Here is a 110,858-nt window from a genome sequence, read left to right as displayed (position 1 = left end):
CCCTGCACTGACCGGTGGGGTCAATAGCGCCATTGCCCAGGCCCGCAAGGCCGAGCTGGACAAGGCTGAAGCCGCCCTCAAGGCTGCCGAGGCCCGACCACCGGCCAAGGTGATCGACCCGGCGGCCGAAAGCACCACCGTTGCACTGAACATCAACGATATTGCCAAACTTCGCCATCAACTGGATTTGATCGCGCAAGATATCGTCAATTACCAGTGCGCCGTCAGCCTGCAGGTTCCGCGTACGGCGGATTATCCATGGCTGGCCACACTGATCAGCAAGCGGGTTAAAAAGATCGACCCCGGGTTTGACCTCAAGCTGAACCGTCAAGTCATTCGCCACGTACCCGCACAAATGGTGCTGATCCCCAGCAAACCGGAATAAAACATCCGGGCATGAAAAACCCGTAGCAGCCAAAGGCTGCTACGGGTTTTTTGTTTTCGGCTAGGCCGGTATTGCCTTGGCCCTGGCCTCCCGTGACCACACGCGGTGTTGCCCGATGGCTGCAAAAAAGGCTTTTAGATCCTGGGCATCCTTGATCGCCAGCAACCCTTCATCTGCCTGTAGGTGCAGCACGTCCAGCAGTTGTCTGGCATCACCCTGCAAGGCGATGGCCTTGAGGTGCTTGTACGCTTCCAGCAGGTAGTGCAAGGCCACTCCGTCGCCGCTCAGTGCCTTGATCGACGCCGCGCCACCCGGTACGTACACCGCGTCGAACGCCACCGAAGGCAAGCCTTCCATCGACGCATCCACAGCCAGCAATGTGCCGTCAGCGGTTTTCACCGGGGCTGACGTCGGGCCCAGCAATTTGGCGTGGGCACCCTCTGCTGCAAGCGCCTGTTTCAGCGCATCGATCGCTTTGCCATCCACCCCGTTGGCCGCCAGGATCGCCACTTTTCGGGTTTTGATATTCCCCGCCAGCAGATTGGCCTGGCTCAGGGCCGGCGACTGGGTAAAGCGAGTCTTGCGCTCAGCTACCGTACCGGCCTTGGGTGCGGGCAAGCCCAGATTTTCGGCGACGCGCCTGGCCAGGCCCAAATCAATATTGGCCAGAATCTCATTCACCTGCCGCGCACGGATAGACTCGCGCTCAACTTTACCCAGCTCAAAGCTGTAGGCAGCAATGATGTGCTCTTGCTCATGGTTGCTCATGCTGTTGAAGAACAGCCGCGCCTGGGAGAAATGGTCACCGAATGATTCGCTGCGCTGACGGATTTTGTTGGCGTCGATGCGTTCCGGGTAACTCTCAAAACCGCCGTCACTGGCCGCCGGTGGGGTTTCTTTTGGCCAGCCGCCATCGATCGAGTTGGGTTCGTAAGCTGCACGCCCCTTGTGGAGGGTGCTGCGGTGTTGGGCATCACGCTGGTTGTTGTGGAATGGCGCCACCGGACGGTTGATCGGGATCTCATGAAAATTCGGCCCGCCAAGGCGACTGATCTGCGTATCCGTATAGGAAAACAGGCGCCCTTGCAGCAACGGGTCATTGGAAAAGTCGATCCCTGGAACAATGTGGCCAGGGCAGAAGGCGACTTGTTCGGTTTCTGCGAAAAAATTGTCCGGGTTGCGGTTGAGGACCATTTTTCCCAATGGCGTAATCGGTATCAGTTCTTCCGGGATCAGCTTGGTCGGGTCAAGGATATCGAAATCAAACTTATGCTCATCTTCCTCCGGGATGATCTGGACACCGAACTCCCACTCCGGGTAATCGCCCGTCTCAATGGCGTCCCACAGGTCACGGCGATGGAAGTCCGTGTCTTTGCCTGCGAGCTTCTGCGCTTCGTCCCACACCAACGAGCAAGTGCCTACACTTGGGCGCCAGTGAAATTTGACGAAGTTAGACTGGCCTTGCGCGTTGATGAAACGAAAGGTGTGCACGCCAAAGCCCTGCATGCTTCTCAGGCTTTTCGGAATGGCCCGGTCGGACATGGCCCAAATGACCATGTGAGCGGATTCCGGAACCAGTGAGACAAAGTCCCAGAAGGTGTCATGGGCCGAGCCGCCAGTAGGGATTTCATTGTGTGGCTCAGGTTTTACAGCATGTACAAAGTCTGGAAACTTCACCGCATCCTGTATGAAAAATACCGGCATATTGTTCCCGACCAGATCGAAGTTACCTTCGTCGGTGAAAAACTTGACCGCGAAACCGCGAACATCACGCACCGTATCCCCGGAGCCCCGCGGGCCTTGCACGGTGGAGAAACGCACGAATACGGGGGTTTGCTTGCCGGGGTCCTGCAAGAATCCTGCTTTGGTCAGTGCGCTGTGGGACTTGTACGCCTGAAAATAACCATGAGCACCAGTGCCTCGCGCATGCACGATGCGCTCGGGAATACGCTCATGGTCAAAATGCGTGATCTTCTCGCGCATGATGAAGTCTTCGAGCAGCGACGGCCCGCGCGAACCGGCCTTGAGGGTGTTCTGATTGTCAGCAATCTTCACCCCTTGGTTGGTTCGTAAGGCCTGATCGGTGGCGTCGTCGCGAAAGGTTTCAAGGCTTTCCAGTTTGACGTTGGTGTTACCACGATCCAGGGTGTCGGTGCCGGCCATCTGGCTCTTGTTGGAAGACGGTTTTTTGCTGCTCATCAGACTAAACTCCTTGTATGCGAAAGCCCTGTGATAAGGGCTTTGTAGACAAATACCGCCCAAGCGGATGCGAGTTGCCTAAGTACTGACGTCTGGCCGTTACCGTCGTTCCTTTTTTCTGACCTTTAGTCGTCTTATTGCCAAATCAAAGGTTTGTGCGCAAATAAATGCTAAGTGCATCTATACGGACAGGCTAAAATGCGCGCCCGGCTTACCGCTGAACTTCTATTTACGCGCCCACAAGGTTCGCTACGTGATTGAGTTTCATAACGTTCATAAAACTTACCGGGTTGCCGGTAAGGACATCCCCGCGCTGCACTCCACCACTTTGCGTGTTGAGAGCGGCCAGGTGTTCGGCCTGATAGGCCACTCCGGTGCGGGTAAAAGTACATTGCTGCGCCTGATCAACCGCCTCGAAACGCCGAGCGGCGGCAAAATCATCGTCGATAACGAAGACGTAACCGCGATGGACGCCAACGGCCTGCGCCGTTTCCGTCAGCAGGTCGGCATGATTTTCCAGCACTTCAACCTGCTGGCTTCCAAGACCGTGGCCGATAACGTCGCGATGCCTCTGACACTGGCCGGTGAATTGTCCCGCAGTGCCATTGATAAGCGCGTTGCAGAGTTGCTCGAGCGCGTGGGCCTGTCTGATCACGCCAAAAAATACCCGGCGCAACTTTCAGGCGGCCAGAAACAGCGTGTGGGCATTGCCCGTGCGCTGGCCACCAAGCCAAAAGTGTTGCTGTGCGACGAAGCCACCAGCGCCCTCGACCCGCAAACCACCGCCTCGGTGCTGCAATTGCTGGCCGAGATCAACCGTGAGCTGAAGTTGACCATCGTGCTGATCACCCACGAGATGGATGTTATCCGTCGCGTGTGTGACGAAGTGGCAGTGATGGACGCGGGGGTGATCGTTGAGCAAGGCCCGGTGGCCGATGTATTCCTGCACCCCAAGCACCCGACCACCAAGCGTTTTGTGCAGGAAGACGAGCAGATCGACGAGAGTGAGCAGCGCGACGATTTCGCTCATGTACCTGGTCGCATCGTACGCCTGACCTTCCAGGGCGAAGCTACCTACGCACCGCTGCTGGGCACCATCGCCCGCGAAACAGGTGTGGACTACAGCATCCTGGCCGGTCGTATTGACCGCATCAAAGACACCCCTTATGGGCAATTGACCCTCGCCATCACCGGTGGCGATATGAAAGCGGCGTTCGCCCGCTTCGTTGCCGCTGACGTTCATATGGAGGTGCTGCGCTAATGGACGCTTTCTTGAGTTTTTTCTCCAATATCGACTGGCTGGAAATCTGGCTGGCTACCGGCGACACCCTGATGATGCTCGGCGGTTCGCTGCTGTTTACCATCGTGTTGGGCCTGCCGCTGGGCGTGCTGCTGTTTTTGTGCAGCCCGCGCCAACTGTTTGAGCAAAAGGCCGTGTACGCCTTTCTTTCGCTGGCGGTGAACATTTTGCGGTCGCTGCCGTTCATCATCCTGCTGATTGTGATGATCCCCTTCACGGTACTGATTACCGGCACCTCGCTGGGCGTTGCCGGCGCCATCCCACCACTGGTGGTCGGCGCCACGCCGTTCTTCGCCCGTCTGGTGGAGACTGCCTTGCGTGAAGTGGACCGCGGCATCATCGAGGCGACCCAGGCCATGGGCGCCAGCACGCGGCAGATCATCACCAGCGCCCTGTTGCCTGAGGCGCGCCCTGGTATCTTTGCGGCGATCACCGTGACCGCCATTACCCTGGTGAGCTACACCGCGATGGCCGGTGTGGTGGGCGCAGGTGGTCTGGGCGATCTGGCGATCCGCTTCGGTTATCAGCGCTTCCAGACCGACGTGATGATCGTCACGGTGGTGCTGCTGCTGATTCTGGTGCAGATTCTGCAAACCGTTGGCGACAGGCTGGTGGTGCATTTTTCGCGCAAGTAAGTACGCCCCGGATTAATAAACGTAACCGCCAGCCTGTGGCTGGCAGATACCTGATTTCAGGTATACCCAAGGAGTTGCTGCATGAAGAAGTTATTTGCTGCTGTGGCCGCTGTTGCGGCGTTCTCGGCCCACGCGGGCGATCTGTCGGTTGCGGCCACCCCAGTGCCTCACGCCGAAATCCTGGAGTTCGTGAAACCTGCACTGGCCAAAGAGGGTGTAAACCTCAAGGTCAAGGTGTTCACCGACTACATCCAGCCAAACGTGCAGGTGGCCGAAAAGCGCCTGGACGCCAACTTCTTCCAGCACCAACCGTACCTGGATGAGTTCAACAAGGCCAAGGGCACCCACCTGATCAACGTTGCAGCCGTTCACCTGGAGCCGCTGGGCGCTTACTCGAGCAAGTACAAAAAGCTGGATGAAATCAAAGACGGTTCTACCGTGGTGATCCCGAATGACGCCACCAACGGCGGCCGTGCGCTGTTGTTGCTGGATAAGGCCGGGCTGATTACGCTCAAGGACAAGACCAACATCCTGTCGACCCCCAAAGACATTACCGCCAACCCCAAGAAGCTGAAGTTCCGCGAGTTGGAAGCAGCCACCATTCCACGGGTGCTGACCCAGGTTGATCTGGCGCTGATCAACACCAACTACGCGCTGGAAGCCAAGCTGAACCCGGAAACAGACGCACTGGTCATCGAAGGCAGCGACTCGCCTTACGTGAATATTCTGGTGGCTCGCCCGGATGACAAGGACTCGGCTGACATGCAAAAGCTGGTTGCAGCCCTGCACAGCCCGGAAGTGAAAGCGTTCATTCTTGAGAAGTACAAAGGCGCCATCGTTCCGGCGTTCTGACACCCACTGTCGGAGCAATCCCGCCCCTCTGTGGGAGCGGGCTTGCTCGCGATGGCATCATTGCGGTTTGTCTGAAAGACCGTGTCGCCTGCATCGCAGGCAAGCCAGCGCCCACCCAGTAACCTGCAGCCCCCCTCCTTACTTGCGTTCAACCAATCCCGGCAACTGGGCAATCATCTTCTGGTTGTTGAACGGTGCGCGGATAAACCCTCGCTGAGTGCCGTCCGGCCCGATCAGCGCAAGATTGCCACTGTGATCCACCGTGTAGTTCGCCTTGCTGGTATCGGCGGGAATAAACGGGATACTCACCGCGTTGGCGAGTGTCTGCAGCTCTTCAATGGAGCCCGGCGTCAGCCCCACAAACTGCGGGTCAAAGTAGCCCAGGTATTGCTTGAGCTGCTGCGGCGTGTCGCGATGGGGGTCAACGCTGACCAGCACGATCTGCAGCTTGTCCTGCACTTCTTCAGGCAGTTCACTTTTGATCTGGCGCAGCTGGGCGAGGGTTGTCGGGCAGATGTCCGGGCAGAAGGTGTAGCCAAAAAACAGCATGCTCCATTTGTCTTTCAGCGCGTTCATCACCACCGGCTGACCATCCTGGTTGGTCATCGTCACGTCCGGCAGTTGGCGGCTTTGCGGCAGCAAAATGATCCCGGCATCGATCAGCGACGTGTTATCGCCCTGGTTTTTACCCGACATCATTTTGTTAAACGTCAGGCCCATGACCAAGGCCACCAGCGCAACGAGAATAAAGACGGTCTTTTGAATTTTAGTCATAGGTTCAACATCAGATAGTGGTCGACAAGCAGCGCGATAAACAGCAGGAACAGGTAGTAGATAGAGTACTTGAACGTGTTGATCGCCGCGTGCGGCTGGGTGCCACGGTACAGCACCCACGCCCAATACAGAAAGCGTGCGCCCAACCCTAGCGCACAGCCCAGATAGAGCAAGCCGCTCATATGGATCACAAACGGCAGCAGACTCACTGCCAGCAGGGCACAGGTGTACAGCAGGATATGCACCTTGGTGTAGTGTTCGCCGTGAGTGACCGGCAGCATCGGGATATCGGCCTTGGCGTATTCTTCCTTGCGATGAATGGCCAGGGCCCAGAAATGCGGCGGGGTCCAGGCGAAGATGATCAACACCAGCAGCAACGGCTCGGCGGTGACCTGCCCGGTAACCGCCACCCAGCCCAGCAGCGGTGGGGCAGCCCCGGCGAGCCCCCCGATAACGATATTTTGCGGTGTGGCCCGTTTCAAAAAACCGGTGTAGATCACCGCATAGCCGAGCAGCGACGCCAGCGTCAGCCAGGCTGTCAGCGGATTGGTAAACACCAGCAGCAATCCCATGCCCGCCAGCGCCAGCAACAGAGCGAAGGTCAGCGCAGCAACCGGCGACACTCGCCCCTGTGCCAGCGGGCGCTTATGGGTGCGGGCCATGACGGCGTCAATGCGCCGGTCCACTACATGATTGACCGCGGCCGCAGCACCGGCACACAGGCTGATGCCCAGATTGCCGAAGATCAGCACCGGCCAGGGCACGCCGGCGCGGGTCGCCAGGAACATGCCCACCAGCGACGTAATCAGCATCAAGACCAGCACCTTGGGCTTGGTCAGCTCCAGATAATCGCGCCACAACGCCCGCTGTGCCTGCTCGCCCATCAAGGTCGCCACGGTTGTTCTCCTTTGAGGCTGTAGGTCCACCGGGAAAATCGTGGCGCCCGGGCCCGTACCAGCACTGCGCGTGCGTGGTAATTGACCAGCACCAGGGTCAGCAGCAAAGCCGCACCCCCGGCGTTGTGGGCCACCGCCACTGCCAGCGGCAAGCCAAACAGCACATTGCTCAGGCCCAGGCCGATCTGTGCCGCCAGCGCCACCAGCAGTAACCCCGCAAGACGGCTCATGCCGACCTTGCGCAATTGCCAGGCCAGACCCAGCAGCACGCCGGTCAGCAGCATGGCGCCCAAACGATGGGTGAGGTGAATCGCTGTACGGGCCTCGCTGTCCAGTTGCCCACCCAGATAGTTGGGGCCAATGTGCTGAGTCAGATGAAAACCATTGGCGAAATCGGCTTCAGGCCACCATTGGCCATGGCAGGTCGGCACATCAACACACGCCACGGCGGCATAGTTGGAGCTGACCCATCCCCCTAATGCGATCTGCAGGATTGCCAGCATCAGCCCGGCGCTGGCCCAACGTTGCAAACGCCGCGGTACCGCCAGCGCGGGCAATACGCCAGAGAGGCGCAAGGTCAGCAAAAACAGCAAACTCAAGGTGGCAAAGCCGCCGAGCAGATGCCCGGTGACAACCTGCGGCCATAGTTTGAGCGTCACCGTCCACATGCCAAAGGCCGCCTGGGCGATCACCACCAGCAGGATAAACAGCGGCAGCTTGAGCGGCTGATCGGGCAAGTGCCGCTGCCGCCAAGCCCGGGCCGCCAGCAGTGCGATCAACAGGCCCAGGGTGCCAGCGAAGTAACGATGGGTCATCTCGCTCCAACCTTTATCGGCCTCCACCGGGGTATCGGGAAAATGCAGCTCGGCATGGGCCAGTTGCGCCTCGGTCTTGGGCACGCTGATAAAACCGTAGCAGCCCGGCCAGTCAGGGCAGCCCAGCCCTGCATGGGTCAGGCGGGTGTAGGCGCCGAGCAGCACCACCACCAGCGCCAGCAAGGTGGCAAGCAAGGCGAGACGAAATCCGGCTTTGGCCATGGCGTAGCCCTCTATCCGATATTGGACAGCTTCAGCAGCAGGCGCAGGTCGTTGAGCACGTCCTTGCCGATCACCCCGTAGGCGTAGCGCAGCACCAGATTGCCGTGGGGGTCGATGATCCACAGTTGCGCTGCACCGTTGCCCTCGGCACCCTGCGTATAAGTTGGCAGGTCCAGGGCGTAGCGCTGCAGTTGCGGGTATTCGAGTTGCAGCTTGGCCGCGTAGGCCGCATCTACGGGGTGTGCCGCTGCCAGTGCGTGGGTTGCGCGGGAGGCATCGCGACCCAGGCCGATCTGCAGCTGGCGGGCCAGGTACACCAGTTGCTGGCAATCCGTAGCGCAACCCTGAGGCGCGGTCACCAGCAGCTGCCAGCGTTGTTCATCGGCCGTCACCCCAAGGGCAGCGCGGCTTTGCCCGTTGCCGATTAGCTCGCCGTGGTAGCTGCGGCTTTCGGGCAGCCAGAATTTGAGTTGGTACATGCACGTGACCAGCACCATCGGGCCGACGGTGAGCAGCAAAATAAGGATCAGTTGCAAGCGCCCGCGCCGTCGTGTGGTCGGGGGCAGGGTGCGTGTGCTTTCAGGCGGATTGATGGCCGTTCCCATGGCGTTTCTCCTGAGCAGTGTGCCAGCCGAGATACAGATAAAGACCGAGTAACGCCAGTGCCATGGCGAACCATTGCACGGCATAGGCGGTGTGTTTTTCCGGGCCCATGCCCGTGGAGATCAGTGGCCAGTCGGCCAGATACGCTGCGGACCCGGGGGCGATGCGCACCTCGTCGGCAAAGCCTTCACGGCCCAGTTCGGCCCACAGTTTGGCTGGCATCACGGCCGTTACCAGCCGTGGCCAGGGTGCGTTCAGCGGATCGGCGTGCAGCTGGAAGGGAGTGCCCGGTGATTGGTAAACCCAGGCCTGAATATCCAGTATCTGCTCCGGGGTGCTGAACTCGGGTGGCTTAAGGCGGCTCGGCCATGGCAACCAGCCGCGATTAAGCCACAGCCACTGGCCGCTGGCCTGATCCTGAAAGGGTTGCAGCAACTCCACACCGACCTTGCCATCGCGCATACGGTTGTCCAGGAGCAGGCTGTGTTGACCGTCGAAATGGCCGCGCAGCTGCACGCGGCGAAAGGCCGGATCATCGAAGGTGAGCAATTGCCCGACGGTCACCGGTGCAGCCACCTGACGCTCGGCGTAGTGGTTGAGCAACTCACGCTTTTGCTCGCCCCGGTCAAGCTGCCAGAAGCCCAGAAACACCAGCAGCGGCAGCACCGCCAACACCACCAGCGTGGGGGCAAAACCAGGGCGAAAGCGCGTCATAGCACGTAAACAAACAAGAACAAGCCGAGCCACACAACATCAACAAAATGCCAGTACCAGGTTGCGGCCTGGAATCCGAACTGGTGCTCGGCATTGAAGTGGCCGCGCACAATACGGATCAGCATGATCAGCAAAATCAGCGCGCCGATGGTCACGTGGGCACCGTGAAAACCGGTGAGCATAAAGAAGGTCGCACCATAGATGCCTGAGCCCAGAGTCAACCCCAGCTCTTTGTAGGCGTGAACATATTCCTCGGCCTGGAACCCCAGGAAGCCTGCACCCAGCAACACCGTCAGCCCCAGCCAGAACTTCAACGCGCCGCGATGGCCCTTGTTCAGTGCATGGTGGGCAATGGTGAGGGTAACGCTGGAACTGACCAGCAATACGGTATTAAGCAGCGGCAAGCCCCACGGGCTGATGGTCCCTTTGGGGGGCGGGTACAGGGCAGGGTCGGGGGTGTGCAGCAGTGGCCAGGTGAACTGAAAGTCGGGCCACAGCATATGTGCCACTGCCTTGCTGCCTTCGCCCCCCAACCACGGGCCGGCAAAGTGGCGTACATAAAACAGCGCACCAAAAAAGGCGAGAAAGAACATCACCTCGGAAAAAATAAACCAGGTCATGCCCCAGCGAAAGGAGCGATCGAGCTGCGAGCTGTAAAGCCCGGCGCGACTCTCTTTGATCACCGCGCCAAACCAGCCGAACATCATGTAGGCAACGATCAGACCGCCGACGAAAAAGATCAGCGGCCCGTGGGATTCAGGCCGCGCAGCCTTCAGATCGTTGAACCATGTCCCCAGTCCATACACCGTGACCAGCAAGCCAATGGTGGCAATGATCGGCCACTTGCTTTGCGCCGGGACGTAGTACTGATCGTGAGTTGCCATGGGGCGTTCTCCTTATCGGGAAGGCTGGTCAGCGGCCTTGCCGGCGATGGCGGCGAGGGGCGGATGGCGAGCGGTGATATCGAACAGCGTGTAAGCCAGCGTCAGGTGTTTCACATCCTTGGGCATGGCCTGATCGACGATAAAGCGCATGGGCATTTCGATCCGTTCACCCGGTTGCAGCACCTGTTGGGTAAAGCAAAAGCACTCGGTCTTGTGGAAGTACCGGGCCGCTTCGGCGGGCGAAATGCTCGGCACTGCCTGCGCCGACATCGGTTGACCGGTAGGGTTGTAGGCAACAAAGACCATCTCGTTGACAGCGCCCGGATTGACCACCAGTTGATCGCCCTTGGGGTAGAACTCCCACACCATGTCGATGGCATTGGTAGACAGGAATTGCACCCGTACCTGACGGCTCGGGTCGACCACTTGCTCCCCTTCGTACTGCCCGGCGGTCTTGCCATTGATGCCGAAGGCCTTGCACATCACGTCGTAAATCGGCACCAGGGCAAAGCCAAAGGCAAACATCACCACCACCAGCAGCGACAGGCGCAGGACCAGGCGTTTGATGGGGGTTGAGTTGTTCACGCTTGATCTCCTTGGAGCAAAAGCCCCTCTCCCAAAGGGAGAGGGGCCTTTGGCCTTTCACTTGATTTCCGGCGGCGTGGTAAAGGTGTGGTACGGCGCGGGCGAAGGCACGCTCCATTCCAGACCTTCGGCGCCGTCCCACGGCTTGGCCGGTGCTGGCGGCCCACCGCGGATGCATTTGATGACAATAAACAGGAACAAAAACTGCGTCGCTCCAAACATGAACCCACCAATCGACGACACCATGTTGAAATCGGCAAATTGCAGGTTGTAGTCCGGAATCCGCCGCGGCATACCCGCCAGTCCGACAAAGTGCATCGGGAAGAACGTCAGGTTCATGCCCACAAAGGACAGCCAGAAGTGCAGCTTGCCCAGGGTTTCGTCGTACATGTGACCGGTCCATTTCGGCAGCAAGTAGTAGGTCGAAGCGAAGATGCCAAAGATTGCCCCCGGCACCAGCACATAGTGGAAATGCGCCACCACAAAATAGGTGTCGTGGTACTGAAAGTCCGCCGGGGCAATGGCCAGCATCAACCCGGAAAACCCGCCGATGGTGAACAGAATCACAAAGGCCACGGCAAACAGCATCGGCGTTTCAAAGGTCAGTGAGCCTTGCCACATGGTGCTGGCCCAGTTGAACACCTTGACCCCGGTGGGCACCGCGATCAGCAGCGTGGCGTACATGAAGAACAGCTCGCCCACCAGCGGAATGCCCACCACAAACATATGGTGCGCCCATACGATAAACGACAGGAAGGCGATGCTGGCCGTGGCGTAGACCATCGAGGTGTAGCCAAACAGCGGCTTGCGCGAGAAGGTTGGAATGATCGCGCTGACGGCACCGAAGGCCGGCAGGATCATGATGTACACCTCGGGATGGCCGAAAAACCAGAACACATGCTGGAACAGCACAGGGTCACCGCCACCTGCGGCGCTGAAAAAGCTGGTGCCGAAGTGGATATCCATCAGCATCATCGTCACCACACCCGCGAGCACCGGCATTACCGCAATCAGCAGAAAGGCGGTGATTAACCAGGTCCAGACAAACAGGGGCATTTTCATCAGGGTCATGCCGGGGGCGCGCAGGTTGAGGATGGTGGCGATCACGTTTATCGCGCCCATGATCGAGCTGATGCCCATCAAATGGATTGCAAAAATGAAAAAGGTCACGCTTTCGGGTGCGTAGGTCGTGGACAGCGGCGCGTAGAACGTCCAGCCGAAGTTGGGCCCACCCCCGGCGGTGAATAGCGTCGAAATCAGCAGTAAAAATGCGGCGGGCAACAGCCAGAAGCTGAAATTGTTCATCCGTGGCAAGGCCATGTCCGGTGCGCCGATCATCAGCGGGATCATCCAGTTGGCCAGGCCGACAAACGCCGGCATCACCGCGCCGAAGACCATGATCAGACCGTGCATGGTGGTCATCTGGTTGAAAAAGGCCGGGGCCACGATCTGCAGGCCGGGCTGGAACAGCTCGGCGCGAATCACCATGGCAAACGAGCCGCCAAGCAGAAACATGCAGAAGCTGAACCACAGGTACAAGGTGCCGATGTCCTTGTGGTTGGTGGTCAGCACCCAGCGCATCAGGCCTTTGGCCGGGCCATGGGCCTGACCGTCTGCATGGCCGTGGTCATCGATAACAGCACTCATGTCCTGACTCCTGCAAACAGCTGGACCAAGAAGCCAGTGGCAGATTGCCCCCGACCGTTACGTGCACACATCCCCGGGCGGCTCATTTGCCTTGTTCCTGCTTGAGGGCCAGCACGTCTTTTGGTGTCACCATGTCGCCCTTGTTGTTGCCCCAGGCATTGCGCTCGTAAGTCACCACCGCAGCGATGTCGACTTCCGACAGTTGCTTGCCGAAAGCGGCCATGGCGGTCCCCGGTTTGCCGAAGAACACGCGGTGCAGGTGGTCGGCGGCAGGGCCGGTGGCAACAGGAGAACCCTTGAGTGCCGGGAACATCGGCGGCAGGCCCTGGCCCTGAGCCTGGTGACAGGCCACGCAGGCGGTGTGATAGACCTTGTCGCCACGCGCCACCAACTCCTCGAGGGTCCACTCTTTACTGGTCAATTCCTTGAGTTGCGCGGCCTGGGCCTTGCGTTCGGTCAACCAGGCGTCGTAATCGGCCCTGGTTTTGACATCAACCACTATCGGCATAAAGCCGTGGTCCTTGCCACACAGTTCGGCGCACTGGCCGCGGTAAAGGCCAGGCTTCTCGACGCGGGTCCAGGCCTCGTTGATAAACCCCGGAATGGCGTCACGTTTGACTGCAAAGGCCGGCACCCACCAGGAATGGATGACATCGGCCGAGGTCACCAAAAACCGCACCTTGGCGCCTATGGGCAAAACCAGCGGTTCATCGACCTCGAGCAGGTAATGCTCGCCCTTGGGGGCCTGGTTGTGGATCTGGTCGGCGGGGGTGGCCAGGTTGCTGAAAAACTCGACGTCCTGGCCCAGGTATTTGTAATGCCATTTCCACTGATAGCCAGTGACCTGGATATCCACATCCGATTCACTGCTGTCATAGATATGGATCAGGGTGCGGGTCGCGGGTACAGCCATGGCGATCAGGATCACCAGGGGGATGACTGTCCACAGGATTTCGACTCTGGTGCTCTCATGAAACCTGGCCGGTTGCTGGCCGGTGGAGCGACGGTGAACGATCATCGACCAGAACATGGCCCCGAAGACGATGATGCCGATCACCACACAGATCCAGAAGATGGTCATGTGCAGGTCGAAGACCGCATGACTGACTTCGGTTGCACCTGGCGTCATATTCACGGTCCAGGCCGCTTGTGCCTGGCTGAACACTGACCACAACAGCAGGCCCATCCATAACTGTGGATGTCGCATCGCGGTGTTCCCCTTTATTTTTCTTGTTATTGCGCCGGTCTGCATCTGTACACGGGCAGCGCTACAAGGGGGCGGTGTTCCAACCAGCTGTTCCTTACCGCCGAGCCTCGTCTGCTCAAGCAGTCGGGCGTCATCGAATAACGGTTACAAAAACGAGTATAGACACAGGGCCCGGCCCCGCAATATGAGGGGCCAAAACAATGAAATAAGGGGCCATCGACAAATGGCACTCACTGCCCGGTCACAAAATGAATGACAATACTCCCCCTGAAAAACCCCTCTCCTTGACCTGAGAGGGCTACTTTTTTAAAAGTACCCCCCTGTCTAGCACCCCCCTGGAGTTCCCATGAACACCGCCGCCATCCGCGTGCAGATCTCGCGTGCCCAAGACCATGAGGCTGAAACGGGCCTGCTCGCCAAGCATCTGGCCGCTCAATTGCCACACCTTCACACCGCCATCCAATTGCCTGAAGTCGACCGTAATGTGGTGATGACGCGTTTCGTCAGCGCCTATATCGACCAGGTGCCCGACTTGCTCGATGCGGCCAATGAAGTCGCTCGCGAGGCCGGTATCGAGTCGCAGATCAAGCCGATCCTGAAAATCGCCGAGCAATTCTTTGCCCAGCCATTGCCGCTGCTCGTTGGCCACGAAGGGCTGGAGGGTTTGCTGGACGAAGCGTACCTGGCGCACCGCCTGGTCGAAGAGGTCAACGACCTCTATATCAAGCACTTCCAGCAGCCGTTGATTCCGCTGGACATGACCGTGGCCAACCTGATCGCCCACCAGTTGATTGGCGAAGACTTTGCCAACCAGCTGGATGCCGCCGTGCATCATGCGGTTGACCTGATGCTCAACGAAGAGAGCTTTGCCCTGGAGTCGGTCGAAGCCTATCGCGAGCGCCTGACCAGCCCTGAAACGGGCGCAGCCTGGAAGCGCTGGCCGTGCCTGTCCAAGCAATTGGGTGTTGGCCTGGCGTTGTAAGATTTTTGCAGGCTTTTTGTGGGAGCTGGCTTGCCTGCGATGCAGACGCTGCGGTTTAACTGACATACCGCGCTGATGCAATCGCGAGCAAGCCCGCTCCCACCGCTTATGCGCGTTTAAAACCGCGCTTTGGGCGTCGCGCTCGGGATCGGGCTGGTGCCGTCCAGTGGCAGGAATTCGCCCTTGTCGGCGTCGTAGGCCTTGATTGCGCTGGTTTCGATGTCGTAGACCCAGCCATGGATAAACAGATGCCCATTGGCCATACGCGACGCTACCGACGGGTGCGTGCGCAAGTGCTGCAGCTGGGCAATCACGTTTTCTTCGGTCAGCACGTGCATGCTTTCAGATTCATTGGCGCAGTTGCAGTTGTCCTGCACCATGGTCTTGGCCACTTCTACGTGGTGCAACCAGGCTTTTACCGTCGGCATTTTTTTCAGGCTGGCGGGGTTGAGCACGGCGCGCATCGCGCCACAATCGGAATGCCCGCAAATAATGATGTGCTGCACGCCCAGTGCCAGTACCGCGTACTCGATCGCCGTGGAAACACCACCGTTCATCTGACCGTAAGGCGGTACAACGTTGCCGACGTTACGGGTCACGAACAGATCGCCCGGTGCGCTCTGGGTGATCAGCTCGGGCACGATGCGCGAATCGGCACAGGCAATAAACATCGCACGGGGGCTTTGCGCCGTGGCCAGCTTTTTGAAAAAGGCTTCTTGTTCAGGGAAGATTTCGTGATGAAAGTGCAAAAAACCATCAACGATATGGTGCAGTGCTGAATCGGCACTTTCAGCTGCGGCCGAGGGCTGCGATTTAGGCTTGTCAGTCATCGTTGTATCCCTGGGCAATGTGATGACGGATATTACCTGAACTCATTTCTGCGTCAAAACACCCAGTGCTTTGGCCGCTTCTTCGAGCTCCAGCTCACTGAAAACCTGCACCCCTGCACGGGTCAGCAAGGCTGCAGTCACGCCCTGCCCCTCGACTTTGACACCCCTAAAGCTGCCGTCATAGGTCAGTCGATTGCCGCAGGACGGGCTGTTGGCCTTGAGAATGGCAATGCGGATGCCGTGGCGCTCAACCAGCGCCAGTGCCTGACGCGCGCCGGACACAAACGCCTCGGTTACGTCTTCGCCTTCAGTGGTAATGACTGCAGCCTTGCCCGCGAGCACCTCGACCCCTTGGCCGCCGGGGATCTCTGCTGCAGCGCGTGGCGTGGGCAAGCCGCCCGCCACTTCCGGGCACAAGGCAATCACCCGGCCTTCGGCCTGCCATTGCGCCAGTAGTGCATAGGGGCCGCTGGCGCCGCCGTCGTAGCGTACGCGATGCCCCAGCAGGCAGCGACTGACCAGTACTTTGGGGCTCATACAAACACCTCGGTGGCACGACGGCGAAACCAACCGGTCAACGACAGACGGTCACGGGTCGCAGGCATGACTTCATGGGGGATTTCGCCCGAGAGAAAGACCACCAGACACCCGCCGGTCGGCAACACGTCATAGTCGATATCGCCGTCCAGGTACATGCGCAAATGCCCACCATGCTCGGGCAGCCAGCCCTGGTTGAGATAGACCACGGCCGAAACCATGCGCCGGTCATCATCCCGAAAGCGGTCCAGATGCTTGAGGTAAAACGCACCGGGCGGGTAGAGCGCAAAGTGGCTTTCAAAGTCCTCCAGGCCCAAAAAAAGCCTGCGATTCATGGCGATTCGCAGGCTTTCCATTAACCCCAGGTAACTGTCGCAAGCCAGCGCCTCTCCCGGCTCCAGCCATTGGATATGGTCACCGCGTATTCCCTCGCGTACCTCCTGAGTCACACCGCGGCCGACCGCTGCCGGGGTCAGTTCGCCTTCAGCTGAACGTTTATGGCACTCAGCCGCCAGTTCGAGGGTCAGAGCCTCGGGCAGGAAAATATTTTGCTGTGACCATCCCTGCGTATACAGGTCGTCGACGATGCGTAGCAACAGCGGGTGATCAGAGGGTATTTGCATGGCGCGCATAGTATCGAGCCGCCTCAAAATCTGACAGCTCCGTCTGGCTGGCAATGTCGAAATAAATCACCTGCACGCTTTAATGCCCATATGAGCGAGACGAATTCTCGACAAGTCCTACGCCACACCCGGACAATAGCGCCCTGCAGACAGGAGCCCCTCATGCGCCGCTTGTTTTTACTGTTAATGATGTTTTGTACGTTACCCGCATGGGCAGACAACCTTGATGATCTGTTTACGGTCGCCGGCTGGCCGCAACAACGTGAGCACTTCAATGATGCGCTGGGCGCTGCTCAGGAGCGTTATCGCAACAATTTGCCGCCAGCGGTCTACCAGGCGTTGGTCAACAACAGTAGCCAGCGTTTTGCACCTGCGGCGATGGATAAGCGGGCCAAGGAACAGATGCGTAGCAACTTGCCTGATCCGAAGCCGGCGCTGGTGTTTTTCCGCTCGCCATTGGGCGGCAAAATTGTCGCCGCCGAGCTGTTGGCCACGCGCCGCGATCAATTGGCCATGCATGCGCAGGGCCTGCCGCGCATGGACGCCGACGCTACCCGCCAGTTGCTGATCAATCATTTGTCTCGCGCACTGCCTGCCCGTGAAGCCGGGGCCGAAGTCAGCCTGGCGATTGCCGGTGTTGCCGCGGACAGCTTGAGTTCGATGATCCCGGGGCTACTGGGTGGCGGGCAAGCGCAGAGCATGTTGAACGGGCAGCGCCAGCGGTTGATGGATCAGATCGGCGGCGAGCTGGATAACACCTTGCTCTACGTGTATCGCGATCTGTCTGACCCGGAGCTGGAAGAGTTCGTTACCTTTGCGCAATCGCCTGAAGGCAAGACCTATTATCAAGCAGCCCTGGCAGCGGTTCGCGCCGGGCTGGCAGTGGGGCAAAGCACTGCCAACCTGAACCCATAGGACAGCGCCCTTCAGGGTCTCAGAAATACTTGTCCAGAAAAGCGAAATATCGCTCACGTATCTCGGGCGTTTCATTCGCCAGATGGTGCCGGGCTTCAGGCAACAGCAGTGTCTGCGGCTGATTGAACTTGGCCTTGAGCACCTCAAGGTTATGCTGCCAATCCACCGTTTTATCGTCCTGACCCTGAATCACCAGCGGCTGACGCGCACTTGGTGCCGCGCCTTCAATTCGCGGGATCCAGCGCGCCAGGGCACCCACCCAGGCCGTCGGCAAGCGCACCGGTTGCAGAGGGTCGGCTTGCAGAAACGGCAAAAAAGCCGGGTCGTTGGAGTTTTCGCTAAAACGCCGGGCAATGCCTTTGACGAACGGGCGCAGCAGGTAGTAGCTGAGTTTCGACCAGCTCCAGCCCTTGGGTCGCACCAGGGGCGAAAGCAGTATTGCCTGGCCCTGTGCCGGGCTTTGCGCACCGCAGCGCAACAGGTGATCGAGCACAATCGCTCCCCCCGTGCTTTGCCCGCACAGATGCCAGGGCTGCGGCAACTGCAATGATTGCGCTTCGATAAACAGGCCTTGCAGCACTGCCTGGTACTGCGCGAAATCGTCGATACTGGCCCGCTCGCCACTGGACAGCCCGTGCCCCGGCAGATCACAGGCGATCACTACAAATCCGTGGTCCAGCCCCCATTCGATCACATGCCGGTAAAGCCCCATATGATCGTAAAACCCGTGAATCACAAACAAGGTCGCCACGGGTGACGAGGCTGGCCACCACACCTGACTGACGATCTCGTAACCCCCCGCAGTGAAGCGCCCCAACTGACGTTTGACTGGCGCCTGACGATGGGGAAAATCCAGACCGTAATAACGCTGATACGCCAGGGCTTCACTCGATAACGGCTGGCCCGCCGCCAGCGGCTGCAGGCTGGCGCGCAAGGAATCGGGAGAAAACAGGGCAGGCATAGAGGCTTCCAGACAGGGCGCAGGCGCGCAAAACAGGCTTTATAGACCTTCAATATTCATCTGTCAGGTCAAGCATGGCAAGCTACGCGGCCTTCAAGGAGCTTTCCAATGCCGGTGCCCCCGTTCAAAACCCTGTTGGCCTGCCTGCTGACGCTGATCTGCGCGGTGGGGTTGTGGACGGCCTACGACTGGTTCCAGGGCCGCTATATCCGTGCCTTCAGTGATCAGGCCGCTTTGTTCTCCGGGGATGTACTGAGCCTGCCCGCCGAACTGTCGGGTCCGGGTGCCATTCGCGTGGTGCACTTCTGGGACCCGGCGTGCCCCTGCAACGTCGGCAACCAGCAGCACCTCAGCGAGCTGCTGGCTCATTACGCGCCCCAAGGCGTCGAATTCTACTCACTGCAAAAGCCCGGCACTCACGGTCAATTACCCGCCACCCTGGGCGCGATCAAGGCGCTGGCCAGCCTGCCCGGCGCCGAGCATGTGAGTGCCAGCCCGGCCGTGGCCATCTGGGACCGCAGTGGCCAACTGGCCTACTTTGGCCCCTACAGCGAAGGGGCCACCTGCAACGCCAGCAACAGTTTCATAGAACCCATCCTGCAAGCCCTGAGCGAAGGTCGCCCGGTCAAGGCCACCCATACCATGGCGGTGGGCTGTAACTGCTCCTGGCAAGATAAAAGCGCCGCCCACTGATATCGCCCCGGCGCGTACGACCAGAACAAGGAGTTGCTTCATGAATCGCAGCCTGACCGTTATCGCCGTTGCCATTGTCGTTCTTGCAGGCGGCGGGGCCTGGTACGTGCAGAGCAAACTGCCCGTACGCCAGGGGCAAGTGGCGCTTGCAGCGTTGCAGGGGCCGGTCACGGTGCGTTATGACGAGCGCGGTGTGCCGCATATTCGTGCAGGCAACCAGGCGGATATGTACCGGGCCCTGGGCTACGTTCAGGCACAAGACCGGCTGTTTCAGATGGAGATCATGCGCCGCCTCGCCCGAGGCGAACTGGCCGAGGTGCTGGGCCCCAAGCTGGTCGATACCGACAAGCTGTTTCGCAGCCTGCGCATCCGTGAGCGGGCTGCGAGTTACTTGACTGAGCTGGATCACCAGTCCCCGTCATTTCTGGCCTTGCAGGCGTACCTGGACGGGATCAATCAATACCAGGCCAACAACCCCAAACCCGTGGAGTTCGACCTGCTGGGCATCGCCCCCCGGCCCTTTACCGGCGAAGATACCATCAGTGTCGCCGGCTACATGGCTTACAGCTTTGCCGCCGGCTTTCGTACCGAACCGCTGCTGACCTATATACGTGACCAACTGGGCAGCGATTACCTGAAAATCTTCGACCTCGACTGGCAGCCCCAGGGCGTATTGTCTCCTGCACTGGCGGCCAGCGACTGGGAAACCCTGGGGGCGCTGGCCCAACTGAGCGATCAGGCCCTGAGCCAGGCGGGCTTGCCGCAGTTTGAAGGCAGCAACGCCTGGGTGGTGTCAGGCAAACGCACACAAAGTGGCAAGCCACTGCTGGCGGGTGACCCGCATATCCGTTTTGCGGCACCGTCTGTGTGGTACGAAGCGCAGCTGTCGGCACCGGATTTCGACCTGTATGGCTACCATCAGGCGCTGGTGCCGTTCGCTTTTCTGGGCAACAACCGCGATTTTGGCTGGAGCCTGACCATGTTCCAGAACGACGACCTGGACCTGATCGCGGAAAAGACCAACCCCGCCAACCCCAACCAGGTGTGGTACCACGGCCAGTGGGTCGACATGACCCGCAGCGAGCAACAGATTGCCGTCAAGGGCGAGGCGCCGGTGACCCTCACCCTGCGCCAGTCACCCCACGGGCCGATTATCAATGACGTGCTGGGCGCCACGGCGGGCAACACGCCGATTGCCATGTGGTGGGGCTTTCTGGAAACGAAAAATCCGATCCTCGAAGGCTTCTACCAGCTCAACCGCGCCGACACCCTGAGCAGGGCGCGTACGGCAGCGACGTTTATTCAGGCGCCGGGGCTGAACCTGGTGTGGGCAAACGCCAAGGGGGATATCGGATGGTGGGCAGCAGCGCAGTTGCCCAAACGCCCGGCGGGGGTCAACCCGGCATTCATCCTCGATGGCAGCACCTCACAGGCCGATAAAGACGGTTTTTACCCGTTCAGCGCCAACCCCCAGGAAGAAAATCCGGCGCGGGGTTATATCGTGTCAGCCAACTTCCAGCCATTGTCGCCTGTCGGCATCGAGATCCCGGGTTATTACAACCTGGCTGATCGCGGCCAGCAGCTTGATCGTCAGCTCCGCGATGACAGCGTCAAGTGGAACCTGAAAAACAGCCAGGCCCTGCAGCTGGGTACTGCCACGGGCTACGGTGAGCGTGTGCTCAAGCCTCTGTTGCCGGTGCTGCGCGAAGTGGTCACGGACCCGGGCGAACGCAAACTGGTGGAGCAACTGGCACAGTGGAAAGGCGATTACCCGTTGAATTCAACGGTAGCCACGGTGTTCAACCAGTTCCTGTACAGCCTCACAGAAGTCACCATGGGCGACAAATTGGGCGACAAATTTTTTGACGCCATGCTCACGACCCGTGTGATCGATGCGGCTTTGCCGCGCCTGGCGGCAAGCCCTGATTCACCGTGGTGGGATAACCGCAGCACAGCACACAAAGAGACTCGCGCCGATACGGTCAAGGTTGCCTGGCAGGCCAGCATTGCCCACCTGAAGAGCACCCTGGGTGATGACCCCGGGCAATGGCGCTGGGGCCGTGCCCACACCCTGACCCACGTTCATCCGCTGGGGCGGCAGAAGCCGCTGGACTGGCTGTTCAACGTCGGCCCCTTCGCTGCACCCGGTAGCCACGAAGTGCCCAACAACCTCAGCGCCAAACTCGGCAACGCCCCGTGGCCGGTGATCTACGGCCCGTCCACCCGGCGCCTGATCGACTTTGCCAACCCGTCTCACGGGCTGACCATCAACCCGGTGGGTCAAAGCGGCGTGCCGTTCGACAAACACTACCGCGACCAGGCCGAGTCCTACATTGAGGGCGATTACGACAAGCCGCATATGGAGGAAAACGAAATCCAGCTCAATACCCGCAGCACCTTGCGGCTGGTGCCAGCGGGGTAAGGCCGATGTGGGAGCGGGCTTGCTCGCGACTGGATCGTCGCGGTCTTGCAGCGCCACCGCGCTGTCCGCATCGCGAGCAAGCCCGCTCCCACAGGGGTTGGGTCAGCGTTGAAAAAACTCGCGGGGCAGGGGCTCAAGCCACCGCATAATTGAGCACGATCCCCACAAAAATCGCCAACCCTGCCCAGTGGTTGTGCAGGAAGGCCTTGAAGCAGCGCTGCGGATCACGGTCGCGGGTGTACCAGAATTCCCACACAAAACAGCCCGCCGCCGCCAGCAGGCCAAGGTGGAACCAGCCGCCCAGCTCAAAGTGCGACCCTGCCAGCAGCAGGCAACCCAGGGCCAGACCCTGCAGGCTGAGGATGATCACGCGGTCGGCATCGCCAAACAGGATGGCGGTGGATTTAACCCCGATCTTGAGATCATCTTCGCGGTCGGTCATGGCGTAGTAGGTGTCGTAGGCCACTGTCCACAGCAGGTTGGCGATGTACAGCAGCCAGGCCGCAGCCGGCAGGCTGCCGGTCTCGGCCGTAAAGGCCATCGGTATGCCCCACGAGAACGCTGCGCCCAGCACCACTTGCGGGTAGTAGGTGTAGCGCTTCATGAACGGGTAAGTGGCCGCCAGTGCCAGCGCGCCAAATGAAAGCCAGATGGTCGGAGCATTGGTGCACAGCACCAGCAGGAAGCTGACCCCCATCAACAGCGCAAAGAACACCAGGGCTTCTTTGCTGCTGATTTTGCCACTGGCCATAGGCCGTTGTTCTGTTCGTTTGACATGACCATCCACCTTGCGGTCGGCAAAGTCGTTGATCACGCAGCCGGCAGCACGGGTCAATACCACGCCTAAGACAAAAATCAGCAGGTTACCCAGCGAGGGTACGCCTTTGGCGGCCACCCACAATGCCCACAAGGTCGGCCACAGCAGCAGGTAGATGCCGATGGGCTTGTCCATGCGGGTCAGCTGGATAAAGTCCCAGGCACGGGGGTTGAAACGGTTGAGTGATTTGAGCAGGCGCGTGTACATCAATTGTTCTCCGACCGGGCACCGAGGGCGGCCCACAGTTTGGGTAAAAACACTTCGGCCACCAGCACGCTCAGTTTGCCACGCACAAAGCGCGAGCGGCGTGCCCACAGGTGATCGACCTGATCAGCCTGCGGCAACCAGTTACGCGGGTAGTGGCACACCTGCAGGGCTCCGCGCTCAAAGGCCTGGTCGCTGAACAGCAACTCCCCCAGCGAGCGGTTGCCCAGTTCGTCCATGTTCAGGCCACCCTCTTGCAGTGAGCTTTTACCCGCGACACTGCGTGCAAACACCCAAGGCTCACCGTGCCCACGCAAATACACTTCGCGCACCCAGCCCTGAACGCCTTCAGGCAGGTCCAGCGCAGCGCATTCATCCGGGCGCAGTACTTGCCAACCTTCATAAAGTGGAAGCACGCTGAAGGCATTATCTGAAATTGCAGTGAGACGCCGAGTCAGAGAGCCCTCGTCAAATAGCCAGTCCAGGGTCTGTGTGTCAGGCAGCGCAGGAAGTTGGCCTTGTTCAAGCCAGACAGGGGGGATAAGCGGAGAAGTTATGTGCGGCACGGTGGGTCATAATTGGCAGCCATTGAGGTCGGCGAGCTTATCACGCGGATCCTCGAATGAGCGTCCAAGGGACTTTTGCCCGTATTGGTGCTTGCATCTGCGGGTGGTCATCAGTACAAAACGCCCTGAATTTGACGAGTAACACGGCGCCTGTTGATAAGTCCGTGGCCTTGTCCAAGCCTGAACCTTTAGGAAATACCCAGATGAAGAAGTGGCAATGCATTGTATGTGGACTGATTTATAACGAAGCCGACGGCTGGCCGGATGATGGCATCGCCCCCGGTACCCTGTGGCAGGACGTACCTGAAGACTGGCTGTGCCCGGATTGTGGCGTCGGTAAAATGGATTTCGAGATGATTGAAATCAACTGATCAACCCTTTTAAAACCTGATTCAACTTCTGGAGATTGGCATGAACGCACCTGTCGTGATCGTTGGCACCGGGCTGGCCGGCTATAACCTGGCCCGTGAGTTTCGCAAGCTGGACAGCGAAACCCCGCTGCTGTTGATCACCTCCGATGACGGGCGCTCTTACTCCAAGCCAATGCTGTCTACCGGCTTTGGCAAAAACAAAGAGGCTGACGGCCTGAGCATGGCCACGCCCGAGGCGATGGCCGAGCAGCTCAAGGCCCAGGTGCGTATCCATACCCGCATCAGCGGTATCGACCCGGGCCACAAGCAATTGTGGATCGGTGAAGAGGCGGTGCCCTATCGTGACCTGGTGCTGGCCTGGGGTGCGCAAACGGTGCAGGTCCCGGTGGAGGGCGACGCCCAGGATGCGATCTTCCCGATCAATGACCTGGAAGACTACGCGCGTTTTCGCGCAGCTGCCGCAGGTAAACGCCGCGTCCTGATCCTGGGCGCCGGGCTGATCGGCTGCGAATTTGCCAACGATTTGATCGCAGGCGGTTATGAGGTCGATCTGGTCGCGCCCTGCGAGCAAGTGATGCCTACCCTTTTACACCCCGCTGCTGCAGCGGCGGTGCAGGCTGGCCTCGAAAGCCTGGGCGCACGCTTTCATTTGGGCCCGGTGTTGACCCGCCTGCAACGTACCGACAGCGGCCTCGAGGCGCATTTGTCGGATGGCAGTGTCGTTCCGTGCGATGTGGTGGTGTCCGCCATCGGTTTGCGCCCTCGCATTGATATGGCCGCCGCTGCGGGGATCAAGGTCAATCGCGGGGTTGAGGTGGATCGTCAGCTTAAAACCTCTCACTCCCATATCTACGCGCTGGGCGATTGTGCCGAGGTCGACGGCCTTAACCTGCTGTATGTGATGCCGTTGATGAGTTGCGCCCGGGCGCTGGCGCAAACCCTGGCAGGCAACCCGACCGCGGTCAGTTACGGAGCCATGCCCATTACGGTGAAAACCCCGGTTTGCCCGCTGGTGGTGTCACCTGTGCCGCGTGGCTACGAGGGTGTGTGGACCGTGGAAGGTCAGGGCGCCGATATCAAGGCGCTGTGCCGCGACGCAGACGGCAAGTTGCTCGGTTATGCGCTGACGGGTGAGGCTGTTCGAGAAAAACTCGCGCTAAACAAAGAGCTGCCTGCACTTTTGGCGTAAAAGCGGCTCATTCTGTCGCATATGCCATTGCCTTGACTCAACAAAGCCTGTGCAGAGGCTGGCGCCGACCTTGGTCGCGTGCCATTCTCACACGGGTCTGCCGCAGTTTAGAGCCTGCGGCGCCTTGGGCGCTGTTCCGTAGAGAGCAGCACGGACATAACAACAAAAAACCGTCAATGAGGCTTCATCATGCGTAAACCCGATCTCGCCGCAGCTATCGCTGAAAAGGCTGACCTAACCAAAGAACAAGCCAACCGCGTTCTCAATGCGGTGCTGGAAGAAATCACCCAGGCCCTGCATCGCAAGGACAGCGTTACGCTGGTCGGCTTTGGCACCTTTATCCAGCGCCATCGCGGTGCCCGTACGGGGCAAAACCCGCAAACCGGCCAGCCGGTCACCATCAAGGCCAGCAACACGGTGGCGTTCAAACCGGGCAAATTCCTCAAGGACAGCGTGAATCCTTAAGGCGCGGGCTACATGAAGAATGGGCAAGCTGGCCTTGCCAGCGGCCCGTTCTTGAGAAAACACGGGCCGATTGTGCGGCCATAAGTGGCAAAACCTAGCCCATCTACGCCTAACTCTGCAGAAATATGGCGTTCTTCGCTCAAATCGTTACACTGCGCCGGCCATTTTTTATTTCCCCGAGGCCGCGTACATGAAATTTCGTTTTCTGCTCTGGATGCTGGGCTTTTTGATGGGCAAAGCCAGCCGCAACAATCCTGCTTTCCAGCAACAATTGGTGGACAAGGATCTGGTGTTCCAGCTGCAAACCCTCGACGGCAAAGTGGCCCGTCATTTCAAGGTCAAAGACCAGCGCATCACCAGCCACGGCGGCCTGTACCCCGAGCCGGCGTTTGCCATCGCCTTTAAAGATGCCGCCTACGGCTTCGCTACGCTGCAGGCGAAGAACAAGCAACTGGCGTTCATGACAGGGATTCAGGACAAGTCGATTCAGATCAAGGGCAACCCGGCGCTGGTGATCTGGTTCCAGGGCCTGACCAAGTACCTCAAGCCGCGTAAAAAGGCCAAGGCTTAAGATCAAGAGCCCCTCACCCTAGCCCTCTCCCAGAGGGAGAGGGAACTGAACGCGCGCGATTTCAAGAACACCGACAAGCCCCATCCCTCTCCCTCCGGGAGAGGGATGGGGCTTGTGCTTTTAGCTATTCAAGCCTGACCGAACTGCGCTGCCATCTCGCGCAGCAACACTTCAGCCTCCAATACTTTGCCCACCACCGCCTCAGCCTTTTCTCGTGGCACGCCAAGACGCTCGAACAACGCATCCGGCAACGGCGCACACGCACCGTGACCGACTCCGCGGCTGCGCAGCAAGCCCAGCGCCACACACACCAGGTTCGGATACTGCGCATCCACCCCCACATAAGCCGGATCGTGTTGATAGCGTACGGCAATCGCCAGCTCATCCGGCATCCCCCAAAAGCGCATCAGCCAGGCGCCCATCTGTTCACGGCTGATACCCAACAGGTGCTGCTCGATCAGGCTGTGGCTGACATGGGGGTTTACCTCAAGATGCCGGCAGATCAGCGAAAAATGCGGCGGAAACACATGGGCCAGCAGCAGGTAACCAAAATTGTGCAGCAACCCGCCCAGATAAGTCATGCCGACTTCGGGGCGCTGCTCCCGGGGCATGGCCCGGGTCAGCCCTTCAATCACCGCCGCGGTGTAGATCGACTGCTGCCAGTAAGGAGTGCTCGATTGCGGATGGTCCTTGGGCAGGCTCAGGGTTTTGCCCAGCGACAGGCTGAGTGCCAGGTTGATCACCAGATCAACCCCCAGCACGCGCACAATGGCGTCTTCGACCGAGCGAATCTTGCTCTGCGAGGCGTAAAACGATGACGAGGCCCAGCTCATGACCTGCGCCGCCAGCGCCGGGTCAGTTTCCACCACGCTGGTGATTTCATCGATGGTCACGTCAGGGTCGGAGCGCAGCCGCATGATTCTGCGCACGCTCTCGGACAGCGGTGGCAGTTCGATGGTGGCCTCCAGCCGCTGCTGGATGCGCCGCGCCGTGAAGGCCTGCACTGCCCGGGTGATGGCCTCGCCATCGTCCCCGCCGAGATCAGGTGTGATGGCGCCCAAAGGCTCGCCAAAACGGCCGGCGCTGGCGTTTTTGAGCAGGGGTTTGAAGTCTTGCTGGGCAATCTCCAGCCACAGGCCCGGTTCACCCGTGCTGATTAGCAGCGAGGGTTGTTGCAGCAAGTGTTCTTCGTACAGGCAGGGCGAGTTGACCAGCGCCGGCAAGCCCGGCAGCTGGCTCAGGCCATGCTTGTCCAGCAAGACCTGCAGGCGCTCCGGCGCAACGGCGGTCATGCGCCGCCCGGTCAAGTCGGCCAGACGGTTCAGATCAAGTAAATGATTCTGGGTGAACAGCACCAGCAGGGGACCGATCGAATCGTCGAGCAGTACGGCGTGCACCTTGCGCGCAGGGTCGAGCCCCGGGTGATCCGGGACTTTGCGATAGGCAACAGCCAGGTCACCGAGCAAGCGCCCGATAACGGACGGCGTGCTCGCAGCAACAAGGGCACTGGCAACTTCAGTCATGGTCTGCATCCGTTCTGTACAACTTGATTTTGATTAGCTCTTGATCGGCCGCCGGGCCATTTACTGAATGGTCTTTTACACCTGACCATATTGCTGACCGTGGCGCAGCCAGCGATCAAGCAGGGGGCTGACATGGCTCGGCCAGCGTTCGATCAACGCCTGGGCGGCCTCGCGCACGGCGGGCAGCAGGTCGGCATCGCGCATCAGGTCGGCGACCTTGAATTGCAGAAGACCGGTCTGGCGGGTGCCGAGCATTTCGCCGGGGCCGCGCAGTTCGAGGTCTTTTTCGGCGATCACAAAGCCATCGTTGGTCTCGCGCATGATGCCCAGGCGCTGACGGCCGATTTGTGACAGCGGCGGGTGATACAACAGCACGCAATGGCTGACGGCACTGCCCCGGCCCACGCGACCGCGCAACTGGTGCAGCTGGGACAGGCCGAGGCGCTCGGGGTTTTCGATGATCATCAAGCTTGAGTTGGGCACGTCGACGCCCACCTCAATCACCGTGGTGGCCACGAGCAATTGCAGCTCGCCAGCCTTGAAGCGCGCCATGACTTCAGCTTTTTCAGCGGGCTTCATTCGCCCGTGAATCAACCCGACGCGCAGTTCACCCAAGGCGCTGGAGAGGTCTTCAAAGGTGGTTTCGGCAGCCTGGCAGGTCATTTCTTCAGACTCTTCGATCAGGGTGCACACCCAATACGCCTGGCGCCCTTCAGCGCAGGCGGCGCGCACCCGCTCGATCACTTCAAGACGCCGCGTATCGACCACCAGCACCGTATTGACCGGAGTACGGCCCGGCGGCAGCTCGTCGAGGATCGAGGTGTCGAGGTCGGCATAGGCGCTCATGGCCAGGGTGCGCGGGATCGGCGTGGCAGTCATGATCAGCTGGTGCGGGCACATCACCCCGCCCACGCCTTTGTTGCGCAGGGCCAGACGTTGCTGCACGCCAAAGCGGTGCTGTTCGTCGATGATCACCAGCGCCAGGTTTTTGAACTGCACGTTGTCCTGGAACAGAGCATGGGTACCGACCACCATCGGTACGCCGCTGGCGATTTGCTCCAGCGCGCTGACCCGGGCCTTGCCCTTGAGCTTGCCGGCCAGCCACGCCACTTCAAGGCCCAAAGGCTCGAGCCAGCGCTTGAAGTTGATGAAGTGCTGCTCGGCGAGGATTTCCGTGGGGGCCATCAGGGCAACCTGATAACCCGCCTCAAGTGCTTGTAACGCTGCCATGGCCGCAACCACGGTCTTGCCTGAGCCCACGTCGCCCTGAATCAGGCGCAACATGGGTTCGGGCTGACTGAGGTCGTAGGCAATCTCGTTGCCAACCCGGGTCTGCGCGCCCGTCGGCGGGAAACCCAGATTGGCGAGGAACTGCACTGGCAGTTTTTTCGCCTTGGGCAACGCCGGGGCTTGTTGTGAACGCAGGCTCTCGCGCAGTCGCTGTTGCGACAGCTGGTGAGTCAGCAGCTCCTCAAAGGCCAGGCGGTGCTGGGCCCAGTGATGGCCCAGGGCGAGTTCTTCAACATCAGCATTGGCAGGCGGCTGATGCAGATAGCGAATGGCTTCATCCAGCGGGGCCAGTTGATAGTCCTTGGCCAGCTCCGGCGGCAACCAGTCGGGCAGGCTGCGCGGGCCGAGCATGGCCAGGCTTTGCTGGCTGAGCTGACGCAGGCGCTGTTGGGTCAGGCCTTCGGTGGTGGGGTAGATGGGCGTCAGCGTGGTGTCGACAGGTGGCGGTTCGTCGCCGGTAATGGCGCGGTATTCGGGATGGTAGATCTCCAGTCCCGAAGCGCCGGGGCGGGCTTCGCCATAGCAGCGCACTTCGGTGCCACGTTTGAGGCTTTCCTTCTGCGCATTGCTGAAGTGGTAGAAGCGCAGACTCAGGCCGCCGGTGCCATCGTTGATGCGCACCAGCAAGCTGCGGCGCTTGCCCATGACCACGTCGGCGCCAATGACCCGGCCCTCGACAACGGCATCCTGACCGGGGCGCAAAGCGCCAATCGGGACAACGCGGGTGCGGTCCTGATAGCGCAACGGCAAATGGAACAGCACGTCCTGGACGTTTTCCAGTCCGACCTTGGCCAATTTTTCGGCCATGGCCTCACCGACGCCCTTGAGCGCGGTGACCGACACTTTCGACAACTCGGTCATTGCAGTGGCACTTAGGTCGCGGCAGGCGGCTTGGCCACCGAGCACAGGCGGATCGAGTCTGCGAGGATTTCAATCGCCTTTGGCCGCGGGAAGCTGGCGCGCCAGGCGATGGCAACGGTGCGAAACGGTACCGGCGGGGTCAGCGGACGCACAGCCAGGATGCCCGGGGCATAGTGATGACTGTCGACAGCCGACAACGGCAGAATCGAGATACCCAGGCCGGAAGCGACCATGTGGCGGATGGTTTCCAGCGAGCTGGATTCGACCGTGGTGTGCATGGCGCCATCATTGCCTTTGGCCACAGTCGGGCAGGCTTCCAGCACCTGATCGCGGAAGCAGTGACCTTCGCCCAGCAACAGCAGGCTCTTGTCGTTGAGCAGGCTGGCGTCGATGGTGTCTTTTTTGGTCCACGGGTGCTCGCTGGGCATGAGCACGTAAAACGGCTCGTCATACAGCGGCATGGTCAGCACGTCGGCTTCCTGGAACGGCAGGGCGATGATGATTGCATCCAGCTCGCCGTTGCGCAGTTTGTCGCGCAGCACATGGGTGAAGTTTTCTTCGATATACAACGGCATCTGCGGGGCAACCCGGTGCAGTTGCGGGATCAGATGCGGGAACAGATACGGACCCACGGTATAGATCGCGCCTACTTTAAGCGGAGCGGTCAGCTGGTTCTTGCCGGCCTGAGCCAGTTCGCGAATGCCCTGGGCCTGCTCCAGCACCTTTTGCGCCTGGGCCACGATGGCTTCGCCCACGGGGGTTACACGCACGGCACTTTTGCTGCGCTCGAAAATCAGCACACCGAGTTCGTCTTCCAGTTTTTTCACACCCACCGACAGGGTCGGCTGGCTGACATGGCAGCGCTCGGCGGCGTGGCCGAAGTGCTGCTCTTGGGCGAGGGTAACGATGTAGCGTAATTCTGTAAGCGTCATAGCGTGCGTCCCTGTGGTTGCGGGCCAAGCATAGCGGCTGCAATCGATAGACGCACGTTATCAGACATTACCCTCAGAGCTACAGTAGCCAATCAAGGTATGACTGGTTTTTTATCCAGACCGCAGATGCACAAAGGGCACCCTGAGGTGCCCTTTGTGGTGTTAGCGCCGACGTTTATCGATGGAATAAACGAAGGGTGCCACGATCTCGATGCTGCCATTGGTCAGCATTTCAGGCGGCGGTTTGGGCAAGGGTTGTGCCCGGCGAATCATTTCCAGGGTGGCCCGGTCCAGATCGGCGTTGCCAGAGCGCCCTACCAGTTCGTAGGACAGTACCTTGCCTTCGGCGTCTACCACGAAGCGCAGACGGTTCAAGCCTTCCTTGCCACGGGATTGCGCAGCAGGCGGGTACTTTTTGTACTTGCCCAGGTGACTGAGCAAAGTGCCTTCCCAACTGGCCTTGGCCGCCAGTTGTTGCGCCGACGGCCCCGGTGCCGGTGCAGCGGATTTCTCGCTGGTATTTTTGGTCGGCGTTGCGTCGCTCGGTTTCTCTTCTGAAGGTTTCTCTTTGACCGGGTCCGGTTTTTCCACAGGCTTGGGCGGTTGAGGCTTTTGCTTGGGCTTGACCGGTTTGGGTACAGAAATCTTCGGCTTGGGCGCTTCGGCCAGCTTGGGTATCGGCAACTCTTCCACTGGCGCCGGGGGTTGTGGCGGTGTCACCACTTTGGGCGGCGCAGGCGGCGGTGGTGCTGGCAGCGGTGCCAGGTCAACCATCATCGCTTGCGGCGGAAGTTCGATAGCGCGCGGGTTGGACCATTGCAGGGCCAGAATCACGGCCACTGCATGGATGGCCAACACCGCGGCCAGGCTGATTGCGTAACGCGTCATCTTTTGGCGCGCTATGGTCATTTCTTGGCTGCCGTCTCAAGTCCGACCAGACCCACCTTCAAATAACCCGCTGCGCGCAAAGCATCCATCACGCTCATCAGGTCACCGTAGTCCACGCCCTTGTCGGCCTGGAAGAAGATCGTCGTGTCTTTGTTGTTGTGGGTCCTGGCATCCAGGGTCGGGCCCAGGGCTTCAACCGTGACCGGTTCTTCGCCCAGGTACAGGCGCTGATCAGCCTTGACGCTGAGGAACACCGGTTTCTCAGGACGAGGCGCCGGTTTGGCGCTGGAAGCAGGCAAGTCAACCTTGATATCCACAGTGGCCAGCGGTGCTGCCACCATAAAGATGATCAGCAGTACCAGCATCACGTCAATAAAGGGGGTGACGTTGATTTCATGGTTTTCGGCGAGATCGTCATCGCCTTCTTTTAAATGCAGGCCCATGGCCGATTACCCCACTTTCACCATGTGCGGTTGCGAGCTGCGCTCGGGCGGCAGGTGATCGAGGTCACGGCTAACCAACAGCAACACTTCAGCAGATGCATCCGCCACCTGGGCCTTGTAGCCGGTGATGGAGCGGGCGAAGACGTTGTAAATCACTACCGCAGGGATCGCTGCGACCAGGCCCAGTGCCGTGGCCAGCAGGGCTTCGGCAATACCCGGCGCAACAACTGCCAGGTTGGTGGTCTGGGTTTTGGCGATGCCGATAAAGCTGTTCATGATGCCCCATACGGTACCGAACAGACCGACGAACGGTGCTGTGGAACCGATGGTGGCGAGTACGCCAGTGCCGCTGCTCATGTTGCGACCGCACGCTGCAACCAGACGCTCAAGACGGAAGCTTACACGCTCCTTGATGCCTTCTTTTTCACGGCTGTTGGCCGACAGGCGCATTTCTTCAAGGGCGTCCTGCACCAGCAAGTGGGCCAGGGTGCCTTCTTTGCCAGCCGTCTCGCTGGCTTCTTTCAAGGTGCGAGCTTTTTTCAGTTGGGCAATTTCACTGCGCAGACGACGCTTGGCACCCAGGACTTCAAAGCCTTTGGCAATCCAGATCGTCCAGGTGATGATCGAAGCAATAGCCAGGCCGATCATTACGATTTTGACGATGATGTCTGCGTTTTTGTACATGCCCCAAGGCGACAGGTCATGGGCCATGCCCAGGCTGTTGTCTTCTTCTGCGACTATTTGCGGCGCGTTATCGGCTGGCGCAGCAGCGCCTTCAACCAGTGTAGGATCAGTCGTACCCGGTGCAGCAACAGGTGCCGGGGCAGCTGCTTCAGTGGCCGCGTGCACGGCCGGGGCAGCAGGCTCGTCGGCAAATGCCGCAACAGGTGCCAACATCAAGCTGAACATCAGCGCCGCCACCCCACGCCAGACGCGTGCAGGGCTCGAAGGCTGGGTTGGCGAAGCGGTGGGATGATTGCGTGTCATGCTAGCCGGACCTGAGAAAAGTAATGAGGTAATGCCCTACAACGCGTTGTAAGACCAAGGGCAAAATGATGGGTTATTATTGCAAGTAATTCTTGTTAACAAAAGCAATAGCATCTGTTTTTTTCGGAAGTCACGACTTTGGTCGTGCCAAATTACGTCTTTTTGTAACTTTTCATTAGGATTTTTGCGATGCCCAAAGCCTCTGTATTGATCGTCGGATGCGGTGATGTCGGCAGCCGTCTGGCGACTCAACTGCTCGACCAGGATTGGCAGGTCTACGGCCTGCGCCGCTCCATTGACCGTTTACCCACGGGCGTTATCGGTGTGGAGGGCGATTTGTTCAGCGAGCAATGCCCGACGCAATGGCCAACCGGGCAAATTGACTACGTGGTGTACAGCGCGGCGGCGACCGAGCATGACGAAGCGGGCTATCAGGCGGCATATGTAGACGGCCTGAAAAACACCCTGAGTTGGCTGGAGCAGCATGGTCAGCGACCCAAGCGTCTGCTGTTTGTATCCAGCAGTGGCGTTTACGCCCAGAAAGACGGGGAATGGATCGACGAAACATCGCCCGCCCTGAGCACCAACTACTCTGGCCGGATCATCCTGGATGCCGAGCGAGTGGCGCTGGAGAGTGGCATCGCTGCCAGCGCGGTACGCCTGACCGGGATCTACGGGCCGGGTCGTGAATGGCTGCTGGGGCAAGTGCGCAAAGGTTATCGCGTGGCGGTTGAGCCGCCGCTGTATGGCAACCGTATCCATGCCGATGATGCTGCGGGGCTGCTGGCCTTTCTGCTGGAGGCTGATCGTCAGGGCAAGGCGCTGGATGACTGCTATATAGGTGTGGATAACGCACCGGCGCCACTGGCAGAAGTGGTGGACTGGTTGCGCGAGCGGTTGGGCATTACCGAATGGGCCGCCGAAGCGAGCGTGCGCCGCGCAGGCAGCAAGCGCTGCAGCAATGCCCGCGCCAAGGCGCTGGGCTGGGAGCCGCGCTATTCGAATTATCGCGAGGGCTATGCTGCGATTTTGGGGGAGCAGGCCTGAGAGTTATCTTGTGGGAGCGGGCGTTTGGTTGGCTTACAGCTTCTCCAGCGCCCACTCACGCTTGCCCGGGTAGAACTGGGGCATTTCGTCGGGCGCTGAGACGTCCACCGCCTCGAAGATTTCAAGTGTGCGGCCTTTGCGCACAAAAATATGCGCTGCGCCCATTTCCCCCTGCTGAAGCCAGAGGCTGTCCAAACCGCCGCTCATAGTGGCGCAGTCACCTCCCAGGCACAGCTCATAGCCATTGATGCCAGGCAATCCACTGACTTGCCCCTTGGGCGAGAATGTCACCTTGGCACCCTGACCTGCACCACTCAGTACGCGCCATTCGCCCCCAAGATAGGCTGACTTGAGTGCCTGCTCAAAATGCACCGATTTGAACAAATCTGCATTTGTGCCCCGGGAAACTTCACCGACATCACTTTGAGCTGGACGTACGAACGCCTGCCGCGGAAAGGATTCAGTCGCTGCCTGTATTAATTCAGAGCCTTCGAGCTTCAGGTCAGTATTTTCACCGCCATAGAAATTGACCTTCCACGACGCGCTGCCATCAGGCACCAGCGTACCCTCGTCCCGCTCAAAGCTGCTTCGCCAGGTGGCCTTGGCGTTTTTGGCGTCGATGCTCCATTCCAGGGTTGGCCCTGACGACGACAAGGCGTCAAGCAGGCCGCCACCCTTGGCCGCTTCATCTATTGCTGCCTGATTGATCCAGATGCCACTGATATCACGGGGGGCGGGTTCGCTGGCACAACCACCCAAAACAATGGAGAGCAGTGACAACACTAGCGCTTTGCGCATGGTGGAATCCTTTTGAAACCGGGAAGAGCGGGGGGTGGCGCAGCATGAAGACGCTGCGCCGAGGGCGTTACTCAATAACCAGAATAGCGTCCATTTCTACCTGCGAGCCCTTTGGCAGTGCAGCAACGCCAATGGCGGCGCGAGCCGGATAGGGTTGTTCGAAGTAGGTGCCCATGATCTCGTTGACCTTGGCGAAGTGGCTCAGGTCAGTCAGGAAGATGTTCAGCTTGACGATGTCCTTGAACGAACCGCCTGCGGCTTCAGCGACCGACTTCAGGTTTTCGAAAACCTGGATGGTCTGGGCTTCAAAGCCTTCAACCAGTTCCATGGTTTTTGGGTCCAGCGGGATTTGACCGGACATGTAGACAGTATTGCCAGCTTTGATCGCCTGAGAATAAGTACCGATTGCAGCAGGTGCCTTGTCGCTGGTGATAACAGTCTTGGACATGGGTGACTCCTTGTAATTAGATGGCTACGCACGCATGCGAGTGATGCGGATAACCCCGGTAAGGGCGCGCAGTTTTTTGATCACGCGGGCCAGGTGTACACGGTCGTGTACGCTGACCACCAGTTGGACCACGCTGATGCGACCATCGCGTTCGTCCATGCTGATCTTTTCGATATTGCCGTCGGCAGCGTTGACGCTGCTGGCCAGCAGCGCAATCAGGCCGCGCTGGTGTTCCAGTTCGACGCGCAATTCAACGTTGAACTCGCCGGTAACGTCCTTGGCCCACGACAGCTGAATGCACTTTTCGGGGTTGTGGCGGATTTCACTGATATTGCGGCAGTTGTCCAGGTGCACGACCATGCCTTTGCCTGCGGACAAATGGCCAACGATCGGATCCCCCGGGATCGGCGTACAGCATTTGGCGTAGCTGAGCACCAGGCCTTCGGTGCCGCGAATCGCCAGTGGGCCTTCCGGGCTCGGCAATGCTTCGCCTTCGCCCAACAGGCGTCGGGCCACCACGTAGGCCATGCGATTGCCGAGGCCGATATCTTCGAGCAGGTCTTCGATCTGCTCCAGGCGGTACTCCTGGAGCATGGCCTGAACGCGTTCGGCCGGGATCTTGTCCAGCGCGCTGTTGAAGCCGTTAAGCACCTTGTTGAGCAGGCGTTCGCCCAGGTTGACCGACTCGGAACGGCGTTGCAGCTTGAGGGCATGGCGAATATGGGTACGCGCCTTGCCGGTGACCACAAAGTTAAGCCAGGCCGGGTTGGGTCGGGCGCCGGGAGCGCTGACGATCTCGACCGTGGAGCCGCTTTGCAGCGGCTCGGACAGCGGTGCGAGACGCCGGTTGATGCGACAGGCGATGCAGCTGTTGCCCACATCGGTGTGCACCGCGTAGGCAAAGTCGACGGCCGTGGAGCCTTTGGGCAGCTCCATGATCCGTCCTTTGGGCGTAAACACGTAGACCTCGTCCGGGAACAGGTCGATCTTCACGCTTTCGATGAATTCGAGGGAGTTGCCGGCGCGTTGCTGCATTTCCAGCACGCCCTTGACCCATTGCCGCGCCCGGGCGTGGGTGCCCGTGTGCTGCTCGTCGCCACTGGACTTGTAAAGCCAGTGGGCGGCGATGCCGTTGTTGGCCATTTCTTCCATTTCACGGGTACGGATCTGGATCTCGATCGGTACGCCATGCATGCCAAACAGCGTGGTATGCAACGACTGGTAGCCGTTGGCCTTGGGAATGGCGATGTAGTCCTTGAACCGGCCCGGCAGGGGCTTGTACAAATTATGTACAGCGCCCAGCACGCGGTAGCAGGTGTCGACCTTGTCGACGATGATCCGGAATGCGTAAACATCCATGATCTCGTTAAAAGCCCGGCGTTTGCCGCGCATCTTCTTGTAGATGCCGTAGATATGCTTTTGACGACCGCTGACTTCGCCCTGAATGCCATCGATGGCCAGGCAGTGGCTGAGCGATTCTTCAATTTTGTTGACGATTTCCTTGCGATTGCCCCGGGCGCGTTTGACCGCCTGATAAATGCGCGCGGAGCGCATCGGGTACATCGCCTTGAAACCGAGGTCTTCGAATTCGATACGAATGCTGTGCATGCCCAGCCGATTGGCGATGGGTGCGTAGATTTCCAGGGTTTCCTTGGCAATCCGTCGGCGTTTTTCGCCGGACAGCACTTCGAGGGTGCGCATGTTGTGCAGACGGTCAGCCAGCTTCACCAGGATCACGCGGATATCGCGTGCCATGGCCATGGCCATCTTCTGGAAGTTTTCAGCCTGGGCTTCGGCCTTGGTTTCGAAGTTCATCTGAGTCAGCTTGCTGACTCCATCGACCAGGTCGGCCACGGTTTCGCCGAACTGCGCTACCAGCGCTTCCTTGGCAATACCGGTGTCTTCAATCACGTCATGCAGCATGGCCGCCATCAGGCTCTGATGGTCCATATGCATGTCGGCAAGGATATTTGCCACTGCCAGCGGGTGCGTGACATAAGGCTCGCCGCTGCGTCGGCGTTGGCCGTCGTGGGCTTGTTCTGCGTAGAAGTACGCCCGGCGGACCAGATTGACCTGGTCCGGGCCGAGGTACGCCGACAAGCGATCGGCGAGGGCGTCTATGCTCGGCATGAGGAAACCTCCTGCCAAAACTTTTTACCCTTCGCCGTGCTACGTCGACCGGGCATAGGCTTAGTTCGCCTCGTTGGACTCGTCCTCGAACGCTGCGAACAGCGGTTCGTCTTCGACGATTTCAGCGTTGGCGATAAACTCGTAGCTCATCAGGCCTTCTGCGATTTCGCGCAGGGCAACAACGGTAGGCTTGTCGTTTTCCCACTGCACCAGAGGCTCTTTACCGCCGGTGGCCAGTTGACGGGCACGCTTGGTAGAGAGCATGACCAGCTCAAAGCGGTTATCCACGTGTTCTAGACAGTCTTCAACGGTTACGCGGGCCATGGTCTTCCTCGTAGCAAATGCAATATGCGCGCTGCCCGGATGGGCGAGCGGACTGAACAGTTTAAAAAATCACCAGCCATTAGGGAAGCGCTGATTTTTCCGTCACTGCTCCTAAAACCTCTGTAAGCGCCAATGTAAAGCCCTTACAGGGGTTTTGGGAAGTGTTCATTAACCGAGCAGTTCGGCCAGTAATTTGCCAAAACGCTGTTGCTGGCGTTTTTGCTGAAGGCGATTGGCACGGAAAATGGCCTTCAAGTCTTCAAGTGCCAGGGCAAAATCGTCGTTGATGATCAGGTAGTCATAGTCCACATAGTGGCTCATTTCACTCACGGCTTCACGCATGCGTGCGTCAATGATTTCGTCGCTGTCCTGGCCGCGGTTGTCCAGACGCTGACGCAAGGCTTCCTGGCTTGGCGGCAGGATAAAGATCGAGCGCGCCTGCGGCATCAGCTTGCGCACTTGCTCTGCACCTTGCCAGTCGATTTCCAGAATCAGGTCGTGGCCTTCATCCAGGGTCTGCTGCAGGTGGCTTTGCGAAGTGCCGTAAAGGTTGCCGAACACTTCGGCACGTTCCAGGAAGTCACCGTGCTCGATCATTTTCACGAACTCTTCGCGCTCGACAAAATGATAGTTCACGCCATTCACTTCACCTGGGCGCATGGCACGGGTGGTGTGCGAGACCGATACCCGGATCTGCGGCTCAACGTCGATCAATGCCTTGACCAGGCTGGTCTTGCCTGCGCCCGAAGGAGCAGAAACGATATAAAGGGTGCCAGTGCTGTGGGTCATGTCAGGGTGTGCCTTACTCAATATTCTGTACTTGTTCACGCATCTGCTCGATCAACACCTTGAGGTTGACCGCCGCTTGGGTGCTGCGTGGATCGAATGCCTTGGAGCCCAGGGTATTGGCCTCGCGATTCAGTTCTTGCATCAGGAAGTCCAGGCGTCGCCCGGCAGCACCCCCCGATTTGAGTACGCGGCGTACTTCAAGAATATGGGTGCTCAGGCGGTCCAGCTCTTCGGCTACGTCGCTTTTTTGCGCGAGCAGAACCATTTCCTGTTCAAGGCGCTGGGGGTCAAGCTCGGCCTTCATGTCGGCAAAGCGATCGAGGACCTTTTGACGCTGGGTGGCGAGCATTTGCGGTACCAGCTCGCGCAGGGTTTCGACATCGCTTTCGATGGCGGTCAAGCGATCGCTGATCAGGCGGGCCAGTTCCGCGCCTTCGCGCTCACGGCCGTTTTTCAGTTCTTGCAGGCCTTGCTTGAACAGCGCCAGGGCCTGGGTGTTCAAGGCTTGCGGGTCGCTGGCATCGGCTACCAGAACACCGGGCCAGGCCAGGACTTCCAGCGGGTTAAGCGCGGCAGGCTGCTTGATCAGGCTGGCGATGGTCTCGGCGGCGGCCACCAGCTGGGCGGCACGCTCGCGGTCAACCTGCAGCGGCTTGCCGGTGGTTTCTTCAGTGAAACGCAAAGTGCATTCCAGCTTGCCCCGGGAGATGCCCTGGCGCAGCGCTTCACGCACCGCGCCCTCGAGGTCACGGAAAGATTCAGGCAGACGCAGGTGCGGCTCCAGGTAGCGGCTGTTGACCGAACGCAGCTCCCAACTCAGGGTGCCCTGAGTGCCGGCGCTTTCGACGCGGGCAAAGGCGGTCATGCTGTGCACCATGGACGGTACCTCGCGATTGGATGAGTTAAGCCTGGCGGCAGGTTAGACGACAGATTGTAACGCAGTGCGGGCAACTGCCCCAAATGGCGTCGGTCGTAAATACATCCAATCTTCGTTCCCCGCCAGGGTTCACAGACGCGCCCTGCGCAGCCATGGCCTTTCCTTTATAATGCTCGGCAGTTTTCCGTCCCGTACAGGTATCCCACATGAAACGTCCAAGTGGTCGCGTTGCCGATCAGCTCCGCCCGATCCGCATCACCCGCAACTACACCAAACACGCAGAGGGTTCTGTACTGGTCGAGTTCGGTGACACCAAAGTCATCTGCACCGTCAGCGTCGAGAATGGCGTACCGCGGTTCCTCAAAGGCCAGGGCCAGGGCTGGCTGACTGCCGAATACGGCATGCTGCCACGCGCCACCGGCGACCGTAACCAGCGCGAAGCCAGCCGCGGCAAGCAAGGCGGGCGCACCCTGGAAATCCAGCGCCTGATCGGCCGCTCCCTGCGTGCTGCACTGGATATGTCCAAACTGGGCGATATCACTTTGTACGTCGACTGCGACGTAATCCAGGCTGACGGCGGCACCCGCACTGCCTCGATCACCGGCGCCATGGTTGCTCTGGTCGACGCCCTGAAGATCATCAAGAAGCGTGGCGGCCTCAAAGGCGGCGACCCGATCAAGCAGATGATCGCGGCGGTATCGGTGGGCATGTACCAGGGCGTACCGGTACTTGACCTGGACTATCCTGAAGATTCGGCAGCCGAAACCGACCTCAACGTGGTGATGACCAGCAGCGGCGGTTTCATCGAAGTTCAGGGCACCGCCGAAGGCGCACCGTTCCAGCCTGAAGAGCTGAACGCCATGCTGGCACTGGCACAAAAAGGCATGAACGAAATTTTTGCCCTGCAACAAGCGGCATTGGCCGACTAAATTGCCGGATTGACTGTCAAAGCCTTCAAACGACCAACCGGAGAACGTGATGAGTGAGCTGGATCTTTCAACACCCAAACCGGGCCGCGACGCCCGGAAATGGGCGATGTTCTGTCATTTTTCGGCGTTCCTCGGGATGTGGTTTCCGTTTGGCAGCCTGATCGGCCCGCTGATCCTGTGGCAGGTAAAGCGCGAGAGCGACCCGTTTATTGACGACCAGGGCAAGGAAGCACTGAACTTCCAGATCACCGTGGCGATTGCTTCGGCCATTTGCTATGTGCTGATGTTCGTGCTGATCGGCTTTGCGCTGCTGGGCCTGGTACTGATTGGCGCGGTAGTGCTGGTGGTGATTGCAGGGGTCAAGGCCAATGACGGGGTGGTGTACCGTTATCCCTTCACCTGGCGGCCGATCAAGTAACGTTTCAGTCAGCAACTCAGGCGCCTTGTAGAAAAGCCCACCTCGGTGGGCTTTTCTACGCTTGCTGATTGCGGGAGCCAAAACAACAGGTGAGTGGGCGTCAGTACGATGCTTTGTTTATCCAGGCATTCGTTTAACGACAACTACTTACTTATGCGCGCTAAATAAACCATGCCTTTAAGAGAGCCTCATTTTAAAGCGCACCGTTATTTATCGCGCCATGTTAGTGCAATGGCCATCTGTGAATACCGAATTTAAAAAAAGACCAAGTGGCACTTGAAAATATGCTGTTGACTATTTGTTTTTGCTCGTCTAGTTTTTATGTCGACTGCTTGATCAGTCTTCGCCACTATCTTTAAGGATAAAGATATTATGAAAACTGCCGTGATGAACTCTCAAAAAGGTGCTGCACCCCATTGCTCTGGCGGCAGTGGACACCGATAGAAGCAGAGATAGCGATCCAGTATTATAAAAACTTTTGTTTCTCAATAAAAATACCAAGCAATGTATCCCGTCCTGCCACCCGCGCTGGAAGTGGATGAAATCTGGCATCATCTTATCTTGGATATGCGAACTTATAGGGATGCCTGTTAGCCTATATTTGGGCATTACATGATAACCCTATGGAAACGTCGAACGTGAAGTTGACCTATGAGCAAAATCTAAAGGAAAACTTATGGAATTTTATTGTCAGTCGACTCTTTCCATTTTTTGGCATTTCCATCGCTGCGGCGCTGCTCGCGCACAAGAATATTGCCGATCTTCCTGTGTTCGCCTATGTCCTGGCGATCTTTTCAGTTATATCTACCCTTTTCTACATGCCGCTGGCGGCCATTGGCAATATCGTTCATCATCAAAAAAATGCGCTCACTCCCCAGGCAATCTTTGAGAGCGGACTGTCGATAGCGGTTTTATTCGCTGCCATTGCGTTTGCCGCAGCCCTTGCCGTATTCGCTTACCTCCCCTCCATCCGTTTTCTGGACAGCCTTGACAGGGATAAACTCTTTTACCTGTCTCTTATTTATATTCCGGCCATCCCTTTGCTGGTAATCAATACCTTCACCCATCTTTTCCACGAAGCCTCTGGACACTCCTTGCCGTGTGCAACCGTAAAGAAGTGGTGCACGTGTGCAGGCTGCGCATTCCTGATGTTTTGTTTTGTTTTTTGCAGCAAGCACGACTTTGTTTTCTTGGCTGTTGGCTACTTCTTGATTGTCGAAACAGCCCTCTTCATCTCCCTGGCCTGCCTCTCTATGCGGCTCGGATACCGGCACATCCTCGTCAAGCCAAAAATACTGGCAGACGTCGTTTCAATGGGCTTTCCTATTGCCGCCGGGGTAGCGGGGCAAAAATTGTACTTTTACCTGCTTAACGGAAAACTGCTGTCGCTGAATGAAAGCCTGGTTGCCGATCTTTCGATCTGTATGTCTATTATCGGATTTCTCAGCATTCCGGTCATAGCGTTCGCTCAGCTTCATAGCGTCTATACCAGCCAGCATATCGTGGATGTGGACAAGATCTACCCGCGCGGACAACTAGCCGCCGCCGTGCTCATGGCCGTGATTGCAGGGGGTTTTTATGCGCTGGGAAGCGGTTTGTTTTTTATCTTTGGCGACCGCTCGCTGACGTTTACCAGTGAAGGATTTGTGGCGATATGCATGTCGGTATTGAGCTCGCTTTACTTCTCGCTCACGGCAAGCCACTTGCGGGCAATGCGAGACACCCTGATCCCTCAAGTACTGATCAATACCTTTATGCTTGCAGGGTTTATCCCGGTCATTTACCTGTATGACTTTAATAGCCCTTCAATCTATCTATTCATCGTACTGCAGGCTGTTGTCACTTTTATTGCCGCTGTGCTTTTGCAGTACCGGATACGCACCTTGCATAAACGAACGCCCAGTTTCGCCTGAAAGTGCCTCGGATACAAAAAAGGCCCCCGCCCTTGATAACAGAGCGGGAGCCTTTTTCTGGATCTGCGATCAACACTTAGATAGTCAGTGTCCAGTCGTAGTCCACGATCAATGGCGCGTGCTGCGAGAAGCGTGGCTGACGCGGCATGCGAGCGCTTCGTACAAAGCGGCGCAAGCCCGGTGTCAGCAGCTGGTAGTCAAAACGCCAGCCCAGATTCAGCATCTCGGCCTGTTCGTTATCCGGCCACCAGCTGTACTGGTCACCTTCCCGACTGACTTCACGCAGGGCATCGACATATCCCATGTTGCCGACAATCTCATCCATCCAGGCCCGTTCAGGCGCCAGGAAGCCGGGCGATTGCTGGCTGTCGCGCCAGTTTTTAATGTCGAGTTTCTGCTGCGCCACATACAGCGAGCCGCAGTAGATGTACTCACGACGCTTGCGACGCTGCTTATCTAGGTAGCGGGCAAAGTCGTCCATTAGCTTGAATTTTTGATTCAAGTCTTCATCGCCGTTCTGCCCCGAAGGGAGCAGCAAGGTCGCGATGCTGACCTTATCGAAATCGGCTTGCAGGTAGCGCCCGTAGCGATCGGCCGTCTCGAAGCCAAGCCCGGTGATGACTGCTTTCGGCTGTAACCGCGAGTACAAAGCCACGCCACCTTGGGCGGGGACTTCGGCGTCACAGGCATAAAGAAAGTAGCCATCGAGCTGGTAGGCTGGATCGTCCAGTTCAAAGGCGGAGGCACGGGTGTCCTGCAGGCAGATAACGTCGGCATTCTGAGCTTGCAGCCAACTGAGCAAACCGCGCTCGACTGCCGTCTGAATACCATTGACGTTCACACTGATGATCCGCATAAATGGCCCCAAAAATCACGTGCGTGTATGATACACGCCGTCTTACTAATTAGCTAAATCCGTGGTATCTGGGGACTTTTTTCATGCAAGCGTATCAGCGCGATTTCATCCGCTTTGCCATCGATCGTGGCGTTTTGCGCTTCGGTGAGTTCACCCTGAAGTCGGGCCGTACCAGCCCTTACTTCTTCAATGCCGGGCTGTTCAACACCGGCTCTGCACTGGCCCAGCTGGGGCGCTTCTATGCTGCCGCCATCGTTGACAGCGGTATTTCCTTCGACGTGCTGTTTGGTCCGGCCTATAAGGGCATCCCCCTGGCGGCGACCACTGCCGTAGCGCTTGCCGAGCACCACGACCGTGATCTGCCGTGGTGCTTCAACCGCAAGGAAGCCAAGGCTCATGGCGAAGGCGGTAGCCTGGTTGGCTCGCCGCTTGAAGGCGATATCCTGATCATCGACGACGTGATCACGGCCGGTACCGCTATCCGTGAAGTGATGCAAATCATCCAGGCCCAGGGCGCCAAGGCGGCCGGCGTGATGATTGCCCTCAACCGTCAGGAGCGCGGCAATGGCGAGCTGTCGGCGATCCAGGAAGTCGAGCGCGACTTCGGTATTCCGGTGATCAGCATCGTTTCGTTGAACCAGGTTTTGCAGTTCCTGGCCGAAGACGAAACCCTCAAGCAATACCTGCCAGCCGTTGAAGCGTACCGGGCGCAGTACGGGATTTAATCCCCTCGCCCATCAAAAAGCCCCGCCCGGATCACTCCGGGCGGGGCTTTTTTTGGTTCTGCTTAAGCCGGTTTGCTGTTGGTAATCAGCGTACCCACACCGGTATCGGTGAAGATTTCCAGCAGTACGGCATTCGGCACGCGACCGTCGACGATATGCGCCGTGGTCACGCCACCTTGCACGGCTTCCAGCGCGCAGCGGATTTTTGGCAGCATGCCACCATAAATGGTGCCGTCGGCGATCAGGTCATCCACCTGAGCGGTAGTCAGGCCGGTCAGCACCTTGCCTTCCTTGTCCATCAAGCCGGCGATGTTGGTCAGCAGCATCAGTTTCTCGGCCTTGAGGGCTTCGGCAACCTTGCCCGCCACCAGGTCGGCGTTGATGTTGTAGGACTCGCCATTGGCGCCCACACCGATTGGCGCGATAACCGGGATGAAATCACCCTTGGTCAACATGTGCAGCAGGTCGGTATTGATGTCGATGACCTCGCCCACATGACCGAAGTCGATGATTTCCGGCTTGGTCATTTCCGGCGTCTGACGGGTCACGACCATCTTTTTGGCGCGAATCAGCGTCGCGTCCTTACCGGTCAGGCCGATGGCACTGCCGCCGTGGCGGTTGATCAGGTTGACGATTTCCTTGTTCACATGGCCGCCCAGCACCATTTCCACCACATCCATGGTTTGCGAGTCGGTCACGCGCATGCCGTCGATAAAATGGCTCTCGATGGATAAACGCTTGAGCAGATCACCGATTTGCGGGCCGCCACCGTGGACCACGACCGGGTTGATACCCACGGCCTTCATCAGCACGATGTCACGGGCAAAGCCGGTTTTCAGGTCATCGTTCTCCATAGCGTTGCCGCCGTACTTGATCACCAGCGTCTTGCCGACGTAACGGCGAATGTAGGGCAGCGCTTCGGACAAAACCTTGGCGACGTTGGAGGCGGCATCACGTTCGAGGGTCATTCAGGGCTCCGGTAGAACAAGTCGATCAAAACGGTAGTTGGAGATCAGGTGCCACACGCTTCAATTGAGCGTGAAAGACATCCTTGATGCGTTGCAGTTCGGCCTCTGTTTCGGCCTCGAATCGCAGCACCAGCACCGGCGTGGTGTTGGAGGCGCGAACCAGGCCCCAGCCATGAGGGTAGTCAACCCGCACACCATCAATGGAGGTCAACTCGGCGGCCTCGCCCCATTGAGCATCGTGCAGAGCCTCAATGATGCTGAATTTGCTCTCGTCCGTCACATCGATATTGATTTCAGGCGTAGAAATATCGTTCGGGAAGGTCTCAAACAGCTCTTCAGCGGTTGCCTGACGCTTGCTGAGGATCTCCAGCAGGCGCGCAGCGCTGTAGATACCGTCGTCAAAACCGAACCAGCGCTCTTTGAAAAAGATATGCCCGCTCATTTCGCCAGCCAGCAGGGCGCCGGTTTCTTTCATTTTCTTTTTGATCAGGGAGTGACCGGTTTTCCACATCAGCGGGCGGCCGCCACAGGCTTCAATCCAGGGTGCCAGTCGACGTGTGCACTTCACGTCGAAAATGACCTCGGCTGTCGGGTTACGCTCCAGGACATCCTGGGCAAACAACATCAGCAAACGGTCCGGGAACACCATGGTGCCGGTGTTGGTCACCACGCCCACGCGATCGCCATCACCATCGAAGGCCAGGCCTACATCGGCATTGCTTTCCTTGACCTTGGCAATCAGGTCCACGAGGTTTTCCGGCTTGCCCGGGTCAGGGTGATGGTTGGGGAAGTTGCCATCCACCTCACAGAACAACGGGATCACTTCACAACCCAACGCTTCAATCAGTTGCGGTGCAATCACGCCAGCAGCGCCGTTGCCGCAATCGACCACTACTTTCAAGGGCTTGGCCAGCTTGATGTCACGGGTAATCACTTCGGCGTAGCGCGACAAGATGTCAACGCGTTCAATGCTGCCTTCGCCCCAGGTCAAATCGTTGGTTTTCAGGCGTGTATGCAATGCCTGAATTTGTTCGTTGGCCAGCGTATCGCCCGCGATCACGATTTTAAAACCGTTGTAGTTGGACGGGTTGTGGCTGCCTGTGAGCATGACCCCCGACTTGCCTGCCAATACGTTAGCCGCGTAATACAGGGCGGGTGTCGGCACCAGCCCCACATCACTGACCTGGCAGCCACTGTCCGCCACACCCTGGATCAGGCGTTCGACCAGCTCAGGGCCCGACAAGCGCCCATCCCGACCTACCGACACATGGGGCTCACCCTTGGCCAGGCTCTCGGCGCCAATGGCGCGGCCTATCCAGTACGCGGTTTCAGCCGTCAAGGTTTCCGGCACCACGCCACGAATATCGTAGGCGCGAAAAATGCTGTCAGGGAATTTCGGTGCGACCGAAGCTGAGCTACTCATTGTAGGGGGAGACTCCATGTTCAGAGGGGTTCGGGGATGCGTGAAAGGCCAGGCAGGACGCCTGGCCTTGAAATACAAATCAGAGCTTGCCGGAGTGGCCAAAACCGCCAGCGCCACGCTGGCTTTCGTCGAACTCTTCGACCAGCTCAAAGTGCGCCTGCACTACCGGCACCAGCACCAGTTGAGCGATACGCTCGCCGATGGTGATGTTGAAGGCGGTCTGGCCACGGTTCCAGCACGACACCATCAGTTCGCCTTGATAGTCAGAGTCGATAAGGCCGACCAGGTTCCCCAGTACGATACCGTGCTTATGGCCCAGGCCCGAGCGCGGCAGGATCAGGGCGGCAAGGCCCGGGTCGCCGATGTACACCGACAGGCCGGTGGGGATCAGCAGTGTCTGGCCCGGCTCCAGAACGGTGTCTTCTTTAAGCATGGCGCGCAGGTCCAGGCCGGCAGAGCCAGGAGTGGCGTACTGCGGCAGCGGGAATTCGTTACCAATGCGAGGGTCGAGGATTTTGGCTTGCAAAGCGTGCATACGAGTTAAACCTGGTTCAGACGTTCGGCGATAAAAGTGACCAGCTGGCGGGCAATCTTGCCCTTGCTGGTCTGGGCAAATACGGTGGCGTGCAGTTTGCGATCGATCACGCTGCAGGCGTTCTCTTCGCTGTTGAAACCGATGCTGGGGTTGGCCACATCATTGGCGACAATCAGGTCGAGGTTTTTGTCTTTGAGCTTGCGCGCAGCGTAATCGAGCAAGTTCTCGGTTTCTGCGGCAAAGCCGACACTGAAAGGGCGATCAGGGCGTGAAGCGATAGTGGCCAGAATGTCTGGATTGCGCACCATTTGCAGCAACAGGCCGTCACCCTTGGTAGGGTCTTTCTTTAGTTTTTGCGGGGCAATGACTTCCGGGCGGTAGTCTGCAACAGCAGCAGACGCTATAAACACGTCACAGGGGATCGCCGCCTCACAGGCTGCGAGCATGTCACGGGCACTGACCACGTCGATACGGGTCACGCGATCCGGGGTCGGCAGGTGTACCGGGCCGGTAATCAGGGTCACACGGGCGCCGGCTTCCACTGCTGCTTCAGCCAGGGCGAAGCCCATTTTTCCGGAGCTGTGGTTGGTGATGTAGCGCACCGGGTCGATGTTTTCCTGGGTAGGGCCTGCGGTGATCAGCACGTGCTTGCCGGTTAGCACCTGACGCTGAAAACACTCGGCGGCGCAGCTCACCAGATCATCCGCCTCGAGCATGCGGCCAAAGCCCACGTCGCCACAGGCCTGGCTTCCGGAGGCCGGGCCAAACACGCGCAGGCCGCGGCTTTCGAGCAACCGGGTATTGGCCTGGGTGGCCGGGTCGCGCCACATGGCCTGGTTCATCGCCGGAGCGATGGCAACCGTGGCATCCGTGGCGAGCACCAGGGTGGTCAGCAGGTCATTGGCCAGGCCTTGGGCAAGGCGGGCAATCAGGTCAGCGGTTGCAGGTGCAATCAGTACCAGGTCGGCCCACTTGGCCAGCTCGATATGCCCCATGGCCGCTTCAGCCGCAGGGTCGAGCAAATCCAGATGAACGGGGTGCCCGGACAACGCCTGCATGGTCAGAGGCGTGATGAATTCGCTGCCGCCACGGGTCATGACAACCCTTACTTCCGCGCCTTGGTCCAGTAGACGGCGAACCAGCTCTGCACTCTTGTAAGCCGCGATGCCGCCGCCGACGCCCAAAACAATGCGTTTTCGATACAGCCGCTGCATAGGCCTGCCTTTTAGTTCGATGATGACTGCGCAGAAAATGGCCAAATGCCGCGCAAAAATGATGGGCTAAGATAACACAGCGCCTGCCAGGGAACAGCGGCGCCCATTTACAAGGAGGTGTTATGAGCATTCGAGATTGGCCTGCGGCGGAGCGCCCGCGGGAGAAGCTTTTGCAACACGGATCAGGCAGTCTTTCAGACGCCGAACTGCTGGCAATCTTCTTGCGCACCGGGGTTTCGGGCAAAAGTGCAGTCGATCTGGCGCGCCATCTGCTCAGCGAGTTTGGCAGCCTGCGGGCCTTGCTCGAAGCCGATCTGCGCGCATTCTGTCTCCCGCTCGGGCTGGGCCCGGCCAAGTTCAGCCAGTTGCAGGCCGTACTCGAAATGAGCCGCCGCCACCTGGCCGAACGCTTGCGCCGCGACAGCGCGCTGGAGAGCCCGCAAGTCGTTCGGGATTATCTCAAGTCATTGCTGCGCCATGAGCCACACGAAGCCTTCGGCTGCCTGTTTCTGGACTCCAGGCACCGCATGCTGGCCTTCGAGGTGCTGTTCAGGGGCTCGATAGACAGCGCCAGTGTCTACCCGCGCCAGGTGGTCAAGCGTGCCCTGGCGCACAATGCGGCAGCGGTGATTTTCTGCCACAACCATCCCTCGGGCATCAGCGACCCCAGCCAGGCTGACCGCACGTTGACCAAGCGCCTGATCCAGGCGCTGGATCTGATCGAAGTGCGGGTGCTGGATCATTTTATAGTCGGTGACGGCCAGCCGCTTTCAATGGTCGAGCGCGGCTGGATGTAAGGCTCAGGGCTTAACGCTGACTGTTGAAAAGTCTTGGCGCCCAAACGGACTCACCTGATATCCCTGTACGTCTTTACGGGTCAGTGCGTAGGCCGTTGGATGGGCCAGCGGTAGCCACAGCGCCTGTTGCTGGATCTGCGCTTGCGCCTTTTGATACAAAGCACTGCGTTTGTCCTGATCGGTCAGGGTCTTGCCCTGGCTGATCAAACCGTCCAGCGCCTTGTCGCAATAACGCGCAAAGTTGGTTCCGGATTTCACTGCCGCACAGGAAAACTGCGGCGTGAGGAAGTTGTCCGGGTCACCGTTATCGCCTGCCCAGCCCATAAACAGCAGGTCATGCTCGCCAGCCTTGGCGCGACGGATCAGCTCGCCCCATTCGATCACGCGGATATCGGCCTGGACACCCACCTTGGCCAGGTCGGCTTGCAGCAACTGCGCGCCCAGGCTCGGGTTGGGATTGAGCACGCTGCCTGTCGGGCGCGTCCAGATCGTGGTTTTGAAGCCGTCTTTCAGACCCGCCCTGGCCAGTAATTCACGGGCTTTTTGCGGATTGTGGGCATAGCCCGGCAAGTCTTTGGCATAACTCCAGGTGGTCGCCGGGTAAATACCGTTGGCCGCTTGGGCGCTGTTTTCAAACACGGCCTTGAGATAAGTGTCCTTGTCGAAAGCCAGATTGATGGCCTGACGTACCTCGGGTTTATCCAGCGGTGGATGCTGGCTATTGATGGCCACAAACGCGGTCATGAAGGCCGGGGTCTGCGCTACAGCCAGCGCTGGATCCTTGGCGGCAGCTGCGACGTCCAGCGGCTTGGGCGAGAGAGCAATCTGGCATTCATTGCGACGCAATTTTTGCAGCCGCACGTTGGCGTCCGGGGTGATGGCAAAAATCAGCCCGTCAACGGCTGGCTTGCCGGCAAAGTAGTCCGGGTTGGCCTTGTAGCGCACCACCGCGTCTTTCTGGAAACGGTTGAATACAAAAGGCCCGGTACCTATCGGCTGGCTGTTCATCAGCTCCGGTGTGCCTGCTTTCATCAGCTTGTCGGCATATTCAGCCGAGTAGATCGAGGCAAAGCCCATGCTCAGCGCTGGCAAGAAGGTCGAATCAGGGCGACTCAGGGTGAAGCGCACGGTCAGCGGATCCGGAGTTTCAATTTTTTTGATCAGCTCAGGCAACTGCAAGGATTGCGCGTGGGGAAAACCGCTTTGCGCCACCTTGTGCCATGGGTTGGCAGGGTCAAGCATGCGTTCGAAGCTGAAACGCACGTCATCGGCATTCAACTCACGGCTGGGGGAAAAATAAGGCGTGCTGTGGAACTTGATCCCGGGACGCAGCTTGAAATCGTACACAAGACCATCAGGGGACACTGACCAGCTTTGCGCCAGCGAAGGCACCAGCTTCGCGGCTTTAGCGTCAAAGTCCAGCAGGCGGTTCATCAGCACGTCTGCCGAGGCATTGGTGGTACTGAGCGAGTTGTACTGCACAACGTCGAACCCTTCAGGGCTGGCCTCGGTGCAAACGCTCAAGGTGGCCGCGTGTACGAGCGGGCTCAGGCAAAAGGTGAGCAAAAAGGGGACGGCAGCGAGGCGCATGATCTGTTTCCTGTACAAGTCGATAAGGCCCATCTGCAAGTGCAGTCTGGAAAAGTCTTACCCTAGTGTTCTGGTACTCAAATGACCACTTTTTAATGGCATTCGACATCCTGTAGTCGCTGTCGCAGGCCGGGAAAGGGCTTCCAGGGCCTTGAGCAAGCATGAAAAGGCGACCACTACGTGCTCGATCGCAGCCTTCGGCAGCGGCTACGAGCGGGCACCAGCCCCGAAACCTTTCACCCAGCGACGAGCGGTAAAACGCCACAAGGCATAGACGCCGCGCGGATTGGCGTTAAAATGGCGGCTTCATTAATTACACCAAATCACACTGCTTGTTGTTGCTCTTTAGTCTTTCTGGTATAAAGCAGCGCTCTTTTCTAGGGGCCCGGTTCCTGCGTTTGTAGGTGTAGCCGGTAAGACCCTTAAAGAAACGCGGCGCCTGGCGCCATGACTGAGAGATTAAGCGGCCAACCCATGCCGGGTTGGGCATGTGGTTTTAGAGGGCTGAGGCATGTCGAGAGTCTGTCAAGTTACCGGTAAGGGTCCGGTGACTGGGAATAACATTTCCCACGCAAATAACAAAACCCGTCGTCGTTTCCTGCCGAACCTGCAGCATCACCGCTTCTGGGTTGAAGAAGAGAAACGTTTCGTACGTCTGCGCGTATCTGCTAAAGGCATGCGTATCATCGACAAGCGTGGCATCACTGTCGTGCTGGCCGAAATCCGCCGTGCTGGCAAGATCTAAGGGAGCTAATCATGCGTGAATTGATCCGTTTGGTGTCGAGCGCTGGTACAGGCCATTTCTACACCACTGATAAGAACAAGCGCACCACTCCGGACAAAATCGAAATCAAAAAATTCGATCCGCGGGTTCGCAAGCACGTGATCTACAAAGAAGCCAAAATCAAGTAATTGGTTTTTCTTCTTACGAAAAAGGCCCATATCTCACGATACGGGCCTTTTTTGTGCGCGTTTGTCAGCCCTAGCCGCACATATAGCTCTGCATAAGGTTGTTTTCGTCGACGACCACGCGAAGGCGGTCTGCGTTGTGCTCTCGGGTGTAGCCTATGCCCGGCCTCTCGACACGCAACTCGGTTGCCCCGGACTCCCGGCGCAGCATCTCCAGCAAAGCAGGCGTCGCCTCAGGCGCAACCAGAAAATTGATCGCAACCGTTTTGCACTTGCCGTCCTCCTCAGCCATCGCGGGCATGGAGCAAAACCCCAGCAGGACGCTGGTGGTCAACAACAGGCGTTTCAAAGTATTCAGACTGGACATGGGTCTTCCCTGTTTTCAGATAAATGAAATAACGCTGCGGGCCTGCTCATTCCTTAAGTGCCCGGCGTTCTCTCAAGACTGGCTCACATTGACGCGAAGGGCGCTGGCGACGTATTTCTGAATTTGTAGCCTGTAGCCCTGGAGGGCAGGCATAAAAAAGCCCCGCCATCAAAGCGTGGCAGGGCTTGTTGAAGGCTCTGGATCAGCTGTCTCAGGCCTTGCTCTCAAAGACTACGTAAATTTTCCGACAGGGCTCCAGCACTTCCCATGTCCCTTTGAATCCCGCGGGGATGACAAAGCGATCGCCGGCGCGCAGGGTCTTGGCGTTACCTTCATGGTCACGCAAAACGGAAACGCCCTGCACGATCTCGCAGTATTCGTGCTCGGTGTAATTGACGGTCCACTGGCCCACAGCTCCTTCCCACACCCCGGCGTTCATTTGCCCACAGGGGCTGTCGTAGTGGTTGTGGATAACTTGCTCAGGGTTGCCTTTAAGCACCTTTTCCGGGGCCGGGCTAAAACGTTCAGCCTGGGTATTGGCAGTGCTGAAGTCGACTACGCTTGCGATGCTCATCTTTGTTATCCCCCCGAAATTGCGGCATGTGTGGTCAGCAAAATTAAAGTCTATGTTTATTAAAACGAACAAGCCATGGTGTTTACGCCACCTGTGTCAAATATATTGAAAGTTCCAGGGCCACTGGTTTAGGGTGGCGCTTCCATTTCAACAAGAGGAGGACACTCGAATGACCACCCTGACGCGTGCTGACTGGGAACAGCGGGCCCAACAGCTGAAAATCGAAGGTCGCGCCTTCATCAACGGTGAATACACCGATGCGGTCTCCAATGAAACGTTCGAGTGTCTGAGCCCGGTCGATGGCCGTTTGCTGGGTAAGGTTGCCAGCTGCGACAGCGCTGACGCCCAGCGCGGCGTGGAAGTGGCCCGCAAGACGTTCGAGTCCGGCGTCTGGTCCCGCCTGGCTCCGGCCAAGCGCAAAGCCGCAATGATCCGCTTTGCCGGCCTGCTCAAGCAAAACGCTGAAGAACTGGCCCTGCTTGAAACCCTGGACATGGGCAAGCCGATCAGTGACTCCCTGCACATCGATGTGCCCGGTGCTGCCGGCGCGCTGAGCTGGAGCGGCGAGGCCATCGACAAGATCTACGACGAAGTCGCCGCCACCCCGCACGACCAACTGGGCTTGGTAACCCGCGAGCCGGTGGGCGTTGTCGCTGCCATTGTGCCGTGGAACTTCCCGCTGATGATGGCCTGCTGGAAACTGGGCCCGGCCCTGTCGACCGGTAACTCGGTCATCCTCAAGCCGTCCGAAAAGTCCCCTCTGACGGCTATCCGTATCGCTGCGCTGGCCGTTGAAGCCGGCATTCCAGCGGGCGTCTTCAACGTGCTGCCAGGCTACGGCCACACGGTCGGCAAGGCGCTGGCCCTGCATATGGACGTCGATACGCTGGTGTTTACCGGTTCGACCAAAATCGCCAAGCAGCTGATGATCTACGCTGGCGAGTCCAACATGAAGCGCATCTGGCTTGAAGCCGGTGGCAAGAGCCCGAACATCGTTTTCGCTGATGCGCCGGATCTGCAAGCGGCTGCCGAAGCCGCTGCCAGCGCCATTGCCTTTAACCAGGGTGAAGTTTGCACCGCGGGTTCGCGCCTGCTGGTGGAGCGCTCGATCAAGGACAAGTTCCTGCCGCTGGTGATCGACGCCCTCAAGGGCTGGAAGCCCGGCAACCCGCTGGACCCGGAAACCACCGTGGGCGCGCTGGTGGATACCCAGCAAATGAACACCGTGCTGTCGTACATCAAGTCCGGCCATAGCGAAGGCGCAAAACTGGTAGCAGGCGGTAATCAAATTCTGCAAGAAACCGGCGGCACCTACGTTGAACCGACCATTTTCGACGGCGTCAGCAATGCGATGAAAATCGCCCAGGAAGAAATCTTCGGCCCGGTATTGTCGGTTATCACCTTCGACAGTGCCGAAGAGGCCATCAAGATTGCCAACGACACGCCATACGGCCTGGCGGCGGCCGTCTGGACGGCCGATATCTCCAAGGCTCACCTGACCGCCAAGGCCCTGCGCGCCGGTAGCGTATGGGTCAACCAATACGATGGCGGCGACATGACCGCGCCGTTTGGTGGCTTCAAGCAGTCGGGCAACGGCCGTGACAAGTCTCTGCACGCGTTTGATAAATACACCGAGCTGAAGTCCACCTGGATCAAGCTGTAATCCTCTAAATGCAACACCCTGTGGGAGCGGGCTTGCCCGCGATGACAGCACCGGGTCTGATTGACAGACCGCGGTGCCTTCATCGCGAGCAAGCCCGCTCCCACAATGGTTTTTACACCACATAATTGGAGCACAGACATGCGTCGGGCGACTTGTTTCGCCGTGCTGGTCGCATACGTCTATAGAATCGCGGTCGATCAGCTCCCTCTCCCTCGGGGAGAGGGTTGGGGAGAGGGCAGCCGCCAATCAGAGCATTTTTTCCAGCCCCACACTTTTGCTGAACCAGGCATTGAGCCGGCGCCACCAGTTGCCCGGTTCATGATGCAAAGTGTGCAACTGGCCATTGTCTTCGGTCACCCAGACCATCTTGCCCTGCTCCAGTTTCGGCTCATAACTCAAGGCCGGGGCCATGCCCTGCAACGCCAGTTTGCGGGCCTCGGCGGCCAGCTCGGGGCTGTCCACCAGCACGCCGACTTCGGTGTTCCACAAGCCTGAACGCGGATCGAAATTGAATGAACCGATAAAGGATTTTTGCCGATCAAAGATCATCGCCTTGCTGTGCAGGCTCGAATCCGAACTCATCCCGGGCTTGAACCAGTGCGGGCCACTGCCACCGCTGCTGCCCGGCTGGCGGCGCAATTCGAAGAGTTTGACCCCATGCTCCAGCAGCGCCTTGCGATAGGGTGCATAACCGCCATGCACCACGGGCACGTCTGTAGCCTCCAGGGAGTTGGTCAATAAACGTACATCGACCCCGGCATCGGCGCGGCCCGTCAGGTACACCAGCCCGGTTTCACCCGGCACAAAGTAGGCTGAAACCAGAATCAGCTCCTGATTAACGCCTACCAGCTCCGGCGCCAGTTGTGTGGTCAGCAGTAGATGCGGGTCAGGCTCATCCCGGGCCAGCACCTTGCTCGGAGCATCCCACAGCGCCTGATTCCAGGCCCAGATCAGCTCCTTGCGCCACACGTCGAGCTGCGGGCGGGTTTCGTATGAGGCCAGCTCCTGATAGAGCGCCGGGTTGCGTTGCTGCGCACGCTTGAGCGAGGTCTCCAGTTGTTTGCGCGCCTTGCCCAGCTCCTGCTCAGAGAGTTGCGAGGAGACAAAATCACCAATCGGCTGGCTCAGGGCACTGTTCCAGTACTGATCGAAGCTGTGCCCCAACTGCTCGGCCACAGGGCCGACGCCAAGCAGGTCGATATCGGTAAAATTCAGCTCCGGCTTGGCATCGAAGTACTCATCGCCCAGATTGCGCCCGCCCACGATCGCCGCACTGTTATCGGCCAGCCAGAGTTTGTTGTGCATGCGCCGGTGCTGGCGCGAGAGGTTGAACAGCCGTCCCATCGCCCGGGTTACACCCGTTCCACGGCCCAGTTGCAGGGGGTTGAACAGGCGAATCTGGATATTGGGATGAGCGGCGAGGGTGGCCAGGATATCGTCCAGGCCATCACTGGCGGTGTCATCGAGCAGGATGCGCACACGCACGCCGCGATCTGCGGCCTTGAGCAATTCGTCAATCAGCATGCGCGTACTCAAGCCGTCGTGGACGATGTAGTACTGCAGGTCGAGGCTGGTTTGCGCGTTGCGAATCAACTCGGCCCGGGCCCTGAAGGCTTCGCCGCTGTTGGGCAGCAGCCTGAACCCCGAGCGACCTTGATACGGCGCGGCCTGGGCCTGGATCGAGCGGCCAAAGGCCGAGTCTGCGGCGGGTAACGCCTGGGTGGGTTCACGGGGTACGTCCAACGTGGCACAGCCTCCCAGCAAGACGACTAAAAACAATGCGCAAAGTGATTTCAACGGGTAAAGCCTCGGGCCAGACGTCACTGGAGTTAAACGGTATCTGCCAGCAGTTTACTGGCTGCCATACCCACTTTGCGCACCGCTTCTTCGATCTGCGGCGTAGGCTTTGCAGCGTAGTTCATGCGCAAGCAATTACGGTACTTGCCCGAAGCCGAAAAAATACTGCCCACCGCGATCTGCACGCCCTGGTCCAGCAACATGCGGTTGAGGCGCAGGCTGTCGAAGCCGTCAGGCAGCTCAAGCCACAGCATAAAGCTGCCCTGGGGCCTGCTGGCACGGGTGCCGGGCGGAAAGTAGCGGCTGATCCAGCCCAGCATCAGGTCGCGATTGCGCTGGTATTGGCTGCGCATTTTGCGCAGGTGCGGCTCGAAATGACCGTTTTTCAGGAAGTCGGCAACCGCCAGTTGCGGCTGCGGTGCGCAAGAGCCGGTGCTGATGTATTTCATGTGCAGCACCCGCTCCAGATAACGCCCCGGCGCCACCCAGCCAACGCGCAAGCCGGGGGCCAGGGTTTTGGAGAATGAACTGCACAGCAGGACACGACCGTCATCGTCGAAGGACTTGATGGTTCGCGGGCGAGGGTAGGTGTAGGCCAGTTCGCCGTACACATCGTCTTCTATGATCGCCACATCAAAACGCTGGGCCAGGGTCACCAGCGCCCGCTTGCGGGCTTCGGGCATGATGTAGCCCAGTGGGTTGTTGCAACTGGGGGTGAGCTGGATAGCCTTGATCGGCCACTGCTCCAGGGCCAGTTCCAGGGCTTCGAGGCTGATGCCGGTCAGCGGATCGGTAGGGATCTCCAGGGCCTTCATCCCCAGGCCCTTGAGGGTTTGCATGGCGCCATGAAAGCTTGGCGAGTCGACCGCGACGATATCCCCCGGTTCGCACACGGCTCGAATACTGCACGACAAGGCCTCATGGCAGCCGGTGGTGATTACCAGATCTTCTGCGCCCAACTGGCAGCCCGAATCGAGCAACAATCGCGCCACCTGCTCGCGCAGGCCGAGTACCCCGTAGACGTTGTCGTAATACAGACCGGGCAAGTCCAGGCGTCGGCTGATTTGCGCCAGGCTGCGCAACAGCGGCTTGATGGTTGGCATGGTGACGTCCGGCATGCCGCGCCCCAACTGGATCACGTCCTTTTGCGGCACTGAGCGAACCAGTTCCAGCACTTGCTCCCACTGTGAAATTTCCACGGGTCGCTGGGCAGGTTTACCCATGCCCGGCAGGGCGGGCAGCTCACGCTCCATCGGCACGAAATACCCGGATTTGGGCCGCGGCGACGCCAGGCCATTGTCCTCCAGCAAGCGATACGCCTGCTGCACCGTACTCAGGCTCACACCATGCTCGGCGCTTAGCGCCCGCACCGACGGCAAACGGTCGCCAGGGCGATAAAAGCCCTGCTCGATGCGCGTACCGAGCAGGTCGGCGAGGTTGACATAAAGGGTCATGGCAGAACTCCCGAAGGGTGGACCAGTACAGATGGGGCGTAAACCAAGGATTCAGCGCCTGAAATGACAGATCTGTATGTATTTAAAAAGACTTTGCTGAATCTGTCATGGTTTCCAGCGCACGGCCATCATGCTGACTCATGGCAATCGAGTCAAAAGGAGCTGTCTGATGAATGGTTTGAGCGATGTGCGCCTGACGCTGCACAGCCAACAATTACTGGCTGAGCATGAAGCCCGTCAAGTCACCAGCACCCCGGCCGGTCTTGGGGTGTGGGGGCTGTTCTGCCACCGTGCTCGCAGTCGCCGGATGCTGCTGAACCTGGACGAACAGCAGCTGCGCGATGTGGGGTTGACCCGCGAAATGGCCCGGCAGGAAGGCTGCAAGCCATTTTGGCGTTCGTAACCAAACCTGCGGCAGCGGCTACAGGTTTGAATCAGCGCAGCTCTTTTAACCGGTGCCACAGCATCCCCAGCGCCAGCAATGGCGAACGCAGGTATTTGCCACCCGGGAAGGTGATATGCGGGACCTTGGCAAACAGATCAAAACCGTCACTGTGCTGGCCACTGATAGCTTCGGCCAGCAACTTGCCCGCCAGGTGGGTTGCGTTAACCCCGTGCCCTGAATACGCCTGGGCGTAATACACATTGGGATGCTCTTGCAGGCGGCCGATCTGCGGCAGGCGGTTGGCACCAATGCCGATCATGCCGCCCCACTGGTAGTCGATTTTCACGTCTTTAAGATGCGGGAACACCTCGAGCATTTTAGGACGCATGTACGCGGCAATATCCTGCGGATCCCGCCCAGAATAATGACAGGCCCCACCGAATAACAGACGCCGATCTGCCGAAAGACGGTAGTAGTCCAGCGCCACGCGCTGGTCGCACACGGCCATGTTCTGTGGCAGCAAGGCGTGAGCCCGGGCTTCGCTCAACGGCTCGGTGGCAATGATGTAGCTGCCCGCAGGCAGCACTTTGCCGCTTAGTTGCGGGTTGAGGTCCTTGAGATAGGCGTTGCAGCCCAGTACCAGACTTTTGGCCCGCACTGAGCCCTGGGCCGTGTGCACCCGTACTTCAGGGCCATAATCGATGCGGGTTACTGCGGAGTTTTCAAACAGCTTTACACCCAGTTGCGCAGCGGCCGCCGCTTCGCCCAGCGCCAGATTCAGCGGGTGCAAATGGCCCGAGCCCATATCGACAAAGCCGCCGACATACCGGTCCGAACCCACCACGCTGTGCACTTCGTTGGCCTGCAACAGACGGGTTTCATGGCGATAACCCAGATCGCGCAGCTCCTGGGTCTCTTCAGCAAAACCTTCAAGGTCACGGGGTTTGTTGGCCAGGTCGCAATAGCCCCAGGTCAGGTCACAGGCAATATTGAAACGCTCGACGCGCTGGCGCACGATTTCCACCGCCTCCAGCCCCATCAGCTTCATTTGCCGCACACCGTCCTTGCCGATGACGCCTTCAAACTGCTCAACACCATGGCCGACCCCGCGAATCAGTTGCCCGCCATTGCGCCCGCTGGCGCCCCAACCGATCTTGTGCGCTTCCAGCAAGACCACGCTCATGCCGCGCTCGGCCAGCTCCAGCGCCGTATTCAGGCCGGAAAAGCCACCGCCCACCACACACACATCCGCCACCAGCTCGCCCTGCAACACCGGATGATCGGGTTGTGGCAGGCTGCTGGCGGCGTAATAAGAAGCGGTGTGCTGGCTGCGCTGAACAGGGGCGTTCATGTGCGTAATCCTGATTATTGATGTTTGGAAAATTTGACGGAGCATAAGCCGTGCCATTCCCGTGGGGCAAGAACAGCCGAATGGCCCTGTCTAGGGCAGGGGTTTTCAGGCAGACTCTGCGGCCTTTTCTCAATCGGTACGTTCTGGATGAGCTGTAACAGTCACAAGATCCGCTTTCTCAGGCAGCAAATCCCCTCGTTCGAATGCGTGCCGGGTTGCCATGACTGCTGCGGGCCTGTGACCACTTCATCCGAAGAAATGGCCCGCTTGCCGCGCAAGACGGCTGCCGAACAAGAAGCAGCAATGGATGAGCTGAACTGTGTGCATCTGGGGCCCAATGGCTGCACGGTGTATGAAGAGCGGCCATTGATCTGTCGGTTGTTTGGCACTACCCCCACCTTGCCGTGCCCCAACGGTCGACGCCCGGTAGAGATGATTCACCCCAGCGCAGAGAAGCTGGTGCATGAGTACATCGCCAGTACGCGGCAGGTGCTGGTCTAGATCAAGAGCCCCCTCACCCTGACCCTCTCCCGGAGGGAGAGGGGACTAAAGGCAAAAGCCGGTCTGCGCAGCCCCTCTAAGGGAAAGCCGTCAATCTGCAATCGGCAGATTCAGGCTCTCTTTGACTTCTTCCATCACGATATAGCTTTTGGACTCACGCACGTGGGGCAGCTTGAGCAAGATGTCACCCAGCAGCTTGCGGTAAGAAGCCATCTCGCTGATCCGCGCCTTCACCAGATAGTCGAAGTCCCCCGACACCAGATGACACTCCAGCACATGGGGCAACTTCAACACGGCGCGTCGGAATTCATCAAAGGTATCGCCTGATTTGTAGTCCAGGCTGATTTCCACAAATACCAGCAGGCTGCCCTGTAGATGTTGCGGGTTCAGCCGGGCGTTGTAGCCCATGATGATCCCTTCACGTTCCAGCCTGCGCACTCGTTCGGTACAGGGAGTGGTCGACAACCCAACCTTCTCTCCCAGCTCGGTAAACGAGATGCGGCCATCGACCTGGAGGATGCGCAAAATGTTGCGATCTATCTTGTCCAATTCACGCTTTGTTTGATGATTTGTACGCATAGGAGATTCTCCTCCGTGAAAAGGGTTATGCCCGAGAATTGTCGCCAAATATAGCTTCTTATACAGTGAATACCACTGCTCAATGCTTCATATACTGCGCTCATCTTTGCATCGAACAATAAACGTCTGCGGCTGGCCGCGATGAGGGAATGAATATGCGAGTTATGGTATTGGGTGGCGGCGTTATTGGTACTGCCAGCGCCTATTATCTGGCCCGAGCCGGTTTTGATGTGGTTGTCGTGGACCGTCAGCCAGCCGTTGCAATGGAAACCAGCTTTGCCAACGCGGGCCAGGTGTCCCCGGGCTACGCTTCGCCGTGGGCCGCACCGGGCGTGCCGCTCAAGGCGATCAAGTGGTTGCTCGAACGCCACGCACCTCTGGCCATCAAGGCCACGACCAGCATTGATCAGTACCTGTGGATGGCACAGATGCTGCGCAACTGCACCGCCAGCCGCTATGCCGTGAACAAGGAGCGCATGGTTCGCCTGTCCGAGTACAGCCGTGACTGCCTCGACGAACTGCGCGCCGAAACGGGTATTGCCTACGAAGCCCGTAACCTCGGCACCACACAACTGTTCCGCACTCAGGCCCAGCTCGATGGCGCCGCCAAGGACATCGCGGTCCTGAAAGAATCCGGTGTACCGTTCGAACTGCTCGACCGTGCCGGTATTGCCCGGGTTGAGCCCGCACTGGCCAGCGTGACCGACATTTTGGCCGGCGCCCTGCGCCTGCCCAATGACCAGACTGGCGACTGTCAGATGTTTACCACCCGCCTGGCTGAAATGGCCAAAAACCTGGGTGTTGAGTTCCGCTTCGGCCAGGATATCCAGCGTCTGGACTACGCAGGTGATCGCATCAATGGCGTGATGATCGACGGCAAACTCGAAACTGCCGATCGTTACGTACTGGCACTGGGCAGCTACTCGCCGCAAATGCTCAAGCCACTGGGCATCAAGGCGCCGGTTTACCCGCTCAAGGGCTACTCGCTGACCATTCCGATTACCAATTCGGACATGGCACCGACCTCGACCATTCTCGATGAGACCTACAAGGTCGCGATCACCCGTTTCGACAACCGCATTCGCGTTGGCGGCATGGCTGAAATCGCCGGTTTTGACCTGTCGCTGAACCCGCGCCGACGCGAAACCCTGGAGATGATCGTCAACGACCTTTATCCTCAGGGCGGTGATCTGAGCCAGGCCAGTTTCTGGACCGGCCTGCGCCCGACCACCCCGGACGGCACGCCGATTGTGGGCGCAACCCCGTTCAAAAACCTGTTCCTGAACACCGGGCATGGCACACTGGGTTGGACCATGGCCTGCGGTTCCGGTCGTTTCCTCGCGGACGTAATGGCCAAAAAGACCCCGCAAATCAGCGCCGAAGGCCTTGATATTTCCCGCTACGGCAACCACCAGGAGACTGCAAAACATGGCAATCCAGCGCCAGCTCACCAATGAACGCATGAGCCAGATCGTTACCCATAACGGCACTGTCTACCTGTCCGGGCAAGTCGGCGACGACATGAACGCCGGGGTCGAGCAACAGACCCGTGAAACACTGGCCAATATCGAGCATTTGCTGGACCTGGCGGGCTCCGATAAAAGCCGTATCCTGTCGGTCACTATCTACCTCAAAGACATCGATGCCGACTTTACCGGCATGAACAGCGTCTGGGACCAATGGCTGCCCAAGGGTGTAGCGCCGGCCCGCGCAACTGTCGAGGCCAAGCTGTGCGAGCCCGAAATCCTGGTTGAACTGTCTGTTGTGGCAGCATTGCCGTAAGTTTTTTGATCACGTAACAGTCCCTCTTGCGGTGCAGCACGCAGTTCACGCTGCGGGTGTGCACCGTTTTTTATTCTTTTGCCGTTAGAAGCCCGCCGCCATGCGCCCAGCCCGTGCCCTGATCGACCTCCAAGCCCTGCGTCACAATTACCAACTGGCCCGTGAAGTCACGGGGGCCAAGGCCCTTGCTGTGATCAAGGCCGATGCCTACGGCCACGGTGCCGTGCGCTGCGCCCAGGCTCTTGAGGCCGAGGCTGACGGTTTTGCCGTGGCCTGTATTGAAGAAGCACTGGAACTGCGCGCCGCCGGTATTCGCGCGCCAATCCTGCTGCTGGAAGGTTTTTTTGAAGCGGATGAACTGCCACTGATCGTCGAACATGACTTTTGGTGTGTGGTGCATTCGCTGTGGCAGCTTGATGCCATCGAGCAGGCCCGACTCGCCAAACCCATCCATGTGTGGCTGAAACTGGACAGTGGCATGCACCGCGTTGGCTTGCACCCCAACGATTACAAGGCCGCTTACCAGCGTCTGCAGGCCAGTGCCAATGTGGCGAAAATCGTGCTGATGAGCCATTTTGCCCGCGCCGATGAGCTCGATTGCACTCGAAGCGTAGAGCAGGTTGCTGTGTTCCTCGGCGCTCGCGCCGATTTGACGGCAGAAATCAGCTTGCGCAACTCGCCGGCCGTACTCGGCTGGCCACGCGTGCCAAGTGATTGGGTACGCCCGGGCTTGATGTTGTATGGCAGCTCGCCATTTGACGAGCCACAGGCCACTGCCTCTCGCTTGCAACCGGCGATGACCCTGGAGTCCAAAGTGATCTGCGTGCGCGAACTGCCCGCCGGTGAGCCAGTGGGCTACGGTGCCAGGTTCATCACCCCAAAACCCATGCGAATCGGCGTGGTGGCCATGGGTTATGCCGACGGCTACCCGCGCCAGGCACCCACCGGTACCCCCGTATTTGTGGACGGTGTGCGCAGCCAGTTGCTGGGTCGTGTGTCGATGGACATGCTGTGCATCGACCTCACCGATGTGCCGCAAGCGGGCCTGGGTTCGACGGTCGAGTTGTGGGGTAAAAACATTCTCGCCAGCGAAGTGGCCACTGCAGCAGATACCATTCCTTACCAGATTTTCTGCAACCTCAAACGCGTTCCACGGCTCTATTCCGGTAACTGATGGGTTGTATCCAATATGCAGGGGCGAATGGGCGTCCGGGTTTGAAGTCGAAGTGTTGTAAATACTGAACGCTATCGCCATGATGGCGGCTTCTCGACCCGAATCTGACCCCCAGGAGGCTCCCGCATTGGACGTCGGTGAACGACTGCAATCCATCCGCAAACTCAAAGGCCTGTCGCAGCGTGAACTCGCCAAGCGCGCGGGCGTCACCAACAGCACCATTTCGATGATCGAAAAGAACAGCGTGAGCCCGTCCATAAGCTCCCTGCGAAAAGTGCTGAGTGGCATCCCCATGTCCATGGTCGAGTTTTTTTCCGAAGAAATCCTTCAAGAAAACCCAACTCAAATTGTCTACAAAGCCAATGAGCTGATCGACATTTCCGACGGTGCGGTGACCATGAAACTGGTGGGCAAGGCACATCCGAGCCGGGCCATTGCCTTTCTCAACGAGATTTATCCACCGGGCGCCGATACCGGGGACGAAATGCTGACCCATGAAGGCGAAGAAACCGGGATTTTGGTGGAAGGTCGCCTAGAGTTAACCGTGGGTCTTGAGACCTTCGTGCTGGAAGCCGGTGACAGCTATTATTTCGAAAGCTCCAAACCACACCGCTTTCGTAATCCGTTCGACGTCGCGGCGCGACTAATCAGCGCAGCCACCCCGGCGAATTTCTAAGAACAGAGGCGCCCTGTCTGCTTGCAGAGGCACCCGTAGATGCATTTCGCCAGCTCTATTCCCCCTTTGTCTTTAGGGTTGTTTCAGAGAGGCGGGCTAACCGTTATACTTTCGCCGCCCGCGAAACCGTGGTTGTGGGCGTGAATAGCCACCATTGAGGGTGAACGCGTGAACCTAATTATGAAAATGCTGGCCGTACCAGCAGCAGTAGTGGCCCTATGGGCAGTCAACGCTCAGGCAACAACGAACGATGACATTGCAAAACGTCTTGAGCCAGTGGGTAAGGTCTGTGTTCAAGGGCAGGAATGCAAAGGGATGGAAGTGACCGCTTCTGTAGGCGGTGGTGGTGGCATGACCCCCGACGACATTATTGCCAAGCACTGCAGTGCTTGCCACGGCACCGGCTTGTTGGGCGCACCGAAAATCGGTGACACCGCCGCCTGGAAAGAGCGCGCCGATCATCAGGGCGGCCTTGATGGCATCCTGGCCAAGGCCATCACCGGTATCAACGCCATGCCGCCAAAAGGCACTTGCATGACCTGTACCGATGAAGAGCTAAAAGGCGCCATCGAGAAAATGTCCGGTTTGAAATAACCCGACCTTCTCTGAAAAAGCCGCTGATGGGCGGCTTTTTTGTGCCCGAAATTTGAGCTCGTCCGCGTCCTCTGCGCTATCACGTCTATATTCAAGACTGGATAAGGAGGATCAGATGGTGCAGTCCTGTTCGATCGAGCGCGCAGTCGATGATGTGCTGGCGCGGTTACCGATGCATATTCACCTTGGCCTGCCGCTGGGCCTGGGCAAGGCCAACCGCTTCGTCAATGCGCTGTATCAGCGGATCAGGCAGCTGCCCGAACGCCAACTGACGATCTATACCGCTTTGAGTCTGGGCCGCCCCCCACTTGGGGACGGACTGCAACGGTTGTTTCTGGAGCCTTTTGTCGAGCGGGTATTTGGCGATTACATTGAGCTGGATTACCTGGCCGACCTGCTTCACAACAGCATGCCCACCAACATCCACGTCGAGCAGTTCTTTTTGCAGCCGGGCAGTTTGCTCAACAGCCCGCCTGCCCAGCAGGATTACGTCAGCAGCAATTACAGTCACGCGGCCCGCGACATCAATGCCAGCGGCCTGAACCTGGTGGCCCAACTGGTTGCTCGACACCCCGAGGATGCAGCGCGTCTGAGCTTGAGCTGCAACCCGGATATCACCCTCGATTTGTTGCCCATGATTGCCAAGCGGCGTGCGGCGGGGGAGACCATTCTGATACTGGGCCAGGTACATGGTGACCTGCCTTATATGCCCGGCGACTCGGAGCTGAGTATCGACGATTTTGATCTGTTGATTGACGAAGATGAGCACACTACGTTGTTTTCAACGCCCAGCATGCCGGTCAATCTGCAAGACCATATGATCGGCCTGCATGCCAGCACCCTGATACGCGACGGCGGCACCCTGCAGATCGGCATTGGCTCGATGGGTGATGCCCTGAGTGCAGCCCTGCTCGCACGCCAGGGTGATAACGAGGGCTACCGCGACCTGCTCGACGCTATCGATATCACCCAGTGGCGCACGCTGATCGAGCAACAAGGTGGCGTCGAGCCATTTGCCCGGGGCCTGTATGGTTGCAGCGAGATGTTTGTCCACGGCCTGATGGTGCTGGCCGATGCCGGGATTGTGCGACGCAAGGTCTACCCCGATGCCGACAGGCAAGCCCAGGCCAATGCGGGCACCCTGGATGAAAGCTTGCAGGGTGACGGGGTCAGCATCCACGGCGGTTTTATCCTCGGCCCCCGCGATTTTTACCAGCGGCTAAGGGAGTTGCCCCACAGCAAGCGCCTTGAATTCAATATGACCGCCATCAGCTATATCAACGAATTATACGGCCAGGAAGAGTTGAAACGCCTGCAACGGCGTGATGCGCGCTTCGTCAACAGCGCATTCACCGTGACCTTGCTCGGTGCCGCCGTGGCTGATCAGCTCGAAGACGGCCGGGTGCTGAGCGGGGTCGGCGGGCAATACAACTTTGTTGCCCAGGGCCATGCCCTGCATGACGCACGCTCGGTGATCATGTTGCGCAGCTGGCGAGAGTCGGGCGGTGATGTAAGTTCCAATATTGTCTGGGAATACGGTCACTGCACCATCCCGCGGCATTTGCGCGACATTGTGGTCACCGAATACGGGATTGCTGATTTGCGCGGCAAAACCGACAGCAAAGTCATCGAGGCGCTGCTCAACATCACCGACTCGCGCTTCCAGACCGAACTGACCACCCAGGCACAACTGATGGGCAAGCTGCCCAAGGACTTTCGCCTTGATCCACGTTTTGCCGACAACAGCCCGCAGCGTTTGCAGGAGATCGCCGACCGGCACCCGCATTTGTTCCCGGAATACCCGCTGGGCAGTGATTTCAGCGCGCAGGAGCAAGACCTGCTGCGAGCGTTGAACTGGCTTAAAAGCAAATTCAAGCTCACGCAGATGTACCAACTGGGCAAGGCTACGCTGGACGCGCCTTCGCCCCAGGCATTCCCCGAACACCTGGAGCGCATGCAGCTCGCACAACCCGACGGGTTGCGCGATGAGCTGTACCAGCGTTTGCTGCTGGCAGGGCTGCAGGCAACCGCGAAAAGCAATTGACGCGCCTTTCGTAGCAGCTGCCGCCAGGCTGCGTTCGGCGGCGCAGCCTTCGTGCCTCGGCAGCTGCTACGGACTGAAAGGGTTACTCGATAAAGGTCACTTTACCGCCCGCCAGGGATTTGACCCGGGCCAGGGATTCAACGCGGTAGCCCTGTGCATCCAGCTCGGCACGGCCGCCCTGGAACGACTTCTCGATCACGATGCCCAGACCGGCCACGGTGGCGCCAGCTTGCTTGATGATCGAAATCAGCGCTTGCGAGGCCTTGCCATTGGCCAGGAAGTCGTCGATCACCAGCACGCGGTCGCTGCTTTGCAGGTGGCGCGGGGAAATCGCAACGGTGCTTTCAGTCTGCTTGGTGAACGAATACACCGTGGCCGACAGCAGGTTTTCAGTCAGGGTCAGGGACTGGTGCTTACGCGCAAAAATCACAGGTACACCCAAGTTCAAGCCAGTCATCACAGCAGGGGCGATACCCGATGCTTCGATAGTGACGATCTTGGTGATGCCCGAATCCTTGAACAAACGCGCGAACTCGTCGCCGATTTCCTTCATCAGCTGAGGATCGATCTGATGGTTCAAAAAGGCGTCGACTTTCAAAACCTGATCGGAAAGCACGATGCCTTCTTCGCGAATTTTCTTGTGCAGTGCTTCCAACGTAACGTCCTCAAATAGCGCTTTTGCGCTGAAGGTAGAGTAAAAAATAGTCGATTTTAGCGTTTTAGCATCGCGCGTATATCAGCCAGTGCTGTATTGCCGCGAACCGCTTTAACTTCGGTGGGGGTGTCATCGTTGCCTTCCCAGGCCAGATCGTCCGGGGGTAACTCATCGAGGAAACGGCTCGGCGCACAGTCAATGATCTCGCCGTACTGTTTACGCTTGGCGGCAAAGGTGAATGCCAGCGTCTCACGGGCACGGGTAATGCCCACATAGGCCAGGCGCCGTTCTTCTTCAATGGTGTCTGCTTCAATGCTGGAGCGGTGCGGGAGGATTTCTTCTTCCATGCCCATGATGAACACGTAGGGAAATTCCAGACCCTTGGAGGCGTGCAAGGTCATCATCTGCACGCCTTCGGCACCGTCTTCCTCTTCCTGCTGGCGCTCGAGCATGTCGCGCAGCACCAGTTTGCCGATGGCTTCCTCGATGGTCATGGCGCCGTCTTCGTCTTTTTCGAGGGTGTTTTTCAACGCCTCGACCAAAAACCAGACATTGGACATGCGGTAGTCCGCCGCCTTGTCGCTGGAGCTGTTGGTGCGCAGCCAGTTTTCGTAGTCGATGTCCATGATCATGCTGCGCAGCGCTGCAATCGGGTCTTCGCCCGAGCAATGCTCACGTACACGGTCCATAAAGCGCTTGAAACGTACCAGGCGGTCAGTGAAGCGTGCGTCCAGATGTTCGCCCAGGCCGATTTCATCGGTGGCGGCATACATCGAGATTTTTCTCTCGGTCGCGTAGTTACCCAGCTTTTCCAGGGTAGTCGAACCGATCTCGCGACGCGGGACGTTGATTACGCGCAGGAAGGCGTTATCGTCATCCGGGTTTACGATCAGGCGGAAGTAAGCCATCAGGTCTTTAACTTCCTGACGTCCGAAGAAGCTGTTGCCGCCCGACAAACGGTACGGGATCTGATGGTGCTGCAGCTTCAATTCGATCAGTTTGGCTTGATAGTTCCCGCGGTACAGGATCGCGAAGTCGCTGTACGGTCGATCGGTGCGCAGGTGCAGGGTGAGGATTTCGACGGCCACTCGCTCGGCTTCGGCGTCTTCGTTGCGGCAGCGGATCACCCGCACTTCGTCGCCGTGGCCCATCTCGCTCCACAACTGCTTTTCAAACTCGTGCGGGTTGTTGGCAATCAGGATATTGGCGCAGCGCAGAATACGGCTGGTGGAGCGGTAGTTTTGCTCCAGCATCACCACTTTCAAGGACGGGTAATCATCCTTGAGCAGCATCAGGTTTTCCGGGCGAGCGCCGCGCCAGGCGTAGATCGACTGGTCGTCGTCACCTACCACGGTGAACTGGTTGCGCTTGCCGATCAGGTATTTAACCAGCAGATACTGACTGGCGTTGGTGTCCTGATATTCGTCCACCAGCAGGTAACGCACCTTGTTCTGCCACTTTTCCAGAATGTCGGCATGTTCTTCGAACAGCTTGACCGGCAGCAGGATCAGGTCGTCAAAGTCCACCGCGTTGTAGGCCTTGAGCGTGCGCTGGTAGTGGGTGTAGACGATGGCTGCGGTCTGCTCCTTGGGGTTGCGCGCGTTTTCCAGAGCCTGGGGCGGCAGGATCAGGTCGTTTTTCCACGAGCCGATCATGTTCTTGATTTCGTCGACCCCGTCGTCGCCCGAATATTCCTTTTGCATGATGTCGGCCATCAGCGCCTTGACGTCAGCCTCGTCAAAGATCGAGAAGCCGGGCTTATAGCCCAGCCGCGCGTGCTCCTTGCGGATGATGTTGAGGCCCAGGTTGTGGAACGTGCACACCGTCAAGCCGCGGCCTTCACCCTTTTTAAGCAGGGTGCCGACACGCTCTTTCATCTCGCGGGCGGCTTTGTTGGTAAAGGTCATGGCGACGATGTATTGGGCACGGATGCCACAGTTCTGGATCAGGTGCGCGATTTTGCGGGTAATCACGCTGGTTTTGCCGGAGCCTGCGCCGGCGAGCACCAATAGAGGGCCGCCGACGTAGCTCACGGCTTCTTGCTGCCGGGGATTGAGTCGGGACATGACGAGATCAGGGGTCGTTTGTAAAAAGGGCGGGCATTTTAACAGGCTGAGCAAATATTGCTGCCTCTGTGCGACGGTGTGACATGCCACATCCTTTAAATTTACTGCTTTTGTTACTTTCGCACAGGATGTAAAGAGTATTTCCAGCTACCGTAGGGTTAATGCAGCAAATAAGTATTTGATAACCAGTGTCATTGCCATTGGTTGCCGGCACGTCATAATGCCCACTGCCCGAATTTTTGCAGAGTCTAGGGAGCTAGCTTGTCTACGCCTGTCGAACCCTTGCGTTTGCTGCTATTGGCCGAAGAGCCATCTTGGGCAGCGTTGTTGCGCGAGTGTCTGGCGCCAATGGGAAGTGCGGCCGTCCTGATATGCGCGCCGAGCTGGGAGTCTGTCAGCCATCTGTTCGAAAACGATCGCAATGCGCTGCTCCTGACGACCCCGGCCCTGCAGCCCCCAGCGGGCCGCTGCCGCCTGCCCACGGTTTTGCTGCTCGACAGCGAGCCTGATAGCGCTCCAGCGGGCGTCAGCGACTGGCTGGTCGGCGCCAGCCTGACGGGCGATGTACTGCGCCGCTGTCTGCGCCATGTGCGTGAACGCGGCCTGCTGGAACACACCTTGCAGCGCCTCGCCGAAGAGGATCCACTGACCGGCATTGCCAACAGGCAAGGCTTCCAGACCCTGCTGGCCGTGCGTCTGGCCGAAAGTGACGGCCGTGGCATTGCCTTGGGCCATCTGGACCTGGACAACTTTCGTCACGCCAACGATGCATTGGGCCATCAGGCTGGCGACCGCCTGATCCTGCAAGTAGTGGCGCGCCTCAAAAGCCAGCTTGAAGCGGGTGACCAACTGGCCCGTCTTGGCAGTGATGAATTCGCCCTGTTGATCAATACCCATCGCGCGCCCGAGCGTGCCGAATGGATGGCCGAGCGCATTACCGAGGTGATGGCCGAGCCCTACTGGGTCGACGGCGAAAGCCTGTTGATCGGCTGCAGCCTGGGTATTGCCCATGCCCGCGCCAACGCCGGGGCCGACCCGTTGATGTGGCACGCGCACATTGCCATGCAACAGGCCAAAAGCACCCAGGGCTGTACCTTCCACGTATTCAACGAGCGTATCAATCGCAATGCCCGCAGCCTGGCCGACCTCGAAAGCGAGTTGCGCCGGGCGTTGCGCCGTGACGAACTGGAACTGCATTACCAGCCGCGCCTGGATCTTGGCACGGGGCAGATCGTCGGGCTGGAAGCGCTGGTGCGCTGGCGCCATGCCGAGCGTGGCCTGTTGGCTCCGAGTGAGTTCGTGCCTTTGGCCGAGCAAAGCGGGCTGATTGTGCCGCTGGGGTACTGGGTTATCTCCCGTGCCCTGCGGGATATGCAGGCGTTGCGCGAACGCGGGCTTGAGCCGCTGCACATGGCGGTCAACCTGTCGTTTCGCCAGTTTCAGGACAGCCAGTTGCTTTCGACCCTCAGCCGCCTGATCAGCGAACGCGGCGTAGAAGCACAGTGGCTGGAGTTCGAGCTGACCGAAACGGCCGTGATGCGGCGCAGTGATCTGGTCAAACAGACCATGGATGCCCTGGGCCGACTGGGTGTGCGTTTTTCGCTGGATGATTTCGGTACGGGTTTTTCATCGTTTGTGCACCTCAATAGCCTGCCGATTACGCTGCTCAAGATCGACAAAAGCTTTGTGGGCGGCATGGAAAGCCGCGAAGAGAACCGCAAACTGGTCCACGCCATGATCAACCTGGCCCACAACCTGAAGCTGGAAGTGGTTGCCGAAGGCGTCGAAACTCCCGAACAGCGTGCTCTTTTGCGTGATTTTGGCTGCGATCAGGTGCAGGGCTACTTCATCAGCAAGCCGCTGCCGCTGGCCGAACTGGTGGAGTATTTGACGTTTGGGGCCGGGCAGCAGGTGCCAATTGCGCTCTAGGGCTTAAGAAAAACTTCCGTAGCAGCCTCGTTCCTTCGGCAGCTGCTACACAGCTACGCCCGCCACTTTGGCCGCCTTGCGCTCCAGCTTGATCATGCGCCGTACCTTCCACTCGAACGCCAGGGTCAAGCTGATCGCTGCACAGGCCAGGCCCGTCGCCAGCCCCCACCAGACACCTGCCGGGCCCCAACCGAAGGTAAAGGCCAGCATCCAGGCCATTGGCGCGCCAATCACCCAATAGCAGAACAGCCCCACCAGAAAGGTGGTCTTGGCATCCTTGAGCCCGCGAATCGCGCCCATGGCGATGGTTTGTGCGCCATCAAACAGCTCAAACCATGCCGCTACCGCCAGCAGGCTGACGGCCAGCTCAAATACCGGACGGAATGCAGGGTCGTTGTAATCGAGGAACAACCCCACCAGATCCCTTGGCCAAAACCAGAACACCACGGAAAACCCGAGCATCACACATGCACCAAAACCGATACCGACCCGTCCTGCCAGCCGCGCCCGCTGCAAGTCACCACCACCATAGTGCTGGCCAATACGCATGGTGATCGCATACGACATGCCTGCAGGTACCATAAATGCCACCGATACGATTTGCAGTGCGATCTGGTGCGCTGCCAGCTGTGTGCTGCCCATGGTGCCCATGCACAGTGCTGCGAAGGCAAACAAACCGACTTCCACGGCATAGGTCCCGCCAATCGGCAGGCCGAGCCGCCACAGTTCCCGCAGATAAGTCAGATTGATCCGCGACAGGCCCTTGCTGATCGGGTACGCGTTGTAGGCCGGATGCCGATGGATATGCCAGGCCAACCCCAGCGCCATGCAGGTCGCCACAATCGCCGTGACCAGGCCGATACCCATCAAGCCCAGTTTTGGCAGGCCGAACATGCCGGTAATCAGCGCGTAATTGAGCACAAAGTTGGCCACGGTACCGATCAGGCTGATCACCATCACCGGTGTGGCCCGGCCCATTGCACTGGTAAAGCCGCGCAGGGCCATAAAAGTCATATAGCCGGGCAGGGCAAACGGTAGCAGCAGCAGAAACTGGCCAGCCGCTTCAACGTTGGTGGGCGTCTGGCCAAACAGCAACAATAGCGGTTTGATATTCCACAGCATTACCGCGCCGCCCAGCGCCAGTGCCCAAGCGAGCCACAACCCGGCCTGAGTCAGGCGGGTCGCCCCTTCGATATCCCCTGCACCCTGGCGAATCGACACCAGCGTGCCCACGGCAGCGATGACGCCAATGCAGAAAATCGACACGAACGAGTAGCTGGCCGCTCCCAGGCTCCCGCCAGCCAGAGCCTCCGGGCTCAAGCGCGCCATCATCAGGGTATCGGTGAGTACCATCAGCATGTGAGCCAGCTGCGAAGCGATCAGCGGCCCGGCCAACCTCATAATGGCCGAGAGTTCGATACGTGCAGGATGCTGTTTGGTCATTGTAGAAATTTCTATAGGTGCGTTGAAAGGCTTGATTCTCGGCGCGTTGAGTGTTTTAAGCAAAGGGATAAAAACGATCATTGGCATGATTTAAACTCATGGTTGATCTTGCCTTCTGTGCCATCACCTTTTGAGCTATAGGAATATGAGTAATGGCTCGTAGCCTTCCTCCGCTTTACGCCTTGCGCGCCTTTGAGGCTGCAGCTCGCCATAGTTCATTCACCCGGGCGGGCGAAGAGTTGTCCATTACCCAGAGCGCTGTCAGTCGCCATATCAAAACCCTGGAAGCGCATTTCGCCTGCCGGTTATTTCAGCGCAGCGGGCGCAGCCTGCAACTCACCGAAGCCGCGCGTTTGCTGCTGCCGGGAGTGCGCGAAGGCTTTGCCGCCCTGGAGCGCGCCTGTACGACCTTGCGCGCCGAAGATGACATCTTGCGCATGAAAGCCCCCTCGACCCTGACCATGCGCTGGTTATTGGCCCGCCTGAGCCGCTTTCGCCACTTGCAGAGCGGCAATGAGGTGCAACTGACCAGTGCCTGGATGGACATTGACCACGTGGATTTCAATCACGAGCCATTCGACTGTGCTGTGCTGTTGAGCAACGGCCACTTTCCGCCTGACTGGGAGGCCACGCTGCTGTTCCCGGAGATGCTGATCCCGGTCGGTGCGCCCGCCATTCAGGGCGACGCGCCATGGGACGTCACACGCCTGGCGAGCACTGAGCTGCTGCACCCTACGCCTGACCGCCGCGACTGGCGGCGTTGGCTCGACTGCATGGGCCTGGGCGGGCAAGTGTCACTCAAGGGCGGGCAAGTTTTCGACACCCTGGAGCTGGGCATGATTGCCGCCGCCCGGGGCTACGGCATTTCCATGGGGGATTTGTTGATGGTGGCCGAAGACGTTGCCCAGGGGCGCCTGAGCCTGCCGTTCCCTGCTGCCGTGGCCAGCGGCGATAATTACTATCTGGTTTGGCCCAAGACCCGTCCCGGGGGCGAGCGTTTGCGTCGGCTCAGCGACTTTTTGCAGCAGGAAGTCGCCGCCATGGTGTTGCCAACCGTTGAGCAGTTGCACTGACCGCCATAATCAGCCACTGAATGGCCGATATTGCAACGCCTCTGCGAGATGCTTGCGCTCTATATTGTGTGCCTGCTCCAGGTCCGCCAGGGTCCTTGCCACTTTCAGCAGTCGGTGTGCCGCTCGCAGTGACAAGGTCATGCGCTCGCAAGCCGCCTCCAGCCAGCTGTTATCCATATCGCTCAAGCGGCATTGGGTTCGCACGCCCGGCAGATCGAGAAAGGCATTGGCGCAGCCCTGACGTTGCAGTTGGCGCTCACGCGCTGCAGCCACAAGCCCGGCGGCGTTGGCCGTGGTGTCACCTGAGGCAAGCGGCGGGTTGAGAGAGGTGGTCTCGCGGGCTACGGTCAGGTGCAGGTCGATGCGATCGAGCAACGGGCCGGAAAGTTTGTTGCGATAGCGCTGGATTTGCTCCGGTGTACAGCGGCAGCGGCCAGTGGGTTCGCCAAGATATCCACAGGGGCAGGGATTCATCGCCGCAACCAGTTGGAAGCGCGCCGGAAAACGCATGCGATCTTTCGCCCGTGCAATCACGATAAAGCCGCTTTCCATGGGCTCTCGCAAGACTTCCAGAACCTTGCGATCAAACTCGGGAAGCTCATCCAGAAACAATACGCCGTGATGGGCCAGGGTTATTTCCCCGGGCCGCGGTTTGGAGCCGCCGCCCACCAGCGCCGGCCCCGAGGCCGAATGATGAGGTTGGCGAAACGGTCGCTGTGGCCAGCAGTTCAATGGCACCTGGCTGGCCACTGACTGAATGGCGGCCACTTCCAGCGCCTCTTGCTCATTGAGCGGTGGCAACAAGCCGGGCAGGCGGCTGGCCAGCAAGGTTTTACCCGTGCCCGGCGGCCCGGTAAACAGCAGGTTGTGACTGCCAGCAGCAGCGACCAGCAATGCCCGTTTGGCCGAAAGCTGCCCTTGGACATCGCTCAGGTCGGGATAGGGTTTGCTGATATGCAGCAAGCCGCTGGGGATATAGGGCTCTATCACCTCCCGACCTGCGAAATGGGCCACCAACTGCAACAAGTGCTCGGCCGCAATTACTGTCAGCCCGCAGGCCAGGCAGGCTTCTTCGGCATTGGCCTGCGGTACCACCAGCGCCCGGCCTGCGGCCCTTGCTGCCAGGGCGGCAGGCAATATGCCCTGCACTGGCCTGATTGCGCCCGATAGCGCCAGTTCGCCCAAACACTCCACCTGCTCCAGCGCCACAGCCGGCAGTTGCCCGCTGGCCGCCAAAATGCCCAGGGCAATGGCCACATCAAAACGCCCGCCGTCCTTGGGCAGGTCGGCGGGCGCGAGGTTGAGGGTGATACGCCGGGCCGGGAAATCCAGGGTGGAGTTGATGATTGCGCTGCGTACCCGGTCTTTACTTTCCTTGACCGCTGTTTCGGGCAAACCAACCAGCGTCAACGCAGGCAACCCATTGGCCAGATGCGCTTCGACCGTAACGGCAGGCGCCTCGACGCCCACCTGGGCGCGGCTGTAAACAATCGCCAGAGCCATGACTCATTCCTTGAGTTCGCAAAAAAACCATGGTGCGCGAATCTCAAGCCAGGGGCAGGCATGGAATGGATACGGGATGTTAACGGGTATGGGAGCACGGCCAACGAACTGCCAAAGTGCGGTGGCGAAAAAATTATAAGACCCTATGATTAATCAATAACGTTATTCATTAATCACGATTGTAAGTTTTAAATGCAACAGAACTGAAAGTCTGTATCGAAATGGCAAGACGCGCTTATGGTCAGACATTCTCAATGTAATTGAACGAAAATTAACCATGCTGGACGCTGCAAGCGTGCTGACAGATCTAGCGTCACCACCTGGCAACCGGCTCGAGGCTCTCAGCGGTACACGCAAGGGCCAGTACAGCATCCGCATCAACGCACAATGGCGAATCTGCTTCGTCTGGGGCGCCAATGGCCCTGAAGCAGTAGAAATAGCTGATTACCACTGAGGTCATCATGATCAAAAATGGCATGCGCCCGGTTCACCCGGGTGAAGTTCTCAAGGAAGAATACCTTGAGCCCCTGAGCCTCTCGTCTGCTGCTTTGGCCAGGGCGCTGGGGGTGTCCGCGCCGACGGTCAACGATATCGTGCTGCAGCGCCGTGGCGTCAGTGCCGATATGGCACTGCGCCTGTCAATTTGCCTGGCAACCACCCCGGAGTTCTGGCTTAACCTGCAAACCACTTACGACCTGCGCACGGCAGAAATCGACCGCGGTGCAGCGATTCGCGAACAGGTGCAACCCATTCACCACTGCGCCTGACTCACTGCTCCAGGGCTCGGGTCCCCAGATCCTCGGCAAAGCGCAACAAATAGCCATCGGGGTCGAGCACCAAAAAGTTGCACTCGCCAAACAGCACTTCATTGCTGCGGTACCAGCGTTCTTCCAGGGGTTTGCGCAGGGTATGGCCAGCGGCTTGCAGGCGCTCGATCAGGCAATCGGCATCCGGGCATTTGATCGACAGGTTCATGCCCCGGCCGAACGGCTGCTCCAGCGGGCCGACCCGCCAGGAAGACTCTTCGAGGTCGTCCTGTTCCAGCATCAACTGGCTGCCATGGAATGACAGAAACGCAAAAAGATGCTCGGGCCGTTGGTACTCGATCTTGAAACCGAGCACTTCACAGTAAAAATGCAGACTGCGCGAAAGGTCCGAGACGATCATCTCGGGCACTAGCGGGTTCATCACCAGCATATAAAAACATCCTTGTTAATACAGGCGAATGCACCGCCTTTGAGCGTTATTCGCTCGGCGGCAACAGCCTTGCTTCCATTTCGGCCACTTTGGCCTCCAGGCTTTCGAGGCGAGCACGGGTGCGCGCCAAAACCACCATCTGGCTGTCGAACTCTTCGCGGCTCACCAGATCAAGCTTGCTGAAACCGCTTTGCAGCAAGGCTTTGAACTGGCTTTCGATTTCATTGCGCGGCAGCGCGGTTTCGCCACTGAACAAGCGGGAGGCATGGCCGCCAAGGGCGTCGAGAAAATCTTTGGGCGCGAGCATGGATAAGGTCCTTAAAACTGATGGTTACGAGTGTATCACGGGGTGTAGGCCCCCATTGGCGGGGGCTTTCTGCACATTTTTCGCGCACCACCCCCGCAAGCTTCGCACCATCTTCGAGCACAAATACCCCGAGAAATCAGGCAAAAAGCCATCAACTTCCTCTAAATCGCTGTAATTATTGATTTTTCCAGACATGGCAAGGTTTCTGCTAAGACCAACATGACTCATGCACTGATGCAGTAGCTGTGACGAAGGCAGTGCGGCAGGTGGTTCAAGGAGTGTTTTCGTCACCAGCGATTTACACACGTTGTACAGCCTGAAGAAGGCTGACGATGCGTTACAAAGCCAGACACTGCGCTTAGACTTGAGCCGGGTTTGTTTTCCTGGGGCAAGTCCACCAATTCGGGAGAAGTTTCATGAAGCTAGTCACCGCCATTATCAAGCCGTTCAAGTTGGATGACGTGCGCGAGTCGCTGTCTGAGATCGGCGTACAAGGCATTACCGTTACTGAGGTCAAAGGCTTCGGCCGTCAGAAGGGCCATACCGAGCTGTATCGCGGTGCGGAATATGTGGTCGATTTTCTGCCAAAGGTGAAGATTGATGTCGCCATTGACGACAAGGATCTTGATCGGGTTATCGAGGCGATCACCAAGGCTGCCAACACCGGCAAGATTGGTGACGGCAAGATTTTCGTAGTCAATCTGGAACAGGCTATTCGCATCCGTACCGGCGAAACCGATACCGACGCAATCTAAGCCGCCAAACCCAACGCCCCAGGAGAAAACACTATGACTCTGCGTAAAATCGCAGGGCTCGGAGCCCTGTTGTCCGTCGTAATGCCTGGCCTGGCCATGGCGGCAGACGGAGTGGCTGCTCCAGTCCTCAACTCCGGCGACACCGCCTGGATGCTGACTGCTACAGCCTTGGTGCTGTTTATGACCATTCCCGGCCTGGCGCTGTTCTATGGCGGCATGGTGCGCTCCAAAAACATTCTTTCCGTGATGATGCAGTGCTTCGCCATTACCGGTCTGATCAGCATTCTGTGGGTCATTTACGGCTACAGCATCACGTTCGACACCACGGGCATGGAGCAGGGCGTCACCAACTTCAATTCCTTTATCGGCGGGTTTGGCAAAGCATTCCTGGCGGGTGTAACGCCTGAAAGCCTGACCTCATCCACCGCGCTGTTCCCGGAAGCCGTGTTCATCACCTTCCAGATGACCTTCGCCATCATCACCCCGGCGCTGATCGTCGGTGCCTTTGCAGAGCGCATGAAATTCTCCGCCATGCTGATCTTCATGGGCGTGTGGTTCACCCTGGTGTACGCACCGATTGCGCACATGGTGTGGAGCGGCAACGGCGGCCTGCTGTGGGACTGGGGCGTACTCGACTTTGCGGGCGGCACTGTGGTGCATATCAACGCCGGTATCGCCGGCCTGGTAGCGTGCATCGTGCTCGGCAAGCGCAAAGGCTACCCAAGCACCCCGATGGCGCCACACAACCTGGGTTACACCCTGGTGGGCGCTGCCATGCTGTGGATCGGCTGGTTCGGCTTCAACGCAGGCTCTGCAGCGGCCGCCAACGGTACTGCCGGCATGGCCATGCTGGTGACCCAGATCGCCACCGCAGCCGCAGCCCTGGGCTGGATGTTTGCCGAGTGGATTACCCATGGCAAACCTAGCGCACTGGGCATCGCCTCGGGCGTGGTAGCAGGCCTGGTGGCAATCACCCCGGCTGCCGGCACCGTAGGCCCGATGGGCTCGGTGGTGATCGGCTTGTCGGCTGGCGTGATCTGCTTCTTCTGCGCCACCAGCCTCAAGCGCAAGCTGGGCTACGATGACTCGCTGGATGCGTTCGGTGTGCACGGTATCGGCGGTATCGTCGGTGCAATCCTCACCGGCGTGTTTGCAGCCCCGTCACTGGGCGGCTTCGGCACCGTGACCGACATCGCAGCGCAAGTCTGGATCCAGTTCAAGGGCGTAGCCTTCACTGTGGTCTACACCGCGATCGTCACCTTCATCATCCTCAAGGTACTGGATGCCGTGATGGGGCTGCGCGTGACAGAAGAGGAAGAGGCTGTGGGCCTCGACCTGGCTCAGCACAACGAGCGTGGTTACAACCTGTAAGGTTCCCTCTATAAAAAAACCCGGCGTGCCGGGTTTTTTTTTGCCGGTAATAAGGCGATATTCGGTGCTATGAAATGATTTCCCCTACAGGTTATTGGGGTTGCGAAGTTCTACGCTTGTTTATGCGACCCGTGCTTGCGACACAACTCGACTATTAGCCGCTTTGCTTTTTTCTTCAGCACGCTAGAATGCGCGCCGAGGGCAGAAAACAATGCTCGAGTACGACGAAGGCGAGGATGATCTCCCGACGCTTTCAAGGCCCGTGATCCGTGTGCTGGAGCATTCGGCACAGGGCGCCTGGCGAGGTGTTAATTCAGGCGGATGCCGTAATGATGGTGGTATTCGCCAAACCCTCTTCACCTTACAACGATGAAGAGGCGTAAGCCGCGGTTTGCCCAAGGCTACTTTTTCACCAGCGGTGGTCGACAGTCGCCACAGCTGGTCTATAACTAATCTGCTATACGTATGTCATGGGGTAGAACATGAGCGACGACGATCTGGAAAACGATGACCTCGAAGTAGGCGAAGACGACGATACCGAAGAGGGCCTGGAAACGGCCGCCGAGGATGTTGCAGACGACGATGGTGGCGATGATGCGCCGGCCCCTGCGGCCAAAGGCAAGTCAAAGGCCGCTGTGTCGGTTGATGACCTGCCGAGCGTAGAAGCCAAAAACAAGGAGCGTGATGCTCTGGCCCGCGCCATGGAAGAGTTTTTGTCCAAGGGCGGCAAGGTGCAGGAAGTTGAGGCCAATGTGGTGGCTGACCCGCCCAAAAAGCCTGACAACAAGTACGGCAGCCGTCCTATCTAAGGATAAGGACCGCTTGCATGCTTGAAGAAAAAACCCGCCGTCGCTGCGGGTTTTTTTGTGGGCGTTGGAAAACTTCACATCCCTGTGGCGCGGGCTTATCGTGATTGCAACATTCCGGTTTGTCTGGCGACCGCGGTGCCTGCATCGCGAGCAAGCCCGCTCCCACAGTTACAAGTGCTTCAACACCAGCGGCAACTCGCTCAAACAGCCAATTTCCGCATCGGGAGCCTTGTCCCCGTCCCAGTGCTTGCCGCCGGGGTTGAACCACACTGCACGCAGGCCTGCCAATTGCGCTCCGGCAATATCGTCACCGGGGTGATCGCCCACATGCACCGCCGCCCCTGCTGCCACGCCACCGCGCGCCAGCGCTTCGTGAAACAGGCGCGCGTCCGGTTTGGCAATGCCAATGTCTTCAGCACACAACACAAACTTGAAGTGATGGCCCAAACCTATTCTTCGCACATCGGCGTTACCGTTGGTCACCACACCCAGGGCGTAATCCCGTGCCAGCACCATCAGGGTCGGCTCGGCCTGGGGGAATACGTCCAGGGCGTGACGCGCCTCAATAAACACCTCAAAGGCATCATCGGCCAAAGACGCAGCGTTGGCGTAACCCGCACCGTGCAGCGCATGAAACAGAATGCGCCGACGCAGGGCACTGATCCGGTGCTTGAGCTGCGGCTCCTCACTCAATACCCGCTCGCGAATCGCCTGGAAATGCCCGGCCTCAACAGCGCCCAATTTTGGTGCGTTATCCGTCAGCCAGTTACGCAACACGGCTTCAGCGCTGACGATCACCGGGGCGGTGTCCCACAGAGTGTCGTCGAGGTCGAAGGTAATCAGCTCAATCGTCATTCACTGTCCTTACTGCGTTTGGCCCTTGGATGGGCGCTGTCGTAGACCGATGCCAGATGCTGGAAATCCAGATGAGTATAAATTTGCGTGGTTTTGATGTCCGCATGCCCGAGCAACTCTTGCACGGCACGCAAGTCCTGGGAGGACTCCAGCAGATGGCTGGCAAATGAATGGCGCAGCATGTGCGGGTGCAGATTCTGTCCCAGCTCACGCTCACCGGCAGCCTTGACCCGCATTTGAATTGCCCTTGGCCCAAGGCGCGTACCACGCTGGCTGACGAATACGGCGTCGTCCTTGGGGTTGGCCAGCAACCGCACTGCCAGCCAGGCCTGAAGCGCCTCCCGGGCCTTCTTGCCGACGGGCAGCACGCGGGTCTTGCTGCCTTTGCCGAGCACTTCGACCAGCCCGTCAGCCAGATCCAGCTGTTCCAGATTTAGCCCGGTCAGCTCCGACAAGCGCAGGCCCGACGAGTAAAACAGCTCCAGAATGGCCTGATCGCGTTGGGCCAGAAAATCGTCCTCGACACCACCCTCCAGCAATTGCAGGGCGCGATCGGTATCCAGGGTCTTGGGCAGGCGACGTTCGCCTTTTGGCGGGGCCAGGCCGTTTGCCGGATCGTGGTCGCACAGGCCTTCTCGATTGAGGTAGTGATAAAGCCCGCGTACCGCCGACAGCAGACGGGCAATACTGCGCGAGGACTGCCCTTGCTGATGCAGACGCGACACCAGTTGGCGCATGCGCTGGATATCCAGTGCCGCCCAGCTGGGGATTGATTCCTTGGCGCAAAACGCCAGCACCTTGTTCAGGTCGCGGCGGTAGGCCTCAAGCGTATGGGGGGACACCTGGCGCTCACTGCGCAGGTGAATGCAGTAAGCGTCCAGTTGCCGTTCCATCTAGCGCACCGAGCGCAGCGCGTTGGTAAAGCGCGGCAGCACCCGGCCCAGCACTTCGGCGATATAGCCGAGGAACAGCGTGCCCACCGAGCTTTTGTAGTGCTGCGGATCGCGACTGGCAATCGCCAGTACACCGTGCAACCCCAGATGATTAAGGGCTACCACGGCCGTGGAACCGATTTGCTTGCGCTGCTCTTCGCCAAACAGGAAGTCCAGCTCGTGCTCGCGCAAGCTGCCGCTGACGGTCTTGCCTTCAGTCAACAAGCCACCCAGCGCCCGTTGCGCATCGGCGCTGCTGACCCAACGGCCGACCGGCATCGGGTTGTCACCAAACAGCACCAGGCTGACAAAGGGCACCTGGAAGTCTTGGCGCAGGCTGTCTTCGACGGCAATCACCAGCTCTTCGAGGCTGGTGGCGTCCATCAGGGCCAGGTTCAGGCGACGGGTTTTTTCGAACAGACGGTCGTTGTCACGGGCCACGTCCATCAGTTGCGACAAGCGATGACGCATCTCGATATTGCGACTGCGCAGCAGCTCCAGTTGACGTTCCACCAGCGAAATGGTGTCGCCACGCTGATGCGGAATGCGCAGCGACAGCAACAGCTCTTCGCGCTGGCTGAAGAAATCCGGATGCTCCTGCAGATACGCTGCAACCGTTGCGGCTTGCGAGTTATCCACTGGGACGTCGAGTGCTGCTGGCTGCGTCTTGTCGGTCATCGGTTGCGCTCGCTCATAAACGGACTTGTCCTTCGTAAACACGCATGGCCGGGCCGGTCATGATCACAGAGTGGCCAGGGCCTGCCCATTCGATGGACAACCGGCCGCCAGGCAGATCGAGGATCAGCGGTGAGTCCATCCAGCCCTGGCTGATGGCTGCCACGGCCGCTGCACAGGCACCGGTGCCGCAGGCCTGGGTTTCCCCGGCGCCGCGTTCCCAGACCCGCAGTTGCCCGCGCTGACGATCTATCACGTGCAGAAAACCGACATTGACCCGTGCGGGAAAGCGCGGATGGTGTTCAATTTTGGGGCCCAGTTCATGCACCGGTGCAGCGTTGATATCGTCTACGCGCAGCACCGCATGGGGGTTGCCCATCGAAACGGCAGCCAACTCGACGGTCTGGCCATCGACTTCCAGCTCATAGCTCAACGCCTGGGCGTCGGCCACAAACGGGATATCTGCCGGAACCAGGCGCGGCGGCCCCATGTCGACGCTGATTTGCCCATCGCTGCGCACGTTCAGTTCGATAATGCCGCTCTTGGTTTCGACCTTGATCTGGCGCTTGGTGGTCAGGCGCTTGTCGAGCACGAAGCGCGCAAAGCAGCGCGCCCCGTTGCCGCATTGCTCCACTTCGGAACCGTCGGAGTTGAAGATCCGGTAACGGAAGTCCACCTCCGGGTTACTCGGTGCTTCAACGATCAATAGCTGATCAAAGCCGACACCCGTGTGCCTGTCACCCCATTGCTTGGCATGCTTGGGCAGGATGTGCGCGTGCTGGCTGACCAGGTCGAGAACCATGAAATCATTGCCCAGGCCGTGCATTTTGGTAAAACGCAGCAACATGGGTTTACTCCGGCAGCAGGCTTTCGCCAGCAAACAACTCGGCAACAGTCTCGCGACGACGCACTTCAAACGCCTGATCGCCATCCACCAGTACTTCGGCGGCGCGGCCACGGGTGTTGTAGTTCGAGCTCATGACAAAACCATAGGCACCGGCCGAATGCACGGCCAGCAAATCACCTTCGGCCAGCGCCAGCTGGCGGTCCTTGGCCAGGAAGTCACCGGTTTCGCAGATCGGGCCGACGATGTCGTAGGCGCGGGCTTCGCTGTCACGCGGGCGAACTGCAGTCACGTCCATCCAGGCCTGGTACAGGGCCGGGCGGATCAGATCGTTCATCGCCGCATCGACGATGGCGAAATCCTTGTGCTCGGTGTGCTTGAGGTACTCGACCTGAGTCAGCAGCACGCCAGCATTGGCCACGATGTAGCGACCCGGCTCGAACACCAGCGCCAGGTCACGCCCGTCGAGGCGCTCACGCACGGCCTTGATGTAATCACCGGCCAGTGGCGGCTCTTCATCGCGGTAACGCACGCCCAGGCCGCCACCGAGGTCGATATGGCGCAGGTAGATGCCGCAATCGCCCAGTCGGTCGATCAGTGCCAGCAGGCGATCGAGAGCGTCGATGAACGGTTCGAGGGTGGTCAGTTGGGAGCCGATATGGCAATCGACACCGACCACTTCCAGGTTCGGCAATTGAGCGGCACGGATGTAGACATCTTCGGCGTCAGCGATGGCGATGCCGAACTTGTTTTCTTTCAGACCGGTGGAGATGTACGGGTGGGTTCCCGCATCGACGTCCGGGTTGACCCGCAGCGAAATCGGGGCGCGAACGCCCATTTCGGCGGCCACCACCTGCAAGCGCTCAAGCTCTTCGGTGGACTCGACGTTGAAGCAGTGCACGCCCACTTCCAGAGCGCGACGCATGTCATCGCGGGTTTTGCCGACACCGGAAAACACGATCTTGTCAGCCGTGCCGCCAGCGGCCAGAACACGCTCTAGCTCGCCACGGGACACGATGTCAAAACCGGCGCCCAGACGCGCCAGGACATTGAGCACGCCCAGGTTGGAGTTGGCCTTGACCGCGAAGCACACCAGGTGCGGCATGCCGTTCAGGGCATCGGCGAAAGCGTTGTACTGCGCCTCGATGTGTGCCCGGGAATAAACATACGTCGGCGTGCCAAAACGCTCGGCAATGGCCGTCAGCGCAACACCTTCGGCGAACAGCTCGCCGTCCCGGTAATTAAAAGCGTCCATGGTGTTCCCTTATTGGTGCTTGTGCGATTGCGATTGCGACGACTTCGCTTGGTCTTCAGGGGATTTGCTGTCATCGGGAAGATACAGCGGTCCTTTTTGACCACAGGCAGAAACAAGGCAGGCGACCGCGACGAGCGCAGCAATAGAAGAGATCAGGCGCTTCATGGCGAAATCCTTTGAAAAGCATTAATTGCGCCCGAGTATACCGAGCACCCACCAGCTTGCCTATGCAGCAGAGCGGCCGAGCGTTACGTCCTGTGTGGATGATCAGTGGTCGCGGGCAGATGGCTGTTATGGGGTTTGCAATCGGCCTGGAGCGCCCGTATCTTGCGAGCTCCGAGCATGACTAGATATTACGAGGTTCCACCATGAGTTTGACTGAAGCCCGTTTTCACGATCTGGTCGATGCCACCCAGGAAAATCTGGAAGACATCTTTGATGACTCTGATCTGGATGTAGATGTAGAGAATTCCGCCGGCATCCTGACAATCAAGTTCGAGAATGGCAAAGCCCTGATCTTCAGCCGTCAGGCGCCGCTGCTGCAGCTCTGGCTGGCGGCCCCCAGCGGCGGTTTTCACTTCGACTACGATGAAAAACGCAGTTCGTGGAAGTGCGATAAAAGCGACGAGCTGCTCAGCGAAATGGTTCAGCGCCTGACACTGGAACACGCAGGCGCCGAGCTGGAATTTGAAGAGATCTGACAGTGACCGCTTCTGCTAAACCTGCAAAACCGCTCTACAGTAACGTCAGTCCGGCAGTGCCGTCCCCCTGCATCAGCACCTGCCGGCTGGATGAGCACAAAGTCTGCCTGGGCTGTTTTCGCCACGTTGAAGATATTCGCGAGTGGCGCTCGGCAGACGACCAGCGGCGCCGGGTGATTTGTGAACAGGCCCAATTGCGGCAGCGGCTCCCGTAGCAGCTGCCGCAGGCTGCGTTCGATTGCGTAGCAATCGCAAAACCTGAGCCCTTTGTTCAACTGACACACCGCAGAGCCTGACTTTACGACGACTGCGTCGCCGAACGCAGCCTGCGGCAGCTGCTACGGATAATCGTCGTACGCAATCAGGGGGCAGTGTCCCCCCTGCTTGTGTATTTATTTTGCTGTGGTAGTGTCCGGGTTCGCCTCGCACTAACGAGGTTCGTCAAAACCCCGCCATATTCCGGCGGGGTTTTGCTTTTTCGTGCAGAAAAAAGGAGTCTGCCAGGTCATGAGCACACCAACCCCACTCATCCTCACCCGCCTGGACGTACAGCGTCTGGAGCAATTGATCGACAGCTTGCCAGAAACGACTCCTGGCATTGAGGCACTGCAAGCCGAGCTCGATCGCGCCGAAACCATCGTTGGCCACGAAGAAGTGCCTGCCGGCGTCGTGACCATGAATTCCCGTGTGCATTGTCGCGAAGAAAGCAGTGGCAAGGACTACCGCCTGACGCTGGTATACCCAAAAGACGCCAACGCCGACGAAGGCAAGATTTCGATTCTGGCCCCTGTGGGCAGCGCGTTGCTGGGGCTGCAAGTTGGCCAGCACATCAACTGGCCTGCTCCCGGTGGCAAGACCCTCAAGCTGGAACTGCTTGAAGTGGAATACCAGCCAAAAGCAGCAAGCGATTTCAGCGCTTAAGACCTTCCGGATCAGTCATGTCACAGCGCAGGCGTTTGCTCGTCACGGGCAAACTGACGCAAAGACCGGTAGCTGACGCTCAGCTCCCGGGCCAGGGCCCGACGCTCATGACTGACCTGCTGCGCCTGCCATTGCGAGCGATTGTCGAGCATTGCCAGGTGCTGCTCATCCCAGCCCCATTCGCGGGTCAGGCGCTTGAGTAACCGCCGCTGCCACAACATGCCTGCCTCGCCATTGCTCAACTCGTGGCCGACCTTCAGGTAGAGGCTGCGGCGAACCAGTTCCAGTCGCTGCAACTCGCCCCGGCCCTCGAGGTAACGCTCAATACGTCGGTAGACCACCACGTAGGGGGCCATCTCATCCAGATCCAGTTGATTGGCGTACACCCTCTGTTTGAACCCCAGGCTCAGGCAGCTCACCTGCGGGTGCTCGCTGGCGTACACCTCAATCAGCAGCAGCTTGAGCAGCGACTTGTAGGGCGCCTCAATGCCCTTGAGCAATTGCCACAGCCCGGCGCCCAGAAACTCGCCGGGGGCAATATGGGCCAGGTGGCCAAGATCAATGGTTTCGTCACGGTCGATTACCCCTGTTTCCAGTAGCCCACAGGCGAATTCAGCGTACCGCGCTTCCTCATGCACCGGCACCCACCACCACATCGGTGTGCGCCCGGCGAGCCAGATGGCGGTGCGATAAAACTCATCGAGCAGCAACCTCTGTCGTGGCTCGTCGCCCTCGTCGTTGCGCAATTGTGCATCGATCAAAAAGAAGTGTGCTTCACAGCCCTGGCTCGTCGCCCAGGCTTCCAGGCGTCGGCATTTTTTGCGCAAGGCCGACACGGCGGCATCATTCAAGTCCGGAGCGAGGCAAACCCACACGTCCATATCGCTTTGCGCGGTCTGGGCCAATGTGCCGAGGCTGCCCATCAAAAAAAGCCCATGGATCGGTTGTGACTGGCAAGCGCTGCCCATGCTGCAAGAAAAGTCGTGAACCAGATGTCGGGCAGAGGCGAGGGCGAGTGCGTCAGGTTTATAACCCGACACCCCGGCGGGAGTGCAGTCAGACACATAACCGGGCAAGAGCGGGTGATTGATATGAAAGAGCAGCGCCAACAGGTTCAGTAGCGCTTGTTGGCGAGGGGCCAACCCCTCTACCGCTCGGGCCAGGCGACCCTGATTGACGCGCAAAAAGCGCCCACGCAACTGCTGGAGAACCTGTCGCTCAGTTCTCTGGTTCAGTGCGGGCGGAGATAAGTGTGCCCGCGGAATCATTAATCGTTCAGATCCCGAGGGCGGGGCGTGGCGTCAGGCAACTTCTTTGGATTCAACAAGAATCGACAGCAGTACTTGGACACTTTCGGCAGCATCACGTCCCAGGCTTGTCAGATAGCCACCATCGGGTTGATCGATCAGTTTTTTCTCGAACAGGCGCTGCGCCGCGGCGACTTTTTCTGGCGCGGCATGTTGATGAATCTTCAGGCCCTCAAGGGTACTTTCCAAGTCAAACAGTGCAAGGACTTCCAGTTCGGCAACCAACTCAGGGGTAAACGACATAAAGACTCCAGACTATGCAGGAAAAGACGACAGCCGCTCTAAGGTGATCCCACTTGTGCTGACTGTCCAGCAACAGTTCCCACCTTTGCAAAACATCCTGTCGTTATAAGGCAGTTGGAGTGTAGTCGCGTCCCACTTTGCCGCTGGGAAATTCGTAGCAGCTGCCGAAGGAACGAGGCTGCGTCCGGCCGCGCCGCGGTCGTAAAACCGAGCCCTGCGCTGTGTCAGAAAAACATCGCGCGCAGTATTTACGGTCGCTTCGCAACCGGACGCAGCCTTCGGCAGCTGCTACACATGGTGCTCAAGCGCCTATTTTGAGCTTTCAGTTATATAAACATTCTTAAATAGTATTTTTAAGAATATCTACACCTCACTACTATTGCCCCTACGCCAGCAACCCTGTCGGCACCCCATTTTCAGGAGCAGCACCATGAGCGCATCTCTGCGTAGCGTTGACGGCCAGGACGAAGCAACCATCCTGCGGGAAATCCAGAGCGCGCTGCGAGACCTGCGCTTTGGTGCTGTGGAAATCACTGTGCATAACGCGCAAGTGGTGCAGATCGAACGCAAAGAGAAATTCCGCCTGCAAAACCCGAGTCAGAAAAACGCCTGAATCGTTCAAGCGCATTCACCTGAGTGCGCTCAATAAAAATTAAAAAATGCTTTGGAGCCTCACCTATGTCCCTACGCCGTTACGCTTTGGCCGCGCTGGCCAGTGCCATTTTTGCTGGCTCCGCTGTAGCCAAAGATTACGAGTTGTTGAACGTTTCCTACGATCCAACCCGCGAGCTGTACCAGGATTACAACACTGAGTTCACCCAGTTCTGGAAAGCCAGCCACCCGGGTGACAACGTCAAAATCCAGCAATCCCACGGCGGCTCGGGCAAACAGGCCCGCGGCGTGGTCGACGGCCTGCGCGCTGACGTGGTAACCCTGGCCCTGGCCGGTGACATCGACGAAATCGCCAGGCTGAACAAGGGCTCGCTGCCGGAAAACTGGCAAACCCGCCTGCCGGACGCCAGCACCCCGTACACCTCGACCATCGTGTTCCTGGTGCGCAAGGGCAACCCTAAAGGCATCAAGGACTGGGGCGACCTGACCAAGGACGGCGTATCGGTCATTACCCCGAACCCTAAAACCAGCGGCGGCGCGCGCTGGAACTTCCTTGCAGCCTACGCTTACGGCCTGAAAGCCAACGGCGGCAACGAAGAAAAAGCCAAAGAATATGTAAAAACCCTGTTCAAACACGTGCCAGTGCTGGACACCGGTGCACGCGGTTCGACCATCACCTTCGTCAACAACGGTCAGGGTGATGTGTTGCTGGCCTGGGAAAACGAAGCATTCCTGGCACTCAAGGAGGATGGCGGTACCGATAAATTCGACATCGTCGTACCTTCCCTGTCGATCCTGGCTGAGCCGCCAGTGGCTGTAGTCGACAAAAACGCCGATAAAAAGGGCAATGCCGAAATCGCCAAAGCCTACCTCGAACACCTGTACAGCCCGGCCGGCCAGGAAATTGCTGCAAAAAATTTCTACCGCCCGCGTGACGCAGCAATCGCTGCCAAGTACGCACAGCAGTTTCCGAAACTGGAACTTGTGACTATCGACAAAGACTTCGGTGGCTGGAAAACTGCGCAGCCGAAATTTTTCAATGACGGTGGTGTGTTCGACCAGATCTACCAGGCGCAGTAACCTGTGGGGTGGGGCCTTTGGCCTCGCTGAAAGCTAGAACATAGAGCCCGCGACCGAGTTGCGGGCTTCGTGCGTTAACCAAGGACTCTTATGTCTCGTCGTATCTCCCCCGTCATACCCGGCTTCGGGCTGACACTGGGCTACACCTTGGTGTACCTCAGTCTGATTGTGCTGATCCCGCTGGCTGCGATGTTCGTGCATGCCGCCCAACTGACCTGGGACCAGTTCTGGGCCATTATCACTGCCCCCCGGGTGCTGGCCGCCCTGCAACTGAGCTTTGGCACCGCCTTTGTCGCCGCCATTATCAACGGCGTTATCGGCACCGTGCTGGCCTGGGTGCTGGTGCGCTATACCTTCCCCGGACGCAAGGTCATCGATGCCATGATCGACCTGCCGTTTGCCCTGCCGACTGCCGTGGCCGGTATCGCCCTGACAGCCCTGTACGCCCCCAACGGCTGGATCGGCCAGTTCGCCAACGACCTGGGTTTCAAGATTGCCTACACCCCGATGGGCATCACCCTGGCACTGACGTTCGTCACGCTGCCGTTTGTGGTGCGCACCGTGCAGCCAGTGCTGGCCGATATCCCCCGTGAAATCGAAGAAGCCGCTGCCTGCCTGGGCGCCAAGCCCCTGCAAGTGTTCCGCTACATCCTGGTGCCAGCCTTGCTGCCCGCCTGGTTGACCGGTTTTGCCCTGGCCTTTGCCCGCGGTGTGGGCGAGTACGGCTCGGTGATTTTTATCGCGGGTAACATGCCGTTCAAAACCGAAATCCTGCCGCTGCTGATCATGGTCAAGCTGGACCAGTACGACTACACCGGCGCCACGGCCATTGGCGTGATGATGCTGGTGGTTTCCTTCATTTTGCTGCTGATCATCAATTTGATTCAGCGTCGCATCGAAAAACCGTGAAGGAGGCCTGACCATGTCCAGCTCAACACAGAGCGCTTCATCCGTGGCCAATGCCGCCCGCCGTGGCAGCCCGCTGTCGCGGCGCCTGCTGATCGGCTTCGGCTGGTTGTTTTTCACCCTGTTCCTGCTGCTGCCGCTGCTGATCGTGGTGTCCCAGGGTTTGAAAATGGGGGTCGGTACTTTTTTCGACGCCATCCTCGAACCCGACGCCCTGTCGGCCCTCAAGCTGACCATTATCGCCGTGGTGATTTCGGTGCCACTGAACGTGGTCTTCGGCGTCAGCGCGGCCTGGTGCGTGAGCAAGTACAGCTTTCGCGGCAAGAGCATCCTGGTCACCCTGATCGACCTGCCGTTTTCAGTCTCACCGGTGATCGCCGGTCTGGTCTACGTGCTGATGTTTGGCGCGCAGGGCTTTCTCGGTCCGTGGTTGCAGGACCACGACATCCAGATCGTATTCGCCTTGCCGGGTATCGTGCTGGCCACCATCTTCGTGACCGTGCCCTTTGTGGCCCGGGAACTGATCCCGCTGATGCAGGAGCAGGGCACTCAGGAAGAGGAGGCCGCACGCCTGCTGGGCGCCAACGGCTGGCAAATGTTCTGGCACGTGACCGTACCCAATATCAAATGGGGCCTGATCTACGGCGTGGTGCTGTGTACTGCGCGGGCGATGGGTGAGTTCGGTGCGGTGTCGGTGGTTTCCGGGCACATTCGCGGGGTGACCAACACCCTGCCGCTGCACGTCGAGATTCTCTACAACGAATACAACCACGTTGCCGCCTTCGCCGTGGCCACCCTGTTGCTGATCCTGGCGCTCTTCATCCTGCTGCTCAAGCAGTGGAGCGAATCCCGTATTAACCGCCTGCGCGCCAGCGCCGCGGAGGAATAAACCATGTCGATCGAAGTCCGTAACGTCAGCAAGAACTTCAATGCCTTCAAGGCCCTGAACAGCATCAATCTGGACATTCATAGCGGTGAGCTGGTGGCCCTGCTCGGCCCGTCGGGCTGCGGCAAGACCACTTTGCTGCGCATTATCGCCGGCCTCGAAACCCCGGACGAAGGCAACATCGTGTTCCACGGTGAAGACGTCTCTGGGCACGATGTGCGTGATCGCAACGTCGGTTTTGTGTTCCAGCATTACGCCCTGTTCCGCCATATGACGGTGTTCGATAACGTGGCTTTCGGCCTGCGCATGAAGCCGAAAAAGGAACGCCCGAGCGAAACCCGCATCGCTGAAAAAGTCCACGAGTTGCTGAACATGGTGCAGCTGGACTGGCTGTCGGATCGCTACCCTGAGCAGCTGTCAGGCGGTCAGCGTCAGCGTATCGCCCTGGCCCGAGCATTGGCCGTCGAACCCAAGGTACTGCTGCTGGACGAGCCGTTTGGTGCGTTGGACGCCAAGGTGCGTAAAGAACTGCGCCGCTGGCTGGCGCGCCTGCACGAAGATATCAACCTGACCTCCGTGTTCGTGACCCATGACCAGGAAGAAGCGATGGAAGTCGCCGACCGTATCGTGGTGATGAACAAGGGTGTAATCGAGCAGATCGGCTCACCGGGCGAAGTCTATGAAAACCCGGCCAGCGACTTTGTGTATCACTTCCTGGGTGACTCCAACCGCCTGCATATCGGTGAGGACCAGCATGTGCTGTTCCGTCCGCATGAAGTGTCACTGTCGCGTCACGAGATCGAAGACCATCATGCTGCAGAGGTGCGTGACATTCGCCCATTGGGTGCAACCACCCGGGTGACATTGAAGGTTGAAGGGCAGAGCGAGTTGATCGAAGTGGAAGTGGTCAAGGACCATGACAGCCTGACCGATCTGGCGCGCGGCGAGACGTTGTTCTTCAAGCCCAAGGTGTGGCAGAAGGCTTAAAAGCACGAGCGCCCTCACCCCAACCCTCTCCCGGAGGGAGAGGGTGAGGGGCTGTTGATCTTCAGGGCTTTTTCAGTTTCGGATTAGGAAAAAACTGCACCGCCTGCACCTTGGGATCCGGTGCTTTTTTCAGCGCTGACGTATTGACCCGCGTACCCAACTCCTTGGGCACCGACAAACCCTGTTCATTCAACGTATCCGAATAACCGCAGGCCACGCATTCGCGGTGCGGCACTTCGTCTTCGTTCCACATCATCAACTTGTCAGGTTCGCTGCACGCCGGGCAGACAGCCCCGGCGATAAAGCGTTTTTTGCTCACGTTCACCGGTGCATCACTCATGCTGCCGAGTCCTCGGTCAGGCCGCTGTGACGCAACAGGGCGTCAATCGACGGCTCACGGCCACGGAAGTCCTTGAACAGCTCCATCGGTGCCTTCGAGCCGCCACGGGCCAGGATCGCCTGGCGGAACGCTTTGCCGGTGTGCGGGTTGAACACGCCTTCTTCTTCAAAACGCGAGAACGCATCGGCCGACAGCACTTCTGCCCACTTGTAGCTGTAGTAACCCGCGGCGTAACCGCCGGCGAAAATATGCGCAAAGCTGTTCGGGAAGCGATTGTAGGCAGGCGGACGCATCACCGAGACTTCGTCGCGGATGCCGTCAAGCACCTGCGCAACGCTGCGACCGTCACCGTGGGTGGCGTGCAGTTCGAAGTCAAACAACGAGAACTCCAGCTGACGAATCATCATCAGCCCGGACTGGAAGTTCTTGGCTGCGAGCATTTTATCCAGCAGGTCTTTTGGCAGTGCTTCGCCGGTTTCGTAGTGGCTGGAAATCAGCGCCAGGCCTTCAGGTTCCCAGCACCAGTTCTCCATGAACTGGCTCGGCAGCTCGACCGCATCCCAGGCTACGCCGTTGATGCCCGACACACCCGCGTGTTCGATCTCGGTCAGCATATGGTGCAAGCCGTGGCCGAATTCGTGGAACAGGGTGGTCACTTCGTCGTGGGTCAGCAGTGCAGGCTTGCCCGCAACGGCTGGAGTGAAGTTGCACACCAGGTTGGCCACCGGGCTTTGCAGCTTGCCGGCTGCGGTGCGGCGACGGTCGCGAGCACCGTCCATCCAGGCACCGCCACGCTTGTTGGCGCGGGCATAGAGGTCGAAGAAGAAGCGCCCGACGTGCTGGCCGTTTTCCTTGATTTCGAACAGGCGAACATCCGGGTGCCAGGTATCGAAACCTTTGATTTCGGCAATTTCGATGCCGTACAGGCGCTGGACAATGGCGAACAGCCCGCCCAGTACCTTGTCGATCGGGAAGTAGGCGCGCAGGGCTTCTTGCGACACGCTGTAGCGCTGCTCACGCAGTTTTTCGCCAAAGAAGCCGGTGTCCCAGCTTTTCAGCTCAGGGGTGCCTTGCTCGCTGGCGTAGGCTTGCAGTTGCTCAAGGTCGCGGGCAGCGAACGGCTTGCTGCGCTTGGCCAGGTCACGCAGGAAGGTCAGCACCTGATCCGGTGTCTCGGCCATTTTGGTGGCCAGGCTCAGCTCGGCGAAGCTGGCAAAACCCAGCAGCTTGGCCAGCTCCTGACGCAGGTCGAGAATTTCTTCCATTACCGGGCCGTTGTCGAACTTGCCGGCATTCGGGCCCTGGTCCGAGGCGCGGGTGCAGTAAGCCGCGTAGACTTCTTCGCGCAGGGCGCGGTCTTCGGCGTAGGTCATCACCGGGAAGTAGCTGGGGAACTCGAGGCTGATCAGCCAGCCGTCCAGGCCCTTGGCCTGTGCGGCAGCCGCCATTTGCGCCTTGGCCGAGTCGGTCAGGCCCGCCAGTGCTGTTTCGTCGGTGATGTGCTTGGTCCAGGCCTGGGTGGCGTCCAGCAACTGGTTGGAGAACTTGCTGCCCAACTCGGAAAGCTTGCTTTGTACCTCGGCGTAACGCTTTTGCTCGGCCTCCGGCAGGTCGATACCCGACAGGCGGAAGTCGCGCAGCGAATGCTCAAGAATGGTTTTCTGGGCCTGGTCGAAGTCGCCGACTTGCGGGCTGTGGGCCAGGGCTTCAAAGGCCTGGAACAGTTCGCGGTTCTGGCCCATCTCGGTGGAGTAAGCGCTCAATGCCGGCAGGCAGGCCTCATAGGCTTCACGCAGCTCTGCGCTGTTGCACACCGCGTTAAGGTGGCTGACCGGGCTCCAGGCCGCGCCCAGCCGGTCGTTCAACTCATCCATCGCCAATACCAGGCCGGCCCATGTCGGGTTCTGGCCCTGATCCTTGAGGATGGCTTGAATGCCGGCACGGTTGTCGGCGAGGATCTGCTCGATGGCCGGCTGTACGTGCTCAGGACGGATCGCCGAGAACGGCGGCAGGTCATAGGGCTGCAATAGAGGGTTGTTCTCGCTCACGTTTGGCACCTTGGCTGGAAGAAACATTGGCTCATCTTAATTACAATCGACGCTGACCGCAGCATTGCAACGCCCTATTACGGCTAAAGAAGGAAGCTATTTGTGTCCATTAGTCCATTCCAGCAGCACACACCGACCTTGGGCGAGCGTGCCTTTGTCGATCGCTCGGCGGTGGTGATCGGTGACGTCGAAATCGGCGCCGACAGTTCCATCTGGCCACTGACCGTGATTCGCGGCGATATGCACCGCATACGCATCGGTGCGCGCACCAGCGTGCAGGACGGTTGCGTACTCCACATCACCCACGCCGGGCCCTTCAACCCTGAAGGCTTCCCGCTGCTGATCGGTGATGACGTGACCATCGCCCACAAAGTCATGTTGCACGGCTGTAACGTGGGCAGCCGCATCCTGATCGGCATGGGTAGCATCGTGATGGACGGCGCCGTGATTGAAGACGACGTGATCGTCGGTGCGGGCAGTCTGGTGCCGCCGGGCAAACGCCTGGCCAGCGGCTTTCTGTATGTGGGCAGCCCGGTGAAGCAAGTGCGCGAATTGACCGAAAAAGAAAAGGCCTTCTTTACCTACAGTGCCGGCAATTACGTCAAGCTCAAGGACCAGCACTTGGCCGAAGGCTACGACCAGCCCGTTTAAGCCCCCCTTTTTGGAGCCCTGCATGCATTACCAGAACGTATTGTTCGACCTCGATGGCACCCTGACCGACCCACGGGAAGGGATCACCCGCTCGATCCAGTTCGGTTTGAGCAAACTGGGCATTGATGAGCCAGACCTGAGCAAGCTCGAGCACTTTATCGGCCCGCCGCTGCTGCAACAGTTCATGGCCAGTTATGGCTTCGACGAGGCGAAGGCGTGGGAAGCGATGGGCTTTTACCGCGAGCGTTTTGCCGTGACCGGGCTGTACGAAAACGAAGTGTTCGAGGGTGTCACTCCCTTGCTGGAAGAGCTGGTTGCACAGGGCCGCCAACTGTTTATCGCTACCTCAAAGCCGCATATCTATGCCCGCGAAATTGCCCGCCACTTTGATTTCGCCAGGCACTTCAAGGTGATCTACGGTAGCGAGCTGGACGGTACCCGCACCAACAAGGTTGAGCTGATTGCCCATCTGGTCAACGAACAAGGACTGGACCCGGCGCAAACCCTGATGATCGGTGATCGCAAGCACGACCTGATCGGTGCCCGCGACAACGGCATGGACGCAGCGGCGGTGGGCTATGGCTTTGGCAGCTTTGAAGAGCTGAACTCGTTTGCACCCAAGTACCACTTCGAAACCCTGGCGCAGTTGCATCAGGCGTTCAAACACTGACCTGCCCTTGTGGGAGCGGGCTTGCCCGCGATGGCCACGACGCGGTGACTCTTTCACCCTGCGGTGGCCCAATCGCGAGCAAGCCCGCTCCCACAATGCGCTAACCGGCGCGCAGCGCCATCTCTCGACGCAAATCCTCGCGCCAGCCCAGCAAAAACCCCAGTTCCACCACCACGAACAGCGGTCCCACGATCAGCCCGGTGACGTCATCGATAAACGCCGGCTTGCGCCCCTCGTAGTAGTGCCCGACAAACTGGAACACCCAGCCCACCACAAACAGCCCAATGCCCCAGCCCAGCCAGGCAGCGGTGCCCAAACCTGCCAGCGCGTGCCCCAGCCACACCGTCAAAGCCAGCAGCAGCGTCATCAACAACCCCAGGCGCAATTCAAGGCGCAGGTAAAACACGGCACTGGCCAGCATCACCAGCACTGCCGGTGAAATACCCATCCATTGCGGGCGCGACAGCAGCGTTGCAACGGCAATCACGATCAGCGGGATGCCCACGAAATGCGTGGCGATATTGTGCGGGTCGCGGTGATAGGCAGCATATTGGCTCAAATGGTCGACCAGGCTTTTCATGGTGCAGAACCCTCAAGTTTTTATTTTTAGTTATAAACAAATAGCTTCTTATTCCTTAGCGAATCTAAAAACCGTCCCTATACTGACTCGGTAACACACATACCGCTGGAGGCGCACACCCATGGGCAACGATTCGATTCGCTATTTGATAGTGCCGGGCTGGCAAGGTTCGTCCGACGATCATTGGCAAACCCACTGGCAAAACAGCTTGCCGAACAGTGCTCGGGTGGAGCAGGCCGACTGGCTGACGCCCCGCCGCGAAGACTGGATCGCCGCCCTGGCCGAAGCCATTGCTGCCGACAGCACCCCCGTGATCCTGATCGCCCACAGCCTGGGTTGCATTACCGTAGCCCATTGGGCCGAGCGTGCGCCAGAAAGCCTGTTAAACCAAGTGCGCGGCGCGTTGCTGGTGGCCCCGGCAGACGTCGAGCGCCCGGCCTGTGCGCCGGCCTTGCGCAACTTTGCCCCGATCCCGACCCGGTCGTTGCCTTTTCCAAGCCACATCGTCAGCTCGGATAACGATGGTGCTGTCAGCGCGCCACGGGCTATGGAATTTGCCCGTCAATGGGGCGCCGAGATCGGCATCATCAGCGGCGCCGGGCATATCAACGTTAAATCCGGACACCAGCGCTGGGAGCAAGGCTTCGCCTTTTTATACCGCCTGCAAACCCGTATCGAGCACGGCGCCCTGCGTCGCGCGTGAATTCCTGTAACGCCCGCGCCCACCCTCCGGCGGCGGGCGGGAGCCTGCCATGAGCCTGCATGAAACCTTCGGTCAGCCGCTGCTGACCTTTCCTGACGCGGAAAAAAGCCCGCTGAGCATTCGCGCCAAAGCGCTGGTGTTTGTCGACCCCCGCTCGCGCCAATTACGCAACGATCTGGAGCTGCTCGCGCCGCGCGCCTTGCCCGTGCTGATCCGTGGTGAAACCGGCAGCGGCAAAGAGCTGCTCGCTCGACATATCCACCGCGCCAGTGACCGCACCGGCCTGTTTGTGTCAGTCAATTGCGGTGCCATCAGCCCCACTTACGCTGACGCCGAGCTGTTTGGCTATGCCGCCGGAACACACAGCAGTTCGGCCAGCAGCCGCGCCGGGTGGTTTGGTTCGGCCAATGGCGGGACTCTTTATCTGGACGAAATCGGCGACTTGCCATGGGCAATCCAGACCAAGCTGCTGGCGGCCCTGGAAACCCACGAAGTTACCCGTGTGGGCGCCCATCAACCGAGCCCGGTGGACGTGCGCCTGGTGGCGGCCACCAGTATCGATCTGGCGCAGGCGGTGGCTGCCGGAAAATTCCACGAGCGGCTGTATCACTACCTCAGCGAAGGGCGGCTGGACTTGCCCGCGTTGCGCGAGCGGCCGGGGGACATCCTTTCGCTGGCCGAATATTTCCTGGGCATTTACAGCCAGCGCCTGAACCTGCCCGTGCCGTTTATCAGCGACAGAGCCCAGCGGGTACTTGAGCGCCACAGCTGGCCGGGCAATACCCGTGAGCTGGAAAACGTGATTCATTTTGCTTTGCTGGTGAGCACGGGCGAGGAGATCCAGCCCGAGCACTTGAACCTGCCTGACGCCCTGAGCCAGATCGAGCTGTTTATAAAAGGCGCCACGGCGCAGGAGTTGGCGGCGATCAGGCAGTTGTTGCCTTGACCCTGTGGGAGCGGGCTTGCCCGCGATGGCAGCGACGCGGTGTATCTGTCACACCACGGCGTTCCTGTCGCGGGCAAGCCCGCTCCCCAAAAAAAACTCAAGTGAACAAAATGGCATAAGAAGCTGAATAAATATTATTGTTCTGGAATAAAGAAACTCGGTATTGTCCGCTTCGTCTTCCAGGAAAACCGTCATACGAACGGTCACACACATAAGGGTATCGCATGAAAAAGGTTCTGTTGTTTACCGCATTGGCGGCTGCTTTGACTGCAGGCCTGGCACAGGCTGGCGAAAAACTGGTGGTTGCCGCTACGCCGGTGCCTCACGCCGAAATCCTTGAGCTGATCAAACCAACCCTCGCCAAAGAAGGCGTGGATCTGGAAATCAAAGTGTTCACCGATTATGTGCAACCCAACGTGCAAGTGGCCGAAAAACACCTGGACGCCAACTATTTCCAGACCCTTCCATACCTGGAAAGCTTCAATAAAGGCAAAGGCACCAACCTGACCACCGTGATCGGTGTTCACGTTGAACCCTTCGGTGGCTACTCGAAGAAAGTCAAAAACCTGTCCGAGCTTAAAGACGGCGCAACCATCGCTATCCCTAACGAAGGCAGCAACAGCGGCCGTGCCCTGATCCTGCTGCAAAAGGCCGGTCTGATCGAACTCAAAGACCCGACCAACGCTGTGTCGACCCCGAAGGACATCGCCAAGAACCCGCACAACTTCAAGTTCAAGGAACTTGAGTCCGCACTGCTGCCACGGGTGCTGGACCAGGTTGACCTGGACATGATCAACACCAACTACGCGCTGGAAGCAGGCCTGAACCCGGCCACTGACGCGCTGATCATCGAAGGTGCTGATTCGCCATACGTGAACTTCCTGGTTGCCCGCCCTGACAACAAGGACAGCGTCGCAATCCAGAAGCTGGCCAAGGCCCTGACCAGCCCTGAAGTAAAAGCCTTTATTGCAGAAAAATACAAAGGTGCGGTACTGCCAGCGTTCTGATTACACGCCAGGCTACTGAAAACGCCGACGGCTTTTATAGCGTCGGCGTTTTTATTTGTCGGGCCAATACCAGGCGGGCTGGTCCAGCATGCGTTGGCCGACCACTTCTGTCTGGCCAAGGTTTTTTTCCAGCACGATGCAGTTGCACTCAGGGTCTTGTTGCAGGGCGGCGATCAGACGCCGGGCATGGGATACCACCCACACCTGCGAGTGCTGCGAAGCACTGATGATCAGCCGCGCCAGCGCGGGCAACAAGTCGGGGTGCAGGCTGGTTTCCGGTTCGTTGAGCACCATCATGCTCGGCGGGCGCGGGGTCAGCAAAGCCGCAACCAGCAGCAGATAGCGCAAGGTACCGTCCGAGAGCTCGGCGGCAGACAACGGGCGCAGCAGCCCCTCTTGATAAAACTCAATATAAAAATGCCCGCCGGGCACACATTCGATTTCCAGCCGTGCGCCAGGGAATGCATCGCTGATCGCGGCATGCAAGGCTTCAGGGTTGCCGACCTCAAGGATTGTTTGCAACGCAGCGGCCAGATCACGGCCATCATGATGCAGCACCGGCGTGCGCGTGCCCAGTTGTGGTTGGCGCACAGGCGCGTCGGGGTCAGTGCGAAAGTGATCGTAAAAACGCCAGCCACGGATGGACTCGCGCAACTGCAACACTTCAGGGGATGCCTGCAAGCTGCCGACCTGATCGAACAGACTGTCGAAAAGCGGCGTGTGCTGTGCCAACACCTGCCAGTTGCGGCCGTCACGGGCGCGGATCATGGGGCCTTTACGTTCAACCAGCTCGCTGGCCGGGCGGTAAAAAGGCCCTGCCCAGAGGCTCTCATGCTTGATCTGCGGGTCGAGGTTGAACTGCGTGCGTCCGGGTATCGGCAAGCCCAGGGCGATGGCGTAGCTGAAGTCTTCTCCGGCAAAACCAAGGCGCAGACGCTTGGCTTCCTGGCGCACGCTGGCGTTGACATCAACCTCGCCCAGCTTCATGCGGCGGGAGATCACCTCAGGCCCGGCCCAGAACGTCGAGCTCAGGCCGCCTTCACGGGCCAGGGCATTGACCACACCCCCCTGGGCGGTTTCGGCCAACAAGCGCAGGGCGCGATAAAGGTTGGATTTGCCACTGCCATTGGGGCCGGTGATTAGATTCAGCCGGGCCAGGGGCACCACCAACTGATTGATGGAACGGTAGTTGGCCACGGCCAGGGTGGTGAGCATGGGGTGACCTCATTTCGTGAAACTGATAGGCGGTAATAGAGTCCCACAGACGCTGAACACTGTTCTACGCTATCAACCGTATCCGCATGTTAAACGGCATCACGCAAAGGAGCTTGCATGGCTGGTCCACTGAACACGGGCATTTTGGGCTTGAGCCTGTTGGCGCTTCTCACCGCGTGCGGCAAGGAGGGCCCCAAAGAGCCTCTGTCCCCCCGGGTGTATGTGCAACAGGTGAGTACCCGTGAGTTCGCCCCACCGATCCAGCTCAGCGGTGATATTCAGGCCCGGGTCGAAACCCAGCTGTCATTCCGGGTGGGTGGCAAGATTATCGAGCGCAAGGTGGATGTAGGTGACCATATCCAGGCCCATCAGGTGCTGGCCCGTCTCGACCCCAAAGACCTGAAGATCCAGGTCGAGACCGCCCAGGCCAGCGTTAACGCGCAACAGGCGCAAGTGGTGCAAACCCGCGCGGCGTTTGTGCGTCAGCAAAAGCTGCTGCCAAAGGGCTACACCAGCCAAAGCGAATACGATGCTGCCAATGCCGCCCAACTGAGCGCCAAAAGTGCCCTCGCAGCGGCCCAGGCGCAATTGGCCAACGCCCGCGAACAACTGAGTTACAGCAACCTGGAGGCCGAGGCACCGGGCATCATCACCGCGCGCCAGGCCGAAGTGGGCCAGGTGGTACAGGCCACCATGCCGATTTTTACCCTGGCTCGCGATGGCGCACGGGATGCCGTATTCAACGTGTATGAATCGCTGTTTATCGAACCCCCCAAAGACCCCACGGTACAGGTCACGCTGCTGAGCGATCCGACAATCAAGGTCAACGGCCAGATCCGTGAAATCACTCCCACGGTTGCGGCACAAAGCGGCACGCTGCAGATCAAGGTGCAGCTCGACGCCTTGCCCAAGGGCATGGACCTGGGCTCGATTGTCAGTGTCAACCTGACCCCGCCGCCCAGCGCCAGCATTGAACTGCCATGGTCGGCCCTGACCAAGGACATCAGCGAGCCCGCCGTATGGATCGCCGACGAGCAAAGCAATGTACGCCTGCAACGGGTCAAGGTCGGGCGCTACCTGACCGGCAGCGTGATTGTCAGCGAAGGCCTCAAGGATGGAGAAAAAGTCGTGGTTGCAGGGGGGCAGTTGTTACACCCGGGCATGAAAGTTGAAATCGTTCCCGCACCGGCCGAAGGGGTGCAGTTATGAGGCGTTTATGGATGATGCCGCTGGCTGCTGCGATGCTGATGGGCTGCTCGGAGAAACAGCCGCCGGAACCCGTTCGCCCAGCGCTGTATGTGATTGCCCGGCCCGAGCTGGTCCAGGATCTGGGCCGCTTTGCTGGGAGTATCGAAGCTCGTTATGAAAGCACCCTGGGCTTTCGTGTTCCGGGGCGCATCGTGCGCCGTTATTACGATGTAGGTGCGGTGGTGAAACAGGGTGACATTCTGGCCAACCTCGACCCCACCGATCAGCAAAACCAGCTGCGTGCGGCCCAGGGTGATCTGGCCAAGGTACAGGCACAATTGATCAACGCCAGGGCCAATGCCCGTCGTCAGCAAGAGCTGTTCGACCGTGGTGTGGGCGCCCAGGCCCAACTGGACACCGCGCAAGCCGACCTCAAGACCACACAGGCTTCGATGCAGCAGGCGCAGGCTGCGGTCAATCAGGCTCAGGACCAGCTCAGCTACTGCAACCTGCGCGCCGACCATGATGCCGTGATTACCCAATGGCATGCCGAGGCCGGGCAAGTGGTGAGCATTGGCCAGGAAGTGGTCACACTGGCCCGCCCTGAAATCAAGGAGGCGGTCATCGACCTCCCGGGTCCGTTGGCCGAAGCACTGCCCAAAGGTATCGAATTCCTCGTCGCCGGCCAGCTCGACCCGACTATCAACACCCGCGCCCATGTCCGCGAAATCGCCCCGCAAGCCGACAGCGCCACCCGCACCCGGCGCACCCGCCTGACACTGGACCAGACGCCGGCGGCATTCCGTCTTGGCAGCTCGGTGAGCGTGACCGTCAGCAGCCCGACGGCCGAGCACTTCCAGCTGCCGCTCACTGCCCTGCAGGAAGTCGACGGCCACAGCCGCGTATGGATCATTGACAGCGCCACTCAAACCGTCAGCCCGCGTGACGTCAGCGTACTGCGTCGCGACGCCCGCAACGTGCTGTTGTCGGGTGGTATCAAAACCGGCGACAGGGTGGTCAGTGCAGGTGTGTACAGCCTCACCCCCGGGCAGAAAGTCAGACTCGATAAGGAAAGCTCGCAATGAATGGGAAGTTCAACCTGTCCGAGTGGGCCCTGAAGCATCAGTCATTTGTCTGGTATTTGATGTTTGTCGCGGTGGTCGCCGGGATTTTTTCATACATCAATCTGGGGCGCGCTGAAGACCCGTCCTTCGCCATCAAAACCATGGTCATCCAGTCCAAATGGCCCGGTGCTACGGTCGACGAAACCCGCCTGCAAATCACCGACCGTATCGAGAAAAAGCTTGAGGAGCTGGATTCTCTCGACTACGTGCAAAGTTACACCCGGCCCGGTGAGTCGACGGTGTTTGTGTTCCTCAAGGACACCACCAAAGCCGATGCCATCCCGCATATCTGGTATGAGGTGCGCAAAAAGATCGGCGACATTCGCGGCGACTTTCCCCAGGGCATTCAAGGCCCAGGGTTCGACGATGAGTTCGGTGATGTCTATGGCACCATTTTCGCCTTCACCGGCGACGGCTTCACCATGCGTCAGCTGCGCGACTATGTAGAGCAAGTGCGCACCGGCATTCGCGATGTACCCAATCGCGGCAAGGTGATGACCATCGGTGAACAGGACGAAACGTTCTACCTGGATTTCTCGACCCGCAAACTGGCAGCTTTGGGCCTCGACCAACAGCACATTCTGGAAAGCCTGCAAGAACAGAACGCCGTCACTCCCGCCGGGGTAATCGAGGCCGGGCCGGAGCGCATGTCGGTACGCACCTCGGGGCAGTTCCACAGCGTTGAGGATCTGGCCGCCGTGAATCTGCGGGTCAACGACCGTTTTTACCGCCTGGCCGACATTGCCGAAATCACCCGTGGCTACGTCGACCCCGCGGCCCCCATGTTCCATTACAACGGCAAGCCGGCCATTGGTCTGGCAATCGCCATGATTGATGGTGGCAACATTCAGGAGTTCGGCAAGCAACTACAGCAGCGCATCGACGACCTGACCGCGCAGTTACCGGTAGGTGTTGGCGTGCATATGGTGTCCGATCAGGCGCAAGTGGTCGAGGAAGCTGTCAGCGGCTTCACCAGCGCCCTGTTTGAGGCGGTGGTGATTGTACTGGCGGTGAGTTTTATCAGCCTGGGCCTGCGCGCCGGTCTGGTGGTGGCGATCTCGATCCCGTTGGTGCTGGCGCTGGTGTTCGTGTTTATGGAATTTACCGGCATCGCCATGCAGCGCGTGTCGCTGGGTGCGCTGATCATCGCCCTGGGCCTGCTGGTGGACGATGCGATGATCACGGTGGAGATGATGATCACCCGGCTGGAACTTGGGGAAACCAAGGAGCAGGCGGCGACCTTTGCCTATCATTCCACGGCGTTCCCGATGCTCACCGGGACACTGGTGACCGTGGCAGGCTTTGTGCCCATCGGCCTTAACAACAGCTCGGCGGGGGAGTACACCTTCACCCTGTTCGCGGTGATTGCCGTGGCAATGCTGGTGTCGTGGGTGGTGGCCGTGCTGTTCGCGCCGGTGCTGGGCGTGCATATCCTCAGCGCCAAGGTCAAACCCAAGCCCGAGAAACCCGGGCGCCTGGCCCAGGCCTTCGACACCGCGCTGCTGTGGTGCATGCATTATCGCTGGACGACCATTGGCGCGACAGTGCTGATGTTTGTACTGGCGGTGTTCGGCATGGGCCTGGTGCAGAACCAGTTTTTCCCGGCCTCTGACCGCCCCGAGATTCTGGTGGACCTGAACCTGCCGCAAAACGCCTCGATCCAGGAGACGCTCAAGGTCACCCAGCGTTTTGAAGAGTCGCTCAAGGGCGATGACGATATCGTGCGCTGGAGCTCGTACATCGGTGAAGGCGCGATCCGTTTCTACCTGCCGCTCGATCAGCAACTGCAAAACCCTTTCTATGCCCAGTTGGTGATTGTCAGCAAAGGCCTGGAAAGCCGTGATGCCCTGATCGAACGGCTCAACAAACGCTTGCGCGAGGACTTTGTGGGGGTGGGCAGCTTCGTACACACCCTGGAACTGGGCCCGCCGGTGGGCCAGCCGCTGCAATATCGGGTCAGCGGGCCGAATATCGACCTGGTGCGCAAGTACTCGATCGACCTGGCCTCGGTGCTCGACGCCAACCCCAATGTCGGTGAAACCATCTTCAACTGGAACGAGCCCGGCAAGGTGCTGCGTATCGACATTGCCCAGGACAAGGCCCGCCAGTTCGGGCTGTCATCCGAAGACGTGGCCCATGTGATGAACAGCATCGTCAGCGGTGCCGCCGTCAGCCAGGTCAAGGACAACATTTACCTGATCAATATCGTCGGGCGGGCCAACAGCAACGAGCGCGGTACCCCGGAAACCCTGCTCAACCTGCAGATCACCACCCCCAGCGGCACCTCGATCCCGCTATTGGCCTTTGCCACGGTGCGCTACGAGCTGGAGCAGCCGCTGATCTGGAGCCGCGACCGGATCCCCACCCTGACCCTCAAGGCCTCCGTACGTGGCTCGATGCAGCCGACCGATCTGGTCAAGGTGCTCAAGCCCGAAGTCGACAAGTTTGCCGCCAACCTGCCTGAAGGCTACAACGTGCAAACCGGCGGTACGGTAGAGCAGAGCGCCAAGGCCCAGGGCCCGATCGCCAAAGTCGTGCCGTTGATGCTGTTCTTGATGGCAACCTTCCTGATGATCCAGCTGCAAAGCGTGCACAAGATGTTCCTGGTGGTCAGTGTCGCGCCGCTGGGGCTGATCGGTGTGGTGCTGGCGCTGGTGCCCACCGGCACGCCGATGGGCTTTGTAGCGATCCTGGGGATTCTGGCGCTGGTGGGCATCATCGTGCGTAACTCGGTGATCCTGGTGACCCAGATCGACCAGTACGAACGCGACGGCTTCGATCCGTGGCACGCGGTGATGCAAGCCACCCAGCATCGTCGTCGGCCGATTCTGCTGACCGCGGCAGCGGCCAGCCTGGGCATGATTCCGATTGCCCGGGACGTGTTCTGGGGGCCGATGGCCTACGCCATGATCGGCGGCATTCTATCGGCCACCTTGCTCACGCTGTTGTTTCTGCCAGCGCTGTATGTGGCTTCGTACAAGATCAAGGAGAACAAGAACCCGCCGCCAGAACATGCGTAACCCCGTGGGAGCGGGCTTGCTCGCGATTCGGACGACGTGGTCTGACAGACACACCGCGTCGATCCCATCGCGAGCAAGCCCGCTCCTACAGCAGGGTGATTAGTGAGAATTTACGAATGCCGGTATCAAGACAGCGGTCTTTAATTGAAGGGAGGTGTGAACCTGGTTTCAACCCTCTCCGCAGGGAGAGGGTTAGGGGGAGGGGCTTTTGGCTCTTGCTTCGGGCTTTTTAACGCTGCGCCTGCCCCTGCTGCATCACCCACTGCACCACTTGTGGCATCAGCACATCACTGGCCTGGCCAAAACCTGCGACCACGCCTGGTACCATCGGGTTGCTCAGCGGCTGGCGCGTCTCAAAGCGTTTGGAAGCAATCACCCGCTGATCACTGCTGCGTACCAGGCGGGCGTTGTACTGGATCAGCACTTCCGGGCTTTTGCCGTTGTAGTGGGTCTGAAACGCCAACAATTCGCCCCCCAGTTCGTAATCGGACTGCAAGTTGCTGTCATCGGTGCTCAAGCCCTGGATCCTGCCATCCTGCAAGAAGGCCTCAAGCAGACGGTTGCGCAACAGCACCGGGGCCGTATCGCTCCAGCGGGCACCTTTGTAGTTACTGATCAGGTTGCCCTCAGGCACCACCACGATGTTCTGGCTGTTCAACGCGCCAGTGGTCATCGGCTTTTCCAGACGCAATGACCACTTCACTGGCGTACTCTGGCTGACGGCCATGGGTGCTTGCGCCGCCGGCAGCCGATACACGTCGACTATCTCGGGTTTGGGCAAAATCGAGCAGGCGCTGAGCAGGCTCAGGCCAGTAGCAAGGGCGATGGAACCTGCCAGGCGATAGGTGCGCTTCATGGGGTGAATTCCTTGTTCTGCTCGCGGCCCAGCAAGTAACCGCTTGGATTGGATTCCAGGCGCCGCGAGATCGAGCGCAATGTGCCAAGGGTTTCGCGCAGTTCATTGACTGCAGGGCCGAGCTGATTCAGCCCCTGCAGGCCGCTGTTGAGCGAGTCCTCATTGTTGTTGATCAGTTTGTTGATCGTCGCGGTGCTCTGCTGCAGCGAGTTCATGGCCTGCTCGGCGCTGTTGAACATCTGTTTGCCTTCGGTGCTCAACAGGCCGTTGGCGTTGCGCATCAGCACGTTGGTTTGCTCAAGCGTGACGCTGGCCTGTTTACCGACCTGGGCCAGCTGTTTCAATGTCTGGCTGATATCGCCGCGCTGACCGGCAATGGCCGTAGTGGTTTGTTCAAGGTTGTCCAGGGTCTTGCTGACGCGGTTGACGTTGTCTTCGGAGAACAACGCATTGGCGTTATGCAGCAGCATATTGACGTTGGCCATCACGTCAGAGCCGTCGGTGAGCAGGCGGGCAATGGGCGAGGGCGAAGCCACGATTTCCGGCAGCTTGCCGTCCTTGCCCTTGAGGGGCGGGCTGTTGGGGTCACCGCCACTGAGCTGGATGATCGAAGTCCCGGTCACGCCGGTCAGCGCCAGCTTGGCCTTGGTGTCGACCTTGACCGGGGTGTTGGCCGCCAGACGAATGCGCGCCAGTACCCGGCGCGGGTCCTTGTCGTCCAGGCGCAGTTCGATCACGTCGCCGACCTTGATCCCGTTGTATTGCACCGAGCTGCCTTTGGACAGGCCGCTGACGGCTTCGTTGAACACCACTTCGTAATCCTTGAACGTGCTGTCCATGCTCGCCTTGGCCAGCCACAGGCCAAACAGCATGGCCCCGACGACAATCAGGACGCTGAACAGGCCGATCAATACATGATGGGCACGGGTTTCCATGTCATTGCTCCTTGAGGTGGGTTGCCGCTTCGTACGCGGCGCGGCCACGGGGGCCATGGAAATAGTCATGAATCCACGGGTCGTCGTAGTCTTCGACCTCAGTGATGGGTGCCGCCACCAGCACCCGTTTTTGCGACAGCACCGCCACCCGGTCAGTGATGGTGTACAGCGTGTCGAGATCGTGGGTGACCAGGAACACGCTTAACCCCAGCGCATCGCGCAGTGTCAGGATAAGTTGGTCAAAGGCCGCCGCGCCGATCGGATCCAGCCCAGCGGTGGGTTCGTCCAGAAACAGGATGTCCGGGTCCAGCGCCAGCGCCCGGGCCAGCGCTGCGCGCTTGACCATGCCCCCGGACAGTGAAGACGGGTACTTGTCTGCTGCCGACAGGGGCAATCCCGACAGCGCCAGCTTGACGCACGCCAAGTGCTCGGCATCAGGCCGGCTCAGGCCGGCGTGCTCGATCAGGGGCAGGGCGATGTTCTCTTTTACCGTCAGTGAAGAAAACAGCGCGCCCATCTGAAACAGCACACCAAAGCGCCGCTCGATCATCGAGCGCGCCTGTTCATCAAGGCTCATCAAGTCCTGGCCAAACACCCGGACCTGCCCTTCAGTGGGCCGACGCAAACCGACAATGCTGCGCAGCAGCACGGATTTGCCGGTGCCGGAGCCGCCGACCACGCCGAGAATCTCACCTTTGTACACATCAAGGTCGAGGTGTTCATGCACGGTCTGGCTACCAAAGCGGTTGCACAGGTCACGCACCTCGATCACGGTCTCGCCGGGTTTGCGCAGGGACGTACTCACCAGCCCATCTCCATAAAGAACAACGCGGCCACGGCGTCGAGGACGATCACGATAAAGATCGATTGCACCACGCTGGATGTGGTGTGGGCGCCCACCGACTCTGCGCTGCCGCTGACTTTAAAGCCTTCAAGGCAGCCGACCGCGGCAATCAGGAAGGCAAAGAACGGCGCTTTGACCATGCCCACCAAAAAGTGCTGCACGCCGATATCCGAGTGCAGCAGCGAAATAAACATGTCCGGCGAGATACCCAGGGACACCACGCAGACCACGGCACCGCCGAGGATGCCCGCCATCATGGCCATGAACGTCAGCAGCGGCAGGGAAATCAACAGCGCCAGCACCCGTGGCAACACCAGCAAGTCCATCGGATCGAGGCCCAGGGTGCGGATCGCGTCAATTTCTTCGTTGGCCTTCATCGAGCCGATTTGTGCGGTAAAGGCACTGGCCGTGCGCCCGGCGAGCAGGATGGCGGTGAGCAACACGCCGAATTCACGCAGGAAGGAAAACGCCACCAGGTCAACGGTAAAAATCCCCGCACCAAAGTTGGCCAGTACCGTGGCCCCGAGAAACGCCACTACGGCGCCCACCATAAAGGTCAGCAACACCACGATCGGCGCGGCGTTAAGACCGATCTGCTCGATATGCGCCACCACCGGGGTGATGCGCCATTGTTTGGGTCGAAACAGGTTGCGCGCCAGGGTCTGCAGGATCAGGCCGATAAACCCCAGCAGTTGCAGGGAGTCTTGCCACAGCTTGTAGACCGCGCTGCCGATGCGGCTGAGCAAGAGGATGCCGACGTTCTGTTCCTGGGCTGCGACCGGCACGCAAAAATCGCGCATCGAGGAATAGACCGTTTGCAGCAAGGCGCGGTCGGCGGCGGGGAGTTTTTGTGCGGTATCGGTCAACTGGCTGACGCGCTCTGCCCCCAGCAGCTCCACCAGCAGCGAAGCCCCGGCCGTATCGATGCTGGACACGTCGTCCAGGTTGATGGCGGTCTGGGCATCGTACTTGCCGACCAGTTGTTCGGTCTGCTGCTTGAGGCGTGTGTAATGGGCAAGCGTCCAGTCGCCGCTGATCAGCAGTCGCGCCGGATTACCGGAAGTGTCTAGTTGGGCATTGCCCGCCATGGCCGTAATAGTCTTAAGCTCCCAGCTCGGTACGTTTGAACGCAGACCTTATGTAATAGCACAATCCGGCAAAAGTGCTTCAGTTTGCCTTAACAACCGCAGGCGCAGATTGATCCAGGTTAACCCTGAAGCGCAAAACGCCGATCAGTTGCCCATCCTCGGTCAACACCCGGACTTGCCAGCGACCCACCGGGTCCGGCGGGAAATTCTGCTTGTGGGTCCAGGCGCGATAACCCTCTTTGCGCCCGCCATGAATATCCAGGGCGATACGGTCGACCTCCTGGCCGTTGAGTTGCCACACATGGTAAATCCGCTCATTCAAACCCCGGGGCGCATTGATCGAGGTATAGGCGTACAGGCCACGACTGCGCAGCTCGCTGACGCTGATGTGCTTGATGCTCTCGCCCGGCGTGCGGTCCTGCAACTGGGTGGTGACGGCCACTTCGGTCATCCACAGCGTAGCTGGTGGCACCCAGGATCGCAGCAGCCAGCCGGTGCCGCCCAGGGCCAGGACTATCAAGGGCAATACCAGCCAGCCACGCCAGGTTTTCAGCGGCAGGCTCACGGCCAGGCTGGGAATTGACAGCAGCACGGCGGTGCCCAGCGCCAGTTTGTAGCTCTCGGAGGTGGTGAGGTTGAGGATGATCGGCAACGCCGTCAGCATGGCCGCGAACAGGGCCAGGGTGTGCAGGGCCAGAAACAGCCAGCGCCGGGGGGCCAGCCATTTGTAATACAACGGGTCAGTGATGGCGATCAGTGCGCACACGCCCAGAAGTCCGGTAAAGACCAGTTGGCCACTGTTCCAGGTGGTGGTGATAAAGAAAAATGGCAGGACGAAAAAAAAACTTTCCTGGTGGATCATCTGGGTGGCATAGCGCAGCAGCGGTTCAGGTATTTCGCGCTTGAACACCCGGCTGAACAGCCGGGTGAAGGTGTTTTCCAGCATCAACCAGACCCAGCTCACCAGCAGGATCACCGCAATCCAGCGGGCCATGCCTTGCTGGCGGTCCACCAGAATGAAACTGCCCACCCCCGAGCAAAAGCCAAACGCCGCGATCAGCCCTGGATAGCGCTTCATCAACTCAAGGATGCGCTGTAGGTAGTGGTTCCAGTCTGGCATTTGGCAGTTCACATTCTGTAAGGGGAAAACCTGGACAGAATAGCGTTTTAGGCGCTCCGCGTCCGGCACGATTGAAGGGCCAAGGCCTGCATCGGCGCCCTGCAATCAATGCCCGTGGCTTCTGCCCACATGGCTGGGCTCGCCTTCCGGCGGGCTGACCGAGCCGCTGACTTCCAGCTGCTGCAAAATCCCGCAATGCTCCCCGTCAGGCCCCTCGCCACACTTTTGCCGCAGGTCGAGCAATTGCGCCTGCAGGGCCAGCAAACTGTCGACCCGCGCCTTGACGTGATGAATATGTTCGTCGATCAGCGCATTCACGCTTTCGCACTGGTCCTGGGGGCTGTCACGCAGGTTGAGCAGGCTGCGGATTTCTTCCAGGGTCATGTCCAGGCTGCGGCAATTGCGGATAAACGTCAGCCGCTCAACATGGGCCTGGGTGTACAAACGGTAGTTGCCTTCACTGCGCGCAGGCTCTGGCAGCAGCCCTTCGCGTTCGTAATAACGGATGGTTTCGACCTGACAGTCGGTCAATTTCGCCAGTTCGCCAATTTTCATCAAGCAGATCTCCAAAAGGATGCTTGACCCTATAGTGGCTACAGGGTCTTTACTTGGCAACAGGCACCTTTCCCGGACGCAATCTGATGAGCGATTCCATTCACGCACCGAACAAGCATGATCACGATCACGATCACGATCACGATCACGATCACGATCACGAACATGGGCATGGCGACACGCACGCTCACGCCCATAGCTGCTGCCCCGGCGCAGCGGGACCGAGCGTCGTCAAGC

115 protein-coding genes and 2 pseudogenes (1 of these 117 running past the window's edge) are annotated in these 110,858 nt (G+C 59.1%); 52 read left to right on the top strand and 65 right to left on the bottom strand.

The features are described 5' to 3' along the window. Window positions 1–385: the 3' portion of a PA5502 family lipoprotein gene (locus GHO03_RS01955; protein ID WP_095020625.1), read on the top strand. It extends 335 nt beyond the left edge of the window; only the last 385 of its 720 coding nucleotides appear in the window; the start codon falls outside the window, past its left edge; its stop codon occupies window positions 383–385. A 60-nt stretch (window positions 386–445) separates the two neighbouring features. Here the strand turns inward: GHO03_RS01955 and katE are convergent, their stop codons facing one another. Then, complete coding sequence (gene katE, locus GHO03_RS01950; protein ID WP_254925214.1) at window positions 446–2,638, bottom strand: catalase HPII; 2,193 nt, start codon at window positions 2,636–2,638, stop codon at window positions 446–448. 199 nt (window positions 2,639–2,837) lie between these two features. Between katE and GHO03_RS01945 the strand changes: the two genes are divergently transcribed. The 3 genes from GHO03_RS01945 (at window position 2,838) to GHO03_RS01935 (ending at window position 5,371) form a co-directional block, all read left to right on the top strand. Beyond that, on the top strand, window positions 2,838–3,845 hold the full coding sequence (locus tag GHO03_RS01945) for a methionine ABC transporter ATP-binding protein (RefSeq protein WP_094999684.1): 1,008 nt from the start codon (window positions 2,838–2,840) through the stop codon (window positions 3,843–3,845). After that, window positions 3,845–4,519, top strand: a complete 675-nt coding sequence (locus tag GHO03_RS01940; protein WP_094999685.1) for a methionine ABC transporter permease — start codon at window positions 3,845–3,847, stop codon at window positions 4,517–4,519. Before GHO03_RS01945 ends, GHO03_RS01940 begins: the two co-directional genes overlap by 1 nt. A gap of 81 nt (window positions 4,520–4,600) precedes the next feature. Further along, a complete protein-coding gene (locus GHO03_RS01935) occupies window positions 4,601–5,371 on the top strand; it encodes a MetQ/NlpA family ABC transporter substrate-binding protein (protein WP_094999686.1) in 771 nt (256 codons plus the stop codon). 138 nt (window positions 5,372–5,509) lie between these two features. Here GHO03_RS01935 and GHO03_RS01930 read toward each other — a convergent pair whose 3' ends face one another. The 9 genes from GHO03_RS01930 to coxB all read right to left on the bottom strand — a co-directional run bounded on the left by GHO03_RS01930 (window position 5,510) and on the right by coxB (window position 13,718). Continuing rightward, a complete protein-coding gene (locus GHO03_RS01930; protein WP_153399008.1) occupies window positions 5,510–6,145 on the bottom strand; it encodes an SCO family protein in 636 nt (211 codons plus the stop codon). Beyond that, window positions 6,142–7,029 (bottom strand): heme o synthase, encoded by an 888-nt coding sequence (gene cyoE / locus GHO03_RS01925; RefSeq protein WP_153399017.1) that lies wholly within the window; start codon window positions 7,027–7,029, stop codon window positions 6,142–6,144. The genes GHO03_RS01930 and cyoE overlap by 4 nt, the downstream gene beginning before the upstream one ends. Beyond that, window positions 7,029–8,078 (bottom strand): heme A synthase, encoded by a 1,050-nt coding sequence (locus GHO03_RS01920; protein WP_153399005.1) that lies wholly within the window; start codon window positions 8,076–8,078, stop codon window positions 7,029–7,031. The genes cyoE and GHO03_RS01920 overlap by 1 nt, the downstream gene beginning before the upstream one ends. Before the next feature lie 11 nt (window positions 8,079–8,089). Next, window positions 8,090–8,683, bottom strand: coding sequence for a hypothetical protein (locus tag GHO03_RS01915; protein WP_153399002.1), 594 nt, complete (start codon window positions 8,681–8,683; stop codon window positions 8,090–8,092). Next, window positions 8,658–9,395, bottom strand: coding sequence for an SURF1 family protein (locus GHO03_RS01910; RefSeq protein ID WP_153398999.1), 738 nt, complete (start codon window positions 9,393–9,395; stop codon window positions 8,658–8,660). Before GHO03_RS01910 ends, GHO03_RS01915 begins: the two co-directional genes overlap by 26 nt. Continuing rightward, window positions 9,392–10,279, bottom strand: coding sequence for a cytochrome c oxidase subunit 3 (locus GHO03_RS01905; protein WP_094999692.1), 888 nt, complete (start codon window positions 10,277–10,279; stop codon window positions 9,392–9,394). Before GHO03_RS01905 ends, GHO03_RS01910 begins: the two co-directional genes overlap by 4 nt. Window positions 10,280–10,291: 12 nt before the next feature. Beyond that, window positions 10,292–10,864 (bottom strand): cytochrome c oxidase assembly protein, encoded by a 573-nt coding sequence (locus GHO03_RS01900; RefSeq protein ID WP_372241697.1) that lies wholly within the window; start codon window positions 10,862–10,864, stop codon window positions 10,292–10,294. A gap of 57 nt (window positions 10,865–10,921) precedes the next feature. Continuing rightward, on the bottom strand, window positions 10,922–12,511 hold the full coding sequence (ctaD, locus tag GHO03_RS01895) for a cytochrome c oxidase subunit I (protein ID WP_153398996.1): 1,590 nt from the start codon (window positions 12,509–12,511) through the stop codon (window positions 10,922–10,924). 82 nt (window positions 12,512–12,593) lie between these two features. Continuing rightward, entirely contained in the window at window positions 12,594–13,718 is a 1,125-nt protein-coding gene (gene coxB / locus GHO03_RS01890) for a cytochrome c oxidase subunit II (protein ID WP_153398993.1), read from the bottom strand. A gap of 346 nt (window positions 13,719–14,064) precedes the next feature. On the opposite strand from coxB, the gene GHO03_RS01885 reads away from it, so the two are divergent. Beyond that, on the top strand, window positions 14,065–14,700 hold the full coding sequence (locus tag GHO03_RS01885) for a hypothetical protein (protein WP_094999696.1): 636 nt from the start codon (window positions 14,065–14,067) through the stop codon (window positions 14,698–14,700). 116 nt (window positions 14,701–14,816) lie between these two features. On the opposite strand, the gene GHO03_RS01880 is transcribed toward GHO03_RS01885, so the two are convergent. The 3 genes from GHO03_RS01880 to GHO03_RS01870 are packed head-to-tail and all read right to left on the bottom strand — an operon-like array spanning window position 14,817 to window position 16,699. Beyond that, window positions 14,817–15,530: a carbonic anhydrase gene (locus GHO03_RS01880; RefSeq protein WP_153398990.1), complete on the bottom strand. Its 714-nt coding sequence runs from the start codon at window positions 15,528–15,530 to the stop codon at window positions 14,817–14,819. Between the two features lie 42 nt (window positions 15,531–15,572). After that, window positions 15,573–16,067: a DUF523 domain-containing protein gene (locus tag GHO03_RS01875; protein ID WP_094999698.1), complete on the bottom strand. Its 495-nt coding sequence runs from the start codon at window positions 16,065–16,067 to the stop codon at window positions 15,573–15,575. Beyond that, a complete protein-coding gene (locus tag GHO03_RS01870; RefSeq protein ID WP_094999699.1) occupies window positions 16,064–16,699 on the bottom strand; it encodes a 2OG-Fe(II) oxygenase in 636 nt (211 codons plus the stop codon). Before GHO03_RS01870 ends, GHO03_RS01875 begins: the two co-directional genes overlap by 4 nt. A 153-nt stretch (window positions 16,700–16,852) precedes the next feature. On the opposite strand from GHO03_RS01870, the gene GHO03_RS01865 reads away from it, so the two are divergent. Further along, the gene (locus GHO03_RS01865) at window positions 16,853–17,605 is read left to right on the top strand and encodes a hypothetical protein (protein WP_094999700.1); all 753 of its coding nucleotides are present in this window, start codon (window positions 16,853–16,855) and stop codon (window positions 17,603–17,605) included. Window positions 17,606–17,624: 19 nt separating this feature from the next. Here GHO03_RS01865 and GHO03_RS01860 read toward each other — a convergent pair whose 3' ends face one another. Next, window positions 17,625–18,566, bottom strand: coding sequence for an alpha/beta hydrolase (locus tag GHO03_RS01860; RefSeq protein ID WP_095031540.1), 942 nt, complete (start codon window positions 18,564–18,566; stop codon window positions 17,625–17,627). A 108-nt stretch (window positions 18,567–18,674) separates the two neighbouring features. Here GHO03_RS01860 and GHO03_RS01855 point away from each other — a divergent pair, with 108 nt between their 5' ends. Together GHO03_RS01855 and GHO03_RS01850 are read left to right on the top strand one after the other, a co-directional pair. Next, the gene (locus GHO03_RS01855) at window positions 18,675–19,259 is read left to right on the top strand and encodes a DUF6436 domain-containing protein (protein WP_153398987.1); all 585 of its coding nucleotides are present in this window, start codon (window positions 18,675–18,677) and stop codon (window positions 19,257–19,259) included. Between the two features lie 40 nt (window positions 19,260–19,299). Further along, entirely contained in the window at window positions 19,300–21,681 is a 2,382-nt protein-coding gene (locus tag GHO03_RS01850) for a penicillin acylase family protein (RefSeq protein ID WP_153398984.1), read from the top strand. A gap of 133 nt (window positions 21,682–21,814) precedes the next feature. On the opposite strand, the gene ubiA is transcribed toward GHO03_RS01850, so the two are convergent. Further along, the gene (gene ubiA / locus GHO03_RS01845; protein WP_095017874.1) at window positions 21,815–22,705 is read right to left on the bottom strand and encodes a 4-hydroxybenzoate octaprenyltransferase; all 891 of its coding nucleotides are present in this window, start codon (window positions 22,703–22,705) and stop codon (window positions 21,815–21,817) included. Next, a complete protein-coding gene (locus GHO03_RS01840; protein ID WP_094999706.1) occupies window positions 22,705–23,268 on the bottom strand; it encodes a chorismate lyase in 564 nt (187 codons plus the stop codon). Before GHO03_RS01840 ends, ubiA begins: the two co-directional genes overlap by 1 nt. 203 nt (window positions 23,269–23,471) lie before the next feature. Here GHO03_RS01840 and GHO03_RS01835 point away from each other — a divergent pair, with 203 nt between their 5' ends. The 4 genes from GHO03_RS01835 (at window position 23,472) to GHO03_RS01820 (ending at window position 25,864) form a co-directional block, all read left to right on the top strand. Next, window positions 23,472–23,639 (top strand): rubredoxin, encoded by a 168-nt coding sequence (locus GHO03_RS01835; protein ID WP_003437744.1) that lies wholly within the window; start codon window positions 23,472–23,474, stop codon window positions 23,637–23,639. A 40-nt stretch (window positions 23,640–23,679) separates the two neighbouring features. Beyond that, window positions 23,680–24,828: an NAD(P)/FAD-dependent oxidoreductase gene (locus GHO03_RS01830; RefSeq protein ID WP_094999707.1), complete on the top strand. Its 1,149-nt coding sequence runs from the start codon at window positions 23,680–23,682 to the stop codon at window positions 24,826–24,828. A gap of 189 nt (window positions 24,829–25,017) precedes the next feature. Next, window positions 25,018–25,293: an HU family DNA-binding protein gene (locus tag GHO03_RS01825; RefSeq protein WP_016782719.1), complete on the top strand. Its 276-nt coding sequence runs from the start codon at window positions 25,018–25,020 to the stop codon at window positions 25,291–25,293. A gap of 190 nt (window positions 25,294–25,483) precedes the next feature. Continuing rightward, the gene (locus tag GHO03_RS01820; RefSeq protein WP_094999708.1) at window positions 25,484–25,864 is read left to right on the top strand and encodes a helicase; all 381 of its coding nucleotides are present in this window, start codon (window positions 25,484–25,486) and stop codon (window positions 25,862–25,864) included. 128 nt (window positions 25,865–25,992) lie between these two features. Here GHO03_RS01820 and GHO03_RS01815 read toward each other — a convergent pair whose 3' ends face one another. The 6 genes from GHO03_RS01815 to exbB all read right to left on the bottom strand — a co-directional run bounded on the left by GHO03_RS01815 (window position 25,993) and on the right by exbB (window position 32,788). Then, window positions 25,993–27,387: an aminoacyl-tRNA deacylase and HDOD domain-containing protein gene (locus tag GHO03_RS01815; protein WP_169916456.1), complete on the bottom strand. Its 1,395-nt coding sequence runs from the start codon at window positions 27,385–27,387 to the stop codon at window positions 25,993–25,995. A gap of 75 nt (window positions 27,388–27,462) precedes the next feature. Further along, window positions 27,463–29,538 carry an ATP-dependent DNA helicase RecG gene (gene recG / locus GHO03_RS01810; RefSeq protein ID WP_094999710.1) on the bottom strand — a complete coding sequence of 692 codons (2,076 nt, stop codon included), beginning with the start codon at window positions 29,536–29,538 and terminating at the stop codon, window positions 27,463–27,465. An 11-nt stretch (window positions 29,539–29,549) separates the two neighbouring features. Then, entirely contained in the window at window positions 29,550–30,470 is a 921-nt protein-coding gene (locus GHO03_RS01805; RefSeq protein ID WP_094999711.1) for a hydrogen peroxide-inducible genes activator, read from the bottom strand. A gap of 162 nt (window positions 30,471–30,632) precedes the next feature. Next, a complete protein-coding gene (locus GHO03_RS01800; protein WP_094999712.1) occupies window positions 30,633–31,379 on the bottom strand; it encodes an energy transducer TonB in 747 nt (248 codons plus the stop codon). Next, on the bottom strand, window positions 31,376–31,801 hold the full coding sequence (gene exbD, locus GHO03_RS01795) for a TonB system transport protein ExbD (protein ID WP_016782713.1): 426 nt from the start codon (window positions 31,799–31,801) through the stop codon (window positions 31,376–31,378). Before exbD ends, GHO03_RS01800 begins: the two co-directional genes overlap by 4 nt. A gap of 6 nt (window positions 31,802–31,807) precedes the next feature. Next, entirely contained in the window at window positions 31,808–32,788 is a 981-nt protein-coding gene (gene exbB, locus GHO03_RS01790; protein ID WP_094999713.1) for a tonB-system energizer ExbB, read from the bottom strand. Window positions 32,789–32,977: 189 nt separating this feature from the next. Between exbB and GHO03_RS01785 the strand changes: the two genes are divergently transcribed. Continuing rightward, window positions 32,978–33,835 carry an NAD-dependent epimerase/dehydratase family protein gene (locus GHO03_RS01785; protein ID WP_094999714.1) on the top strand — a complete coding sequence of 286 codons (858 nt, stop codon included), beginning with the start codon at window positions 32,978–32,980 and terminating at the stop codon, window positions 33,833–33,835. 33 nt (window positions 33,836–33,868) lie between these two features. Here GHO03_RS01785 and GHO03_RS01780 read toward each other — a convergent pair whose 3' ends face one another. From GHO03_RS01780 to GHO03_RS01755, 6 genes are all read right to left on the bottom strand, one after another. Continuing rightward, window positions 33,869–34,633, bottom strand: coding sequence for a hypothetical protein (locus GHO03_RS01780; protein ID WP_094999715.1), 765 nt, complete (start codon window positions 34,631–34,633; stop codon window positions 33,869–33,871). A gap of 67 nt (window positions 34,634–34,700) precedes the next feature. Continuing rightward, window positions 34,701–35,081: a RidA family protein gene (locus tag GHO03_RS01775; RefSeq protein WP_016782709.1), complete on the bottom strand. Its 381-nt coding sequence runs from the start codon at window positions 35,079–35,081 to the stop codon at window positions 34,701–34,703. A gap of 24 nt (window positions 35,082–35,105) precedes the next feature. Beyond that, window positions 35,106–37,211 carry a bifunctional GTP diphosphokinase/guanosine-3',5'-bis pyrophosphate 3'-pyrophosphohydrolase gene (gene spoT, locus GHO03_RS01770; RefSeq protein WP_016782708.1) on the bottom strand — a complete coding sequence of 702 codons (2,106 nt, stop codon included), beginning with the start codon at window positions 37,209–37,211 and terminating at the stop codon, window positions 35,106–35,108. A 60-nt stretch (window positions 37,212–37,271) separates the two neighbouring features. Next, complete coding sequence (rpoZ, locus tag GHO03_RS01765; RefSeq protein ID WP_016782707.1) at window positions 37,272–37,535, bottom strand: DNA-directed RNA polymerase subunit omega; 264 nt, start codon at window positions 37,533–37,535, stop codon at window positions 37,272–37,274. A 168-nt stretch (window positions 37,536–37,703) separates the two neighbouring features. Then, on the bottom strand, window positions 37,704–38,324 hold the full coding sequence (gene gmk, locus GHO03_RS01760) for a guanylate kinase (RefSeq protein ID WP_016782706.1): 621 nt from the start codon (window positions 38,322–38,324) through the stop codon (window positions 37,704–37,706). A 13-nt stretch (window positions 38,325–38,337) separates the two neighbouring features. Further along, complete coding sequence (locus GHO03_RS01755; protein WP_095017870.1) at window positions 38,338–39,201, bottom strand: YicC/YloC family endoribonuclease; 864 nt, start codon at window positions 39,199–39,201, stop codon at window positions 38,338–38,340. A gap of 206 nt (window positions 39,202–39,407) precedes the next feature. Between GHO03_RS01755 and rph the strand changes: the two genes are divergently transcribed. The 3 genes from rph to GHO03_RS01740 all read left to right on the top strand — a co-directional run bounded on the left by rph (window position 39,408) and on the right by GHO03_RS01740 (window position 42,461). Beyond that, window positions 39,408–40,130 carry a ribonuclease PH gene (gene rph / locus GHO03_RS01750; RefSeq protein ID WP_016782701.1) on the top strand — a complete coding sequence of 241 codons (723 nt, stop codon included), beginning with the start codon at window positions 39,408–39,410 and terminating at the stop codon, window positions 40,128–40,130. Between the two features lie 49 nt (window positions 40,131–40,179). Continuing rightward, complete coding sequence (locus GHO03_RS01745; RefSeq protein ID WP_094999718.1) at window positions 40,180–40,548, top strand: DUF4870 domain-containing protein; 369 nt, start codon at window positions 40,180–40,182, stop codon at window positions 40,546–40,548. A gap of 638 nt (window positions 40,549–41,186) precedes the next feature. Continuing rightward, complete coding sequence (locus tag GHO03_RS01740) at window positions 41,187–42,461, top strand: hypothetical protein (RefSeq protein WP_153398981.1); 1,275 nt, start codon at window positions 41,187–41,189, stop codon at window positions 42,459–42,461. Window positions 42,462–42,537: 76 nt separating this feature from the next. Here GHO03_RS01740 and GHO03_RS01735 read toward each other — a convergent pair whose 3' ends face one another. Next, complete coding sequence (locus tag GHO03_RS01735) at window positions 42,538–43,317, bottom strand: exodeoxyribonuclease III (protein WP_016782698.1); 780 nt, start codon at window positions 43,315–43,317, stop codon at window positions 42,538–42,540. A gap of 83 nt (window positions 43,318–43,400) precedes the next feature. Between GHO03_RS01735 and pyrE the strand changes: the two genes are divergently transcribed. Further along, entirely contained in the window at window positions 43,401–44,042 is a 642-nt protein-coding gene (gene pyrE / locus GHO03_RS01730; protein WP_094999720.1) for an orotate phosphoribosyltransferase, read from the top strand. Between the two features lie 62 nt (window positions 44,043–44,104). Here the strand turns inward: pyrE and argB are convergent, their stop codons facing one another. The 4 genes and pseudogenes from argB to coaBC all read right to left on the bottom strand — a co-directional run bounded on the left by argB (window position 44,105) and on the right by coaBC (window position 48,182). Beyond that, the gene (gene argB, locus GHO03_RS01725) at window positions 44,105–45,010 is read right to left on the bottom strand and encodes an acetylglutamate kinase (protein ID WP_016782696.1); all 906 of its coding nucleotides are present in this window, start codon (window positions 45,008–45,010) and stop codon (window positions 44,105–44,107) included. Between the two features lie 25 nt (window positions 45,011–45,035). Further along, a pseudogene (locus GHO03_RS01720) lies at window positions 45,036–46,457 on the bottom strand (phosphomannomutase/phosphoglucomutase); the annotation flags it as partial. Between the two features lie 55 nt (window positions 46,458–46,512). Next, on the bottom strand, window positions 46,513–46,968 hold the full coding sequence (gene dut, locus GHO03_RS01715) for a dUTP diphosphatase (RefSeq protein ID WP_016782694.1): 456 nt from the start codon (window positions 46,966–46,968) through the stop codon (window positions 46,513–46,515). A 5-nt stretch (window positions 46,969–46,973) separates the two neighbouring features. Then, complete coding sequence (gene coaBC, locus GHO03_RS01710; RefSeq protein WP_095024854.1) at window positions 46,974–48,182, bottom strand: bifunctional phosphopantothenoylcysteine decarboxylase/phosphopantothenate--cysteine ligase CoaBC; 1,209 nt, start codon at window positions 48,180–48,182, stop codon at window positions 46,974–46,976. A 122-nt stretch (window positions 48,183–48,304) separates the two neighbouring features. Here coaBC and radC point away from each other — a divergent pair, with 122 nt between their 5' ends. Next, complete coding sequence (gene radC / locus GHO03_RS01705; protein WP_095017867.1) at window positions 48,305–48,979, top strand: DNA repair protein RadC; 675 nt, start codon at window positions 48,305–48,307, stop codon at window positions 48,977–48,979. A gap of 3 nt (window positions 48,980–48,982) precedes the next feature. Here radC and GHO03_RS01700 read toward each other — a convergent pair whose 3' ends face one another. Next, window positions 48,983–50,569 carry an ABC transporter substrate-binding protein gene (locus GHO03_RS01700; RefSeq protein WP_094999725.1) on the bottom strand — a complete coding sequence of 529 codons (1,587 nt, stop codon included), beginning with the start codon at window positions 50,567–50,569 and terminating at the stop codon, window positions 48,983–48,985. 511 nt (window positions 50,570–51,080) lie between these two features. Here GHO03_RS01700 and rpmB point away from each other — a divergent pair. Both rpmB and rpmG read left to right on the top strand, forming a co-directional pair. Continuing rightward, on the top strand, window positions 51,081–51,314 hold the full coding sequence (rpmB, locus tag GHO03_RS01695; protein ID WP_019410280.1) for a 50S ribosomal protein L28: 234 nt from the start codon (window positions 51,081–51,083) through the stop codon (window positions 51,312–51,314). 11 nt (window positions 51,315–51,325) lie between these two features. Beyond that, window positions 51,326–51,481, top strand: coding sequence for a 50S ribosomal protein L33 (rpmG, locus tag GHO03_RS01690; RefSeq protein WP_003437824.1), 156 nt, complete (start codon window positions 51,326–51,328; stop codon window positions 51,479–51,481). 70 nt (window positions 51,482–51,551) lie between these two features. On the opposite strand, the gene GHO03_RS01685 is transcribed toward rpmG, so the two are convergent. Further along, entirely contained in the window at window positions 51,552–51,845 is a 294-nt protein-coding gene (locus GHO03_RS01685; RefSeq protein ID WP_094999726.1) for an I78 family peptidase inhibitor, read from the bottom strand. A 211-nt stretch (window positions 51,846–52,056) separates the two neighbouring features. Beyond that, on the bottom strand, window positions 52,057–52,419 hold the full coding sequence (locus GHO03_RS01680) for a cupin domain-containing protein (protein ID WP_094999727.1): 363 nt from the start codon (window positions 52,417–52,419) through the stop codon (window positions 52,057–52,059). 169 nt (window positions 52,420–52,588) lie between these two features. Between GHO03_RS01680 and GHO03_RS01675 the strand changes: the two genes are divergently transcribed. After that, window positions 52,589–54,082, top strand: a complete 1,494-nt coding sequence (locus GHO03_RS01675) for an aldehyde dehydrogenase (protein ID WP_130872184.1) — start codon at window positions 52,589–52,591, stop codon at window positions 54,080–54,082. A gap of 246 nt (window positions 54,083–54,328) precedes the next feature. Here the strand turns inward: GHO03_RS01675 and GHO03_RS01670 are convergent, their stop codons facing one another. Together GHO03_RS01670 and GHO03_RS01665 are read right to left on the bottom strand one after the other, a co-directional pair. Continuing rightward, the gene (locus GHO03_RS01670; protein WP_095017866.1) at window positions 54,329–55,879 is read right to left on the bottom strand and encodes a phospholipase D family protein; all 1,551 of its coding nucleotides are present in this window, start codon (window positions 55,877–55,879) and stop codon (window positions 54,329–54,331) included. 32 nt (window positions 55,880–55,911) lie between these two features. Beyond that, window positions 55,912–57,333, bottom strand: coding sequence for a PLP-dependent aminotransferase family protein (locus GHO03_RS01665; protein WP_153398978.1), 1,422 nt, complete (start codon window positions 57,331–57,333; stop codon window positions 55,912–55,914). A 169-nt stretch (window positions 57,334–57,502) separates the two neighbouring features. Between GHO03_RS01665 and GHO03_RS01660 the strand changes: the two genes are divergently transcribed. Then, entirely contained in the window at window positions 57,503–57,736 is a 234-nt protein-coding gene (locus GHO03_RS01660) for a DUF1127 domain-containing protein (RefSeq protein WP_094999731.1), read from the top strand. A gap of 31 nt (window positions 57,737–57,767) precedes the next feature. Here GHO03_RS01660 and GHO03_RS01655 read toward each other — a convergent pair whose 3' ends face one another. Next, window positions 57,768–59,069: an FAD-binding oxidoreductase gene (locus GHO03_RS01655; RefSeq protein WP_153398975.1), complete on the bottom strand. Its 1,302-nt coding sequence runs from the start codon at window positions 59,067–59,069 to the stop codon at window positions 57,768–57,770. 147 nt (window positions 59,070–59,216) lie between these two features. Between GHO03_RS01655 and GHO03_RS01650 the strand changes: the two genes are divergently transcribed. Beyond that, a complete protein-coding gene (locus tag GHO03_RS01650) occupies window positions 59,217–59,570 on the top strand; it encodes a YkgJ family cysteine cluster protein (protein ID WP_003437837.1) in 354 nt (117 codons plus the stop codon). A gap of 90 nt (window positions 59,571–59,660) precedes the next feature. Here the strand turns inward: GHO03_RS01650 and GHO03_RS01645 are convergent, their stop codons facing one another. Further along, window positions 59,661–60,149 (bottom strand): Lrp/AsnC ligand binding domain-containing protein, encoded by a 489-nt coding sequence (locus tag GHO03_RS01645; protein WP_016782681.1) that lies wholly within the window; start codon window positions 60,147–60,149, stop codon window positions 59,661–59,663. Window positions 60,150–60,304: 155 nt separating this feature from the next. On the opposite strand from GHO03_RS01645, the gene dadA reads away from it, so the two are divergent. The 6 genes from dadA (at window position 60,305) to GHO03_RS01615 (ending at window position 66,419) form a co-directional block, all read left to right on the top strand. Further along, on the top strand, window positions 60,305–61,606 hold the full coding sequence (dadA, locus tag GHO03_RS01640) for a D-amino acid dehydrogenase (protein ID WP_029611630.1): 1,302 nt from the start codon (window positions 60,305–60,307) through the stop codon (window positions 61,604–61,606). Further along, window positions 61,578–61,931: a RidA family protein gene (locus tag GHO03_RS01635; protein ID WP_095038491.1), complete on the top strand. Its 354-nt coding sequence runs from the start codon at window positions 61,578–61,580 to the stop codon at window positions 61,929–61,931. Before dadA ends, GHO03_RS01635 begins: the two co-directional genes overlap by 29 nt. A gap of 100 nt (window positions 61,932–62,031) precedes the next feature. Then, on the top strand, window positions 62,032–63,105 hold the full coding sequence (gene alr / locus GHO03_RS01630; RefSeq protein ID WP_153379772.1) for an alanine racemase: 1,074 nt from the start codon (window positions 62,032–62,034) through the stop codon (window positions 63,103–63,105). Window positions 63,106–63,232: 127 nt separating this feature from the next. Continuing rightward, window positions 63,233–63,781 (top strand): cupin domain-containing protein, encoded by a 549-nt coding sequence (locus GHO03_RS01625; RefSeq protein ID WP_016782677.1) that lies wholly within the window; start codon window positions 63,233–63,235, stop codon window positions 63,779–63,781. 180 nt (window positions 63,782–63,961) lie between these two features. Next, window positions 63,962–64,375, top strand: coding sequence for a cytochrome c5 family protein (locus GHO03_RS01620; protein WP_029611629.1), 414 nt, complete (start codon window positions 63,962–63,964; stop codon window positions 64,373–64,375). A 115-nt stretch (window positions 64,376–64,490) separates the two neighbouring features. After that, the gene (locus tag GHO03_RS01615) at window positions 64,491–66,419 is read left to right on the top strand and encodes an acetyl-CoA hydrolase/transferase C-terminal domain-containing protein (protein WP_094999736.1); all 1,929 of its coding nucleotides are present in this window, start codon (window positions 64,491–64,493) and stop codon (window positions 66,417–66,419) included. Between the two features lie 82 nt (window positions 66,420–66,501). Here GHO03_RS01615 and GHO03_RS01610 read toward each other — a convergent pair whose 3' ends face one another. Both GHO03_RS01610 and rep read right to left on the bottom strand, forming a co-directional pair. Beyond that, a complete protein-coding gene (locus tag GHO03_RS01610) occupies window positions 66,502–67,074 on the bottom strand; it encodes a xanthine phosphoribosyltransferase (protein WP_016782674.1) in 573 nt (190 codons plus the stop codon). 56 nt (window positions 67,075–67,130) lie between these two features. Next, window positions 67,131–69,140 (bottom strand): DNA helicase Rep, encoded by a 2,010-nt coding sequence (gene rep / locus GHO03_RS01605; RefSeq protein WP_016782673.1) that lies wholly within the window; start codon window positions 69,138–69,140, stop codon window positions 67,131–67,133. 261 nt (window positions 69,141–69,401) lie between these two features. Between rep and GHO03_RS01600 the strand changes: the two genes are divergently transcribed. Beyond that, window positions 69,402–71,069: a bifunctional diguanylate cyclase/phosphodiesterase gene (locus GHO03_RS01600; protein WP_153398972.1), complete on the top strand. Its 1,668-nt coding sequence runs from the start codon at window positions 69,402–69,404 to the stop codon at window positions 71,067–71,069. A gap of 45 nt (window positions 71,070–71,114) precedes the next feature. Here the strand turns inward: GHO03_RS01600 and GHO03_RS01595 are convergent, their stop codons facing one another. Continuing rightward, entirely contained in the window at window positions 71,115–72,512 is a 1,398-nt protein-coding gene (locus GHO03_RS01595) for a NorM family multidrug efflux MATE transporter (protein WP_095026821.1), read from the bottom strand. A gap of 152 nt (window positions 72,513–72,664) precedes the next feature. Here GHO03_RS01595 and GHO03_RS01590 point away from each other — a divergent pair, with 152 nt between their 5' ends. Beyond that, window positions 72,665–73,585 carry a LysR substrate-binding domain-containing protein gene (locus tag GHO03_RS01590; protein WP_094999739.1) on the top strand — a complete coding sequence of 307 codons (921 nt, stop codon included), beginning with the start codon at window positions 72,665–72,667 and terminating at the stop codon, window positions 73,583–73,585. Between the two features lie 9 nt (window positions 73,586–73,594). Here the strand turns inward: GHO03_RS01590 and GHO03_RS01585 are convergent, their stop codons facing one another. After that, the gene (locus GHO03_RS01585) at window positions 73,595–75,088 is read right to left on the bottom strand and encodes a YifB family Mg chelatase-like AAA ATPase (RefSeq protein WP_095020503.1); all 1,494 of its coding nucleotides are present in this window, start codon (window positions 75,086–75,088) and stop codon (window positions 73,595–73,597) included. A 178-nt stretch (window positions 75,089–75,266) separates the two neighbouring features. On the opposite strand from GHO03_RS01585, the gene GHO03_RS01580 reads away from it, so the two are divergent. Beyond that, entirely contained in the window at window positions 75,267–75,542 is a 276-nt protein-coding gene (locus tag GHO03_RS01580) for a type II toxin-antitoxin system RelE/ParE family toxin (RefSeq protein WP_372241698.1), read from the top strand. A gap of 7 nt (window positions 75,543–75,549) precedes the next feature. Further along, window positions 75,550–75,855: a HigA family addiction module antitoxin gene (locus tag GHO03_RS01575; protein WP_094999741.1), complete on the top strand. Its 306-nt coding sequence runs from the start codon at window positions 75,550–75,552 to the stop codon at window positions 75,853–75,855. 1 nt (window position 75,856) lies between these two features. Here the strand turns inward: GHO03_RS01575 and GHO03_RS01570 are convergent, their stop codons facing one another. Both GHO03_RS01570 and GHO03_RS01565 read right to left on the bottom strand, forming a co-directional pair. Beyond that, complete coding sequence (locus GHO03_RS01570) at window positions 75,857–76,285, bottom strand: VOC family protein (protein ID WP_095017856.1); 429 nt, start codon at window positions 76,283–76,285, stop codon at window positions 75,857–75,859. Between the two features lie 46 nt (window positions 76,286–76,331). Beyond that, window positions 76,332–76,592 (bottom strand): accessory factor UbiK family protein, encoded by a 261-nt coding sequence (locus GHO03_RS01565; RefSeq protein WP_094999743.1) that lies wholly within the window; start codon window positions 76,590–76,592, stop codon window positions 76,332–76,334. A 416-nt stretch (window positions 76,593–77,008) separates the two neighbouring features. Between GHO03_RS01565 and glnK the strand changes: the two genes are divergently transcribed. The 3 genes from glnK (at window position 77,009) to sutA (ending at window position 79,527) form a co-directional block, all read left to right on the top strand. Next, complete coding sequence (gene glnK / locus GHO03_RS01560; RefSeq protein ID WP_002555808.1) at window positions 77,009–77,347, top strand: P-II family nitrogen regulator; 339 nt, start codon at window positions 77,009–77,011, stop codon at window positions 77,345–77,347. A gap of 33 nt (window positions 77,348–77,380) precedes the next feature. Beyond that, window positions 77,381–78,718, top strand: coding sequence for an ammonium transporter (locus tag GHO03_RS01555; protein WP_153398966.1), 1,338 nt, complete (start codon window positions 77,381–77,383; stop codon window positions 78,716–78,718). A 482-nt stretch (window positions 78,719–79,200) separates the two neighbouring features. Next, entirely contained in the window at window positions 79,201–79,527 is a 327-nt protein-coding gene (gene sutA / locus GHO03_RS01550) for a transcriptional regulator SutA (RefSeq protein WP_094999745.1), read from the top strand. A 168-nt stretch (window positions 79,528–79,695) separates the two neighbouring features. Here sutA and GHO03_RS01545 read toward each other — a convergent pair whose 3' ends face one another. From GHO03_RS01545 to GHO03_RS01520, 6 genes are read right to left on the bottom strand one after another with little or no spacing between them, the layout of a single operon-like run. After that, window positions 79,696–80,382 carry an HAD family hydrolase gene (locus GHO03_RS01545; protein WP_094999746.1) on the bottom strand — a complete coding sequence of 229 codons (687 nt, stop codon included), beginning with the start codon at window positions 80,380–80,382 and terminating at the stop codon, window positions 79,696–79,698. Then, complete coding sequence (xerC, locus tag GHO03_RS01540) at window positions 80,379–81,275, bottom strand: tyrosine recombinase XerC (protein ID WP_094999747.1); 897 nt, start codon at window positions 81,273–81,275, stop codon at window positions 80,379–80,381. The genes GHO03_RS01545 and xerC overlap by 4 nt, the downstream gene beginning before the upstream one ends. Next, window positions 81,276–81,992, bottom strand: coding sequence for a DUF484 family protein (locus GHO03_RS01535; RefSeq protein WP_094999748.1), 717 nt, complete (start codon window positions 81,990–81,992; stop codon window positions 81,276–81,278). Window positions 81,993–82,005: 13 nt separating this feature from the next. Beyond that, on the bottom strand, window positions 82,006–82,836 hold the full coding sequence (dapF, locus tag GHO03_RS01530) for a diaminopimelate epimerase (protein ID WP_153398963.1): 831 nt from the start codon (window positions 82,834–82,836) through the stop codon (window positions 82,006–82,008). A 4-nt stretch (window positions 82,837–82,840) separates the two neighbouring features. Next, the gene (gene lysA / locus GHO03_RS01525; RefSeq protein ID WP_094999750.1) at window positions 82,841–84,088 is read right to left on the bottom strand and encodes a diaminopimelate decarboxylase; all 1,248 of its coding nucleotides are present in this window, start codon (window positions 84,086–84,088) and stop codon (window positions 82,841–82,843) included. 9 nt (window positions 84,089–84,097) lie between these two features. Further along, window positions 84,098–84,253, bottom strand: a complete 156-nt coding sequence (locus GHO03_RS01520; RefSeq protein WP_019828266.1) for a lipoprotein — start codon at window positions 84,251–84,253, stop codon at window positions 84,098–84,100. 203 nt (window positions 84,254–84,456) lie between these two features. On the opposite strand from GHO03_RS01520, the gene cyaY reads away from it, so the two are divergent. The 3 genes from cyaY (at window position 84,457) to rnk (ending at window position 85,710) form a co-directional block, all read left to right on the top strand. After that, window positions 84,457–84,789 (top strand): iron donor protein CyaY, encoded by a 333-nt coding sequence (cyaY, locus tag GHO03_RS01515; protein ID WP_094999751.1) that lies wholly within the window; start codon window positions 84,457–84,459, stop codon window positions 84,787–84,789. Next, a complete protein-coding gene (locus GHO03_RS01510; RefSeq protein ID WP_153326713.1) occupies window positions 84,786–85,004 on the top strand; it encodes a DUF1289 domain-containing protein in 219 nt (72 codons plus the stop codon). The genes cyaY and GHO03_RS01510 overlap by 4 nt, the downstream gene beginning before the upstream one ends. 292 nt (window positions 85,005–85,296) lie before the next feature. After that, window positions 85,297–85,710 (top strand): nucleoside diphosphate kinase regulator, encoded by a 414-nt coding sequence (gene rnk, locus GHO03_RS01505; RefSeq protein WP_019828269.1) that lies wholly within the window; start codon window positions 85,297–85,299, stop codon window positions 85,708–85,710. A 23-nt stretch (window positions 85,711–85,733) separates the two neighbouring features. On the opposite strand, the pseudogene GHO03_RS01500 reads toward rnk, so the two are convergent. After that, window positions 85,734–86,975 (bottom strand): annotated as a pseudogene (locus tag GHO03_RS01500) (class I adenylate cyclase); the annotation flags it as partial. Between the two features lie 36 nt (window positions 86,976–87,011). Then, window positions 87,012–87,260: a TIGR02647 family protein gene (locus tag GHO03_RS01495; RefSeq protein WP_094999754.1), complete on the bottom strand. Its 249-nt coding sequence runs from the start codon at window positions 87,258–87,260 to the stop codon at window positions 87,012–87,014. Between the two features lie 430 nt (window positions 87,261–87,690). Here GHO03_RS01495 and oscA point away from each other — a divergent pair, with 430 nt between their 5' ends. The 5 genes from oscA (at window position 87,691) to GHO03_RS01470 (ending at window position 91,731) form a co-directional block, all read left to right on the top strand. Further along, window positions 87,691–87,873 carry a sulfur starvation response protein OscA gene (gene oscA, locus GHO03_RS01490; RefSeq protein WP_016782652.1) on the top strand — a complete coding sequence of 61 codons (183 nt, stop codon included), beginning with the start codon at window positions 87,691–87,693 and terminating at the stop codon, window positions 87,871–87,873. Between the two features lie 65 nt (window positions 87,874–87,938). Next, a complete protein-coding gene (locus tag GHO03_RS01485; protein ID WP_095017852.1) occupies window positions 87,939–88,952 on the top strand; it encodes a sulfate ABC transporter substrate-binding protein in 1,014 nt (337 codons plus the stop codon). A 90-nt stretch (window positions 88,953–89,042) separates the two neighbouring features. Beyond that, window positions 89,043–89,861: a sulfate ABC transporter permease subunit CysT gene (gene cysT / locus GHO03_RS01480; RefSeq protein ID WP_095017851.1), complete on the top strand. Its 819-nt coding sequence runs from the start codon at window positions 89,043–89,045 to the stop codon at window positions 89,859–89,861. Between the two features lie 13 nt (window positions 89,862–89,874). Next, window positions 89,875–90,747 (top strand): sulfate ABC transporter permease subunit CysW, encoded by an 873-nt coding sequence (gene cysW, locus GHO03_RS01475; protein ID WP_094999757.1) that lies wholly within the window; start codon window positions 89,875–89,877, stop codon window positions 90,745–90,747. 3 nt (window positions 90,748–90,750) lie between these two features. Continuing rightward, window positions 90,751–91,731: a sulfate/molybdate ABC transporter ATP-binding protein gene (locus tag GHO03_RS01470; protein WP_094999758.1), complete on the top strand. Its 981-nt coding sequence runs from the start codon at window positions 90,751–90,753 to the stop codon at window positions 91,729–91,731. A 61-nt stretch (window positions 91,732–91,792) separates the two neighbouring features. On the opposite strand, the gene GHO03_RS01465 is transcribed toward GHO03_RS01470, so the two are convergent. Both GHO03_RS01465 and prlC read right to left on the bottom strand, forming a co-directional pair. Next, the gene (locus GHO03_RS01465; protein WP_094999759.1) at window positions 91,793–92,071 is read right to left on the bottom strand and encodes a YheV family putative zinc ribbon protein; all 279 of its coding nucleotides are present in this window, start codon (window positions 92,069–92,071) and stop codon (window positions 91,793–91,795) included. Further along, complete coding sequence (gene prlC, locus GHO03_RS01460; protein ID WP_153326711.1) at window positions 92,068–94,146, bottom strand: oligopeptidase A; 2,079 nt, start codon at window positions 94,144–94,146, stop codon at window positions 92,068–92,070. The genes GHO03_RS01465 and prlC overlap by 4 nt, the downstream gene beginning before the upstream one ends. A 75-nt stretch (window positions 94,147–94,221) precedes the next feature. Between prlC and GHO03_RS01455 the strand changes: the two genes are divergently transcribed. Next, window positions 94,222–94,770, top strand: coding sequence for a gamma carbonic anhydrase family protein (locus GHO03_RS01455; protein WP_372241695.1), 549 nt, complete (start codon window positions 94,222–94,224; stop codon window positions 94,768–94,770). 22 nt (window positions 94,771–94,792) lie between these two features. Then, window positions 94,793–95,440, top strand: a complete 648-nt coding sequence (locus tag GHO03_RS01450) for an HAD family hydrolase (RefSeq protein ID WP_095024863.1) — start codon at window positions 94,793–94,795, stop codon at window positions 95,438–95,440. A gap of 100 nt (window positions 95,441–95,540) precedes the next feature. Here the strand turns inward: GHO03_RS01450 and GHO03_RS01445 are convergent, their stop codons facing one another. Then, window positions 95,541–96,020 (bottom strand): DUF962 domain-containing protein, encoded by a 480-nt coding sequence (locus tag GHO03_RS01445; protein WP_094999762.1) that lies wholly within the window; start codon window positions 96,018–96,020, stop codon window positions 95,541–95,543. 121 nt (window positions 96,021–96,141) lie between these two features. Between GHO03_RS01445 and GHO03_RS01440 the strand changes: the two genes are divergently transcribed. From GHO03_RS01440 to GHO03_RS01430, 3 genes are all read left to right on the top strand, one after another. After that, a complete protein-coding gene (locus GHO03_RS01440; protein ID WP_094999763.1) occupies window positions 96,142–96,723 on the top strand; it encodes an alpha/beta hydrolase in 582 nt (193 codons plus the stop codon). A gap of 49 nt (window positions 96,724–96,772) precedes the next feature. Then, a complete protein-coding gene (locus tag GHO03_RS01435; RefSeq protein WP_094999764.1) occupies window positions 96,773–97,669 on the top strand; it encodes a sigma 54-interacting transcriptional regulator in 897 nt (298 codons plus the stop codon). 224 nt (window positions 97,670–97,893) lie between these two features. Then, on the top strand, window positions 97,894–98,676 hold the full coding sequence (locus tag GHO03_RS01430) for a MetQ/NlpA family ABC transporter substrate-binding protein (protein ID WP_095017848.1): 783 nt from the start codon (window positions 97,894–97,896) through the stop codon (window positions 98,674–98,676). Between the two features lie 51 nt (window positions 98,677–98,727). Here GHO03_RS01430 and GHO03_RS01425 read toward each other — a convergent pair whose 3' ends face one another. Then, window positions 98,728–99,891, bottom strand: a complete 1,164-nt coding sequence (locus tag GHO03_RS01425) for an AAA family ATPase (RefSeq protein ID WP_095020495.1) — start codon at window positions 99,889–99,891, stop codon at window positions 98,728–98,730. A 117-nt stretch (window positions 99,892–100,008) separates the two neighbouring features. Between GHO03_RS01425 and GHO03_RS01420 the strand changes: the two genes are divergently transcribed. The 3 genes from GHO03_RS01420 to GHO03_RS01410 are packed head-to-tail and all read left to right on the top strand — an operon-like array spanning window position 100,009 to window position 105,223. Then, the gene (locus GHO03_RS01420; protein ID WP_095020494.1) at window positions 100,009–101,100 is read left to right on the top strand and encodes an efflux RND transporter periplasmic adaptor subunit; all 1,092 of its coding nucleotides are present in this window, start codon (window positions 100,009–100,011) and stop codon (window positions 101,098–101,100) included. Continuing rightward, window positions 101,097–102,164 (top strand): efflux RND transporter periplasmic adaptor subunit, encoded by a 1,068-nt coding sequence (locus GHO03_RS01415; RefSeq protein WP_094999768.1) that lies wholly within the window; start codon window positions 101,097–101,099, stop codon window positions 102,162–102,164. The genes GHO03_RS01420 and GHO03_RS01415 overlap by 4 nt, the downstream gene beginning before the upstream one ends. Next, the gene (locus GHO03_RS01410; RefSeq protein ID WP_153398957.1) at window positions 102,161–105,223 is read left to right on the top strand and encodes an efflux RND transporter permease subunit; all 3,063 of its coding nucleotides are present in this window, start codon (window positions 102,161–102,163) and stop codon (window positions 105,221–105,223) included. The genes GHO03_RS01415 and GHO03_RS01410 overlap by 4 nt, the downstream gene beginning before the upstream one ends. A 229-nt stretch (window positions 105,224–105,452) precedes the next feature. Here the strand turns inward: GHO03_RS01410 and GHO03_RS01405 are convergent, their stop codons facing one another. The 7 genes from GHO03_RS01405 to GHO03_RS25325 all read right to left on the bottom strand — a co-directional run. After that, window positions 105,453–106,079: an ABC-type transport auxiliary lipoprotein family protein gene (locus GHO03_RS01405; protein WP_094999770.1), complete on the bottom strand. Its 627-nt coding sequence runs from the start codon at window positions 106,077–106,079 to the stop codon at window positions 105,453–105,455. Then, window positions 106,076–107,014: an MlaD family protein gene (locus GHO03_RS01400; RefSeq protein WP_094999771.1), complete on the bottom strand. Its 939-nt coding sequence runs from the start codon at window positions 107,012–107,014 to the stop codon at window positions 106,076–106,078. Before GHO03_RS01400 ends, GHO03_RS01405 begins: the two co-directional genes overlap by 4 nt. 1 nt (window position 107,015) lies before the next feature. Then, window positions 107,016–107,807, bottom strand: coding sequence for an ABC transporter ATP-binding protein (locus tag GHO03_RS01395; RefSeq protein WP_153326752.1), 792 nt, complete (start codon window positions 107,805–107,807; stop codon window positions 107,016–107,018). Between the two features lie 8 nt (window positions 107,808–107,815). After that, window positions 107,816–108,946, bottom strand: coding sequence for an ABC transporter permease (locus GHO03_RS01390; protein WP_094999773.1), 1,131 nt, complete (start codon window positions 108,944–108,946; stop codon window positions 107,816–107,818). A 79-nt stretch (window positions 108,947–109,025) separates the two neighbouring features. Next, window positions 109,026–110,066, bottom strand: coding sequence for a DUF5924 family protein (locus GHO03_RS01385; RefSeq protein ID WP_094999774.1), 1,041 nt, complete (start codon window positions 110,064–110,066; stop codon window positions 109,026–109,028). Between the two features lie 105 nt (window positions 110,067–110,171). Next, on the bottom strand, window positions 110,172–110,621 hold the full coding sequence (gene cadR, locus GHO03_RS01380; RefSeq protein ID WP_094999775.1) for a Cd(II)/Pb(II)-responsive transcriptional regulator: 450 nt from the start codon (window positions 110,619–110,621) through the stop codon (window positions 110,172–110,174). Window positions 110,622–110,659: 38 nt separating this feature from the next. Continuing rightward, window positions 110,660–110,858: hypothetical protein (locus GHO03_RS25325; RefSeq protein WP_218574304.1), on the bottom strand; the 199-nt coding region annotated here is incomplete at its 5' end.

It is taken from the genome of Pseudomonas sp. FSL R10-1339, assembly GCF_009600545.1.
Lineage (GTDB): Bacteria > Pseudomonadota > Gammaproteobacteria > Pseudomonadales > Pseudomonadaceae > Aquipseudomonas > Aquipseudomonas bubulae.
The sequence above is the reverse complement of the archived record's forward strand: the minus strand, read 5'-3'. Positions and strand labels throughout refer to the sequence as shown.

Bases quoted from the DNA above. Each gene is read 5' to 3' on its own strand.
- GHO03_RS01940 (WP_094999685.1), top strand. From the start codon at position 3,845: ATGGACGCTTTCTTGAGTTTTTTCTCCAATATCGACTGGCTGGAAATC.
- GHO03_RS01935 (WP_094999686.1), top strand. From the start codon at position 4,601: ATGAAGAAGTTATTTGCTGCTGTGGCCGCTGTTGCGGCGTTCTCGGCC.
- GHO03_RS01930 (WP_153399008.1), bottom strand. From the start codon at position 6,145: ATGACTAAAATTCAAAAGACCGTCTTTATTCTCGTTGCGCTGGTGGCC.
- cyoE (WP_153399017.1), bottom strand. From the start codon at position 7,029: ATGGGCGAGCAGGCACAGCGGGCGTTGTGGCGCGATTATCTGGAGCTG.
- GHO03_RS01920 (WP_153399005.1), bottom strand. From the start codon at position 8,078: ATGGCCAAAGCCGGATTTCGTCTCGCCTTGCTTGCCACCTTGCTGGCG.
- GHO03_RS01915 (WP_153399002.1), bottom strand. From the start codon at position 8,683: ATGGGAACGGCCATCAATCCGCCTGAAAGCACACGCACCCTGCCCCCG.
- GHO03_RS01910 (WP_153398999.1), bottom strand. From the start codon at position 9,395: ATGACGCGCTTTCGCCCTGGTTTTGCCCCCACGCTGGTGGTGTTGGCG.
- GHO03_RS01905 (WP_094999692.1), bottom strand. From the start codon at position 10,279: ATGGCAACTCACGATCAGTACTACGTCCCGGCGCAAAGCAAGTGGCCG.
- ctaD (WP_153398996.1), bottom strand. From the start codon at position 12,511: ATGAGTGCTGTTATCGATGACCACGGCCATGCAGACGGTCAGGCCCAT.
- coxB (WP_153398993.1), bottom strand. From the start codon at position 13,718: ATGCGACATCCACAGTTATGGATGGGCCTGCTGTTGTGGTCAGTGTTC.
- GHO03_RS01885 (WP_094999696.1), top strand. From the start codon at position 14,065: ATGAACACCGCCGCCATCCGCGTGCAGATCTCGCGTGCCCAAGACCAT.
- GHO03_RS01880 (WP_153398990.1), bottom strand. From the start codon at position 15,530: ATGACTGACAAGCCTAAATCGCAGCCCTCGGCCGCAGCTGAAAGTGCC.
- GHO03_RS01875 (WP_094999698.1), bottom strand. From the start codon at position 16,067: ATGAGCCCCAAAGTACTGGTCAGTCGCTGCCTGCTGGGGCATCGCGTA.
- GHO03_RS01870 (WP_094999699.1), bottom strand. From the start codon at position 16,699: ATGCGCGCCATGCAAATACCCTCTGATCACCCGCTGTTGCTACGCATC.
- GHO03_RS01865 (WP_094999700.1), top strand. From the start codon at position 16,853: ATGCGCCGCTTGTTTTTACTGTTAATGATGTTTTGTACGTTACCCGCA.
- GHO03_RS01860 (WP_095031540.1), bottom strand. From the start codon at position 18,566: ATGCCTGCCCTGTTTTCTCCCGATTCCTTGCGCGCCAGCCTGCAGCCG.
- GHO03_RS01855 (WP_153398987.1), top strand. From the start codon at position 18,675: ATGCCGGTGCCCCCGTTCAAAACCCTGTTGGCCTGCCTGCTGACGCTG.
- GHO03_RS01850 (WP_153398984.1), top strand. From the start codon at position 19,300: ATGAATCGCAGCCTGACCGTTATCGCCGTTGCCATTGTCGTTCTTGCA.
- ubiA (WP_095017874.1), bottom strand. From the start codon at position 22,705: ATGTACACGCGCCTGCTCAAATCACTCAACCGTTTCAACCCCCGTGCC.
- GHO03_RS01835 (WP_003437744.1), top strand. From the start codon at position 23,472: ATGAAGAAGTGGCAATGCATTGTATGTGGACTGATTTATAACGAAGCC.
- GHO03_RS01830 (WP_094999707.1), top strand. From the start codon at position 23,680: ATGAACGCACCTGTCGTGATCGTTGGCACCGGGCTGGCCGGCTATAAC.
- GHO03_RS01825 (WP_016782719.1), top strand. From the start codon at position 25,018: ATGCGTAAACCCGATCTCGCCGCAGCTATCGCTGAAAAGGCTGACCTA.
- GHO03_RS01820 (WP_094999708.1), top strand. From the start codon at position 25,484: ATGAAATTTCGTTTTCTGCTCTGGATGCTGGGCTTTTTGATGGGCAAA.
- GHO03_RS01815 (WP_169916456.1), bottom strand. From the start codon at position 27,387: ATGACTGAAGTTGCCAGTGCCCTTGTTGCTGCGAGCACGCCGTCCGTT.
- recG (WP_094999710.1), bottom strand. From the start codon at position 29,538: ATGACCGAGTTGTCGAAAGTGTCGGTCACCGCGCTCAAGGGCGTCGGT.
- GHO03_RS01805 (WP_094999711.1), bottom strand. From the start codon at position 30,470: ATGACGCTTACAGAATTACGCTACATCGTTACCCTCGCCCAAGAGCAG.
- GHO03_RS01800 (WP_094999712.1), bottom strand. From the start codon at position 31,379: ATGACCATAGCGCGCCAAAAGATGACGCGTTACGCAATCAGCCTGGCC.
- exbD (WP_016782713.1), bottom strand. From the start codon at position 31,801: ATGGGCCTGCATTTAAAAGAAGGCGATGACGATCTCGCCGAAAACCAT.
- exbB (WP_094999713.1), bottom strand. From the start codon at position 32,788: ATGACACGCAATCATCCCACCGCTTCGCCAACCCAGCCTTCGAGCCCT.
- GHO03_RS01785 (WP_094999714.1), top strand. From the start codon at position 32,978: ATGCCCAAAGCCTCTGTATTGATCGTCGGATGCGGTGATGTCGGCAGC.
- GHO03_RS01780 (WP_094999715.1), bottom strand. From the start codon at position 34,633: ATGCGCAAAGCGCTAGTGTTGTCACTGCTCTCCATTGTTTTGGGTGGT.
- GHO03_RS01775 (WP_016782709.1), bottom strand. From the start codon at position 35,081: ATGTCCAAGACTGTTATCACCAGCGACAAGGCACCTGCTGCAATCGGT.
- spoT (WP_016782708.1), bottom strand. From the start codon at position 37,211: ATGCCGAGCATAGACGCCCTCGCCGATCGCTTGTCGGCGTACCTCGGC.
- rpoZ (WP_016782707.1), bottom strand. From the start codon at position 37,535: ATGGCCCGCGTAACCGTTGAAGACTGTCTAGAACACGTGGATAACCGC.
- gmk (WP_016782706.1), bottom strand. From the start codon at position 38,324: ATGACCCACAGCACTGGCACCCTTTATATCGTTTCTGCTCCTTCGGGC.
- GHO03_RS01755 (WP_095017870.1), bottom strand. From the start codon at position 39,201: ATGGTGCACAGCATGACCGCCTTTGCCCGCGTCGAAAGCGCCGGCACT.
- rph (WP_016782701.1), top strand. From the start codon at position 39,408: ATGAAACGTCCAAGTGGTCGCGTTGCCGATCAGCTCCGCCCGATCCGC.
- GHO03_RS01745 (WP_094999718.1), top strand. From the start codon at position 40,180: ATGAGTGAGCTGGATCTTTCAACACCCAAACCGGGCCGCGACGCCCGG.
- GHO03_RS01735 (WP_016782698.1), bottom strand. From the start codon at position 43,317: ATGCGGATCATCAGTGTGAACGTCAATGGTATTCAGACGGCAGTCGAG.
- pyrE (WP_094999720.1), top strand. From the start codon at position 43,401: ATGCAAGCGTATCAGCGCGATTTCATCCGCTTTGCCATCGATCGTGGC.
- argB (WP_016782696.1), bottom strand. From the start codon at position 45,010: ATGACCCTCGAACGTGATGCCGCCTCCAACGTCGCCAAGGTTTTGTCC.
- dut (WP_016782694.1), bottom strand. From the start codon at position 46,968: ATGCACGCTTTGCAAGCCAAAATCCTCGACCCTCGCATTGGTAACGAA.
- coaBC (WP_095024854.1), bottom strand. From the start codon at position 48,182: ATGCAGCGGCTGTATCGAAAACGCATTGTTTTGGGCGTCGGCGGCGGC.
- radC (WP_095017867.1), top strand. From the start codon at position 48,305: ATGAGCATTCGAGATTGGCCTGCGGCGGAGCGCCCGCGGGAGAAGCTT.
- GHO03_RS01700 (WP_094999725.1), bottom strand. From the start codon at position 50,569: ATGCGCCTCGCTGCCGTCCCCTTTTTGCTCACCTTTTGCCTGAGCCCG.
- rpmB (WP_019410280.1), top strand. From the start codon at position 51,081: ATGTCGAGAGTCTGTCAAGTTACCGGTAAGGGTCCGGTGACTGGGAAT.
- rpmG (WP_003437824.1), top strand. From the start codon at position 51,326: ATGCGTGAATTGATCCGTTTGGTGTCGAGCGCTGGTACAGGCCATTTC.
- GHO03_RS01685 (WP_094999726.1), bottom strand. From the start codon at position 51,845: ATGTCCAGTCTGAATACTTTGAAACGCCTGTTGTTGACCACCAGCGTC.
- GHO03_RS01680 (WP_094999727.1), bottom strand. From the start codon at position 52,419: ATGAGCATCGCAAGCGTAGTCGACTTCAGCACTGCCAATACCCAGGCT.
- GHO03_RS01675 (WP_130872184.1), top strand. From the start codon at position 52,589: ATGACCACCCTGACGCGTGCTGACTGGGAACAGCGGGCCCAACAGCTG.
- GHO03_RS01665 (WP_153398978.1), bottom strand. From the start codon at position 57,333: ATGACCCTTTATGTCAACCTCGCCGACCTGCTCGGTACGCGCATCGAG.
- GHO03_RS01660 (WP_094999731.1), top strand. From the start codon at position 57,503: ATGAATGGTTTGAGCGATGTGCGCCTGACGCTGCACAGCCAACAATTA.
- GHO03_RS01655 (WP_153398975.1), bottom strand. From the start codon at position 59,069: ATGAACGCCCCTGTTCAGCGCAGCCAGCACACCGCTTCTTATTACGCC.
- GHO03_RS01650 (WP_003437837.1), top strand. From the start codon at position 59,217: ATGAGCTGTAACAGTCACAAGATCCGCTTTCTCAGGCAGCAAATCCCC.
- GHO03_RS01645 (WP_016782681.1), bottom strand. From the start codon at position 60,149: ATGCGTACAAATCATCAAACAAAGCGTGAATTGGACAAGATAGATCGC.
- dadA (WP_029611630.1), top strand. From the start codon at position 60,305: ATGCGAGTTATGGTATTGGGTGGCGGCGTTATTGGTACTGCCAGCGCC.
- GHO03_RS01635 (WP_095038491.1), top strand. From the start codon at position 61,578: ATGGCAATCCAGCGCCAGCTCACCAATGAACGCATGAGCCAGATCGTT.
- alr (WP_153379772.1), top strand. From the start codon at position 62,032: ATGCGCCCAGCCCGTGCCCTGATCGACCTCCAAGCCCTGCGTCACAAT.
- GHO03_RS01620 (WP_029611629.1), top strand. From the start codon at position 63,962: ATGAAAATGCTGGCCGTACCAGCAGCAGTAGTGGCCCTATGGGCAGTC.
- GHO03_RS01615 (WP_094999736.1), top strand. From the start codon at position 64,491: ATGGTGCAGTCCTGTTCGATCGAGCGCGCAGTCGATGATGTGCTGGCG.
- rep (WP_016782673.1), bottom strand. From the start codon at position 69,140: ATGTCCCGACTCAATCCCCGGCAGCAAGAAGCCGTGAGCTACGTCGGC.
- GHO03_RS01595 (WP_095026821.1), bottom strand. From the start codon at position 72,512: ATGACCAAACAGCATCCTGCACGTATCGAACTCTCGGCCATTATGAGG.
- GHO03_RS01590 (WP_094999739.1), top strand. From the start codon at position 72,665: ATGGCTCGTAGCCTTCCTCCGCTTTACGCCTTGCGCGCCTTTGAGGCT.
- GHO03_RS01585 (WP_095020503.1), bottom strand. From the start codon at position 75,088: ATGGCTCTGGCGATTGTTTACAGCCGCGCCCAGGTGGGCGTCGAGGCG.
- GHO03_RS01575 (WP_094999741.1), top strand. From the start codon at position 75,550: ATGATCAAAAATGGCATGCGCCCGGTTCACCCGGGTGAAGTTCTCAAG.
- GHO03_RS01570 (WP_095017856.1), bottom strand. From the start codon at position 76,285: ATGCTGGTGATGAACCCGCTAGTGCCCGAGATGATCGTCTCGGACCTT.
- GHO03_RS01565 (WP_094999743.1), bottom strand. From the start codon at position 76,592: ATGCTCGCGCCCAAAGATTTTCTCGACGCCCTTGGCGGCCATGCCTCC.
- glnK (WP_002555808.1), top strand. From the start codon at position 77,009: ATGAAGCTAGTCACCGCCATTATCAAGCCGTTCAAGTTGGATGACGTG.
- GHO03_RS01555 (WP_153398966.1), top strand. From the start codon at position 77,381: ATGACTCTGCGTAAAATCGCAGGGCTCGGAGCCCTGTTGTCCGTCGTA.
- sutA (WP_094999745.1), top strand. From the start codon at position 79,201: ATGAGCGACGACGATCTGGAAAACGATGACCTCGAAGTAGGCGAAGAC.
- GHO03_RS01545 (WP_094999746.1), bottom strand. From the start codon at position 80,382: ATGACGATTGAGCTGATTACCTTCGACCTCGACGACACTCTGTGGGAC.
- xerC (WP_094999747.1), bottom strand. From the start codon at position 81,275: ATGGAACGGCAACTGGACGCTTACTGCATTCACCTGCGCAGTGAGCGC.
- GHO03_RS01535 (WP_094999748.1), bottom strand. From the start codon at position 81,992: ATGACCGACAAGACGCAGCCAGCAGCACTCGACGTCCCAGTGGATAAC.
- dapF (WP_153398963.1), bottom strand. From the start codon at position 82,836: ATGTTGCTGCGTTTTACCAAAATGCACGGCCTGGGCAATGATTTCATG.
- lysA (WP_094999750.1), bottom strand. From the start codon at position 84,088: ATGGACGCTTTTAATTACCGGGACGGCGAGCTGTTCGCCGAAGGTGTT.
- GHO03_RS01520 (WP_019828266.1), bottom strand. From the start codon at position 84,253: ATGAAGCGCCTGATCTCTTCTATTGCTGCGCTCGTCGCGGTCGCCTGC.
- cyaY (WP_094999751.1), top strand. From the start codon at position 84,457: ATGAGTTTGACTGAAGCCCGTTTTCACGATCTGGTCGATGCCACCCAG.
- rnk (WP_019828269.1), top strand. From the start codon at position 85,297: ATGAGCACACCAACCCCACTCATCCTCACCCGCCTGGACGTACAGCGT.
- GHO03_RS01495 (WP_094999754.1), bottom strand. From the start codon at position 87,260: ATGTCGTTTACCCCTGAGTTGGTTGCCGAACTGGAAGTCCTTGCACTG.
- oscA (WP_016782652.1), top strand. From the start codon at position 87,691: ATGAGCGCATCTCTGCGTAGCGTTGACGGCCAGGACGAAGCAACCATC.
- GHO03_RS01485 (WP_095017852.1), top strand. From the start codon at position 87,939: ATGTCCCTACGCCGTTACGCTTTGGCCGCGCTGGCCAGTGCCATTTTT.
- cysT (WP_095017851.1), top strand. From the start codon at position 89,043: ATGTCTCGTCGTATCTCCCCCGTCATACCCGGCTTCGGGCTGACACTG.
- cysW (WP_094999757.1), top strand. From the start codon at position 89,875: ATGTCCAGCTCAACACAGAGCGCTTCATCCGTGGCCAATGCCGCCCGC.
- GHO03_RS01470 (WP_094999758.1), top strand. From the start codon at position 90,751: ATGTCGATCGAAGTCCGTAACGTCAGCAAGAACTTCAATGCCTTCAAG.
- GHO03_RS01465 (WP_094999759.1), bottom strand. From the start codon at position 92,071: ATGAGTGATGCACCGGTGAACGTGAGCAAAAAACGCTTTATCGCCGGG.
- prlC (WP_153326711.1), bottom strand. From the start codon at position 94,146: ATGTTTCTTCCAGCCAAGGTGCCAAACGTGAGCGAGAACAACCCTCTA.
- GHO03_RS01450 (WP_095024863.1), top strand. From the start codon at position 94,793: ATGCATTACCAGAACGTATTGTTCGACCTCGATGGCACCCTGACCGAC.
- GHO03_RS01445 (WP_094999762.1), bottom strand. From the start codon at position 96,020: ATGAAAAGCCTGGTCGACCATTTGAGCCAATATGCTGCCTATCACCGC.
- GHO03_RS01440 (WP_094999763.1), top strand. From the start codon at position 96,142: ATGGGCAACGATTCGATTCGCTATTTGATAGTGCCGGGCTGGCAAGGT.
- GHO03_RS01435 (WP_094999764.1), top strand. From the start codon at position 96,773: ATGAGCCTGCATGAAACCTTCGGTCAGCCGCTGCTGACCTTTCCTGAC.
- GHO03_RS01430 (WP_095017848.1), top strand. From the start codon at position 97,894: ATGAAAAAGGTTCTGTTGTTTACCGCATTGGCGGCTGCTTTGACTGCA.
- GHO03_RS01425 (WP_095020495.1), bottom strand. From the start codon at position 99,891: ATGCTCACCACCCTGGCCGTGGCCAACTACCGTTCCATCAATCAGTTG.
- GHO03_RS01420 (WP_095020494.1), top strand. From the start codon at position 100,009: ATGGCTGGTCCACTGAACACGGGCATTTTGGGCTTGAGCCTGTTGGCG.
- GHO03_RS01415 (WP_094999768.1), top strand. From the start codon at position 101,097: ATGAGGCGTTTATGGATGATGCCGCTGGCTGCTGCGATGCTGATGGGC.
- GHO03_RS01410 (WP_153398957.1), top strand. From the start codon at position 102,161: ATGAATGGGAAGTTCAACCTGTCCGAGTGGGCCCTGAAGCATCAGTCA.
- GHO03_RS01405 (WP_094999770.1), bottom strand. From the start codon at position 106,079: ATGAAGCGCACCTATCGCCTGGCAGGTTCCATCGCCCTTGCTACTGGC.
- GHO03_RS01400 (WP_094999771.1), bottom strand. From the start codon at position 107,014: ATGGAAACCCGTGCCCATCATGTATTGATCGGCCTGTTCAGCGTCCTG.
- GHO03_RS01390 (WP_094999773.1), bottom strand. From the start codon at position 108,946: ATGGCGGGCAATGCCCAACTAGACACTTCCGGTAATCCGGCGCGACTG.
- GHO03_RS01385 (WP_094999774.1), bottom strand. From the start codon at position 110,066: ATGCCAGACTGGAACCACTACCTACAGCGCATCCTTGAGTTGATGAAG.
- cadR (WP_094999775.1), bottom strand. From the start codon at position 110,621: ATGAAAATTGGCGAACTGGCGAAATTGACCGACTGTCAGGTCGAAACC.